This window comes from Pseudomonas sp. ICBG1301 (assembly GCF_016918385.1).
Lineage (GTDB): Bacteria > Pseudomonadota > Gammaproteobacteria > Pseudomonadales > Pseudomonadaceae > Aquipseudomonas > Aquipseudomonas palleroniana.
In genome coordinates, this window is record NZ_JAEKGB010000005.1 from 1 (window position 1) to 114,489 (window position 114,489).

Genomic DNA, 114,489 nt, shown 5'->3' on the forward strand with positions numbered 1-114,489 from the left:
TCCCTTGGGGAGGCTTGGACGGGGAATGACTCGCGTCCAAGCTTCAAATGTGTAAACGATGTCCCCGGTTTCAGATGTAAACGATGTCTACGGTTCTACACCCGCGCTGGGCGGCGCAGCCGCCCCAACAAGGACGCTGCGGTGTTTCAGAAAGACCGTGGTGTCTGAGTTTAGGGCGGCTTCGCCCCCCCCAGCGCGGGGCAAGCCCGCTCACTACAATAATCGAACTTCTCACGTCCCGGCCGCCTCCTACCTGATAAGCCCATTGCCCCCGGCACGTCCATGGACCTTGTCATCGCTCGCCCCGAGGGTCTTTACTGCCCCGCCGGAGACTTCTACATCGACCCCTGGCGCCCGGTAGAGCGCTGCGTGATCACCCACGCCCACGGCGACCACGCCCGCACCGGTAACCAGCATTATCTGGCGGCCGCACCCGGCGAAGGCATCCTGCGTTCGCGGCTGGGCCAGGACATCAACCTGCAAACCCTGGCCTACGGCGAGCCACTGGTGCACCACGGCGTGACCTTGAGTTTCCACCCGGCCGGTCATGTGCTCGGCTCGGCCCAGGTGCGGCTGGAATACCAGGGCGAAGTGTGGGTGGCGTCCGGCGACTACAAGGTCGAGCCCGATGGCACCTGTGCGCCGTTCGAGCCTGTGCGTTGTCACACCTTCATCACCGAATCGACCTTTGGATTGCCGATCTACCGCTGGCAGCCGCAGGCGCAGATTTTTGCCGGGATCAACCACTGGTGGCAGGGGAATATCGCGCAAGGCAAGGCCAGCGTGCTGTTCTGTTACTCCTTCGGCAAGGCCCAGCGCATTCTGCATGGCATCGACGCCAGCATCGGCCCCATCCTCAGCCATGGCGCGGTCGAACCGTTGAACCGGGTGTATCGCGAGGCCGGCATCTATATTCCTGAAACCCTGTATGCCGGCGATTTCAACAAGACCGATCCGCTGTTGCGTCAGGCCCTGATTATCGCTCCGCCCTCCGCAGGTGGCAGCAGTTGGATACGCCGCTTCGGCGACTACAGCGATGCATTCGCCAGCGGCTGGATGCGCCTGCGCGGTACCCGGCGGAGGCGCGGCGTCGACCGGGGCTTTGTATTATCGGACCACGCCGACTGGCCGGGCCTGCTGTGGGCCATCGAGCAAACCGGCGCCGAACGGGTGATGGTCACCCACGGCTCCGTCGACGTATTGGTGCGCCACCTGAGGGAAAAAGGCCTGGATGCCCAGGGTTTCACTACCGAATATGGCGATGATGAAGAAGAGGCCACGGCATGAAAGCCTTTGCCGAGCTGTACGCCAACCTCGACGCCACGACCTCCAGCAACGCCAAGCTCGCGGCGCTGCAAGCCTATTTTGTACAGGCATCGCCGGCAGACGCCGCCTGGGCCGTGTACTTTTTATCCGGCGGCCGGCCACGGCAACTGGTACCCACACGCTTGCTACGGGAAATGGCCACGCAAGCATCGGGGATCGAGCCCTGGCTATTCGAAGAGAGCTACCAGTCGGTGGGCGATCTGGCCGAGACGGTGTCCTTGCTATTACCGGAATCCGCCTACACCTCGGAGGATGGCCTGGCGACGTGGCTTGAAGACAAGCTCCTGCCTCTGCGCGGCTTATCGCCACAGGAACTGACCGAGCGCCTGCCCGCGTTGTGGGCGCAACTGGATCAACCGAGCTTGATGGTCTGCATCAAGTTGATCACCGGCAGCTTTCGTGTCGGCGTCTCCAAATTGCTGGTCACCCGGGCCCTCGCCGCCATGGCCGGCCTGGACAGTAAACGCGTGGCCCAGCGCCTGGTGGGCTACACCGACTTGTCCAACCGCCCGACCGCCGAGGGCTACCTCAAGCTGATCGCCGCCGAATCATCCGACGAACATGCGCAACGCGGCGGGCAGCCTTATCCATTTTTTCTCGCCCACGGGTTGACGCAACCGCTCGAGCAATTCGACGCGCTGCTTGGCTCACCCAGCGACTGGCAGGTGGAATGGAAGTGGGACGGCATCCGCGCGCAGTTGGTCAAGCGCGAGGGTCGGTTATGGGTCTGGTCACGCGGCGAAGAACTGGTCACCGAGCGCTTTCCCGAGCTCCACAGCCTGGCCGGTAGCCTGCCGGATGGCACGGTGATCGACGGCGAAATCGTGGTGTGGAAGGACACTGTGCAACCCTTTGCCCTGCTGCAACAGCGGATCGGCCGCAAAACCCTGAGCAAAAAAGTCCTCGAGGATGCGCCCGTCGCCGTGCTGGCTTACGACCTGCTGGAATACCAGGGCCACGACTGGCGCAACCACATCCAGGCCGAGCGGCGCAGCCAACTTGAGCAGGTCATTGCTCAGTGCAACAGCCCTGTGCTGTTGCCCTCGCCCTTGCTGACGGCCACTGATTGGGCGCAGTTGGCCGAGCAACGCGAAGATTCTCGCCGCCTCGGCGTGGAAGGCATGATGCTCAAGGCGCGTGATGGCCTGTACGGCGTGGGTCGCACCAAGGACATGGGCGTGTGGTGGAAATGGAAAGTCGACCCCTTCAGCGTCGACGCGGTGTTGATCTATGCCCAGCGCGGCCACGGGCGGCGCGCCAGCCTGTACAGCGACTACACCTTTGCGGTGTGGGACGGCCCGCCGGGCACGGAACGCACATTGGTGCCATTCGCCAAGGCTTATTCAGGGCTGACCGACGAAGAAATGCGCAAAGTCGATGCCATCGTGCGCAAAACTACAGTAGAGAAATTCGGTCCCGTCAGCAGCGTGACGCCGAGCATGGTGTTTGAGCTGGGGTTTGAGGGGATCGCTTTGTCCAAACGGCACAAGAGTGGCATCGCGGTGCGTTTTCCACGGATGTTGCGGTGGCGGCAGGATAAGTCGGTGGACGAGGCTGACACCTTGGTCATCCTACAAGACTTGCTGAGCTGACAGGTATTTCCAACCGCATGCGTTCCAAGATGGTGCATTGAAAATTCAATGCCCATTTTCGGGCATATCCTACACTCACAACTCCCTTATCCCACCTTTTAAACCGATCATCCGGAACTATGGTGCAGAAATTGCTACTTGTGATCCGTCTGACACCGTTCAGTAACAGTCCTAAACGCGCCACAAGCGCTTATCTTGGTTTCCAGGGAATACATAATGAAAAAAGCATTGCTGACCCTTTCTGCACTGGCTCTGTGCATGGCTGCTGGTACCGCGCTGGCCAAGGAATACAAGGAATTGCGTTTTGGTGTCGATCCGTCCTACGCACCATTCGAGTCCAAGGCCGCCGACGGCAGCCTGGTGGGCTTCGATATCGACCTGGGCAATGCGATCTGCGCCGAGCTGAAAGTGAAGTGCAAGTGGGTGGAAAGTGACTTCGACGGCATGATTCCAGGCCTCAACGCCAACAAGTTCGATGGCGTGATTTCCTCCATGACCGTGACTGAAGCCCGTGAAAAGGCGATCGATTTCTCCAGCGAACTGTTCTCTGGCCCGACCTCGCTGGTGTTCAAAAAAGGCGCGAACTTCTCCACGCCTGAATCCCTCAAGGGCAAATCCGTAGGCTACGAGCAAGGCACCATCCAGGAAGCCTACGCCAAGGCCGTACTGGATAAAGCCGGTGTGACCACCAAAGCCTACGCCAACCAGGACCAGGTCTACGCCGACCTGACCTCCGGGCGTCTCGACGCTTCGGTGCAAGACATGCTGCAAGCCGAACTGGGCTTCCTGAAGTCGCCGGCGGGCGCTGGCTACGAAGTCAGCAAGCCTATCGACGACCCATTGCTGCCGTCTAAAACTGCGGTCGGTATCAAAAAAGGTAACAAAGAGCTGAAGGCGCTTCTCGATAAAGGTATCAAAGCGTTACACGATGATGGCACCTACGCCACCATCCAGAAGAAACACTTCGGCGATCTGAACCTGTACAGCGGTAAATAACACCCTGGCGCCCACCGTTTTCAGGTGGGCGCTTTTTTATCGCCATAGGTCCTGAATTCATGTTTGAAGATCTTTTACAAACCCTGGGGCTCAGTGCCTTCAGTTTGAAGGGGTTCGGCCCGCTGTTGCTGCAAGGTACGTGGATGACCGTGAAACTGTCGGTCGCCTCCCTGGCCGTCAGTGTCCTGCTGGGCCTGCTCGGCGCCAGCGCCAAATTGTCCAGCGTGCGCCTGTTGCGCATTCCCGCCCAGCTCTACACCACCCTGATTCGCGGCGTGCCCGACCTGGTGCTGATGCTGCTGATTTTCTACAGCCTGCAAATCTGGCTGACCGGCTTTACCGACTTCATGGAATGGGACTACATCGAGATCGACCCATTCAGCGCCGGGGTCATTACCCTGGGCTTCATCTACGGTGCCTATTTTACCGAGACCTTTCGCGGCGCCATCCTCGCCGTGCCCCGTGGGCAGTTGGAAGCGGCGACCGCTTATGGCCTCAAGCGCGGGCAACGGTTTCGCTACGTGACCTTCCCGCAGATGATGCGCTTTGCCCTGCCGGGCATCGGCAATAACTGGATGGTGATGCTCAAGGCCACCGCGCTGGTCTCCATCATTGGCCTGGCGGACCTGGTCAAGGCGGCCCAGGATGCCGGCAAGAGTACCTATCAGCTGTTCTATTTCCTGGTGCTTGCCGCGTTGATCTACCTGCTGATTACCAGCGCTTCCAACTTCGTCCTGCGTCGGCTTGAACGTCGCTACTCCGCTGGGTCCCGGGAGGCCGTGCGATGATCGAACTTCTGCAGCAATACTGGCGGCCCTTCCTGTACAGCGACGGCCAGCACATCACCGGGCTCGCGATGACGATGTGGCTGCTGAGCCTGTCGCTGGTCTTCGGTTTTCTGGTGTCGATCCCGCTGTCCATCGCCCGCGTATCATCCAAGCGCTGGGTGCGCTGGCCGGTGCAGTTCTACACCTACCTGTTCCGCGGCACGCCGCTGTATATCCAGTTGCTGATTTGCTACACCGGCATCTACAGCATCGCGGCCGTGCGCGCGCAGCCGGTACTGGATGCATTTTTTCGCGATGCGATGAACTGCACCATCCTCGCCTTCGCCCTCAACACCTGCGCCTACACCACCGAGATTTTCGCCGGGGCGATCCGCAGCATGGCCCATGGCGAAGTCGAAGCGGCTAAAGCCTACGGCCTTACCGGCTGGAAGCTATATGCCTACGTGATCATGCCCTCGGCCCTGCGTCGCTCGTTGCCGTATTACAGCAATGAAGTGATCCTGATGCTGCACTCGACCACGGTGGCCTTCACTGCAACGGTGCCCGACATTCTCAAGGTGGCCCGGGATGCCAACTCGGCCACCTACATGACCTTTCAATCATTTGGTATCGCTGCACTGATCTACTTGACTGTGACCTTTGCCTTGGTGGGTCTGTTTCGTCTGGCGGAGCGCCGTTGGCTGGCTTTCCTGGGCCCCAGCCATTAAGCCGCTTTTCACGCGTAGGAGCAGTCATGCGACATCAGGTACATGATCTGATCGCACCGGTGCCAGGCACGGCGCGGCAGATTCACAGTTTTCACTTCGGCCCGGAACAGGCTGAAGGCAAGATCTACATCCAGTCATCGCTGCACGCCGATGAGCTGCCGGGCATGCTGGTGGCCTGGCACCTCAAGGCGCGCCTGGCGCAACTGGAAGCGGCCGGCCGCCTGCGCAGTGAGATCGCGCTGGTACCCATTGCCAACCCGGCGGGCCTGGAACAGGTGTTGATGGACACGCCCCTGGGTCGCTACGAACTGGAAAGCGGGCAGAACTTCAACCGCCGGTTTGTCGACCTCAGTGACGAAGTGGGCAACCAGATCGAGGAGCGGCTCGGGGATGACCCACAGCACAACCTCGAGCTGATCCGCAGCGCGCTGCGCGGCGCCCTCGCCGCGCAAACAGCCGACACCCAATTGCACTGCCAACGCCTGGTGCTGCAACGCCTGGCCTGCGATGCCGACATGGTGCTCGACCTGCATTGCGACTTCGAAGCCGTGGCGCACCTGTACACCACCCCGCAAGCCTGGCCGCAGGTGGAACCGCTGGCGCGCTATCTCGGCTCGGAAGCCAACCTGCTCGCCACCGACTCCGGTGGGCAGTCGTTCGATGAGTGTTTCACCCTGGTCTGGTGGCAGTTGCAGCAACGTTTTGGCGAGCGCTTCCCGATTCCCATGGGCAGCTTCTCGGTGACCGTCGAGTTGCGTGGCCAGGGCGACGTCAACCACGGCCTGGCGGCCCTCGACTGCCAGGCGATCATCGACTACTTGATTCACTTCGGTGCGATTGAAGGCGACATCGCGCCACTGCCCGAACTGCCCTACCCGGCCACTCCGCTGGCAGGTGTGGAGCCTGTGGCCACGCCGGTCGGCGGCCTGCTGGTGTTCAGCGCCCTGCCCGGTGAGTACCTGGAAGCCGGGCAACTGATCGCCGAAATCATCGACCCCATTACCGACCGCGTAACACCCGTGCAGTGTAAAAACGCCGGCCTGCTTTACGCCCGTTCGCTGCGGCGGATGGCCACTGCCGGGATGGTGATCAGCCATGTCGCCGGCATTGAGGCCTACCGCAGCGGCTACCTACTTTCGCCTTGAGGATGCACGCTCCATGTACAAATTGACTGTTGAAGGCCTGCATAAAAGCTATGGCGACAATGAAGTGCTCAAAGGTGTTTCGCTCAAGGCCAAGACCGGCGACGTGATCAGCCTGATCGGCGCCAGCGGCTCCGGCAAGAGTACCTTTTTACGCTGCATCAACTTCCTGGAGACGCCCAATGACGGCGCCATGACCCTGGATGGTCAACAGATCCGCATGGTCAGCGACCGCCACGGCATGCGCGTGGCCGATGACGCCGAACTGCAACGCTTGCGCACGCGCCTGGCGATGGTGTTCCAACACTTCAACCTGTGGAGCCACATGAGCGTGCTGGAAAACATCACCATGGCCCCGCGCCGGGTGCTGGGCTGCAGCAAGAAGGACGCCGAAGACCGCGCCCGTCGCTACCTGGACAAGGTGGGCTTGCCGGCACGAGTGGCCGACCAGTACCCGGCGTTCCTGTCCGGCGGCCAGCAGCAACGGGTGGCCATCGCCCGCGCCCTGGCCATGGAGCCTGAGGTGATGTTGTTCGACGAACCGACTTCGGCCCTCGACCCGGAACTGGTCGGTGAGGTGTTGAAGGTGATTCAGGGCCTGGCCGAAGAAGGTCGCACCATGATCATGGTGACCCACGAGATGAGTTTTGCGCGCAAGGTGTCGAGCCAGGTGTTGTTTCTGCACAAGGGCCTGGTCGAAGAGCAAGGTGCGCCGGAAGACGTGTTGGGCAACCCGAAGAGCGAACGCCTGCAGCAGTTCTTGAGTGGCAACTTGAAGTAAACCTTTGGGGCGCCTGGAGGGTCTTTGACTTAGAGCCTCCAGAGCACCTGCCCCATGGCAAAACCCCTCGACTTCGCCAAGACATGGTTTGCCACCCAGGGCTGGAAGCCGTTCACCTTCCAGAAAGACGTATGGGCTGCCGTCAAGGCCGGCCAATCGGGTTTGCTGCACGCCAGCACCGGCGCCGGTAAAACCTATGCGTTGTGGTTTGCCGCGCTCAATCGCTTCGCCGGCACGCGCCCGCCCGCGGCGGGTAAACGCAAAGTGCCGGCACCGCCGCTGACCGTGCTCTGGATCACGCCGATGCGCGCCTTGGCCGCCGATACGGCACGCGCCCTGGAAGCGCCGCTTGCGGCCTTGCAGATTCCCTGGAGTGTCGGCCTGCGTACCGGTGATACCAGCAGCAGCGAGCGCGCACGCCAGACCCGACGCCAGCCCACCGCGCTGGTGACCACCCCGGAAAGCCTGACCCTGATGCTCGCCCGCGCCGACAGCGAAACGAGCCTGGCGCACTTGCGCATGGTGGTGGTGGATGAGTGGCATGAACTGATCGGCAACAAGCGCGGCGTGCAGCTGCAACTGGCGCTGGCGCGGTTGCGCCGTTGGCATCCGGAATTAATGGTGTGGGGCATCTCCGCCACTTTGGGGAACCAGGCCCACGCGCTTGAGGTGTTGGTCCCACACGGCGACGGGATCAATGTGCAGGGGCAAACGGCCAAGCTACTGAAAATCGACACCCTGTTGCCCCCCATCGCCGAGCGCTTTCCCTGGGCCGGGCATATCGGCCTGAAAATGCTCCCGCAAGTGGTCGCCGAAGTCGACGCCAGCAGCAGTTGCCTGGTGTTTACCAATACGCGGGCGCAGTCGGAGATCTGGTATCAGGCGCTGCTGGACGCCCGCCCGGACTGGGCCGGTGTGATTGCCCTGCATCACGGCTCACTGTCCCGGGAGACCCGCGACTGGGTCGAGCGAGCCTTGAAAGACGGCCAGCTCAAGGCAGTGGTCTGCACCTCCAGCCTGGATCTGGGCGTGGACTTCCTGCCGGTGGAGCGTGTGCTGCAAATCGGTTCGGCCAAAGGCGTGGCGCGCCTGATGCAGCGCGCCGGACGTTCCGGCCACGCGCCCGGCCGCCCATCGCGGGTGACGCTGGTGCCCACCCATAGCCTGGAGCTGGTGGAAGCCGCCGCCGCCCAGGACGCAATCGCCCAGCGACGCATCGAAGCGCGCCAATCGCCTGAAAAGCCTTTGGACGTGCTGGTACAACATTTGGTGAGCATGGCCCTGGGCGGCGGCTTTACCCCGCAGGCCTTGTTGGCCGAAGTACAGGGAGCCTGGGCTTACCGCAACCTCACCGATGAGGATTGGGCCTGGGCCTTGGGCTTTGTGCGCCATGGCGGGCTGTCGCTGACGGCGTATCCGGATTACCGCCGCGTGGAGCCGGATGAGCACGGCATCTGGCGCGTTCCCGACGCGCGCCTGGCGCGGCGGCATCGCATGAGCGTGGGCACCATCGTCAGTGACGCGAGCATCCAGTTGAAGTTCTGGAGCAAGGGCGGCGGCGGCAAGCACCTGGGCAGCGTGGAAGAGGGTTTTATTGCTCGGCTCAAACCGGGGGATGGCTTCCTGTTTGCCGGGCGGCTGCTGGAGTTGGTGCGCGTGGAAAACATGACCGCCTATGTCAAACGCAGCACCGCCAAAAAAGCTGCGGTACCGCGCTGGAATGGCGGGCGCATGCCGCTTTCCAATGAACTGGCCCAGGCGGTGATCGAGCGTTTTGATGCGGCGGCGCACGGGCATTTCGACGGGCCGGAAATGCAAGCGGTACAACCCTTGTTGCAAACCCAGCTGCGCTGGTCGGGCCTGCCCACACGCAATCACCTGCTGGCAGAGGCGTTGAAGTCGCGCGAAGGCTGGCACCTGTTTCTCTATCCCTTTGCCGGGCGCCAAGTGCATTTGGGTTTGGCAAGCCTTCTGGCGTGGCGGGTCAGCCAACAGCAACCGGTGACATTCTCGATTGCGGTCAATGATTATGGGCTGGAACTGTTGAGTGCCACGCCTCTGGACTGGCCAGGTTTACTCTGCCCCGCATTGCTCAGCCCGCAAAACCTGCTGGCGGATGTGGCGGCCAGCCTGAACGCCGGGGAACTGGCCCTGCGCCGCTTTCGCGAGATCGCACGCATCGCCGGGCTGGTATTCGCCGGCTATCCCGGTGCGCCAAAAAGCACGCGCCAGGTGCAGGCCTCCAGTGGCTTGTTCTTCGAAGTGTTCAAGCAATATGACCCGCAGAACCTGCTGCTGAGCCAGGCCGGCGAAGAAGTCCTGCGTGATGAGTTGGATATTCATCGGCTGGAAGAGACGTTGCTGCATTTGTCCGCACTGCAACTTGACCTGCACCTTATCGAACGGCCGACGCCCCTGGCCTTTCCCCTGCTGGTTGAACGCATGCGCGAAAGCATGAGTTCGGAAAAACTCTCGGAGCGTATTGCGCGGATGGTCAAGGACCTGGAAAAGGTCGCGGATAACGGGAAGCGCTGATGGTTTGCTCGATAACCCTTGAGAAACAAGAATTGTGGCTGCTGCCTGACAAAGCGATCTACTGGCCTGCGCGCCGCTGCCTGTTGATTGCCGATGCGCATTTCGGCAAGGCGTCGGCTTATCGCAGCCTCGGCCAGCCGGTGCCACAAGGCACCACCCAAGAAAACCTGACGAAGCTGGACCAACTGCTGGCAGCCTTTGCCTGTGAACAGGTGATCTTTCTAGGAGATTTCCTGCATGGGCCGGGCTCACACGCCAGTGGCACCCTGGGCGCACTCAGGGCCTGGCGTGAGCGCCATCGCGGGTTGAGCCTGACGTTGATTCGGGGCAATCACGATAAGCGGGCGGGTGACCCTCCGGCCGACCTGCGCATCGAAGTGATCCCGGAGCCGCTGCTGATGGGTCCGTTTGCCCTGCAGCACGAACCGGACGCCCATGCCAGCCACCATGTATTGGCAGGGCACGTGCACCCGGTGTATCGCTTGCGCGGCAAAGGCCGGCAAAGTCTGCGCCTGGCGTGCTTCCAGATTGGCAGGCGGATCAGCCTGCTGCCGGCGTTTGGCGCTTTTACCGGCGGCTATCCGGTTTCGCCGAGTGACGATGAGCAGATCTTTGTCGTAGCCGATCAGGGAGTATGGCCAGTTCGCTGAGAACTGGCCACCCGGCTCATGCCACCGGCACAGGTGGCGGCTCATCGTGAGGTGGAACGCCAGCGGGCTCATTCGGCTCATCAGGCTGCGGAGAGTCTGGATCAGGTTGGCCAGGGATACCGCCCGCATAAGCAGGGTCGGCCATCAGGGACCAGGCTAGAACGCCAATCTGGTTGGGCTCCAGCCGGGCAAGTTCGGCGCTGATTCGCGGGTCGATCTTCATAAAGCACTCCTCAAGCATGGCCCGGCGTGTTTTACACACGCCGAGGCTGTACACCTAATAGAGTCACTTCCCGCAGACTAATTCCCTTTACGTGTAAGAGCTTTCGATCAAGCGCGTGGGAGAGTAACGCCACGCTGGCCCTGATACTTGCCCCCACGGTCCTTGTAAGACACTTCGCAGGCCTCGTCGGATTGCAGGAACAGCATCTGCGCCACGCCTTCGTTGGCGTAGATCTTCGCTGGCAAGGTGGTGGTGTTGGAGAACTCCAGGGTGACGTGCCCTTCCCACTCAGGCTCAAGCGGCGTCACGTTGACGATGATGCCGCAGCGGGCGTAGGTGCTTTTGCCCAGGCAGATGGTCAACACGTCGCGTGGGATGCGGAAGAACTCCACAGTACGCGCCAGGGCGAAGGAGTTCGGCGGGATGATGCACACGTCGCTCTTGATGTCGACGAAGCTTTTCTCGTCGAAGTTTTTCGGATCGACGGTCGCCGAATTGATGTTGGTGAACACCTTGAATTCGTCAGCGCAACGCACGTCGTAGCCGTAGCTGGAAACCCCGTACGAGATCAGGCGTTCGGCGCCTTCGCCACGCATCTGGCGCTCTACGAAGGGCTCGATCATGCCGTGCTCTTGCGCCATGCGGCGAATCCACTTGTCCGATTTGATGCTCATGGCGGGTGTCCTGAAATAACGAGGTGGAGAAATTCTGTGGGGCATCTTACCGGGGCCAGCCTTAGGGTTCAAAGGGCGTGGGGCTTTTCTTGATGATGCCTGCGCTTACCTGCAAGCCTGTATAAAGCCGCCGCCAGCGGGGCCGGGCCTCGGGTTGGCGCCGTTGGTGACGGTAAATACCACCGCCAGTCACGAAAATAGAGAAACCTACGGAAATATCATTGGCACGTTCCGGAAAAAGGGTTAAGGTGGCGCCACTGTGTTGCTTGTGTCACTGAGAATCTCTACACGATATGTTGAATTTCGATCCAACCATCTCCAAGAATTTTTCCTGCTCTTTGCACTCAGTCTCGGCCAGGGCTTTTCCTGAGTCGCAGTTAACTTTGTCCAAGGAGATACACCATGTCTAATCGCCAAACTGGTACCGTTAAGTGGTTCAACGATGAAAAAGGCTTCGGCTTCATCACTCCACAATCCGGTGACGACCTGTTCGTACACTTCAAAGCTATCCAGTCCGACGGCTTCAAAAGCCTGAAAGAAGGCCAACAGGTTTCTTTCATCGCTACCCGCGGTCAGAAAGGCATGCAAGCTGAAGAAGTTCAAGTTATCTAACTTGTACTGACTTAGTCGAAAAAACCCCGCTTTTAAAAGCGGGGTTTTTTTATGCCTGGGATTTGGTATTACCATCCTTTATGCCAGGCACAAAAATGCGCAAGGGGGCTTGCTCCCGATAGCGGCGCCTCAGTCAATGCATCCAGTGACCGATCTACCGCTATCGGGAGCAAGCCCCCTCTCACATGCAAGCTACGGCGTTATTGAAACAACGACTCACTCGACAAGCCATTCTTCTCAAGGATCTCACGCAAGCGCTTGAGCCCCTCCACCTGGATCTGCCGCACCCGCTCACGGGTCAGGCCAATTTCCAGGCCTACATCCTCCAGGGTGCTGCTCTCGTGGCCACGCAGGCCGAAGCGGCGAATCACCACCTCACGCTGCTTGTCCGTAAGCTCCGACAGCCACTGGTCAATGCTTTGGGAAAGATCATCGTCCTGCAACAGCTCACAAGGATCCGTCGGACGATCATCCGTCAGGGTGTCCAGCAGGGTTTTATCCGAATCCGGACCCAGCGAGACATCGACCGAAGACACGCGCTCGTTCAGGCCGAGCATACGCTTGACCTCCCCTACCGGTTTCTCCAGCAGGTTGGCGATTTCTTCAGGCGAAGGTTCATGATCGAGTTTTTGTGTCAGCTCACGCGCCGCCCGCAGGTAGACGTTGAGCTCCTTGACTACATGGATCGGCAAACGGATCGTGCGGGTCTGATTCATGATCGCCCGTTCGATGGTCTGGCGAATCCACCAGGTGGCGTAGGTGGAGAAGCGGAAACCCCGCTCCGGATCGAACTTCTCCACTGCCCGGATCAAGCCCAGGTTGCCTTCCTCGATCAGATCCAGCAGGGAAAGGCCACGATTGACGTAGCGTCGGGCGATTTTCACCACCAGGCGCAGGTTGCTTTCAATCATGCGCTTACGCCCAGCCGGATCACCCTTTTGCGACAAGCGCGCAAAATGGACTTCTTCTTCGGGAGTCAACAGAGGGGAAAAGCCGATTTCATTGAGGTACAGCTGGGTCGCATCGAGCGCCCGCGTGTAGTCAATGTACTTGTGTTGCTTTAACGCTGTGGAGTTCTTGGATTTGGTGCGAACTGAAGGTGGTGCGTTTCCTTCATGATTCGACATCGATGATTCCTTCTCGGTGAGAATCTCCATTTCAAGGAGAACCTCATCGTCGATGTCAAACTCCGGCGCTTCTTTACTGAGAGCCATTGTTATAGTCCTTTGGTGAGTTCGACCTCAAGCTCAAGCGACGCCTTTATCCTTGGCAACGCTGGAGCCTGTTCCTTCTACGTGAGGGAACAGGCTGTGCAACACATCAACGACGGGGCAGGAATTGCAGCGGATCTACAGGCTTCCCTTGACGGCGAATCTCAAAGTGCAGTTTCACCCGGTCTGTGCCAGTTGATCCCATTTCGGCAATTGTCTGTCCGACTTTGACTTGCTGCCCCTCCCGAACCAACAACCTGCGGTTATGACCGTAGGCACTGACGTAGGTGTCGCTGTGTTTGATGATGACCAGCTCGCCGTAGCCCCGTAAACCACTCCCGGCGTATACCACTGTCCCATCAGACGCAGCTAAAACAGGCTGTCCCAAATCCCCGGCGATATCAATGCCTTTATTCAAACTACCGTTTGAAGAGAATTTTCCAATCAACACACCGTTCGAGGGCCATCCCCAACCCGTTGGCGCAGGGCCCGCAGGTGGCAACGGCGCGGGTGCCGGCTTGCTCGCCGTCGAAGGCGCGGCGGTACCGGCAGGCCGCGTGATGATGGTGGTTTTGCTCGAAGACGATGGCGAAGATCCAGTGTTTGTCACAACTGTCGTAGGCGTGGAACCGGTGCGCCCATCGAAACGAATGGTCTGCCCCGGATGGATCGTATAGGGCACAGGAATACTGTTACGCGCAGCGAGCGCTTTGTAGTCCCAACCGTAACGAAAGGCGATCGAGAACAGCGTGTCGCCCTTTCGCACGACATACTGGCCGGTGGTAACCATGGGCTTTTGCGGGACTGAACTGGCGTTGCGATCGACAACCCGCGCGCCACTTGAGGGTGAGCTTGAACAGCCCGCCAATAAGGAACTCAAGACAAGGCCAAGCACCAGTCGCTGAAAACTTGTTTTACTCATACGCTGCGCAAGACCTGTGAGACTCACCCGCCGCTCCCTTTGTGGTGGCTGAACGTTAACGCCTGTACCAGGCCTGAAATATGACGCAAGTATAACTGGGCATTGGATTGATACCGGCACAGGGATGAAACGAAAAATCCACCCTGTTTAATTCCGGCTTCCGATCATGTTGACACGATAGACCCCGCCGTAAGACACATCGCCGCCAACAGAATTCACTGCCCGCGAATAAATGATCAAGCCAGCGGGCCATTGAGCAAGGGTACAAAACGCACTGCACCCAAGACATGCCGAGAAAAGCCTTCGTCTTCCCGGATAATGAGCATCAATTGTTGCACTTCGCCGGAACCCACGGGGATGACCAGGCGCCCGCCCGGCGCCAGTTGATCCAGCAAGGCTTGCGGCACATCGGTGGCCACCGCCGTGACAATAATGCCGTTATACGGAGCCAGGGCCGGCCAGCCCTCCCAACCATCGCCCCAGCGAAACACCACATTGCGCAGGTTCAACTCCACCAGGCGTTCCTTCGCGCGGTCCTGCAGCACCTTGATGCGCTCCACCGAGAACACCCGCTCCACCAGCTGCGACAGCACCGCCGTCTGGTAGCCGGAACCGGTGCCGATCTCCAGCACCTTGTCCAACGGCCCCGCCGCCAGCAACAGTTCGCTCATGCGCGCAACCATATAGGGCTGGGAGATAGTCTGGTTGTGGCCGATGGGCAACGCGGTATCTTCATAGGCACGGTGCGCCAGGGCTTCATCGACAAACAGGTGCCGAGGCGTACGCCGGATCACCTCCAGCACCTGGGCATTGGACAAGCCCTCTTCGTACAGGCGCTGGATCAAGCGCTCACGGGTACGCTGGGAAGTCATCCCGATGCCACGGCGCAACAGGTCGTCTTGTTCACGCGCCATCAACGCAGCCCCTCAAGCCAGCCATCGAGGCTACTGAAGGCATCACTGAAGGTGCGATCAAGTTGCAACGGGGTAATCGAAACATAACCTTGCATCACCGCATGAAAGTCCGTGCCGGGGCCACCGTCTTCGGCGTCGCCGGCGGCGGCAATCCAATACCCTTCCTTGCCACGCGGATCGACCACCTTCAAGGGCGCCGCCGCACGGGCACGATGGCCCAGGCGAGTGAGCTGGATGCCGCGAATATGATCGAGCGGTAAATTGGGCACGTTGACGTTGAGCACAGTACGCGGCGGCAACTCCAGCGACCCATGAGCCTCCACCAGCTTGCGTGCGAAGTAGGCGGCGGTCGACAGGTTATCCAGTTGCCGCGAGGCAAAGGAAAAAGCGAACGAAGTCCGACCGAGGAAACGCCCCTCAAGGGCCGCCGCCACGGTGCCGGAATACAGCACGTCATCCCCCAGGTTTGCACCGAGGTTGATGCCCGATACCACGAGATCCGGCTCTTGATCCAACAAACTGTTGATCGCCAGGTGCACGCAGTCGGTGGGAGTACCGTTTACGCTGATAAAGCCATTGGCCAGAACCTGCGGGTGCAGCGGACGGTCGAGCGTCAGCGAACTGCTGGCGCCGCTCTTGTCCTGATCCGGGGCGACCACCACGCACTCGGCGTAATCCTGCAGCGCACCATAGAGCGCGGCAAGACCGGGTGCGGTGGCACCGTCATCGTTTGATATCAGAATACGCATGGGTTGTCCGTCGGCCCCACCGGCACCAGATCAACAAGCTCGCGCACCAAGACAGTGGCGAAGCATCCGGCCGGCAGGACGAATTCCAATTGCAGAATGTCAGGTGCGGGATAATGCCACGTCAACCCGCCAATGGGCAGTCGCAGAATGCGACGTTCCTGGCTCATACCGGCATTCACCAGCCAGTCACGCAGATCGGCTTCCTCGGCGGCGACCGCCTGCTCCAAGGCAAAGGTCGCGCCCGTGGCGGGCGAGTCACCCTCGCCCCACTGCGGCCCGGTCGGGTGCAGGTCCAGAATGGCCAGGCGCGGATCGCTGCATTCAGCCTCCCCCGCCGGAAAAAAACTGCGACTGTCGGTAAACGCCAACAGGTCGCCCACTTGGGCACGCTGCCAGGAACCGTCCGCAACGCGCGCAGCCAACACCTTGTTGAACAGGAAGCTGCGCGCCGTGGACAGCAGCCGCGAGCGCACATTGCGCTGCTCCGGCAGGGCCTTGCGCGCCGCCCACTCACGAGCGTCCACTACGTTGCCGCCGTTATGGCCGAAACGCTGGGCACCGAAGTAGTTGGGAATGCCGTGCGACGCAATCAACTGCAAGCGCGCATCGATGGCGGCGGTATCGCCCTCCAGTTGTGTCAGGCGCAATGTGAAGCCGTTGGCCGAATGCGCGCCGCGCTGCAGCTTGCGCTTGTGGCGGGTCATCTTGAGAATCTTGAGGGTGTCGTTTTCAGCACCGCTCATATCCGGGTCGGCCTTACCCGGCAATTGCACGCTGAACCACTGGCGAGTCAACGCCTGACGGTCCTTGAGGCCAGCATAACTGACGGTGCGCAATGGCACGCCAGCCGCCTTGGCAATGCGTCGGGCCGCCTCCTCAGTATTCAGGCCGCGTTTTTCCACCCATAACCACAGGTGCTCGCCGTCACCCGTCAGCGGGATATCCAGCACTTCGTCGACCTGGAAGTCTTCAGCCGTCGCCTTCAGTACAGCGCGGCCCAACGCCTCGCCATAGGCCCGTGGGCCCAGCAATTTCAGGTCGTTCATGCGCGCAGCAACAACGCAACGGAGTGCACCGCAATGCCTTCTTCACGACCGGTAAACCCGAGTTTTTCGGTAGTGGTGGCTTTCACGTTCACTTGATCCAGTTCAATGTTCAGGTCAGCGGCGATCAACGCTCGCATCGATTCGATATGCGGGGCCATTTTCGGCGCCTGGGCCACGATGGTGTTGTCGACATTGCCGACCTTCCAGCCCTTGGCGTGGATCAGGCCGACCACATGGCGCAACAAAACACGGCTGTCCGCGCCCTTGAAAGTAGGGTCGGTGTCCGGGAAATGCTTGCCGATGTCACCCAGCGCCGCAGCCCCCAGCAACGCATCGCTCAAGGCATGCAGCAAGACATCGCCGTCGGAATGAGCCAGCAACCCATGGTGGTGCGCGATCCGCACGCCACCCAGGGTGATGAAATCGCCTTCGGCGAAACGGTGCACATCGTAGCCGTGGCCAATACGCATAAAAAAACGCCCCGATTTAATTCAGGGCGTGATTCTACCTACTTTTGCCTCACATTAACCGAGCAAAGCACGACCATGATGTCGCAAATGGTCTTCGATGAAGCTGGCGATGAAAAAGTAGCTATGGTCGTAGCCGGGCTGCAGGCGCAACTCCAGTGGGTGGTTGGCCAACTTCGCCGCCTGTATCAGGGCCTCAGGCTTGAGCTGCACAGCGAGAAAATCGTCGCGGTCGCCCTGATCCACCAGCAATGGCAGCTTTTGCACCGCTTCGCTGATCAGCACGCTGGCATCCCATTCACGCCATTTCGAGCGCTCCTCGCCCAGATAACGCGAGAAAGCCTTCTGCCCCCAAGGACAATCCATCGGATTGCTGATCGGAGAAAACGCTGACACCGACAGGTAACGTCCCGGGTTGCGCAACGCGCAGACCAACGCGCCATGCCCGCCCATGGAGTGCCCGCTGATGCCACGTTTATCCGATGCAGGGAAATGTGCTTCAACCAACGCCGGCAATTCCTGCACCACGTAGTCATGCATCCGATAGTGCTTGGCCCACGGTTCCTGGGTGGCATTGAGGTAGAAGCCTGCGCCCAGGCCGAAATCCCAGGCATTGTCCGGGTCACCGGGCACACCCGGCCCACGGGGGCTGGTGTCCGGCGCGACGATGATCAACCCCAGCTCGGCGGCCATGCGCTGGGCGCCGGCCTTCTGCATGAAGTTCTCGTCGGTACAGGTAAGCCCGGACAACCAGTACAACACCGGCAGCTTGCCGCCCTGCTCCGCTTGCGGCGGCAGGTAGACCGCGAACGTCATGTCGCAGCCGAGGACATCGGAATGATGCTTGTAGCGTTTATGCCAGCCGCCGAAGCTCTTCTGGCACGACAGGTTCTCCAGACTCATGGCCGACCTCAAAAGTGGATGACGGTACGAATGCTCTTGCCTTCATGCATCAGGTCAAACGCTTTGTTGATGTCTTCCAGACCCATGGTGTGAGTGATGAACGTATCCAGCGGGATCTCGCCGGTCTGAGCCATCTCCACGTAGCTTGGCAGCTCGCTACGGCCGCGCACGCCGCCGAAAGCCGAACCGCGCCAGACGCGTCCGGTGACCAGTTGGAATGGGCGGGTGGCGATTTCCTGGCCGGCACCGGCCACCCCGATGATCACCGACTCACCCCAGCCTTTGTGGCAGCACTCAAGGGCGGCGCGCATCAGTTGCACGTTGCCGATGCACTCGAAGGAAAAGTCCACACCGCCGTCGGTCAAGTCGACGATGACGTCCTGGATCGGGCGATCGTAGTCTTTCGGGTTGATGCAGTCGGTGGCGCCCAGTTGCTTGGCGATTTCGAATTTGGCCGGGTTGATGTCGATCGCAATGATACGACCCGCCTTGGCCTTGACCGCGCCAATCACCGCCGACAGGCCGATGCCACCCAGGCCGAAGATCGCCACGGTGTCACCCGGCTTGACCTTGGCGGTGTTGATCACCGCACCAATACCGGTGGTGACGCCGCAGCCCAGCAGGCAGACTTTTTCCAGCGGCGCTTCTTTTGGGATCTTGGCTACGGAGATTTCGGGCAACACGGTGTACTCGGAGAACGTCGAGGTACCCATGTAATGGAAAATCGGCTGGCCCTTGTAGGAAAAGCGTGTAGTGCCGTCGGGCATCAAGCCTTTGCCCTGGGTGGAGCGGATTGCCTGGCACAGGTTGGTCTTGCCCGACAGGCAGAACTTGCACTTGCCGCACTCCGGCGTGTACAGCGGGATCACATGGTCACCCACGGCCACCGAGGTCACGCCCTCGCCGATGGCTTCAACCACCGCACCGCCCTCATGGCCGAGGATCGACGGAAAGATACCTTCCGGGTCAGCGCCCGACAGGGTGTAGGCGTCGGTATGGCACACGCCGGACGCGACCACGCGCAGCAGCACCTCGCCCGCCTTGGGCATGGCCACATCCACTTCAACGATCTCAAGGGGCTTCTTGGCTTCAAAGGCTACGGCGGCGCGGGACTTGATCATCCGGGTTTCTCCATGGGTTAAAAACTGAGGCGGTGAGTGTAAAACATGGCCCGGTGATGAATAATCCAGACAAAAGCAAAACTTTATTGCTGTACAGGGATAATCAACATGTTGGAAAACCGTTGGGAAGGCATCGATGAATTTGTCGCCGTCGCCGAATGCAATCAGTTCACGGCAGCGGCCGAGCGCCTGGGCGTATCGTCATCCCATATCAGCCGGCAGGTGGCACGCCTGGAAGAACGGCTGCAAACGCGGTTGCTGTATCGCAGTACACGCAAGGTCACCCTGACCGAAGCCGGCCAGACCTTCCTGCAGCACTGCCAGCGCCTACAAGACGGTCGAGAAGAGGCCCTGCGCGCAGTGGGTGACCTCACCAGTGAACCCAAGGGCATGTTGCGCATGACCTGCGCGGTGGCTTACGGCGAACGGTTTATCGTGCCGCTGGTAACGCGATTCATGGCGCTGTACCCGCAATTGCGCGTGGATATTGAACTGACCAACCGCCAACTGGACCTGGTGCACGAAGGCCTCGACCTGGCGATTCGCCTGGGGCGCCTGCAAGACTCGCGCATGGTCGCCAGTCGGCTGGCCCCCCGACGCATGTACCTGTGCGCGTCGCCCTCCTACCTTGCAAGGTATGGTCGGCCACATAGCTTGTCGGAATTGAGTCGGCATAACTGCCTGATCGGCAGCTCGGATATTTGGCAATTGGCTCAGGACGGGCGCGAATTTTCTCAACGGGTGCAGGGTAACTGGCGTTGCAACAGTGGTCAGGCGGTACTGGATGCAACGCTGCAAGGGGTTGGGTTGTGCCAATTGCCGGACTATTACGTGCTTGAGCATTTGCACAGCGGCGCGCTGGTGTCATTGCTGGAGGCGCATCAGCCGCCGAATACGGCGGTGTGGGCTCTGTATCCACAGCAGCGGCACTTATCGCCGAAGGTGCGCAAGTTGGTCGATTTCTTGAAGGCGGGGCTGGCTGAAAGGCCGGAGTACATCAGTTGATCAATCAGTGATTGAACCTATCGCTATCGGAAACACGCCCCCTCCCACATTTGGAATGCATTTCAAATGTGGGAGGGGGCTTGCTCCCGATGGGGCCGCTGCAGGCCAGCGGCCTACCTGCGATTAGCCCAGCGTAAGCGCAACCACTCCAGATCCTCTGGCCGGGTCACCTTGATATTGTCCGAACGCCCTTCAATCAAGCGCGGCGCCTGGCCGGACCATTCCATGGCCGAGGCTTCGTCAGTGATCACGGCGTCGGCCACCAGGCTGTCGGCCAACGCACGGTGCAATGCCCCCAGGCGGAACATCTGCGGGGTATAGGCCTGCCAGATCAGGCTGCGGTCGACGGTTTCCATCACCCGCCCATGCTTGTCGACACGCTTGAGGGTATCGCGAGCCGGCACGGCCAGCAGCCCCCCGACCGGGTCATCCGCCAGTTCGCTCAAGAGTTTGTCGAGATCGTCGCGGCTCAGGTTTGGCCGCGCGGCATCGTGCACCAACACCCAATCGTCGTCGCTGGCGCCCAGGGCGTTGAGTTGCAAGAGTGCATTGAGCACCGACCCCGAGCGCTGCGAGCCACCGTCCGCACGATGGATACGCGCGTCGCCGGCACACGCCAGTTCAGGCCAATAAGGATCATCAGAAGCAAGACTGACCACCAGGCCCTTGAGCGATGGATGGTCGAGAAAACAGCCAAGGCTGTGTTCGAGAATGGTGCGCCCGCCCAGTTGCAGATACTGCTTGGGACGGTCAGCGGCCATACGGGCACCGACGCCCGCGGCAGGAATCACGGCCCAGAAGGCCGGTAGACGGTAACTCATTGGGCCAACTGGTAGAGGGTTTCACCCTCCTTGACCATGCCCAATTCATGACGAGCCCGCTCTTCAACGGTCTCCGTACCTTTTTTCAGCTCAAGCACTTCGGCGTCAAGGACGCGATTACGCTCCAGCAGGCGTTCGTTTTCGGCGTGCTGGTCGGCAATCTGCTGGGTCAGTTCTTCTACCTGCGCAAAGCTGCCATTACCGACCCATAGGCGGTACTGCAGGCCAGCCAGCAACAAGAGCAAGACGAGGAATAACCAATTGGGACTGCGCATCGAAATCCGGGTATCCAGTGAAAAAAGCCAGCCATGTAAAACTTTTGCAGCAACTGATAGCACGAAGCCTGGAAGGACCAGGCTTGTGCTAGATAGCCATCAGGTTAGCGTCGAAAAACACCCTATCGTGGTTTTTCCGACGCAATCCAACGACTTTTTACCATGCTTTACCATCAAGTAGCGATCAGCCGCGAAACTCACCGCGACCGTTGTACTTGGCTTTACCCGCCAGTTGCTCTTCGATACGCAGCAATTGGTTGTACTTGGAAACGCGGTCGGAACGGCACAGGGAACCGGTCTTGATCTGGCCCGCCGAGGTGCCCACAGCCAGGTCGGCAATGGTCGAGTCTTCGGTTTCGCCGGAGCGGTGGGAGATCACGGCGGTATAGCCTGCTGCCTTGGCCATCTGGATGGCTTCCAGGGTTTCGGTCAGGGTGCCGATCTGGTTGAACTTGATCAGGATCGAGTTGGCGATCTTTTTGTCGATGCCTTCTTTCAGGATCTTGGTGTTGGTCACGAACAGGTCGTCGCCCACCAGTTGGATTTTTTCGCCGATCTTGTCGGTGAGGACTTTCCAGCCGGCCCAGTCGGACTCATCCAGGCCGTCTTCGATCGAGATGATCGGATAGCGCTCGGTCAGACCTTTGAGGTAGTCGGCAAAACCTTCGGAAGTGAATACGTGGCCTTCACCCGACAGGTTGTATTTGCCGTCTTCATAGAACTCGCTGGCTGCGCAGTCCAGGGCCAGGGTCACGTCAGTGCCCAGCTTGTAGCCGGCGTTGGCCACGGCTTCGGAGATCACTTTCAGCGCATCTTCGTTGGACGCCAGGTTTGGCGCGAAACCGCCTTCGTCACCCACGGCAGTGCTCAGGCCACGAGCCTTCAGTACAGCCTTCAGGTGATGGAAAATCTCGGTGCCCATGCGCAGGCCATCGGAGAAAGTCTTGGCGCCAACCGGCTGCACCATGAATTCCTGGATGTCGACGTTGTTATCGGCATGCTCGCCACCGTTGATGATGTTCATCATCGGCACCGGCATCGAGTACACACCCGGAGTGCCATTCAGGTTGGCAATGTGAGCGTACAGCGGCAGGTCCTGGTCCTGGGCAGCAGCCTTGGCAGCGGCCAGGGACACGGCGAGGATGGCGTTAGCGCCCAGGTTGCCTTTGTTTTCGGTGCCGTCGAGCTTGATCATCGCGTGATCCAGGGCTTTCTGGTCCACCGGATCCTTGCCCAGCAACAGGTCACGGATCGGGCCGTTGATGTTGGCTACGGCCTTCAGTACACCTTTGCCCAGGTAACGGCTCTTGTCGCCATCACGCAGTTCCAGCGCTTCGCGCGAACCGGTGGAAGCACCGGACGGCGCGCAGGCGCTACCGATGATGCCGTTATCGAGAAGCACGTCGGCTTCGACGGTGGGGTTGCCACGGGAGTCGAGAACTTCACGACCTTTGATGTCGACGATTTTTGCCATTGTTGTAAACACTCCAAAGTTGACGAAAACGACGCAGCTGAAGGAAAACTTTTGACCGACCGCAAGGGTGGAACAACGGGGCAGGCTTGCAGGCGACAAGGCTCAGGCCCGCGGGCCTGAGCATAAAACGAGGGAAAGTCTACCGGAGAAACGGTGCTTACGCGGTTTCTACCGTCGGAAAACTCTTGACCAGTTCGTCCAACTGCTTGAGCTGGGCCAGGAACGGCTCCAGCTTGTCCAGGCGCAGGGCGCAAGGACCATCGCACTTGGCGTTGTCCGGGTCCGGGTGGGCTTCCAGGAACAGGCCGGCCAGGGACTGGCTCATGCCCGCCTTGGCCAGGTCGGTGACCTGGGCACGACGCCCACCGGCGGAGTCCGAGCGACCACCGGGCATTTGCAGCGCGTGGGTCACGTCGAAGAACACCGGGTATTCGAACTGTTTCATGATGCCGAAACCGAGCATGTCCACCACGAGGTTGTTGTAGCCGAAGCTCGAGCCACGCTCGCAGAGGATCAACTGGTCGTTACCCGCTTCCACGCACTTGTTCAGGATGTGCTTCATCTCCTGGGGCGCAAGGAACTGGGCTTTCTTGATATTGATCACCGCGCCGGTCTTGGCCATCGCCACGACCAGGTCGGTCTGGCGCGACAGGAAGGCCGGCAACTGGATGATGTCGCACACCTCGGCGACCACGGCAGCCTGTTCAGGCTCGTGGACGTCGGTGATGATGGGCACGCCGAAGGCTTGCTTGATGTCCTGGAAGATCCGCATGCCTTCTTCAAGGCCCGGGCCGCGATAGGAGGTCACGGACGAACGGTTGGCCTTGTCGAAGCTGGCCTTGAACACGTAGGGGATGCCCAGCTTCTGGGTGACCCGCACGTACTCTTCACAGACCTGCATCGCCATGTCGCGGCTTTCCAGCACGTTCATGCCGCCAAACAACACCATGGGCTTGTCGTTGGCAATCTCGATGTCGCCTACGCGAATGATCTTCTGGGCCATCAGGGTTACGCCTTCTTCTGATGTTGCGTCAGTGCTGCCTTGACGAAACCGCTGAACAACGGGTGACCGTCACGCGGAGTCGAGGTGAACTCAGGGTGGAACTGGCAAGCGACGAACCATGGGTGATCCGGTGCTTCGACCACTTCAACCAGCGCGCCGTCACCGGAGCGACCGGAGATTTTCAGGCCGGCTTCCTTGATCTGCGGCAGCAGGTTGTTGTTCACCTCGTAACGGTGACGGTGACGCTCGACGATCACGTCCTTGCCATAGCAATCGTGTACCAGCGAGCCCGGCTCCAGCAGGCAATCCTGCGCGCCAAGGCGCATGGTGCCGCCCAGGTCGGAGGTTTCGGTACGGGTTTCAACGGCGCCGGTGGCATCTTCCCACTCGGTGATCAGGCCCACGACCGGATGGCCGCTGCTGTGATCGAACTCGGTGGAGTTGGCGTCTTTCCAGCCCAGCACGTTACGGGCGAACTCGATAACGGCCACTTGCATGCCCAGGCAGATCCCCAGGTACGGCACCTTGTTCTCACGGGCGTACTGCACGGCAGTAATCTTGCCTTCCACGCCACGCAGGCCGAAACCGCCAGGAACGAGGATCGCATCGACACCTTCGAGCAGCGCGGTGCCCTGGTTCTCGATGTCTTCGGAATCGATGTAGCGCAGGTTGACCTTGGTACGGTTGCTGATACCGGCGTGGCTCATCGCTTCGATCAGCGACTTGTACGCGTCCAGCAGTTCCATGTACTTGCCGACCATTGCGATGGTGACTTCGTGCTCGGGGTTGAGCTTGGCGTCGACCACGGCATCCCATTCGGACAGGTCCGCGCCGCCACACTGCAAGCCGAAACGCTCGACCACAAAATCATCCAGGCCTTGCGAATGCAGGATGCCCGGGATCTTGTAGATGGTGTCGGCGTCTTCCAAGCCAATCACCGCACGCTCTTCAACGTTGGTGAATTGCGCGATCTTGCGGCGCGAGGAAATGTCGATAGGGTGATCGGAGCGGCACACCAGCACGTCCGGCTGCAGGCCGATGGAACGCAGTTCCTTGACCGAATGCTGGGTAGGCTTGGTTTTGGTTTCGCCGGCGGTGGCGATGTACGGCACCAGGGTCAGGTGCATCAGCATCGCGCGCTTGGCGCCGACTTCGAAACGCAGCTGGCGGATCGCCTCGAGGAACGGTTGGGATTCGATGTCACCCACGGTGCCACCGATCTCGACCATCGCCACGTCGGCATCGCCTGCACCCTTGATGATGCGGCGCTTGATTTCGTCGGTGATGTGCGGGATCACCTGGATGGTTGCACCCAGGTAGTCACCACGGCGCTCCTTGCGCAGCACGTGCTCGTAGACACGGCCGGTGGTGAAGTTGTTGTTCTGGGTCATGGTCGTGCGGATGAACCGCTCGTAGTGGCCCAGGTCCAGGTCGGTCTCGGCGCCGTCGTGGGTGACGAACACTTCACCGTGCTGGAACGGGCTCATGGTGCCCGGGTCGACGTTGATGTACGGGTCCAGCTTGAGCATGGTGACTTTAAGCCCCCGCGCCTCCAGGATGGCCGCCAATGAAGCGGAGGCAATGCCTTTCCCCAATGAAGAAACAACACCGCCCGTGACGAATATGTAGCGCGTCATGAAAAACCCTAGAAGTCTGCGTTAAAGCGGTCCGAGCCGCCGGGGAAAGCGAAGGAAGGCCGAAGCCCCCGATCACCTGCATTAATCACAGTGCACCTTTCAAAAAAACCGCCGCGTGGTGACAGACCAGCAATGAAACACCGGTACGTTGATCGCTACACATTTTTTGGAATCGCCCAGCAAAGACTGCTTGGTAATCGGCAACTGCTGCGATTCAGGAGAATCCACAGAAGTTGTATCAAGAAGGGAGCGTAGTCTACCGGAAAGGCTCTATCAGCTCAAACCTTGATCGCAGTTCTGTGGCAACCAATGCAATTGCCAATCTTCACTCGGTACTGCCCAGCGTCCAGCGACGCTGGGGCCACCCAGCAATTGCTCGCCCCGATACAGGAGCGGCAATCTGCCACGGACGAAGCCCGGCAGCGCGCTTTCGTTAAGCAGGCGCTTCAGATCACGGCGACCTCGCCCCGGCACCTCGAGCACTTCACCGCCCCGGCGATAACGAACCTCCAGAGGACCTTCGGGCGCCTTGCCGACCAACTCCAGCCGGCCATTGCCGGGTAACTCTAGTGGGTTTTGCGGATCGGGCCAGCTCAACGTTGCGTCGGAAAATTCCGCCCAGGCACCCGGCAACCACCAGATGCGCTCGCTGCAACGGTGCAACTCGCCATCGGCCATGCGCCACAGAGGTTGCGCATCCGGCTTGGCGTCGCGCAGGGAATGCCAACCGGCCCAGTGATCACTGTCGGGTAAACGGGTCAGCGGGGTCAGCCAATGACGCAAGGCGTTGCGCTGGCGAGCGTCGGAAAGCTCACGCAATGGTGCAAGGGCCAGTGACGGTAAAGGCAGCCAGGGGAATGGTGAAGGTTGGTCCGCGGCCTGCAAGTCCATCCGCGCCAAGTCGTCCAGCAGCCCCTGGGCCTCGCCGAGCTGCTCGGCGGTACGGGCCAGGCGGCTGGCGGCTTGCGGCCAGCGCTGCGTCAGTGTCGGGAAAACGCGATGGCGCAAGTAATTGCGCGAAAAATGCGGGTCGGCATTGGAAGGGTCTTCGACCCATAGCAATTGATGTTCATGGGCGTAGGCTTCCAGCTCAACGCGTGATACGTCGAGCAAGGGTCTCAGCAGATGGCCTCCAGCCAAAGGGCGATGGCTAGGCATTGCCGCCAAGCCACGCACCCCGGCCCCACGCAGCAGGCGAAACAACAGGGTTTCGGCCTGATCTTCGCGATGCTGGCCCGTCAGCAACACCCCCCCTGCCCCCGTGACTTCGGCAAACGCCTGATAACGTGCGTCGCGGGCGGCGCGCTCAAGGCTCGCTCCGGGCCGGACCTGCACACGCATGACGCACAAGGGCACGCCAAGGCTGTCGCACACCGACTGGCAATGACCGGGCCATGCGTCGGCGGCAGCTTGCAGGCCATGGTGGACATGCACGGCACTGAGCGTCGGGAACGTTTCGGTTTTTGCCAAAGAGACCAGAAGGTGCAGCAGCACGGTGGAATCCAGCCCACCTGAGAAAGCGACGTGCCAGGCCGGGGCATTGCGCCACGGGGCAAGGGCTTGAAGGAGTTTGGCGGCTAGCGCTGGCTTCATCGGAAAATACCGCCATCAAACTGGAATGCGACAACCCAGCATACACAAAGCAAATGTAGGAGGGGGCTTGCTCCCGATAGCAGTGGGTCAGTCACTGGATCCATTGACTGACACTCCGCAATCGGGAGCAAGCCCCCTCCCACATTGAGTATTGCGACGATCTTACAGGCCGTAGCTCATCAGGCGCTCATAACGACGGGTCAGCAGCGCTTCGTTATCCAACTTCTTGAGCATCGCCAGTTGCGAACCCAGTTCGGCGCGGATGGTCGCAGCAGCGGCAGCCGGGTCGCGGTGAGCACCGCCCAATGGCTCGGCGATCACTTTATCCACGATACCCAGGCCTTTGAGGCGATCGGCAGTAATGCCCATGGCTTCGGCAGCGTCCGGCGCCTTTTCTGCGGTTTTCCACAGGATCGAGGCGCAACCTTCCGGCGAGATCACCGCGTAGGTCGAATACTGCAGCATGTTCAATTGATCGCAAACGCCAATGGCCAATGCGCCGCCGGAGCCCCCTTCACCAATCACAGTCGCGATGATCGGGGTTTTCAGGCGAGCCATGACGCGCAGGTTCCAGGCAATCGCTTCGCTCTGGTTGCGCTCTTCAGCGTCGATACCCGGGTAGGCGCCCGGCGTGTCGATGAAGGTCAGGATCGGCATTTTGAAGCGCTCGGCCATTTCCATCAGGCGGCAAGCCTTGCGATAGCCTTCCGGACGCGGCATGCCAAAGTTGCGGCGCACCTTCTCGCGGACTTCACGGCCTTTCTGGTGACCGATCACCATGACCGGCTGGTCATCCAGGCGGGCGATACCACCAACGATGGCGGCGTCATCCGAGAAGTGGCGGTCGCCATGCAGCTCGTCGAATTCGGTGAAGATGTGCTGGATGTAGTCCAGGGTGTATGGGCGACGCGGATGGCGAGCCAGGCGTGCGATCTGCCAGCTGGTCAGCTTGCCGAAGATGTCTTCGGTCAGCGTCTTGCTCTTGTCTTGCAGGCGGGAGATTTCATCGCCGATATTCAGCGAATTGTCATTGCCGACCAGGCGCAGTTCTTCGATCTTGGCTTGCAGGTCAGCGATCGGCTGTTCGAAATCAAGAAAATTCGGGTTCATAAGCGTCCGTCTTGGGTCGACGGCCAAGGAGTGCCTGGCCAGCCGGTTGTCTATTCGCGCCCTACCTTAAGGGAGAGGCGCGTTTAGGTCGAGATTAAATGTTCAGCCGAGGTCAGGTGTGCTGACCATCAGCGGTATTGGAGGAAGACGTTGTCTCGCCCGAACTGGTCACGCAAAGCTTGAATCAAGCCATCCGCCGGATCAATTCGCCACGTCTCGCCAAATTGCAACATCGCCTTGGCGTCGTTGCCGGTGTATTCCATGGTCACAGGGCAAGCGCCACGGTGACGCTTGAGCAAATCACCCAACCAGCGTAGCTGATCGCCCTTGAGCGCTTCGGTCTTGACCTTCAAGCGCAGGCTTTCGGCCAGGTTGGTACGGGCATCTTCCATACTCATGACCCGCTTGATCCGCAGGCGCAGGCCACCGGAGAAGTCATCGTTACTGACCTCCCCTTCCACCACCACCATGGCATCGGTCTGCAGCAACGATTGTGCCGAGTGGAACGCATCGGCAAACAGCGACGCCTCGATTCGCCCCGAGCGGTCGTCGAGGGTGATAAAGCCCATCTTGTCGCCCTTCTTGTTCTTCATCACCCGCAGGGCGATGATCATGCCGGCGACGGTCTGGGTGTCGCGCGCCGGCTTCAGGTCGATGATGCGCTGACGGGCAAAACGACGGATTTCTCCTTCGTATTCGTCGATCGGGTGACCGGTAAGGTACAGACCCAAGGTGTCTTTCTCACCCTTGAGACGCTCCTTGAGGGTCAATTCCTTGGCCTTGCGGTGGTTCGCGTACACATCCGCATCGTCTTCGACGAACAGCCCCCCAAACAGGTCCGCATGGCCACTGTCGTGGGTGCGGGCAGTCTGTTCGGCAGCCTTGATCGCCTCTTCCATGGCGGCCAGCAGTACCGCCCGGTTGCGGTCGATATTGGCCTGGTAAGCCTTCGGCTCATCATGGAAATAGGGGCCGAGACGGTCAAGTGCGCCACTGCGGATCAGGCCATCGAGGGTGCGTTTGTTGATGCGCTTGAGGTCAACCCGGGCACAGAAGTCGAACAGATCCTTGAACGGCCCGTCCTGCCGCGCTTCGGTGATCGCTTCCACCGGGCCTTCGCCGACCCCCTTGATCGCGCCCAGGCCATAGATGATGCGGCCTTCGTCGTTCACCGTGAACTTGAACTCCGAGGCGTTAACGTCCGGCGCGTCGAGGCGCAGCTTCATGGTGCGCACTTCCTCGATCAAGGTCACGACCTTGTCGGTGTTGTGCATGTCCGCCGAGAGTACCGCAGCCATGAAGGGCGCCGGGTAGTGGGCTTTCAGCCAGGCGGTCTGGTACGACACCAGGCCGTAGGCGGCGGAGTGGGATTTGTTGAAGCCATAACCGGCGAATTTTTCCACCAGGTCGAAAATGTTACCGGCCAGGTCGGCGTCAATATTATTGGTGGCACACCCCTCAATGAAACCACCGCGCTGCTTGGCCATTTCCTCGGGTTTTTTCTTACCCATGGCGCGACGCAGCATGTCCGCACCACCCAGGGTGTAGCCCGCCATCACCTGGGCAATCTGCATCACCTGTTCCTGATACAGGATGATGCCGTAGGTCGGTGCCAGTACTGGCTTGAGGCCTTCGTACTGATAATCGGAGTGCGGATATGCCAGCTCGGCACGCCCGTGCTTACGGTTGATGAAGTCATCCACCATGCCCGATTGCAGAGGGCCCGGACGGAACAGGGCCACCAGTGCGATCAAGTCTTCCAGGCAGTCAGGCTTGAGCTTTTTGATCAGCTCCTTCATGCCCCGGGATTCAAGCTGGAATACTGCCGTGGTTTCGGCTTTTTGCAGCAACGAATAGGTCGGCTTGTCATCCAGCGGGATGAACGCGATATCCAGCGGCTCCTCGCCGGCCTTGGCGCGGTCGCGGTTGATCGTCTTGAGCGCCCAATCGATGATCGTCAGGGTCCGCAGGCCCAGGAAGTCGAACTTCACCAGGCCGGCGGCTTCCACGTCGTCCTTGTCGAACTGGGTAACCAGGCCGTCGCCTTCTTCATCGCAGTAGATCGGCGAAAAGTCGGTGAGTTTGGTCGGTGCGATAACCACGCCACCGGCATGTTTACCCACGTTACGCACCACACCTTCGAGCTTGCGGGCCATGTCCCAGATTTCGGCGGCCTCTTCATCAACCTTGATAAAGTCGCGCAGGATTTCTTCCTGCTCGTAGGCTTTTTCCAGCGTCATGCCGACTTCGAACGGGATCATCTTCGACAGGCGATCCGCCAGGCCGTACGACTTGCCCTGTACGCGCGCCACGTCACGGATTACCGCCTTCGCCGCCATGGAACCGAAAGTGATGATCTGGCTGACGGCGTTGCGGCCGTATTTCTCAGCCACGTACTCGATCACGCGGTCACGGCCATCCATGCAGAAGTCGACGTCGAAGTCGGGCATGGAAACCCGTTCCGGGTTCAGGAACCGCTCGAACAGCAGATCATACTCCAGCGGGTCAAGGTCGGTGATCTTCTGTACATAAGCCACCAGCGAGCCGGCGCCTGAGCCTCGACCCGGGCCAACAGGCACGCCGTTGTTCTTGGCCCACTGGATAAAGTCCATCACGATCAGGAAGTAACCGGGGAACCCCATCTGGATAATGATATCCAGCTCGAAATTCAGCCGATCCACGTAGACCTGGCGCTTGGCCTCGTAATCTTCGGTGGTGTCCTTGGGCAGCAGAACGGCCAACCGCTCTTCCAGGCCATCGAACGACACCTTGCGGAAGTACTCATCGATGGTCATGCCATCGGGAATCGGGAAGTTGGGCAGGAAGTGCTTGCCCAGTTTCACTTCAATGTTGCAGCGCTTGGCGATCTCGACGGAGTTTTCCAGGGCCTCGGGCAGGTCGCTGAACAGCTCGGCCATCTCCTCGGCACTTTTGAGATATTGCTCTTCGCTGTAGTTTTTCGAGCGGCGCGGGTCATCCAGCGCCCGGCCTTCACCGATGCACACACGGGTTTCGTGGGCCTCGAAGTCTTCTCGCTTGATGAAACGCACATCGTTGGTCGCCACCAGCGGTGCGCCCAACTTGTCGGCCAGCGCCACTGCGGCGTGCAGGTGTTCTTCATCGTTAGGCCGATTGGTACGCTGGACTTCCAGGTAAAAACGGTCGGGGAAGACCTGCATCCATTCGCGGGCCAGTACTTCGGCTTCCTGGGGGTTGCCACCGAGCAGCGCAATGCCGATTTCGCCTTCCTTGGCGGCGGACAGCATGATCAGCCCTTCGCTGGCCTCGGCCACCCACTCGCGCTCGATGATGATCGAGCCATTGCGCTGGCCGTCGATAAAACCACGGGAAATCAGTTCGGTGAGGTTGCGATAACCCACGCCGTTCATCGCCAGCAGGCTGATGCGGCTCAGGGGGTTATCCGGGTCTTTGTTGGACAGCCACAGGTCGGCGCCGCAAATCGGCTTGATGCCGGCGCCCATGGCGTTCTTGTAGAACTTGACCAGGGAACACATGTTGTTCTGGTCGGTCACCGCCACCGCAGGCATGTTCATGCCCACCAGGGTTTTGACCAGCGGTTTGATCCGTACCAGGCCATCGACCAGGGAGTATTCAGTGTGCAGGCGTAGGTGAACGAATGAAGCCGGCATAGTGATCCTGTCTAGATACGTGGAAACAACAAGGCCCGGATTGTACCGGGCCTTGAGCAAAACATCAGCCTCGCGACTACACCTCGCTGAGGCTCTCCCGCGCCTCGTAAGCCAGGCGCACCGGGGCGAACGAGCGGCGATGGATCGGCGTCGGGCCCAGACGAGCCAAGGCTTCCAGATGAACGGGCGTTGGGTAACCCTTATGCCCGCCGATGCCATAGCCGGGGTAGATCAATTCGAAAGCCGCCATTTCACGGTCTCGGCTGACCTTGGCCAGGATGGAAGCCGCCGCAATAGCAGGCACCTTGCTATCACCCTTCACCACCGCTTCCGACGGCATCGCCAGTTTCGGGCAGCGATTACCATCGATCATCGCCATCTTTGGCGTGATGTGCAGGCCCTCTACCGCACGCTGCATGGCAAGCATGGTGGCGTGCAGGATGTTCAGCTCATCGATTTCCTCGACCTCGGCCCGGGCGATATGCCAGCTCAGGGCTTTCTCACAGATCTCGTCGTAGAGCTTTTCGCGGCGCGCTTCGGTGAGTTTCTTCGAATCGTCAAGACCCAGGATCGGACGGTTCGGGTCAAGAATGACGGCCGCCGTAACGACGGCGCCGCACAGCGGCCCGCGCCCTACTTCATCAACGCCGGCCACCAGTTCATCGGCGTGGGCAACCAGGCTGAAATCCAGGCCCATTTGCGTCTTCATAGGGTGTCCTGTCGATGGCCGATCAAGGTGAGCACGGCATCCGCCGCCTGGTTCGACGCATCACGGCGCAACGTGCGGTGAATATCGTCAAAGCCACGGGTCTGCTCTTCGCCACCCTCTATCAAGGGAAGTACGGTCTGCGCCAGGGCTTCAGGGGTCGCGTCGTCCTGTAGCAACTCCGGCACCAACAGGCGCTGGGCCAGCAGATTGGGCAAGGAGATGTAGGGACTTTTGACCATGCGCTTGAGAATCCAGAACGTCAGTGGTGCAAGACGATAGGCCACTACCATCGGACGCTTGTACAACAACGCCTCGAGAGTAGCAGTGCCTGAAGCGATCAGCACCGCATCACAGGCCGCGAGCGCGAGGTGCGACTGACCATCCAGCAGCGTCAGCGGTAAGTTGCGACCGTCAAGCAAGGCCTCGATCTGCGTACGACGTTGCGGGCTGGCACACGGCAGCACGAAGCGCACACCCGGTTTCAAGACCATCAAGCGCTCGGCGGCATCAAAAAACAGCGCGCCCAACCGCCCGACTTCACCACCGCGGCTGCCCGGCATCAGTGCAACCAGCGGGCCATCGGCCAAGCCCAGCTCGGCACGCGCCGCTGCGCGATCGGCCTGCAGAGGGATGGTGTCGGCCAACGTGTGCCCCACAAAGCGCACCGGTACACCCTTCTCTTCATAGAATCGGGCTTCGAAGGGCAGCAAGGTCAGCATCAGGTCGCAGCCTTCGCGGATCTTCAGCACGCGCTTTTGCCGCCATGCCCACACGGACGGGCTGACGTAATGCACGGTCTTGATCCCGGCCTGGCGCAATTTGAGTTCGATGTTAAGGGTGAAGTCCGGCGCGTCGATTCCGATAAAGACGTCGGGCTTTTCTTCAATCAGTGTCTGGATCAGCAGTTTGCGGCGAGCCAGCAGCTCTCGCAGTCGCCCCAGCACTTCCACCAACCCCATGACGGACAGGCGTTCCATGGGAAAGTAGGACGTGAGGCCCTCGGCCTGCATCAACGGCCCACCCACCCCGATAAACTCGACGGCAGGATGCTGGGCCTTGAGTGCACGCATCAGGCCTGCCCCCAGAATATCGCCGGAAGCTTCCCCGGCCACCAACGCTATACGCAGATTGGCCATGATTAACGGGTGATGCCGCGAGTCGACGCCTGGATCGAGTCCCGGAACACGGCCACTTCCGGAAACTGTGCAGCCGACTCGGCCAGTTCGGTCAATGCCTGCTCAACCGTCAGCCCCTGGCGGTAGACCACCTTGTAGGCACGACGCAGGGCATGGATCTGGTCTTCGCTGAAACCACGACGGCGCATGCCTTCGAAGTTCATGCTGCGGGCTTCGGCCGGGTTGCCGAATACCGTGACGAATGCCGGAACATCCTTGCCGATTGCGGTCCCCATGCCGGAAAAGGCGTGGGCACCGATATGGCAGTACTGATGGACCAGGGTGAAGCCGGACAGAATTGCCCAGTCGTCAACGTGCACATGGCCTGCCAATGCAGTGTTGTTGACCAGGATGCAGTGGTTGCCGATCACGCTGTCATGGCCGATATGCGCATAGGCCATGATCAGGTTGTGATCACCCAAGGTGGTCTCGGCACGATCCTGCACGGTGCCACGATGAATGGTCACACCTTCACGGATGATGTTGTGGTCACCGATTACCAGGCGTGTTTCTTCACCCTTGTACTTCATGTCGGGGGTGTCTTCGCCTACCGAGGAAAACTGGTAGATACGATTATGCTTACCAATGCGCGTCGGGCCTTTGAGGATCACATGCGGCCCGATGACAGTCCCCTCGCCGATTTCAACACCTGCGCCGACGATCGACCAAGGGCCGACCTCAACGTCGGCGGCCAGTACGGCCGACGGATCGATGATTGCGCGAGGGTCAATCAAACTCATAGTTTGCGTTCCGCACAGATGATCTCAGCCGAGCACACCGGCTTGCCATCCACCGAGGCCTGGCATTCGAACTTCCAGATCTGGCGTTTGCAACTGATGAACTTGGCTTCCAGGATCAACTGGTCGCCCGGCGTGACCGGATTGCGGAAACGCAGTTTGTCGGAGCCCACGAAATAGTAGAGCGTGCCGTCGGCAGGCTTGAGGTCGAGCATTTTGAAACCAAGGATACCGGCAGCCTGGGCCATTGCTTCAATGATCAACACACCTGGCATGATGGGATGCGCGGGAAAGTGGCCGTTGAAGAACGGTTCGTTGATGCTGACATTCTTGTAGGCACGAATGCGCTTTTCCTCGACATTGAGGTCCACTACGCGATCCACCAGCAGGAACGGGTAACGGTGAGGCAGGTATTCGCGAATCTCGTTGATGTCCATCATTTCGGGGGGAAGCCTGTAATAAAGATTGGGGGCGGGCGAACTAAAAGCACGCCCCGCTAGCAAATCAAGGAAGCCGCCCAGCGGCTGTGCACACTTGATATGGAAATGGTATCAGCCTTCTGATGAAGCATTACCGCCAGGGGTCACGTCTCCAACACGCTTTTCAAGCTGTTTGAGGCGTCGGGCCATGTCGTCAAGCTGTCTCAAGCGCGCTGCACTTTTACGCCACTCAGCCGCCGGCTGCATGGCAGTACCGGAAGAGTAGGCCCCTGGCTCGGTGATCGAGTGGGTGACCATGGTCATGCCGGTGATGAAAACGTTGTCGCAAATATCGATATGCCCCACCAGCCCTACGCCACCGGCGAGCATGCAATGCTTGCCGATTTTGGTGCTGCCGGAGATACCGACACACGCCGCCATGGCGGTGTGGTCGCCGATCTGCACGTTGTGGGCGATCTGGATCTGGTTGTCGAGCTTCACGCCGTTACCGATTACGGTATCAGCCAGGGCGCCACGGTCCACGGCGGTGTTAACGCCGATTTCCACGTCATCCCCAATCAAGACACCGCCAACTTGGGCAATCTTGTGCCAAACGCCTTTGGAATTGGCAAAGCCGAAACCTTCACCGCCGATCACTGCGCCCGACTGAATAATCACGCGTTCACCGATACGCACATCGTGGTAAAGGGTGACCCGCGGAGCCAACCAGCCATCGGCGCCGATTTCACAGCGCGCCCCGATAAAACAATGGGCACCCACGGTGACGCCAGCGGCAATACGTGCGCCACTTTCGATCACGGCAAACGCACCAATGTTGGCAGCGGGGTCAACGTGGGCATCATCGGCAATCACCGCGCTCGGATGAATACCACCGGCGGCCTTGGGCTTTGGATCGAACAGGTGCGACGCTTTCGCGTACGACAGGTACGGGTCGGCCACCACCAGCGCATCCCCGGCGTAACCCTCGGCATCAGCAGCCTTCAGCAACACGGCTGCGGCTTGGCAACCGACGAGGTACTTACGGTATTGAGGATTTGCGAGGAAGCTCAACTGAGCTGGGCCAGCCTCCTGCAAGGTGGCTAGCCCAGTGATTTCCTTCTCCGGGGAGCCGTGCAAGACGGCCCCCAGGAACTCGGCCAACTCGCCGAGCTTGATAGTCGCGGTCATGGGTTACTTCAGCTGGTTCATGCGCTCGATCACCTGGCGGGTGATGTCGTATTGAGGCTTGACGTCGATTACGGCGCCACGCTCGAACACCAGGTCAAAGGCACCTTTCTTGATGACTTCTTCCACAGCGCTGTCGAGTTTCGGCTTGAGCTGCTTGAGCATTTCACGGTCAGCAACGGCCTTGGCTTCGTTCAGTTCCTTGGACTGGAACTGGTAGTCACGGGCCTTTTGCTTGAATTCAAGCTCCAGACGCTCGCGCTCGGGCTGCTGCATCTTGTCGCCACCGGCTACCAGGCGATCCTGGATGCCCTTGGCGCTGCTTTCTAGGGTCTTGAGCTTGGTCAGCTGCGGACCGAATTTTTTCTCGGCATCCACGGCGTATTTCTTGGCCGCATCGGATTCCAGCAGAGCCATCTGATAGTTCAGGACGGCGATTTTCATTTCGGCGAAGGCCGGGGTGGTTACCAGCACAGTTGCCAGCAGAACCAATTGAGTCAACTTACGCACGATGCACTCCTACAGAATCCGTTGTCGTTATCTTGGGTCAGACGCTTAGAACGTCTGGCCGAGGGAGAATTGGAAAATCTGGGTTTCAGCGTTATCCGGTTTCTTGACCGGCATGGCCAGAGCAAAGCTCAACGGGCCAAGCGCAGTTACCCACGTCACACCTACACCAACGGAGCTCGCCAGGTTGGACAGGCTAACATCATTGCACTGGGTGTTGGACTTCACGCCGCTCGGGTTGGTGATCTGCTCACACTTGGAGTCGAACACGTTACCCACATCCCAGAAGACCGAAGTACGCAGGGAACGCTGATCTTTGACAAACGGCAGCGGGAACAGGATTTCCGCACCACCCTGGATCAATACGTTGCCACCGAATGGCAATGGCTTGTCGTCCGAGTCAACAGTTGTGCCCTGGTTACCAGTCACACCCACACCACGGCTCGGCGTACCACGTGGGCCCAGGGTGCTGTCCTTGAAGCCGCGAACCGAGTTGAAACCACCTGCATAGTAGTTCTCGTAGAACGGTAGACCACTGGTGGAACCATAGCCATCGCCATAACCCAGCTCAGTGTGCAGGCGCATGGTGTAGTTATCGCTCAGCGGCTGGAACAACTGGCCACGGTAGTCGAGCTTGAAGAACGACAGGTCGCTGCCCGGCGTAGTGGCTTCCAGCGTCAAGCTCTGGGAGTGACCACGGGTCGCCAGCACACCTTTGTTCAGGGTCGACTCGGACCAGCCGGCCGACGCCTTGAAGTTCGTGAACTGATCGCCTTCCTTACGAACAAAGTCAAAGATCTCATCCACGGTGTACACACCGGTCTTGATCTTGTCCTGTTGCGCGGTCAGACCAAAGGTCAGACGCGAGGTCTCGCTGATCGGGTAACCAATGTTGGCACCCACACCCATGCTGTCGATTGCATAGCTTGCAACGTCGACGTCGAGGTCTTTGTAGTCAGTGGTGCGATAGAAGGCGTTGTAGCCCAGGCTCACACCGTCAGCAGTCCAGTAGGGATCGGTATAACTGAAGTTATAACGGCTCTGGTATTCGCTTCGGGTCAGGCCGACAGACACACGGTTACCCGTACCGAGGAAGTTGTTCTGTGTGATCGAGCCACCCAGAATCAGGCCCGCGCTCTGTGCGAAGCCGACGCTGGCGGTGATCGAACCCGAGGCTTGCTCTTCAACGGCGTAGTTCACGTCAACCTGGTCATCCACACCTGGGACGGCCGGGGTTTCGACGTTGACTTCCTTGAAGAAGCCCAGGCGTTCAAGACGGGTCTTGGACTGGTCGATCAAGTAGGTCGACGCCCAGCCACCTTCCATCTGGCGCATTTCACGGCGCAGCACTTCGTCCGCAGACTTGGTGTTGCCACGGAAGTTGATGCGGTTCACGTAGGCACGCTTGCCCGGGTCGACCACGAAGGTAATGTCCACGGTGTGGTCATCATCATGCGGGGTCGGTACGCCGTTGACGTTGGCGAAGGTATAGCCTTCGTTACCCAGGCGACGGGTGATCAACTCGGACGTGGTGGTCATCAGCTTGCGCGAGAACACCTGGTCCTTCTGCACCAGCAACAGCGACTTCACCTGGTCTTCAGGTACTTTCAGGTCGCCGCTGAGCTTGACGTCACGAACCTTGTACTTTTCGCCTTCGTTGACGTTGACGGTGATGTAGACGTGCTTCTTGTCCGGGGTGATGGACACCTGGGTCGAAGCGATGTCCATGTTGATATAGCCGCGGTCCAGGTAGTAGGAGCGCAGACGTTCCAGGTCACCGGACAGTTTTTCACGGGCGTACTTGTCATCGTTCTTGAAGAACGACAGCCAGTTGGTGGTCTTGAGTTCGAACAGGTCGATCAGGTCTTCATCAGCAAACTTGGTGTTACCCACCACGTTGATATGCTGAATGGCCGCTACCGTACCTTCGTTGATGTTGACCTTCAGGCCGACACGGTTACGCGGTTGGGGGACGACTTCGGTTTCCACGGTCGCGGAGTAGCGGCCCTGGGCAACGTACTGGCGTTGCAGTTCGTTACGCACACCCTCAAGGGTAGCGCGCTGGAAGATCTCGCCCTCGGCCAGGCCGGATTGCTTGAGGCCCTTCATCAGGTCTTCAGTGGAGATCGCCTTGTTGCCCTCGATCGTGATACTGGAGATCGAAGGCCGCTCAACGACCGTGATAACCAGGACGTTGCCTTCGCGACCCAGCTGGATATCTTGAAAGAACCCGGTTTTGAACAGCGCACGAGTGGATTCCACCAGGCGACGATCATCAGCCTGTTCCCCGACGTTCAACGGCAAGGCACCAAAGACGCTACCTGCGGAAACCCGCTGGAGGCCGTTGACGCGAATATCGGAGATAGTGAAGGACTCGGCGTGAACTTCGGCGATCATCAATACGGTGAGAACCGCAGTTAGCAGCAGACGTTTCATGAAGTCCTTTCTTATTCCAACTGGCAATAAACAAACTGCCGCAAAATGCGGCAGATTCGCAATTCAGCGAAGCGTTACAGACGTCCCAGATCGTTGACCAGAGCTAACAACATCACTCCAACCACCAAACTGATACCGATCTGTATCCCCCAACCCTGCACCCGATCCGACAAGGGGCGACCACGCACCCACTCGACCAGATAAAACAGCAGATGCCCCCCATCCAGTACTGGAATAGGCAGCAAATTCAGAACCCCAAGGCTGATACTCAGATAAGCCAGGAAATTCAGGAAATCCGCGACACCCGACTGGGCAGAAGCGCCCGCCACTTTAGCAATGGTTATCGGCCCACTCAAGTTTTTTACCGAGAGCTCGCCGAACAACATTTTTTTGAGGGATTCGAGGGTCAGCACGCTCATGGTCCAGGTGCGTTTCGCGCCCTCGCCAATCGCGGCCAGCGGCCCGAAGCTGACCTCTCGCACCATCGATGGCGGCCACTCGACACCCTTGACCCCCGCCCCCAGGTAACCCCCGGCGGCCTTGGCCTCCCCACGAACCGACAAGGTTACGGGGACGTCGATTTGAGCACCATCACGTTCAACTTTCAGCACAATTTTGGTATCGGGCCGTACACGTACCAGATCGACCACTTGCTGCCAGTCACCGAGCACCTGGCCATCCAGGGCCAACAGGCGATCACCGGTTTTCAGACCTGCGGCCTGGGCCGGGCCTTTCGGATCCAGCTCCGCCAGCACTGGCGGCAAAGCCGGTCGCCACGGACGAATCCCCAGGGACTTGATCGGATCAGGCTCATCCGCACCCTTGAGCCAATGATCCAAGGCCAGTTCGCGCGCGGTCTCAAGCGTGGAGTCCTGGTCGCGAACCACAACACTGACGGTACCGCTCTCGCCCAGACGCCGCACCAACTGCAAATTGACCGCCCCCCAACCGGTGGTTGGTTCGCCATCAATGGATACAATTTCCTGCCCCGCTACCAGGCCAGCCTTCGCCGCCATGCTGTCTGCGTCGACCGCGCCGATAACCGGACGCACCTGCTGACTGCCCAGCATGGCCAACACCCAGAAAAACACCATCGCCAACAGGAAGTTGGCGATCGGACCGGCGGCGACGATCGCGATACGCTGACGAACGGTCTTGCGATTGAAAGACTGGTCCAACTGGTCGGCCGGCACTTCACCTTCGCGCTCGTCGAGCATCTTGACGTAACCACCCAGTGGTATGGCGGCAATCACGAACTCGGTGCCACGACGGTCATGCCAACGCAACAAGGGCATGCCGAAACCGACTGAAAAGCGCAGTACTTTGACGCCGCAACGACGCGCCACCCAAAAGTGGCCGAATTCGTGGAAGGTCACCAACACACCCAGAGCAACCAGGGTGCCGACAATCATATAAAGCGCACTCATCTAATTTCTCCGCCTTTCAATCCAGTGCCTGCGGGCTCAACCGCACCTACAGGCTAACGCGCGTTGCGTTCCAACCATTGCTCGGCCAGGCCGCGGGCCTTCCTATCAGCTTCAAACACGGCGCTCAGGTCGTTGACAGCCACTACCGGCTCCCGAGCCAGGACATCCTCGATAATACTCGCGATCTGCGGAAAACGGATGCGCCGCTCAAGAAAGGCCGCGACCGCCACCTCATTGGCCGCATTAAGCATCGCCGGCGCGCTGTTACCCGCCTCCACCGCCTCACGCGCCAGGCGCAGACAAGGAAAACGCTGCTCGTCCGGCGCTTCGAAGTCCAGGCGCGCAATTGCAAACAAGTCCAACGGCGCCACACCGGAATCAATGCGTTCAGGCCAAGCCAGGGCGTTGGCGATGGGCGTACGCATGTCTGGGTTGCCCAACTGCGCCAGCACCGAGCCATCCACGTAATCGACCAGGGAATGAATCACACTTTGCGGGTGAACCACCACCTCGACCTGATCCGGCCGGGCATCAAACAGCCAGCAAGCCTCGATCAGCTCCAGCCCTTTGTTCATCATGCTCGCCGAATCCACGGAGATCTTGCGCCCCATGGACCAGTTGGGGTGTGCACAGGCCTGATCCGGAGACACATGCTCCAACTCAGCCAGAGGCGTCTGCCGAAACGGCCCACCGGAGGCGGTCAACAGAATCCGACGCACGCCAACCTGGCTCAAGCCACGGGAGAAATCACCCGGCATGCACTGGAAAATCGCGTTATGTTCGCTGTCGAGAGGCAGCAACACCGCGCCACTCTTGCGCACCGCCTGCATAAAGAGCGCGCCGGACATAACCAGCGCTTCTTTATTGGCCAGCAGAATCTTCTTGCCTGCATCGACCGCCGCCAGCGTCGGACGCAAACCCGCTGCGCCGACAATGGCAGCCACGACGGTGTCCACTTCGGCATCGGCCGCCACCTGGCACAACCCCGCCTCCCCCACCAATACCTGAGTGGCAAGGCCGGCAGCGCGCAGGTCATCCTGCAAACCACGCGCCACCGCCGCCTCGGGCACCACAGCAAAGCGTGGCGAGTGGCGAACGCAAAGGGCCAGCAACTCGCTCAGGCGGGTAAAACCAGTCAAGGCAAATACTTGATAGCGATCGGGATGACGCGCAATCACATCCAGGGTACTCAGCCCTACCGAACCGGTCGCCCCCAGTACGGTGACTTGCTGCAGACGGCTCACGAGGCAGTCATCCACAACAACACGGCAAAGATCGGAATCGCCGCGGTGAGACTGTCGATACGGTCCAATACACCGCCATGCCCCGGAAGCAGGTTGCTGCTGTCCTTGATACCGGCCTGGCGCTTGAACATGCTTTCGGTGAGGTCACCCACCACCGAAATGAACACGACAATGGCCGTACCCAACAGCGCCAGGAAGATTTCCTTCACCGACCAGTCGCGCACAACGCCGACAACCAGCGTGATCGCCAGCGTCAATGCGAGGCCGCCGTACACGCCTTCCCAGCTCTTGCCCGGACTGACCGCCGGCGCCAGCTTGCGCTTGCCGAACGCCCGACCGGAGAAATAGGCGCCGATATCCGCGCCCCAGACCAATACCATCACCGCCATGATCAACCAGTTGCCCATGGATGCATTCTTGATCTCCACCAGGCCTTGCCAGGCGGGCAGCAGGATCAACAAGCCAATCACCAGCTTGCATGCCACGCTGGACCACTGGCCACTGGTTCGTGGGTAGGTGAGCACCAGGTAGGTCGCCAGCGCCCACCACAGCACCGCCGCCCCCAACACCCAAGGCACGATGATGCTCGACAGGGTATGCATCAGGAACAGCGACAGCGCCACGAATGCCGCGTACGCCACACGTGGCGCCTGGGCATTGAAACCCGCCAGGCGCGCCCATTCCCAGGCCCCAAGTGTTACGACCAGGCCGATAAACAGCGCAAAGCCGGAACCGTCGAGCAGGAAAAAACCGCACAAGGCAATCGGCAGCAGGATCAGTGCCGTGATGATTCGTTGTTTAAGCATTTAAACCCGGGCTCCAGCTTCGATCTGCTCGCTCGTTTTACCAAAGCGACGCTGACGGGAAGCGAAATCGGCCAGCGCATTACGCATGGCATCGTGTTTGAAGTCCGGCCAGAACAGGTCGGAGAAGTACAACTCGGTGTAGGCCAACTGCCACAACAGGAAATTGCTGATGCGGTGCTCGCCACCGGTACGGATGCACAAGTCAGGCAACGGCAGGTCGCCGGTTACCAGGCAGGTTTGCAACAGTTCGGGCGTAATGTCTTCCGGCCGCAGATGCCCGGCCTGCACTTCGCGGGCCAGCCGTTGCGCAGCCTGGGCGATATCCCACTGGCCACCGTAGTTGGCTGCAATCTGCAGCACAAAACGGTTGGCGCCAGCAGTCATTGCCTCGGCTTCGCGCATGGCCGCTTGCAGTTCCGGATGGAACCGCGAGCGATCACCAATGATGCGCAGACTGATGTTGTTATCGTTGAGGCGCTTGGCCTCACGCCGCAGCGCCTTGAAGAACAGGTCCATCAAGGCACTGACTTCATCGGCGGGCCGCTGCCAGTTCTCGCTGGAGAAGGCAAACAGCGTCAACACTTCAACCTTGGCTTCGGCACACACCTCAATCACGGCGCGCACCGCATCGACACCCGCTTTATGCCCGGCAACACCCGGCATAAAGCGTTTTTTCGCCCAGCGATTATTCCCATCCATGATGATCGCGACATGGCGCGGTACCACGGAGGGCACAGTCTGCTTGGTCTTTTCCATGAAGGCGTCCTGACCCCTTATACGGCCATCAGGTCCTTTTCTTTTTCCTCGGTAGCCTTGGTGATCTGCGCCTCGGCGTCCTTGGTCAACTTGTCGATATCGGCGACGGCACGACGCTCTTCGTCTTCGCTGATTTCCTTGTCCTTGACCAGCTTCTTCAGGTCACCCAGCGCATCGCGACGGATATTGCGCACGGCAACACGCGCATCTTCGGCTGCGCTGCGGGCCTGCTTGGTGAAGCCCTTGCGGGTTTCTTCAGTCAGGGCCGGCATGGAGATCAACAGCAACTCACCCAGGTTGGTCGGGTTGAGGTTCAAGCCGGCGCTCTGGATGGCCTTGTCGACGGCGGCGAGCATGTTGCGCTCGAACGCCACGACTTGCAGGGTGCGCGAGTCCTTGACCGTCACGTTGGCCACGCCGCTCAGCGGAGTGTCAGCGCCGTAGTAAGGCACCATGACGCTGCCCAGAATGCTCGGGTGCGCCTTGCCGGTACGAATCTGGCCAAATGCGTGGCTCAGAGACTCCAGGGATTTCTGCATACGCGCTTGGGCGTCTTTCTTGATTTCGTTGATCATTGTTGGCCTTCCTCGATCAAAGTCCCTTCTGCGCCGCCGTGTACGATATTCAGCAGGGCGCCGGGCTTGTTCATGTTAAATACGCGCAGCGGCATCTGGTGGTCGCGGCACAGGCAAATAGCGGTCAGGTCCATCACGCCCAGCTTGCGATCCAGCACTTCATCGTAGGTCAGATGATCGAACTTCTCGGCATGCGGGTCTTTGAATGGGTCTGCGGTGTACACACCGTCCACCTTGGTCGCCTTGAGCACGACATCGGCATCGATCTCGATAGCGCGCAGGCACGCAGCCGAATCGGTCGTGAAGAACGGGTTGCCCGTGCCGGCAGCAAAGATCACCACTTCCTTGGAGTTCAGGTGACGCATGGCTTTACGACGATCATAGTGATCGGTCACGCCGACCATGGAAATAGCCGACATCACGATAGCCGAGATATTGGCACGCTCCAGGGCGTCACGCATGGCCAAGGCGTTCATCACAGTGGCCAGCATGCCCATGTGGTCGCCAGTGACCCGATCCATACCGGCGGCACTCAGCGCCGCACCACGGAACAGGTTACCACCACCGATCACCAGGCCAACCTGAACACCGATACCGACCAACTGGCCGACTTCAAGCGCCATGCGATCGAGCACCTTGGGATCGATCCCGAACTCTTCCGAGCCCATCAGGGCCTCGCCGCTAAGTTTGAGTAGAATGCGTTTATAGCGAGCCTGATAACCACTGCCCTGCTGAGCCATTGCGAATCTCTCCTGCGGCGTATTTTTTAAAAAATTCTTGGCGAGCCGTTTACGGCTTGCGTTCACTCTAGCTGGACGCTATCACAGCGCCATCGGAACACGGCTTTGTAAGCCAGTTCCGAAAGGAAACCAAATAAAATTGGCCTTCCCATTTGAAAAGAGGCTGCGCGCGTGAGCGGGCAGCCTCTTTCGGCGACAGTTGAAAACTGTCTTATTGCTTGGCGGCAGCCAGCTGGGCAGCAACTTCTTCAGCGAAGTTGTCGACCGGCTTCTCGATGCCTTCGCCTACTTTGAAGTAAGTGAAGGAAACGATTTCAGCACCGGCTTTCTTAGCCAGTTCGCCAACCTTGATTTCAGGGTTCTTGACGAACGCCTGCTCAACCAGGCTCGCTTCAGCCAGGAACTTGCTGATACGGCCTTTGACCATGTTCTCAACAATGTTTTCCGGCTTGCCGGCGATCTTGTCGGCGTTCAGGGTCAGGAACACGCCCTTCTCACGTTCGATCGCTTCAGCGGAAACTTCCGATGGCAGCAGGAACTCAGGGTTGGTTGCCGCTACGTGCATAGCGATGTCTTTGGCCAGCTCAACGTCGCCGCCCTTCAGAACAACGGCTACGCCGATCTTGTTGCCGTGCAGGTAGCCACCAACCACATCACCTTCTACGCGGGTCAGGCGACGGATGTTGACGTTTTCGCCAACCTTGCCGACCAGTACCAGGCGAGCTGCTTCTTGAGCTTCGATCAGAGGCTCAACGGTAGTCAGCTTGTCGGCAAACGCTTTTTCAACGCTTTCAGCAACGAATGCCTTGAAGTCGTCTTGCAGAGCCAGGAAGTCGGTCTGCGAGTTCACTTCCAGCAGCACTGCGGATTTACCGTCTTCTTTCAGCGCGATTGCGCCTTCAGCAGCCACGTTGCCTGCTTTCTTGGCAGCCTTGATGGCGCCGGAAGCACGCATGTCGTCGATGGCTTTTTCGATGTCGCCGCCAGCCTTGGTCAAGGCCTTTTTGCAATCCATCATGCCTTCGCCAGTACGCTCACGCAGTTCTTTAACCAACGCTGCAGTAATCTCTGCCATTTCAAAATCCTCTTGGATAGGTTTTCAACCATTCCACCCGATCAAACGGGCGTTCAATTCTTCCCGAATCTCCCTTGTAGGCCGCTGCACGTTACAGTTGCTATGTTGCACTGCCACAAGTGGGCGCCGACAAATGGTTTTCGAGGTGGCAAAAAGGGGGCCAAGCCCCCTTTTTGCTTACTGAGTCAACGCCAGGGCGTCAGTTACTCAGCGGCAGCTACCGGAGCTTCTTCAGCGAACTGCTCGGTACCGCCAGCAACGTGGTTGCGACCACGGATTACAGCGTCAGCCATCGAACCCATGTACAGCTGGATAGCGCGGATTGCGTCATCGTTGCCTGGGATGATGTAGTCAACGCCTTCCGGGCTGCTGTTGGTATCGACTACGCCGATAACCGGGATGCCCAGCTTGTTGGCTTCGGTGATCGCGATGCGCTCGTGATCAACGTCGATTACGAACAGTGCGTCAGGCAGACCGCCCATATCCTTGATACCACCCAGGGAACGATCGAGCTTTTCCAGGTCACGGGAGCGCATCAGCGCTTCTTTCTTGGTCAGCTTGGCGAAAGTACCGTCTTCGGCTTGTACTTCAAGGTCACGCAGACGCTTGATGGAAGCACGGATGGTCTTGAAGTTGGTCAGCATGCCGCCCAACCAGCGGTGATCGACGTACGGCGAACCGCAACGTGCTGCTTCTTCAGCAACGATCTTGCCAGCGGAACGCTTGGTGCCGACGAACAGGATCTTGTTTTTGCCCTGGGCCAGACGCTCTACGAAAGTCAGAGCTTCGTTGAACATTGGCAGGGTTTTTTCAAGGTTGATGATGTGGATCTTGTTACGCGCGCCGAAAATGTACTTACCCATTTTCGGGTTCCAGTAACGGGTCTGGTGACCGAAGTGCACACCGGCCTTCAGCATATCGCGCATGTTGACTTGGGACATGATAGTTCCTTAATAAGTCGGGTTTGGCCTCCACGTATCCCAATGACCAACCAGCGGCATCAAGGCCTCCGGCACCCAGGTCATCGTGTCGACACGTGTGTGGATTTAAGCTTCACGGGGCATCCCCGGAAAGCGGCGCATTTTATACCACACGCAGTCAAAAAACGAAACCCGCAATGACATTTGCCGCCTATCGCCTATACCTGAGCCTTTGAATCGCGCCGGCAAGGCCCAACCTTATAGAGAGAAGCGATCATCAGAGGCTCATGATTTGACACCATCGTCTGTTAGAATCGCGTTTCTTGGGGTTTGTGCGTTTTTTGTAACCTTTATTGCCGCACACCGTGAACCGTATTGATTTCAGCGCATCGCGCTAGAGAGAGCCTGTATGACCGTTACCTTGAAAACCGCCGAAGACATCGCAGGCATGCGCGTTGCCGGCAAACTGGCTGCCGACGTGCTGGAAATGATCGCCGAACACGTCAAGCCCGGCGTTACCACTGAGGCGCTGGACCGCATCTGCCACGACTATATTGTCAACGTCCAGAAGGCGATCCCGGCCCCACTGAACTACAAGGGCTTCCCCAAGTCGATCTGCACCTCGATCAACCACGTGGTCTGCCATGGCATTCCAGGCGACAAGCCGTTGAAAGACGGCGACACCCTGAACATCGACGTCACCGTGATCAAAGACGGCTACCACGGCGACACCAGCCGCATGTTCCACGTCGGCAATGTGCCGGTCTGGGCCGAACGCCTGTCCCAGGTCACCCAGGAATGCATGTACAAGGCCATCGAGATCGTCAAGCCCGGTTGCCGCCTGGGCGACATCGGCGAAGTGATCCAGAAGCACGCCGAAAAGAACGGCTTCTCGGTGGTTCGCGAGTTCTGCGGCCACGGCATCGGCAAGGTGTTCCACGAAGAGCCGCAGATACTGCACTACGGCCGCGCCGGCACCGGCATGGAGCTCAAGGCAGGCATGACCTTCACCATCGAGCCGATGATCAACCAGGGCAAGGCCGATACCAAGGTGCTGGGCGACGGCTGGACCGCAATCACCAAGGACCGCAAGCTTTCCGCCCAGTGGGAACACACCTTGCTGGTCACCGAAACCGGCTACGAGATCTTCACCCTGCGCTCGGACGACACGATCCCGCGCCTTTCGGCGTAAGGCCTGGTTTGGTTTTCCCAAACACTGTTGTGACTGACTGATAGATAGAAAGGAAAGCCAATCGATGCCCCAGGTGGACCCCGAACTCTTCGACCGTGGCCAGTTCCAGGCGGAGCTGGCACTGAAGGCAAGCCCCATCGCCGCCTTCAAGAAGGCTATCCGCCAGGCCCGCGAGGTGCTCGATGAGCGCTTTCGCAAAGGCCGGGACATCCGCCGGCTGATCGAGGACCGCGCCTGGTTCGTCGACAATATCCTGCAGAAAGCCTGGGAACAGTTCAGTTGGAGTGAAGACGCCGATATCGCCCTGGTGGCCGTTGGCGGCTACGGGCGCGGCGAATTGCACCCCTACTCCGACATCGATCTGTTGATCCTGATGGACGGCGCCGACCACGAGATCTTTCGCGACTCCATCGAGCGCTTTTTGACCTTGCTGTGGGACATCGGCCTGGAAGTCGGTCAGAGCGTGCGCTCGGTTGACGAATGCGCCGAAGAGGCCCGCGCCGACCTGACGGTAATCACCAACCTGATGGAAAGCCGCACCATCGCCGGCCCCGAACGTCTACGCCAGCGCATGCTGGAAGTCACCAGCACTGCACATATGTGGCCAAGCAAGGACTTCTTCCTGGCCAAGCGCGCCGAGCAGAAAGCCCGGCACCACAAGTACAACGACACCGAATACAACCTGGAGCCCAACGTCAAAGGCTCACCGGGCGGCTTGCGGGATATCCAGACCATTCTGTGGGTCGCCCGCCGCCAGTACGGCACCCTGAACCTGCGGGCACTGGCGGGTGAAGGCTTCCTCGTCGAGAGTGAGAACGCGCTGTTGGCGTCCTCCCAGGAATTCCTGTGGAAAGTACGTTACGCCCTGCACATGCTCGCCGGACGCGCCGAAGACCGTCTGCTGTTCGACCATCAACGCTCCATCGCCGCCCTGCTGGGCTTTGAAGGCGAAGACGCGAAGACCAGCATTGAAAGCTTCATGCAGCAGTACTACCGCGTCGTCATGAGCATTGCCCAGCTCAGCGACCTGATCATCCAGCACTTCGAAGAAGTGATCCTGGCTCCCGATGACGAAGCGCCGCCGCAACCGATCAATGCACGCTTCCAGCTGCACGATGGCTATATCGAGGCACGCAACGATTACGTGTTCCGTCGTACCCCGTTCGCGATGCTGGAGATTTTCGTACTGATGGCCCAGCAGCCGGAAATCAAAGGCGTGCGCGCCGACACTATTCGCCTGCTGCGAGAAAACCGTCACCTGATCGACGACGAGTTTCGCAACGACATCCGCAACACCAGCCTGTTTATCGAACTGTTCAAGTGCAAGATCGGCATCCACCGCAACCTGCGCCGGATGAACCGTTACGGCATTCTCGGGCGCTATCTGCCGGAGTTCGGTTTTATCGTCGGGCAGATGCAACATGACCTGTTCCACATATATACGGTAGACGCCCACACCCTGAACCTGATCAAGCACTTGCGTAAGCTGCAGTACACTCAGGTGTCGGAGAAATTCCCGCTGGCCAGCAAGCTCATGGCCAAGCTACCCAAGCCCGAGTTGATCTACCTGGCGGGCCTGTACCACGACATCGGCAAGGGCCGGCATGGCGATCACTCGGAAATCGGTGCAGTGGATGCCGAGGCTTTTTGCCAGCGCCACCAATTGCCGCTGTGGGACAGCCGCCTGATCGTCTGGCTGGTGCAGAACCACCTGGTCATGTCGACCACGGCCCAACGCAAGGACTTGTCCGACCCGCAGGTGATCCACGACTTCGCCGGCATCGTGGGTGATGAAACTCGCCTCGACTACCTCTATGTGCTGACCGTCTCCGACATCAATGCCACCAACCCCACACTGTGGAACTCGTGGCGCGCCAGCCTGCTGCGCCAGTTGTACACCGAGACCAAGCGCGCCCTGCGCCGTGGCCTGGAAAACCCGGTGGACCGCGAAGAACAGATCCGCCGCACCCAAAGCGCGGCCCTGGACATCCTGGTGCGCGGTGGCAACGACCCCGACGACGTCGAGCAGCTCTGGTCGCAACTGGGCGATGATTATTTCCTGCGCCACACCGCCGGTGATGTGGCCTGGCACACCGACGCCATCCTGCAGCAGCCGGCCGATGGCGGCCCGCTGGTGCTGATCAAGGAAACCACCCAGCGCGAATTCGAAGGCGGCACACAGATCTTCATCTATGCGCCGGACCAACACGACTTCTTCGCCGTGACGGTGGCCGCCATGGACCAGCTCAACCTGAACATCCATGACGCCCGGGTCATCACCTCCAGCAGCCAGTTCACCCTCGACACCTACATCGTGCTCGATACCGATGGCGACTCGATTGGCGACAACCCGGTGCGAGTGAAAAAGATCCGCGAAGGCCTGACCGAAGCCCTGCGCAACCCTGCCGACTACCCGACGATCATCCAGCGCCGGGTGCCGCGCCAGCTCAAGCACTTTGCCTTTGCGCCCCAGGTCACCATCTCCAACGACGCCCAGCGCCCGGTCACCGTACTGGAGCTCAGCGCGCCGGACCGTCCCGGTCTGCTGGCACGTATCGGCGGGATTTTCCTGGAGTTCGACCTGTCGCTGCAGAACGCCAAGATTGCGACCCTGGGCGAACGCGTGGAAGACGTGTTCTTCATCACCGATGCCGACAACCACCCGCTGTCCGACCCCGAGCTGTGCCTGCGCTTGCAGGAGGCCATCGTGCAGCAACTGAGCGTGACCCAGGAACCCGGTGTCGAACTGACACGCCTGACCTTTTGAATTTTTAACTTTGTGAACACTATCCCACAGGTCGGTGTTTACGGTGATTGAGGCTTACATGAACAACGCCCTGAACCAGTTGCAGCCCTACCCGTTCGAGAAACTGCGCGCCTTGCTGGGCAGCGTTACGCCGAACCCGGACAAGCGCCCGATTGCGTTGTCCATCGGTGAACCCAAGCACAAGTCCCCGGAATTCGTGGCCAAGGCCCTCTCTGACAACCTCGACCAGATGGCGGTCTACCCGACCACCCTGGGCATCCCGGCCCTGCGCGAGGCCATCGGCGCGTGGTGCGAGCGGCGCTTCAACGTGCCCAAGGGCTGGCTGGACCCGGCGCGCAATATCCTGCCGGTAAACGGTACCCGTGAAGCGCTGTTCGCCTTCACCCAAACCGTGGTCAACCGCGGTGACGACGCCCTGGTGGTCAGCCCGAACCCGTTCTACCAGATCTACGAAGGCGCTGCGTTCCTGGCCGGCGCCAAACCGCACTACCTGCCGTGCCTGGACGCCAACGGTTTCAATCCGGACTTCGATGCCGTGACGCCGGACATCTGGAAGCGCTGCCAGATCCTGTTCCTGTGCTCGCCCGGCAACCCGACTGGCGCGTTGATCCCCGTCGAAACCCTGAAAAAACTCATCGCCCTGGCCGACGAATACGACTTCGTCATCGCCGCAGACGAGTGCTACAGCGAACTGTACTTCGATGAACAAACCCCGCCGCCGGGCCTGCTGAGCGCCTGCGTCGAGCTGGGCCGCCAGGACTTCAAACGCTGCGTGGTGTTCCACAGCCTGTCCAAGCGCTCCAACCTGCCGGGCCTGCGTTCCGGTTTCGTGGCCGGCGACGCCGACATTCTCAAGGCCTTCCTGCTGTACCGTACCTACCACGGCTGCGCAATGCCGGTACAAACCCAGCTGGCGAGCATTGCCGCCTGGCAGGATGAAGCCCATGTGCAGGCCAACCGCGACCTGTATCGTGAGAAATTCGATGCCGTGCTGGCGATTCTCAAGCCGGTGCTGGACGTGCAAAGTCCGGATGGCGGTTTCTACCTGTGGCCGAACGTGAACGGCGACGATGCCGCATTCTGCCGTGACTTGTTCATGGAAGAACATGTGACCGTAGTACCGGGCTCCTACCTGTCACGCGAAGTGCAAGGCTTCAACCCCGGCGCCGGCCGTGTGCGCATGGCGCTGGTTGCGCCGTTGGCGGAGTGTGTGGAAGCCGCCGAGCGGATTCGCGCGTTCATCCAGCGTCGACGCTAAGCGCTTTCTGGGTCATTTCACATGGCCCAGGTTCGCCTCACTCATATCCAGATCCGCCAACACCTCCCTCAACACGTCATCACCTATCTGGTGATGACGGCTCAAGCTGTACAACTCCAACCGCTGCGCCCGCAAGGCCTTGAGCCGCAACTTGCGTTCCAGCAAGTCCATCTGCTGCGCCAACGCCTGGGCTTCGGCTGAGTCGTTGAAAACCTCCAACTGGTGGCGATATTCCGACATCAGCCGCGCCTTGAGCTCCGTAGCCAGTGCCGCCTGGGCAGCGTCGGGAGCCGCGGCTTCTGTCGGCTCCTCGGCTTCCAGGGCATGAATCGCCGCCACGGCGGTCTTCTTCCAAGCCTCACGCACTTCGCGATGGCGCTTTTCATCGGGACTCTGCTCGATGCCGCGCAGCAGCAACGGCAAGGCAATGCAGGCAGCGACCAATGAGAGCAGGATCACGCCGGCGGCGATAAAGATCAGCAGGTCACGCTCAGGGAAGTCTTGCCCCGGCGCCAGCAGTAAAGGCACCGACATCACACCGGCCAAGGTCACCGCACCGCGTACCCCACCGACGGTCAGCAACCAGCAGGAGCGGGCTGTAGGTACCAGGGTCAGTTCGCTTTTCCCACGCAGCCTGCGCAACAAGCCCGACAACCGCCAGATGCTCTGCACCCAGATGAATCGCAGGATCACCAGCACCAGAAAGATCGCGGCCACATCCAGGCAGCGATACAGCAACGTCGGCCATAGCGTCGGTTCATGGCTCACCACCGCCTTGATGATGTCCGGCAATTGCAGCCCCAGCAGCAGGAAGATCAAACCGTTGAAGGCAAATTCCAGCAGCGACCAGACACTGCGATTGAGCAAGCGGGTGCTGGTCTGGCGCGGCAACAGGTCGAGCCAGCTTTGCATCATGCCCGCCGCCACCGCCGACAAAATGCCCGACGCGCCTAGCCGCTCGGCCAGCACATAAGCTGCAAATGGCAGCAGCAACATGAACACCACGTGGGTGGCCGGGTCATCCCAGCCTCGCGCGATCATCCAGGCGCGCAGGCGCCCCACCAGCCAGCTCAACGCCACACCAATCGCCAGGCCACCCAAGGCCACCAGGACGAATGTCAGGCTGGCATCCGCCAGGGAAAACACCCCCGTCAATGCCGCCGCCAGGGCGAATTTGAACGTCACCAGACCCGAAGCATCATTCATCAAGGCTTCGCCCTGCAGCATGTGCATCAGCGGCTTGGGTAAACGGTTCTGGGCAATGGCCGACACCGCCACGGCATCCGTCGGCGACAATACGGCCGCCAGGGCAAAGGCCACCGGCAGCGGGATCGAAGGCAATAGCCAATGAATAAAGTATCCGGCACCCACCACGGTGAATAGCACCAGCCCCACCGCCAACGTGAGGATCGGGCCACGCAGCCGCCACAACTCACGCTTGGGCATGCGCCAGCCATCGGAGAACAACAACGGTGGCAGGAACAGAAACAGGAACAGCTCCGGGTCCAGTGCCACGTGCAACCCCAGCGTAGGCCAGGCCAGCAGGGCTCCGGCGGCAATCTGCACCAAGGGTAACGGCAGGGGAATGACACGCCCGACAAGACGCGAAACGCTGACCAGCATCAGCAGGATAAGAACGGTGTAGGCGGTTTGCATAACGCGGGGTTCCCGGACAATCGACTTGCAACGACACACATCAGGCAACAACTGGCCGTTGAAGTGCCATATTACCCCGCTATGGTACGCACCTATGCCGTCACCGGCATTTGCCCATAAGTCGCACGTCAGCACGACGAGGGGCACCAGAGACCGCTGGTCGTGGCATAATCCGTGACCTTCCGTTTTCACACGCTCAAAGGGGGCAATTCCTTGACCGTTTCAAGCAAAACGTTGCACCTTTTCGGCATCAAAGCCTGCGACACCATGAAAAAAGCGCGCACCTGGCTCGACGAGCACGGGGTGAGCTATGAGTTCCACGACTACAAAACGGCCGGTATCGACCGCGAACACTTGACCCAATGGTGCAACGAGCACGGTTGGCAGGTGGTTTTGAACCGTGCGGGCACCACCTTTCGCAAACTCGAAGACGAATGCAAAGCCGATCTCGATCAGTCGAAAGCCATTGAATTGATGCTCGCGCAACCCTCGATGATCAAGCGCCCGGTGCTGGATCTCGGAGACAGAACCCTGATTGGCTTCAAGCCAGATAGTTATTCGGCGGCCCTGAAGTAGGCCAGCCCTTCCATTTTTGTAGAGGTAACAGCATGTCCAATTCCCTGTTCAGCCTGGGCTTCGGCGTCGGCACTCAAAACCGTCAAGGCGCCTGGCTGGAAGTGTTTTACGCACAGCCACTGCTCAACCCATCGGCCGAAATCGTCGCCGCCATCAAACCGATCCTGGGTTACACCGGCGGCAACCAGGCGATCAGCTTCACCATCAGCCAAGCGCTGCAACTGGCCGATGCGCTGAAGAATGTCGATGCGACCCAAGCTGCGCTGCTCAACCGCCTGGCGGAAAGCCACACTCCGCTGGTTGCCACCCTGCTGGCCGAAGACGCTGCGCTGACCTCCACGCCTGAGGCATACCTAAAGCTGCACCTGCTGTCCCACCGTCTGGTCAAGCCGCATGGCCTGAGCCTGGCCGGCGTGTTCCCACAGCTGCCGAACGTGGCCTGGACCAGCCAGGGCGCCATCGACATCAACGAGCTGGCCGAACGCCAACTGGAAGCGCGCCTGCGTGGCGAGTTGCTGGAAGTGTTCTCGGTGGACAAGTTCCCGAAAATGACCGACTACGTGGTGCCGAGCGGCGTACGTATCGCTGACGCGGCACGCCTGCGCCTGGGCGCCTACGTGGGCGAAGGCACCACCGTGATGCATGAAGGTTTCGTCAACTTCAACGCCGGCACCGAAGGCCCGGGCATGATCGAAGGTCGCGTCTCGGCAGGCGTGTTCGTCGGCAAAGGCTCGGACCTGGGCGGCGGTTGCTCGACCATGGGCACCCTGTCGGGTGGCGGCAACATCGTGATCAAGGTCGGCGAAGGCTGCCTGATCGGTGCCAATGCCGGTATCGGCATCCCGTTGGGCGACCGCAACACCGTGGAGTCGGGCCTCTACGTGACCGCCGGGACCAAGGTTGCCCTGCTGGACGAGCACAACCAACTGGTCAAGGTGGTCAAGGCTCGCGAGCTGGCCGGCCAGCCGGACCTGTTGTTCCGTCGCAACTCCGAGACCGGTGCCGTGGAGTGCAAAACCCACAAATCGGCCATCGAACTGAACGAAGCGCTGCACGCTCACAACTAAGCAGCCACTCGATGCCACTAGCGGGCCGCGCCTTCGGGTTGCGGCTCGCTTATACGAGTCTTGAACACCATGCTTGTGCCCTCTCCCTGGCGCGCCGATTTCCCGGCCATCGCCACCCTGCAACGGCAAGACCAGACCTATCTGGACAACGCCGCCACCACACAAAAACCCCAGGCCTTGCTGGATGCCATCAGCCATTACTACGCCAACGGCGCAGCCAATGTGCATCGTGCCCAGCATTTGCCCGGCGCCCATGCGACGCAGGCTTTCGAAGACAGCCGCAGCAAAGTCGCACAGTGGTTGAACGCAGGTGACAGCGGGCAAATCGTGTTTACCCATGGCGCGACTGCTGCGCTGAACCTCCTGGCCTACGGCCTGGAGCACTTATTCAATGCGGGCGATGAGATAGTCATCAGCGCCCTGGAACATCACGCCAACCTGCTGCCTTGGCAGCAACTGGCCAAGCGCCGCGCACTCACGCTGGTGGTCCTGCCGCTGGACGATGATGGCGTGATCGACCTGCAAGCCGCCGCCGAACTGATCGGCCCACGCACGCGGCTGCTGGCGGTAAGCCAGCTGTCCAACGTGCTCGGCGCCTGGCAGCCACTGCAAGCCCTGCTGGCACTGGCCAACCCACACGGCGCACTGACCGTGGTGGATGGCGCCCAAGGGATCGTCCATGGCCGTCATGACGTGCAGGCACTGGGCTGCGACTTCTACGTTTTTTCCAGTCACAAGCTGTACGGCCCGGACGGTGTCGGGGTGTTGTTCGGGCGCAATGAAGCCCTGCATCACCTGCGCCACTGGCAGTTTGGCGGCGAGATGGTGCAACAGGCGGACTACCACAGCGCCAGCTTTCGCAGCGCACCGCTGGGGTTTGAAGCCGGCACGCCACCGATTGCCGGTGTGATCGGCCTGGGCGCCAGCCTGGATTACCTGAGCTCGCTGGATCAACCGGCAGTGCTCGCCCATGAAGCCGCGTTGCATGACTATCTGTTGCGCGGGCTGAAAGCGCGAAACGGCGTGCGCGTGCTCGGAGCACCGCAGGTCGCGCTGGTCAGCTTTGTCGTGGACGGCGTGCACAACGCCGACCTGGCGCACCTGCTGACCGAGCAGGGCATCGCCGTGCGCGCCGGGCACCACTGCGCGATGCCGCTGCTCAAGGCGATGCACTTGTCCGGGGCGATCCGTGTATCCCTGGCGCTTTACAACGACTCGGATGACCTGGAACGCTTTTTTGAAGCGTTGGACCAGGCGCTGGATATGTTGCGATGAGCATGCCGGTGGCAGCGCTGGCTGCGCTGGAAGCCTTTCAGTCGGTCGGCAGCTGGGAACAGCGCGCGCGGATGCTGATGCAATGGGGCGAACGGCTGCCCGCATTGGCAGATGAGGACAAGGTCGAGGCCAACCTGGTGCAGGGCTGTGAGAGCCTGGTGTGGTTGGTGGGACGCTTGGAGCATGGGCATTGGCAATTTGCCGCGAGCAGCGATGCGCGCATGATCCGTGGCTTGGTGGCCTTGCTGCTGGTGCGGGTCAATGGCTTGTCGGCGGCAGAGTTGCAAACGGTGGACCTGGCCGACTGGTTCAACCAGTTGGGGCTTTCCCGTCAACTTTCACCATCGCGCAGCAACGGCTTGAATGCGGTGTTGCAACGTATGCGCGAACTTTGTGGCAGGGGGCTTGCTGCTGATTGCTGAGTGTCAGTCACTCGATATATTGGCTGATCCACCGCTATCGGGAGCAAGCCCCCTCCCACACTGAACACTTTTTTAGCAGTGAACGCTAAGTGGGCTTGACCCGCTCGGAAGGCCGGCGCACCCCGGCCACAATCTTGTCCACTGCTTTGGTCGCCGCCACCATGCCGAACGTGGCCGTGACCATCATCACCGCGCCGAACCCACCGGCGCAGTCCAGCTTGACCCCATCCCCGACGAAGCTCTTCTGCAAACAGATGCTGCCATCCGGCTTGGGATAGCGCAGCTGCTCGGTGGAAAACACGCACGGCACGCTGTAATGGCGGGTCACGGTGCGCGAGAACCCGTAGTCGCGGCGCAAGGTGGAGCGTACTTTGGAGGCCAGCGGATCGTTGAACGTGCGGTTCAAATCGCATACCTGGATCAACGTCGGGTCGATCTGCCCGCCGGCGCCACCGGTGGTGATGATCTGGATCTTGCGGCGCTTGCACCAGGCAATGAGCGCAGCCTTGGCGTTGACGGCGTCGATGCAGTCGATCACGCAGTCGATATCCGGGGTGATGTACTCGGCCATGGTGTCGCGGGTCACGAAGTCGGCCACCGCATGAACCGTGCAGTGCGGGTTGATACCGCGCAGGCGCTCAGCCATTACCTCGACCTTGGGCTTGCCCACGGTGCTGTCCAGGGCATGCAACTGGCGGTTGCTGTTACTCACGCAGACATCGTCCAGGTCGAACAGCGATATTTCGCCCACCCCGCAGCGGGCCATGGCTTCCGCCGCCCAGGAGCCAACGCCGCCCACGCCGACAATGGCCACATGGGCCGCCTTCAAGCGTTCCAGGCCCTCAATGCCATACAAGCGGGCGACGCCTGCAAACCGCGGATCTTCTGTACTCATGACCATTACCCCAAAAACCGGCGCGCATTATGGACTACGCAGCGACAAGTTCGAAGCGACAAGCTACAAGTAAAGAACTTAGGAGGGCTTTCGCTGACTAACGTCCGGCTTTTCTCTGTCCGCTGTACGCTCAGGGAAGTGCCAGTGTAGGATGCGCGCCGTTCGGCGTTGGCCGACACCTCTTTTCGTTCCACAGCCTTTGGAACCCGAAACCGCCATGTCATCGCGTAAATTTGGACTCAACCTGGTGGTAGTGCTGGCAATTGCCGCGCTGTTCACCGGCTTCTGGGCGCTGATCAATCGCCCGGTCACTACCCCCAACTGGCCTGAACAGATCTCCGGGTTCTCTTACTCGCCGTTCCAGCAAGGCCAGTTCCCACAGAAAGACCAGTACCCGACCGACGATCAGATGCGCCAGGATCTGGCGATCATGAGCAAGCTGACGGACAACATCCGTACTTACTCGGTCGACGGCACCTTGGGCGACATCCCCAAACTGGCCGAAGAATTCGGCCTGCGCGTGACGTTGGGGATCTGGATCAGCCCGGACCTTGAGCGTAACGAACGCGAAATCCAGCGCGCCATCGAGATTGCCAACAGCTCGCGCAGTGTCGTGCGCGTAGTGGTCGGTAACGAGGCGTTGTTCCGCGAGGAAATCACCCCGCAAGCACTGATCGTGCTGCTGGACCGGGTGCGCGCCGCCGTGAAAGTGCCGGTGACCACCTCCGAGCAATGGCACATCTGGGAGAAGAACCCGCAACTGGCCAAGCACGTCGACCTGATCGCCGCGCACATCTTGCCGTTCTGGGAATTTATTCCGATGGACAAGGCTGGCCAGTACGTACTCGACCGTGCCCGGGACCTGAAGAAACTGTTCCCGAAAAAGCCGCTGCTGCTGTCGGAGGTTGGCTGGCCGAGTAACGGACGCATGCGCGGTGGCAACGAAACGTCCCCGGCGGACCAGGCCATCTACCTGCGCACCCTGGTGAACAAGCTGAACCGCCAAGGCTACAACTACTTCGTGATCGAGGCCTTCGATCAGCCGTGGAAAGTCAGCGACGAAGGTTCGGCGGGCGCCTATTGGGGCGTTTATAACGCGGCACGCCAGCAGAAATTCAATTTCGAAGGCCCGGTCGTGGCGATCCCGCAATGGCGCGTTCTGGCCATCGGCTCGGTGGTGCTTGCGCTGTTGTCCCTTACCCTGCTGATGATCGACGGCTCGGCCCTGCGCCAGCGTGGCCGTACCTTCCTGACCTTTATCGCGTTCCTGTGCGGTTCGGTGCTGGTATGGATCGGCTACGACTACAGCCAGCAATACAGCACCTGGTTCAGCGTGACCGTCGGTATCTTGCTGGCACTCGGTGCCCTCGGCGTGTTTATCGTGTTGCTGACCGAGGCCCACGAACTGGCCGAAGCGGTATGGACCCACAAGCGTCGGCGTGAATTCCTGCCGGTGGAAGGGGATTCGCACTACCGCCCGAAAGTATCGATCCACGTGCCGTGCTACAACGAGCCGCCGGAGATGGTCAAACAGACCCTCGACGCCCTGGCCGCCCTCGATTACCCGGACTACGAAGTCCTGATCATCGACAACAACACCAAGGACCCGGCGGTATGGGAGCCGGTGCGCGACTACTGCGAAACCCTGGGCCCGCGCTTCAAATTCTTCCATGTCTCGCCCCTGGCCGGTTTCAAGGGCGGCGCATTGAATTACCTGATCCCGCATACCGCCAAGGATGCCGAAGTGATCGCGGTGATCGACTCGGACTACTGCGTGTCGCCCAACTGGCTCAAGCACATGGTGCCGCACTTCGCCGACCCGAAAATCGCCGTGGTGCAGTCGCCGCAGGATTACCGCGACCAGAACGAAAGCACCTTCAAGAAGCTTTGCTATGCCGAATACAAGGGTTTCTTCCATATCGGCATGGTTACCCGCAACGACCGCGACGCGATCATCCAGCACGGCACCATGACCATGACCCGTCGCTCGGTGCTCGAAGAGCTGGGCTGGGCCGACTGGTGCATCTGTGAAGACGCCGAACTGGGCCTGCGGGTGTTCGAAAAAGGTCTGTCGGCCGCGTACTACCACGACAGCTACGGCAAAGGCTTGATGCCGGATACCTTTATCGACTTCAAGAAACAGCGTTTCCGCTGGGCCTATGGCGCGATCCAGATCATCAAGCGTCACACCGCCAGCCTGTTGCGCGGCAAGGATACCGAGCTGACCCGTGGCCAGCGGTACCACTTCCTCGCGGGCTGGTTGCCGTGGGTGGCGGATGGCATGAACATCTTCTTCACCGTCGGCGCGCTGTTGTGGTCGGCCGCGATGATCATCGTGCCGACGCGGGTCGACCCGCCGTTGCTGATTTTCGCGATCCCGCCATTGGCGTTGTTCGTGTTCAAGGTCGGCAAGATCATCTTCCTCTACCGCCGTGCGGTAGGCGTGAACCTCAAGGACGCGTTCTGCGCAGCCCTGGCCGGCCTGGCGTTGTCCCATACCATCGCCAAGGCGGTGCTGTATGGTTTCTTCACCAGCAGTATTCCGTTCTTCCGTACACCGAAAAACGCGGATAACCACGGCTTCTGGGTCGCGATCTCGGAAGCCCGTGAAGAGATGTTCATCATGCTGCTGTTGTGGGGCGCGGCGCTGGGGATCTACCTGGTGCAAGGCCTGCCGAGCAATGACATGCGCTTCTGGGTGGTGATGCTGCTGGTGCAATCGCTGCCGTATGTGGCGGCCTTGATCATGGCGTTCCTGTCTTCGTTGCCAAAACCTGCGCCGAAACCGGAACCCGTGCCGGCCGCGTAAAAACTTGCGCAATGCACTAAACGGCGGCCTCTGGCCGCCGTTTTGCTATAAGATAACGGCCGTTTTATGCGCCAGCCTTGCGCCAATGCTGTATGTGGGAGGGGGCTTGCTCCCGATAGCGGTGTACCGGTCAACATAGACAGTGACTGACACCCCTCAATCGGGAGCAAGTCGAATCGTCGCACCGCCCCCCCACACTGAATCGGTGCCGTATTTCACATTCGTTCTGCGCCACGACACGCTTCCGGAGTTTTCCCATGACGGCCCATGCCGACCTTTCGCCGACCCTTCAACTCGCAATCGACCTGATCCGTCGCCCCTCGGTCACACCGATCGATGCCGACTGCCAGAAGCTGATGATGCAGCGCCTGGGTGACGCCGGTTTCAAGCTTGAGCCGATGCGCATTGAAGACGTGGACAACTTCTGGGCCACCCATGGCAAGCACGACGGCCCGGTGCTGTGTTTCGCCGGCCACACCGATGTGGTGCCAACCGGCCCGGTGCAGGCCTGGCAAAATGACCCGTTCGATGCCCTGATCGACGAAGACGGCATGCTCTGCGGCCGTGGCGCGGCAGACATGAAAGGCAGCTTGGCGGCCATGCTCGTGGCCTCAGAGCGCTTCGTCACCGACTACCCGGACCACAAGGGCTCGGTGGCCTTCCTGATCACCAGCGATGAAGAAGGCCCGGCGCACCACGGCACCAAAGCCGTGATCGAACGTCTGGCGGCCCGCAAGGAACGCCTGGACTGGTGCATCGTCGGCGAACCGTCGAGCACCACGCTGGTGGGCGATGTGGTCAAGAACGGCCGTCGTGGTTCCCTCGGCGCCACCCTGACCGTGCGCGGCGTACAAGGTCACGTGGCTTACCCGCACCTGGCGAAGAACCCGATTCACCTGGCGGCTGCGGCCCTGGCCGAATTGGCTGCCGAGCACTGGGATGACGGCAATGCGTTTTTCCCGCCGACCAGCTTCCAGATTTCCAACCTCAATTCCGGCACCGGTGCCACCAACGTAATCCCAGGTGAGCTGAAGGCGGTGTTCAACTTCCGTTTCTCCACCGAGTCCACCGTCGAAGGCTTGCAACAACGCGTGGCGGCCATCCTCGACAAGCACGCGCTGGACTGGCATGTGGACTGGGCCTTGTCGGGCCTGCCGTTCCTGACCGAACCGGGTGCCCTGCTGGATGCGGTCTCCGCCAGCATCAAGGCGATCACCGGGCGCGACACCCAGGCGTCCACCAGCGGTGGTACATCGGACGGGCGCTTCATTGCAACGCTCGGCACTCAAGTCGTCGAACTCGGCCCGGTCAACGCGACCATTCACCAGGTCAACGAGCGCATCCTGGCCAGTGACCTCGACGTGCTGACCGAAATCTATTACCAGACCCTGATCAAGTTGCTCGCCTGATGCTCGCCTGCCCCATTTGCAGCGCACCGCTCAACGCGGTGGACAACGGCGTGGCATGCCCGGCCGGGCACCGCTTCGACCGTGCGCGCCAGGGTTACCTGAACCTGCTGCCGGTACAGCACAAGAACAGCCGCGACCCGGGCGACAACCTGGCCATGGTCGAGGCGCGCCGCAACTTCCTCAACGCCGGGCACTATGCGCCGGTCGCCAGGCGCCTGGCCGAGTTGGCCGCCGAACGGGCGCCGCAACGCTGGGTCGACATCGGTTGCGGCGAGGGTTACTACACCGCGCAGATCGCCGAGGCCCTGCCGCATGCCGACGGCTACGCGCTGGATATCTCCAAGGAAGCGGTCAAACGTGCCTGCAAGCGTAACCCGGCGCTGACCTGGTTGATCGCCAGCATGGCTCGCGTACCGCTGGCTGACGCCAGTTGCCAGTTCCTCGCCAGCGTGTTCAGCCCGTTGGACTGGCAGGAAGCCAAACGCCTGCTCAGCCCTGGCGGCGGCCTGATGAAGGTCGGCCCGACCAGCGGCCACTTGATGGAGCTGCGCGAGCGCCTGTATGACGAAGTGCGCGAGTACACCGACGACAAGCATCTGGCCCTGGTGCCGGACGGCATGCACCTGGCGCACAGCGAAACCCTGACGTTCACCCTGAGCCTGGCCAGGCCCGAAGACCGTGCCAACCTGCTGGCCATGACGCCACACGGCTGGCGCGCCAGCGCCGAGCGCCGTGCACAGGTGATCGAGGCCGCCGAGCCGCTGCGGGTGACCGTGTCAATGCGCTACGATTATTTCGTGCTTCAATAACCGACTTTTAAGTATCCGCGAATGGATTTTTAAAATCCCGCAACGAGGAACATCCATGCGCCAACCTGATATCGAGATTTACCTGAAGGACGCCGACGTCGACCACAAGGCCATTGCCGCCTGGCTGGGCGCCGCCCTGGGCCCGTGCACCGACTGGGTCCAGAAAGGTCAGACCTACAAGTGCAAAGCCGGCACCGTACCCGTGACCTGGCTGCCCAAAGCCGTGGGCAAATGGAACAGCCTGTACCTGGAAAGCGACCAGACGCCCTGGGACGACGACATCGCCTGCGCCCGCGCAGCCTTTGCCGCGCTGAACGTGGAAGTGCGTTGTGCACCGGGCACCTGGGTTGAGGAAGAAGGTGAGGAAAGCGCGGACACCTGGATTCGCATCAGCGCGGACGGTGAAGAGCAGATCACCTGGAAAACGGCCTGATCCGCCAGTGTGAACCGAATCAAAAAGTGGGAGGGGGCTTGCTCCCGATTGCAGTGGGTCAGTTGCACATTAAGCTGACTGGCCCATCGCTATCGGGAGCAAGCCCCCTCCCACAGTTGTTCAGTGGTGGGCTTAGAGGCCGACCACATCCTCCGCCTGCAAGCCTTTCTCGCCGCTCACGACGGCGTATTCCACCTGCTGGCCTTCAGCCAGGGAGCGGTGGCCTTCACCCCGAATGGCGCGGTAGTGCACAAACACATCCTTGCCATCTTCGCGTTGGATAAAACCATAGCCCTTGGCATCGTTGAACCACTTCACATTGCCGGTTTCGCGCGTTGTCATCTGTTTCTCCCACATGCTTTTTATTGTTGAGTGAGCCGCATTGAACTGCCGAGTATATGGCAGGCTCAAAAAGCTTCAACTCAAGTTTATTTAGCCGCTTTTTGCCGATTTTCGGCGAATACGGCACACTACCCGCCCGAGCATCTGCTCGGTTTTTCCCACTTGAAGCAGCACGCCTATGACCCGCTCCCCGTTCCGCCGTCTGGTGTTTGGCACCTTGCGCCGACTGTTGTACCTCTGGGTTCGCTCGGAGACGATCAACCAGTCGTCCCTAACCCTTAACCTCGACCGCAGCCGGCCAGTGTTCTATGTCCTGCAATCGCCTTCTCTCACCGAATTGGCCGTGGTCGATGCCGAATGCACCAAGGCCGGCCTGCCGCGCCCGGTGCTGCCGGTCTCGGTAGGCCCACTGATCGAACCCGCCGCGTTCTTCTACCTCACGCCGGACCCCGACTGGCTCGGCCGCCAGGACAAGCGCGGCGCACCGCCGACCCTGACCCGTCTGGTCAATACCCTGAGCGAACGCGCCGAGGAAGATGCACAAATCATTCCGGTCAGCGTGTTCTGGGGCCAATCGCCCGAGAGCGAGTCCAGCCCGTGGAAGCTGCTGTTTGCCGACAGTTGGGCCGTCACCGGGCGTCTGCGCCGGCTGCTGAGCATCCTGATCCTCGGTCGCAAGACCCGTGTGCAATTCTCCGCGCCAATCAACCTGCGTGAATTGATCGAGCACAATAAAGGTCACGAACGCACCGTGCGCATGGCTCAACGCATCCTGCGTGTGCACTTTCGTAACCTGAAGACCGCCGTGATCGGCCCCGATCTGTCCCACCGCCGTAACCTGGTGAAGGGTTTGGTCAATATGCCGCTGGTGCGCCAAGCCATTGCGGAAGAAGCCGAGCGGGAAAAAATCGCCCCGGAAAAAGCCAAGGCACTGGCCCTGCGCTATGGCAACGAAATCGCCTCGGACTACACCTACACCGCGATCCGCTTCCTGGAAGTGGTGCTCAGTTGGTTCTGGAACAAAATCTACGATGGCATCAAGGTCAACAACATCGAAGGCGTGCAAAAGGTTGCCCAGGGTTATGAGGTCATCTACGTGCCTTGCCACCGCAGCCATATCGACTATCTGCTGCTGTCGTACCTGCTGTTCAAGAACGGCCTGACGCCGCCGCACATCGCCGCCGGCATCAACCTGAACATGCCGGTGATCGGCAGCCTGCTGCGCCGTGGCGGTGCGTTTTTCATGCGCCGCACCTTCAAGGGCAACCCGCTGTACACCGCCGTGTTCAACGAATACCTGCATACCTTGTTTACCAAAGGCTTCCCGGTGGAATACTTCGTCGAAGGTGGACGTTCGCGTACGGGGCGCATGCTGCAACCGAAAACCGGGATGCTAGCGATCACCCTGCGCAGTTTCTTGCGTTCATCACGCACGCCGATCGTCTTCGTACCGGTGTACATCGGCTACGAACGCGTGCTCGAAGGCCGTACTTACCTGGGCGAACTGCGTGGGGCGAGCAAGAAAAAAGAGTCGATCTTCGATATTTTCAAAGTCGTCGGCGCGCTCAAGCAGCGTTTCGGCCAGGTCGCGGTCAACTTCGGCGAGCCGATCAAATTGGCCGAGTTCCTCGACGGCGAGCAACCGGACTGGCGCGCCCAGGAACTGGGCCCGAACTACAAACCGGCATGGCTCAATGAAACCACGCACAGCCTCGGTGAACAGGTAGCGCGCCATTTGAACGAAGCTGCGGCGGTGAATCCGGTGAACCTGGTGGCCCTGGCACTGCTGTCCACCACGCGCCTGGCCCTGGATGAGCAGGCCATGGCGCGCCAACTGGACCTGTACCTGGCGTTGCTGCGCAGCGTGCCCTACTCGCCCCACACTACCCTGCCCGAGGGCAACGGCCTGGCATTGATCAAGCACGTCAAGGACATGGCCCTGTTGTCGGAGCAGAGCGACGCCTTGGGCAAGATCCTGTATCTGGACGAACAGAACGCCGTCCTGATGACCTACTACCGCAATAACGTGCTGCACATCTTCGCCCTGCCGGCATTGCTGGCCAGCTTCTTCCAGAGCAGCTCGCGGATGAGCCGCGAACAGATCCTGCGCTACACCCGCGCGCTCTATCCGTACCTGCAATCGGAGCTGTTTATCCGCTGGTCACTGGAAGAGCTGGACGCCGTCGTCGATCAATGGCTGCAAGCGTTTGTGGAACAGGGCCTGCTGCGCTTCGAGAACGCCGTCTACCTGCGCCCGGCCCCGAGTTCACGGCACTTTGTGCTGCTGACACTGCTGTCCAAAAGCATTGCCCAGACCCTGCAGCGCTTCTACATGGCCATCTCGCTGCTGCTCAACAGCGGCCAGAACAGCATCAGCGCCGAAGAACTGGAAGACCTGTGCACGATCATGGCCCAGCGCCTGTCGATCCTGCATGGCCTGAACGCTCCGGAGTTCTTCGACAAAAGCCTTTTCCGACATTTCATCCAGACATTGCTGGAGCAAGATGTGCTTCGCCGTGATGAGGCCGGCAAGTTGAGTTACCACGACCTGCTCGGTGAGTTGGCCGAAGGCGCGGCGAAACGCGTGCTGCCGGCAGACATTCGCCTGTCGATCCGGCAAGTGGCCCTGCATCGGGTTGACGGCGCGGCCGAGACATCCGTCGACACGCCAGAAACCCGCTAGATTGAATCAGGCGCCGAGTGGTTTTCGGCGCCGTTGAAAAAGGAGCTGCACCATGAAAAAAATCATCCTCCTGGGCCTCACCGCCCTGCTCGGAGCCTGCCAGTCCATGACCCCAGCCCCCAAGGCCAGCCTCGACGGCGAAGTGTTCTACCTGCAACGCATTGCCTTGCCGCCAACGGCCACCTTGAGCGTGAGTCTGCAGGACGTGTCCCTGATGGACGCCCCGGCCGTGACGCTCGCCGAACAGAAAGGCCCGGTCAAAGGCCAGGTCCCGCTGCCCTTTCACCTGAGCTACGACCCTGCGCAAGTCAAGCCGGGCCACAGTTACTCGGTCAGCGCTCGCATCGAACTGGAGGGCAAGCTACTGTTTGTCACCACCGAGCGGCACGCCGTACAGCTCGACGGCCAGGCTCAACCACCGCTGCGCCTGCGTGTTGATGCCGTCGCCCACTGATTCACGAACTCAAGGAAGCGCCCATGCTCCGTAACTCCCTTCGCCTTACCGCCCTGTGTGCCGGCCTGCTGCTCGGTGCCAACGCCATGGCCCTGGACCTTGGCAGCCTGTCCCAGGGCGACGCCAACGGCGGCCTCAAGGACGCACTGACCCAGGGTGCACAGATCGCCGTGAAACAACTGGGCGTACCCGGTGGTTTCAGCAACAACCCTGAAGTCAGGATCGGCCTGCCCGGCAAGCTCGGCAAAGTCGCCGATAAGCTGAAGATGTTCGGCATGGGTGATCAGGTCACGCAACTGGAAACCAGCATGAACAAGGCGGCAGAAACCGCCGTGACCCAGGCGCAGCCGATCCTGGTCAATGCGGTGAAGAACATGAGCGTCACCGACGCCAAAGGCATCCTCACCGGCGGCCAGGATTCGGCGACTCAGTACCTGAACAAAAGCAGCCGTGACCAGATCCGTGCCAAGTTCCTGCCGATCGTCAAGGCCGCCACCGACAAGGTGGGCGTGGCCCAACAGTACAACGCCCTGGCCGGCAAGGCCGCGGCCTTCGGCGCGCTCGATGCCAAGAATGCCAACGTTGAAAACTACGTGACCGAGCAGGCGCTGGACGGGCTGTTCAAGATGATTGCGCAGCAGGAAGAAACCATCCGCAAGAACCCGGCGGCAGCGGCCACCAGTTTGGCGAAGAAGGTGTTCGGCGCGCTGTAACGTCCCCCTGGCTGCGCCCAGGCCGTTCCAACCGGCTGGGCGCAACTACCTTCAGCTACGCAAGCAGGTCAGGCATCCTTCCTGACTCGAAACCAAGCCGCGTAAAGGGCCGGCAGAAACAACAGTGTCAACGCCGTCGCCACTATCAACCCGCCCATGATCGCTACGGCCATTGGCCCGAAGAACACGCTGCGCGACAGCGGGATCATCGCCAGGACTGCCGCCAGCGCAGTCAGCACAATCGGGCGGAAGCGTCGCACGGTAGCTTCGATGATTGCCTGCCACGGCTCGAGACCCGCCTTGATGTCCTGTTCGATCTGGTCCACCAGGATCACCGAGTTACGCATGATCATCCCTGACAGGGCGATGGTGCCCAGCATGGCCACGAAGCCAAAGGGCTGGCGGAACACCAGCAGGAACAGCGTCACGCCGATCAAGCCCAGTGGCGCCGTCAGAAATACCATGGCGGTGCGTGAGAAACTGCGCAGCTGCAACATCAGCAAGGTCAGTACCACCACGATGAACAACGGCACGCCGGCCTTCACCGAGTTCTGGCCACGGGCGGAGTCTTCGACGGTGCCGCCCACTTCGAGCAGGTAACCATCCGGCAGTTCGGCACGCACACCCTCAAGGGTCGGCAGGATTTGCTGGACCAGGGTCGCCGGTTGTTCCTTGCCATAGATGTCGGCACGAATGGTCACGGTCGGCAGGCGGTTGCGGTGCCAGATGACGCCCTCTTCAAAGCCATATTCAAGGGTGGCGATCTGCGACAATGCTACGCTTTTGCCGTTGTCGGTCGGCACCGCCAGGCTGGGCAGCAACGACAGTTCGGTGCGTTCATGCACGGTGCCGCGCAGGAGGATTTCGATCAACTCGTTGTCCTCACGGTACTGGCTGACGGTGGAACCAGTCAGCGAACTCTGCAGGAACTTCGACAAGTTGGCGGTGCTGACACCGAGCGCACGGGCGCGGTCCTGATCGATGTTGAGGTAGACGATCTTGCTTGGCTCTTCCCAGTCCAGGTGCACATTGACCACGTGGGTGTTTTCGCGAACCTTGGCGGCGACTTTGCGCGCCAGGGCACGCACTTCTTCGATGTGCTCGCCCGTCACGCGAAACTGGACCGGGTACCCCACGGGCGGGCCGTTCTCCAGGCGTGTGACCCGCGAACGCAGCTCGGGGAATTGTTCGTTGAGGGTTTCGATCAGCCAGGTGCGCAGGGTTTCACGTTCTTCGATGGTGTTGGCCAACACCACAAATTGCGCAAAGCTGGCCGCCGGCAATTGCTGGTCCAGCGGCAGGTAGAAACGCGGCGAACCGGTGCCGATATAGGCCACATAGTTGTCGATGCCGGCGTGGTCCTTGAGCAAGGCTTCCAGGCGCTTGACCTGGTCGGCCGTGTTGCTCAGGGACGCGCCTTCGGCCAGTTTCAAGTCGACCATCAACTCCAGGCGACCCGAAGCCGGAAAGAACTGCTGCGGCACGAAGCGGAACAACGCAACCGAGCCGATAAACAGCAGCAAGGTCAGGACGATCACGGTTTTGCGCCGACGCACACACCACTCAACCAAACCTCTTACGCGTTGGTAGAAGGGTGTGCCGTAGGGATCAGGGCCATCGGCGCCGTGTTTGGCTGCGTGAATCTTTGCCAGGTCCGGCAGGAGCTTTTCCCCCAGGTACGGCACAAACACCACGGCGGCGACCCATGACGCCAACAGTGCGATGGTCACCACCTGGAAGATCGAGCGGGTGTATTCGCCAGTACTCGATTGCGCAGTGGCAATCGGCAGGAAGCCCGCCGCCGTGATCAACGTCCCCGTGAGCATCGGAAACGCCGTGCTGGTCCAGGCAAAGCTCGCCGCCTTGAGCCGGTCGTAGCCCTGCTCCATTTTGATCGCCATCATTTCCACGGCGATGATCGCGTCGTCCACCAGCAAGCCCAGCGCCAGTACCAGAGCGCCAAGGGAGATCTTGTGCAGGCCGATGCCGAGGTAATACATGGTGGCAAAGGTCATCGCCAACACCAGCGGAATCGCCAGGGCCACCACCATGCCGGTGCGCAGGCCAAGGGAGAAAAAGCTCACCAGCAATACAATGGCCAATGCCTCGGCCAACACCTGGACGAATTCGCCGACGCTGGTTTTCACCGCCGCCGGCTGGTCCGACACCTTGCGCAGTTCCATACCTGCGGGAAGGTTCTTCTGCAGGCGCGCGAACTCCCCTTCGAGGGCCTTGCCCAGTACCAGAATGTCGCCGCCGTCACGCATGGCCACGGCCAGGCCGATCGCGTCGGCGCCCATGTAGCGCATACGCGGCGCCGGTGGATCGTTGAAGCCGCGGTGGATGTCGGCCACGTCACCAATACGGAAGGTACGGTCACCGACGCGAATCGGAAAGTTGCGAATCTCCTCCACGGTCTTGAAGTTGCCTGACACCCGCAGCTGTACGCGCTCGGTCGGGGTTTCAAAGAAGCCCGCCGTGGAGACCGCATTCTGCTCCTGCAAGGCTTGCTGCACGGCCGCCAAGGGCAGGCCGAGGGTGGCGAGCTTGAGGTTGGACAGCTCGATCCAGATTTTCTCGTCCTGCAGGCCCAGCAGCTCGACCTTGCCCACATCCGGCACGCGTTGCAGTTGAATCTGGATACGGTCGGCGTAGTCCTTGAGCACGGCATAGTCGAAGCCGTCGCCGGTCAGCGCATAGATATTGCCGAAGGTGGTACCGAATTCATCGTTGAAAAACGGCCCCTGGATATCCGGCGGCAACGTCTGGCGAATGTCGCTGATCTTCTTGCGCACCTGGTACCACAACTCCGGAATCTGCGCGGAGTGCATCGAGTCGCGGGCCATAAAGGTGACCTGGGACTCGCCGGGGCGCGAGAACGAGACAATGCGCTCATAGTCGCCGGTCTCCATCAGTTTTTTCTCGATGCGCTCGGTGACCTGCCGCGAAACCTCCTGGGCCGTGGCCCCGGGCCAGTTGGTCTTGATCACCATGGCCTTGAAGGTAAACGGCGGGTCTTCGCTTTGCCCCAGCTTGGTGTAGGACAGGGTGCCGACCACCGCCAGCAGGATCATCAGGAACAGTACGATCTGGCGATTACGCAACGCCCATTCGGAAAGATTGAAACCCATCGGGGACTACTCCTTGGTCGCCAGATTCACAACGCGGTTGGAGCGGTCCACCGGGCGCACTTGCTGGCCCTCATGGAGCACATGCACGCCCGCCGCAATCACCCAATCGGTGGGCGCCAGGCCTTCCAGCACCGGTACGGTTTTTTCGCCGAAGGCACCGATGCGCACCGGAGTACGCTTAAGGGTGTTGTCGGGTTGCACGCGCCAGACGTAGGAGGCGCCATTCTCTGCACTGAGGGCCGACAACGGCACCGACAGCGCGACCGCGCCCTCGGTCTGGATGAAAACGCGAGCGCTCTGGCCCAGTTCGGCCGGGACTTTTCCGCCGGTGAAGGCAACACGGGCGGCGAAGGTCCGCGACTTGGGGTCTGCAGCGGGGGACAGTTCACGGATGTGCCCGGTGAAGCGTTGGTCCGGCTGGCTCCACAATTCGACCGACACCGGCTGACCGATCTTGAACCGGCCAAAGCCTTGTTCAGGCAGGCTGATCAACACTTCGCGCTCGCCATCGGTGGCCAGGGTGAACACGGTCTGGCCGGCTGACACCACTTGCCCGACTTCCACTGCACGCTTGGCGACCACACCGTCCTGCGGCGTGCGCAACACGGCGTAACCGGCCTGGTTACTGGACACGTCGAACTCGGCCTTGATCTGCTTGAGGCGCGCCTCACCGGATCGGTAGAGGTTTTCGGCATTGTCGTACTGGGAGCGGCTGACCATCTGACGATCCATCAGGGTCTTGTAGCGATCACGCTCGGCACGCACCAGGCTCAGGTTGGCCTCGGCGGCGGCCACCTGGGCGCGGGTGGCTTCCAGTTGCAGGCGCACGTCCTGGGGGTCGAGTTCGGCCAGGGGTTGATTGGCCTTGACCCGCTCACCCTCCTCCACCAGGCGTTTGCTGACTTTACCGCCGATGCGAAAGGCCAGGTCCGGCTCGTAACGGGCACGCACTTCACCCGGATAACTTTCCATCGCCTGTGCGGATGGCTGTGGTTGCACCACCATGGCCGGGCGGATGGTGGTTTGGGCCGCTTCCTCATGGCCGCAGGCGGCCAACAGGAAGGCCAGGCTGGCAGGCAACGCAAGGGGCAGGAAAGTGCTGCGCATGCTGAAGGACCTTTCGCAAATGAAGCTAGGAATAATTATACTGGCCAGTATGTTATTAATACCAAACTCGCCAGTCCAGTATTAAAGGTGAAAATGTCCGACAATCCTGTGAACACCAATAGCCCCGGGCGTCCCAAGGACATGGCAAAACGCCAGGCAATCCTCGAAGCAGCGAAAACCCTGTTTCTGAGCAATGGCTACACCAGTACCAGCATGGATGCCGTGGCTCTTGAGGCCGGCGTGTCAAAATTGACCGTGTACAGCCATTTCACCGACAAAGAAACCCTGTTCACCGCTGCCGTGGTGGCCACGTGCGAAGAACAGTTACCGGTGATGTATTTCGAACTCCCCGAAGGTGTGCCCGTGGAGACCGTGCTGCTGAATATCGCACGGGGCTTTCATCGGCTGATCAACAGCGCAGAATCGGTGAACCTGCACCGCCTGATGATGACCACCGGCAATCAGGACGTGAAACTCTCACAGATCTTCTTCGAAGCCGGCCCCATGCGCATGCTCCAGGGGATGGAGCGCCTGCTCGGCAAGATCGACCAGAGCGGCGCCCTGAGTATCGATAAGCCGTTTACGGCAGCCGAGCATTTCTTCTGCCTGCTCAAGGGCACGGCGAACTTCTGTTTGCTATACGGCTGCGGCGGACAACTGAGCGAGGAAGCCGCCGAAGCCCATGTGCAAGAAGTGGTGGGGTTGTTTATGCGGGCTTATCGGGCCTGAGCCCGGGTGTTATCCGGGTGGCCTCATCGGGGGCAGGCCCCCTCCCACATTTGATTTGTGAATACACTCAAGTGTGGGAGGGGGCTTGCTCCCGATGAGGCCCTCAAGGCCAATGAAGAGTCAGGGCTTGAGCGCTTTCTTCGGGTAAATATCATACCGGCTGGACTTGCCATCCAACGCATGGCTCGGCTTCGGCCCCTCGATGCAAGGCGCCTTGCGTGGGCGCTTGACCACCACACGGTGGCTGGCCAGGGCCAGTGCGGCCGCGAGCAACGCCGGCGCGTCCGGATCATCGCCCACCAAGGGGCGGAACAGGCGCATTTCTTTCTTTACCAGGGCAGTTTTCTCACGGTGGGGGAACATCGGGTCCAGGTAGATGACCTGGGGTGGCTCGCCTTGCCAATTGAGCATCACGTCAATGGAGTTGCCCTTGAGCAACTGCATGCGCGCCACGATCGGCGCCACCTCGAAATCATCCGCGCCGCGTGCCAGGCCATCTTCGAGCAAAGCGCCGATCAGCGGTTGACGCTCGATCAGGCTCATCTCGCAGCCCAGGCTCGCCAGTACGAACGCATCCTTGCCCAGCCCGGCCGTGGCATCCAGCACACGCGGGCGCACGCCCTGGGCGATGCCCACGGCCTTGGCGATCATCTGCCCGCTGCCACCGCCATATAAGCGCCGGTGCGCCGCGCCGCCTTCGACAAAATCCACACGCACCGGCCCCGGTGCGTCAGGCCCAAGCTGTTGCAGTTGCAGTCCCTGTTCCCCGACCTGCAGGGAAAAGTCCGCCGCCTCCAGCTGCAACGGCAGCCCAAGCTGCTCAGCCCATTGCTCGGCACGCGCCTGGAAACCTTCGGCCAAGGCCTCGACCCGAATGCGGCTGGCCGCTGGTTGTTCGCTCATCAATCGCTACGCTCAAAAATATTAAGGATCGGCCAACACTGGCCGATAAAACCAACAGTCAGGTATTTTGCCAGAGCTGAGCGTCGACCGAGAAAAATGTCAGACATTCTTCCCCTAACCATCGGTGTACTGCCGACCCACAACCATTACGGCCTGCGCAATACCCAAGCGCTGGCCGGGGTGAGTCATGTGTGGCAGGACTTCTTCGCCCGAGCGTTGGCCGAACAGCTTGGCGATTCACCGAACGCGCTGGCCATCAAGGCGCCTGCAACCCTGGACCCTGCGGTAGAACCCAGCGAAGGCGCCGATCTGTTGGCGCAGATCCTCACCCAGCGTGAATGCGACGTGATAGACACCGAAATCGCCCCACCTGAGCCGCTGTTCCTGCCGATCGCCGAATTCGAAACCGAGTTGCTGCCGCCCCCCGCCACGCCCTTTGCGCCAGAAGAAATTGTCGCCCAGCAGCGCCAACAGAATTTCGACAGCGGCTGGGTTCGCCCGCTCGTGCTGAACGCCGGCCAACCACTGCCTGAACCTGGCCCCACACCGCAACCGCGCCCACTGCACCTGCCGATTGCCGAGTTCGAACTGGACCTGCTGCCACCGCCAGCCACGCCGTATCCACCGCAAGAGCTGGAGGCGCAACAGAAGGCGCTGGACTTCGATTACCACTGGGCGCGCCCACTGATCCTCAACAACCTGCGCCTGGCGGCCTGATTCAACGCTTGAAAAACCCATTGGCCTGGCTGAACGGCATCTTGCGTTCGGTGAACTCGAACGTGCCCGACCCATACATTTCCTGCGCCGCCCGGTAGAACTCGCCATAGGCCGCCAGGGCCAAAGCCGAGCCGACGCTGATACGCCGCACTCCCATCTCGCTCAACTGCGCCACGCTCAATTTCAAGCCACCGGACATCAACACATTCACCGGCTTGGGCGCGACCGCCTTGACCACTGCCAACACCTCTTCGGCAGTGCGCAAAGCCGGGGCATACAACACATCGGCGCCGGCTTCGGCGTAGGCTTGCAGGCGGCGAATGGTGTCAGGCAGATCCAGGCGCCCGTGCAGGAGGTTTTCTGCGCGAGCCGTCAGCGTGAAGGCATAGGGCAAGCTGCGCGCAGCCGCGGCAGCCGCCTCAACACGCTCAACCGATAAATCGAATGGGTAGATCGGGTCGGCCGCGATGCCGGTGGCGTCTTCGATAGAGCCACCGACGATGCCCGTGGCCGCCGCCCGCAAAATGGTTTGGGCGCAGCCTTCGGGGGTGTCGCTGAAACCGTTTTCGAGGTCGGCCGCCACCGGCAGGGAAGTCGCCCGGACAATCATTGAAGCATTGCCCAAGGTGTCTTCCAACGATAGCGCGCCCTCGGCATCCGGCCGTCCCAGGCTGAACGCAAACCCGGCACTGGTCGTGGCCAAGGCTTCAAAACCCAGGCTGGCAAGCATGATGGCGGAACCGGCGTCCCACGGATTGGGCATGACGAAGGCGCGATCACGTTCATGCAGGGCCTTGAAGGTATCGGCGCGCAGGGCTTGTGCGTCCATGGCTCACTCCTGTCGGAAAAAGGAGCCTTAGAGTAACCCCAGTTGCTCCGCTGCGGGTTCTCGATGCAAGGTCGGCAAAGGCGGCAGGCCTGGCAGGCGCACCATCAATTTGGCGTGAAAACGCAGTGCCAGTTGCGCGGCCAGGCGATTATCCGACGTGTGCAGAAACACGTAGGGCGTGCGCCCTTCCTCGATCCAGCCGGCGATCTTTTCCAGCCAAGGGATGAGGAACGGGTCATTGGCTTCCAGTTCCGGATGGCCGATAAACCGCACTTGAGGAAACTGGGTGAGCGCCGCCGGGCGCGGTGGCACCTTGGGCTTTTTCGATTGGGCATGCAGCACCGCGGCCGAGGTGGAGGTGCAACTGAACAGGGCGCGGGGATCCAGGCAGATACGCTCGACACCACGGTCGCGCAACAAACGGTTGAGCATCCGCTCGGCATCACCCTTGGCGAAGAATTCCGGATGACGCACTTCCACCGCCAGCGGGCGCTCCAGGCCATCAATGAAGCCCGCCAGTTCACCCAGGCGCTGTGGCGAAAAGGTCGCCGGCAGCTGCAGCCACAACGGTGAAATGCGCTCGCCCAACGGGCTCATCAAGCCGACAAAGCTTTCCGCCGCCGGCAATTGCTCACGCAAGTCACCACCGTGGCTGATATCGCCGGGAAACTTGGCGGTGAAGCGAAAATCCGCAGGCATGATTTCAGCCCAGCGTTGCACCGTGGCGGCTGAGGGGCGGGCATAAAATGTGGTGTTGCCTTCAACGGCGTTGAAAACCTGGGAGTACAGCGCGAGGTAATCGCCGGAACGCGCATCGGCCGGGTACAGGTACTCGCGCCAGGCATTTTCGCTCCAGGAAGGGCAACCGATGTAGTAAGGCAGGCGCATCAGATGTGGATATCGAGACCCAGCACTTCCATATCCCATTCGACAAAGCCGGCGGTGGTCAGGTAGCTGGCCAGGGCGGTGGCGACGCTTTTGCTCATGGAGCGCGGGAAGACCATGTCTTGCTGGCGGGCAGGCAGACCGCCGATACGCGAGCCTGTGGAACCCTGGGCGTTAGAGAGCGAGTCGGACTGTAACTCAATGAAGTCCGGCGAATCTTCAACGGACTCGTCTACCGTCACGCTCGCCTTACGTGGCTTGCGCTTGATGGGGTAGGACTGTGAGGAAAATCCGTCTATACGCATACATGCAGACTCGGAATCGATGATGGCAATTTAGCGGCACTTTCCATGGCGCGCAAATGCTCTGGTGCTAACTAGAACACATAATTTGTAAAAGGTTTAGAAACCCGCGCAAATTCTGACGATTGGCGAAATTTGTCGGCCAAATCCCGCCTTTTTGACGTCAAATAATCCCGCGTTCGGCCTTGGTCTGCGCCACTTTATCGCGAAGATAAACCGGTGCCGCCTGATCGGCCGGGATGGCTTCGCCGCGCTCGAAAGCGAAACGCGCCAGGGTCAGCAAGTCTTGCGCATGGGGCAACATATCGGCGGCCTGGCCGACGGTCTTCACGCCAAGACGCTCACCGTAACCCCAGCCGGTGCCGGCACCGAACCAATCGCCTTGGGCGTCATCGGGCAATACGGACGCCTCTGGCGCCTGAACCACTTCACTCCCCACCAGACGCATTTCCCCGGCGGTTTCGCGATAGCATCCCCAATACACTTCATCCATGCGCGCATCAATGGCCGCCGCGACCTGGGTCGCACCGTGCTCACGCAGCGCGCGCTGGGCCAGCACCGCGAGATTGGAGACCGGCAACACCGGGCGCTCCAACGCAAACGCCAGGCCCTGTACCACGCCGATGGCAATACGCACGCCGGTGAATGCACCAGGGCCACGGCCGAAGGCGATGGCATCCACGGCAGCAAGCGTGGTGCCCGCCTCCTCAAGCAGCTGCTTGATCATCGGCAACAGCTTCTGCGCATGCAGGCGCGGGATCACCTCGTAGTGGCTCGTTACCTTGCCATCGTGCAGCAAGGCGACGGAGCAAGCTTCAGTCGCGGTGTCCAGGGCCAGCAGGGTGCTCATCGGTGTGGGTGTCCAAGTCGAAAAAAGTGCGCCAGTATAAACAACAACGGCCCGCAAGCGGGCCGTTGTAGATGAAGCTGATCAATGAATCAGCTCAGAGCCTGCAGCACCTTGGCGGTGATGGCTTCTACCGAACCGACGCCAGGGATGTGGCTGTACTTCGGCTTGCCCTGTGCAGCGGAAAGCTTCTGGTAGAAGTCCACCAGCGGTTTGGTCTGGGAATGGTAGACCGAGAGACGATGGCGCACGGTTTCTTCCGTATCGTCCTTGCGCTGCACCAGGTCTTCGCCGGTGACATCGTCCTTGCCTTCAACCTTGGGCGGGTTGTAAACGGTGTGGTACACGCGACCCGAGGCTTCGTGAACGCGACGACCGGCGATACGTTGCACGATCTCTTCGTCCTCGACGGCGATTTCAACCACCGCATCCAGCTCTACGCCGGCCTTCACCAAGGCTTCAGCCTGGGGAATGGTGCGCGGGAAGCCGTCGAACAGAAAACCGTTCTTGCAATCTTCCTGGCTGATGCGTTCCTTGACCAGGTTGATGATCAGGTCATCGGAGACCAGGCCGCCGCTGTCCATCACGCTCTTGGCGATCAGGCCCAGCTCGGTGCCGGCCTTGACGGCAGCACGCAGCATGTCGCCGGTGGAGATTTGTGGAATGCCGAACTTCTCAGTGATGAACTTCGCCTGAGTACCTTTACCGGCCCCGGGAGCTCCCAGCAGAATGACGCGCATCGATGTGCTCCTCAATTTTTTATAGAGATGGTGCCCGGATTCGCCGCGTGGGGGCAAATCTCGTAGAAATATGAAGCTTGAATATGTGGGTCCAGGCCGAATCAAACGGCCAAAGGCTGATCAAGATACACAGCGGGCCGTCACCATACAAGCCGCCAAAAGTCGCAGGAACCCGCGCCGGACATGCGTCATAGGTAGGGTATGCCTGAGTGCAACCCGCCGGCACAAACGCCGACCGCCCCTTTCCGGGCGGCCGTCGTGGTTTATCTGCAAGCCGTTGAGAACACTTGGAAAACTTCAGCCGGTGTTGCGCAATCCGGCGGCAATACCGGCCACGGACACCAGCAGCGCCTGTTCCAGAGGGCTGTCTTGCTCGGCTTCCTGTTGACGGGAGCGTGCCAGCAACTCGGCCTGCAGCAGGTGCAGAGGGTCGAGGTAGGTGTTACGCAGACGGATGAACTCCAGGGTGTCCGGGCTATGGGCCAGCAGTTGCGACTGACCGGTCAGGCCAAGTACCACGCTGCATGCCTGCGACAATAGGTCGCGTAAGTGCGCACCCAGCGGCAACAGGTCAGGCTGCACCAAACGCTCGTCATACAGGCGGGCAATGTCGGCGTCGGCCTTGGCCAGCACCATTTCCAGCATGTCGATGCGCGTGCGGAAGAACGGCCACTGTTCGCGCATCTGCCCCAGCAACTCACCTTCGCCGCGTTCCAGCGCCTTGCTCAAGGCGGCCTCCCAGCCCAGCCAGGCCGGCAACATCAGGCGGGTCTGGGTCCAGCCGAAGATCCACGGAATGGCGCGCAGGCTTTCAATGCCCCCCGCACGCCGTTTGGCCGGGCGACTGCCCAGTGGCAGACGCCCCAGCTCCTGCTCCGGCGTGGATTGGCGGAAGTACTCGACGAACTGCGGATTTTCCCGCACTACGGCGCGGTAGGCGCTGACACCGTCGGCGGCCAGTTCGTCCATCAAATCACGCCAGGCAGGCTCGGGTGGCGGCGGAGGCAGCAGGGTGGCTTCCAGTACGGCCGCCAGGTAAAGGTTGAGGTTTTGCTCGGCAATGTCGGGCAGGCCGAACTTGAAGCGGATCATTTCGCCTTGTTCAGTGGTGCGAAAGCGCCCCGCCACCGAACCCGGCGGCTGCGACAGAATCGCCTCGTGAGCCGGGCCGCCGCCACGGCCGACGGTGCCGCCGCGGCCATGGAACAACAGCAGTTCCACCTGTTGCTCGCGGCAGATATCCACCAGGCGTTCCTGCGCCCGGTACTGCGCCCAGGCAGCGGCTGTGGTGCCCGCGTCCTTGGCCGAGTCCGAGTAGCCGATCATCACTTCCTGCGGCCCTTGCAGGCGCGCCCTGTAGCCCGGCAACTGCAACAGCGTTGCCATCACCGGCCCGGCGTTATCCAGGTCGGCCAGGGTCTCAAACAGCGGCACCACACGCATCGGGCGTTGAACGCCCGACTCCTTGAGCAGCAATTGCACCGCCAGCACATCCGACGCGGCGCCCGCCATGGAGATGACATAGGAGCCCAGCGACGCCGCCGGGGCGGCAGCGATTTCCTTGCAGGTATTCAACACCTCAGCGGTCTCCGCAGAGGGTTTGAAGTAGCCCGGCAACAAGGGCCGGCGATTGGCCAACTCCTTCATCAGGAAGGCGATACGGGCCTCTTCGTCCCAGTCCTCATAGCGGCCGAGGCCAAGGTAATCGGTGATTTCGGTCATGGCCGACGAATGTCGACTGGAATCCTGACGCACATCGAGACGCACCAGGAACAAGCCGAATGTCACCGCACGGCGCAGGCAATCGAGCAGCGGCCCATCGGCGATAACGCCCATGCCGCACTCATGCAGCGACTGGTAGCACAGCTCCAACGGCTCCAGCAGCTCGCGGTTGTTTTGCAGCACTTCGGCGGTGGCCGGCGTGGCGGCCGTCAACGCGGTGTGCGCCCATTGGCGCGTGGCGCGCAGCCGTTCACGCAGTTGCTTGAGCAAGGCGCGATAGGGTTCGACGCTGTCACCGACCCTGGCTTGCAATGCCGGGCTGGCTTGTTGCATCGACAGCTCCGAGGCCAGGTGATCGACATCACGCAGATACAGGTCGGCCGCCATCCAGCGTGCCAGCAGCAGCACTTCACGGGTGACCGGTGCGGTGACGTTGGGGTTACCGTCGCGATCCCCGCCCATCCACGAGGCAAAACGAATCGGCGCCGCCTCCAGGGGCAGATGCAATCCGGTGGCGGCGAATAACGCCTTGTCGGCCTTGCGCAGATAATTGGGAATGGCGTGCCACAACGAATGCTCGATCACCGCAAAGCCCCATTTGGCTTCATCCACCGGGGTGGGCCGTACGCGGCGGATTTCTTCGGTGTGCCAGGCTTCAGCGATCAGCCGTTGCAGGCGCTCGCGGATCTGCTCGCGCTCGGCGGTGGTGAGATCACGGTGATCCTGCAGGGCCAGTTGCGCGGCAATCGCATCGTACTTCTGGATCAGGGTACGACGGGCGACTTCGGTGGGGTGAGCCGTGAGCACCAGTTCGATCTCCAGTCGCGCCAATTGGCGGGCCAGGGATTCGTTGCTGTGACCTTCGCGTTGCAGGCGGGCCAGCAATTGCGGGAGTACCCGGGACTCGAAGGGTGCCGGCTGCGACTCATCGCGTCGATGAATCAGCTGGTACTGCTCGGCGATGTTGGCCAGGTTAAGGAACTGGTTGAAGGCTCGCGCCACGGGCAGCAGTTCATTTTCCTGCAACTGGTTCAGGCTGGCGCTCAATTCATCGCCAGCCCCTCGCCGGTCAGCCTTGGCGCCTTTGCGGATCTGCTCGATCTTGTCGAGAAAATCATCACCGTACTGCTCTCGAATGGTGTTGCCCAACAGCTCACCCAGCAGGTGAACATCCTCGCGCAAGCGTGCATCGATATCACTCATCAGCCAATCTCCAGCCAGAAATCCGGGACGCGCAGGGGTTCAAGAGTGCCGCCGACGTCGGTTTCTGACAAGGCTTTAAACCTTATCAATTGCAGCTAGTCTCAACTATGAGTCGCCGTGTTATCCACATCGGCGACTGGTCACTCATCAGCGCCCGCAACCCGCGGGCATATTGAGGTAGCCATGAAAATTCGAGAACTGGCCCAGCATTGGGAAGAAACCGCCAAGGGTCGCATGACCAAAACCGAATACGCGATCCATCTGGATGTGGAGGCCGCCGCGAGGCTGGCCGCCATTGCCGAGATGTACCCCAAGCGCCACACCGAAGAACTGCTCGGCGAACTGATCGGCGCCGCCCTTGAAGAGCTCGAAGCCAGCTTTCCGTACATCAAGGGTCAACAGGTGATTGCCACCGATGAAGAGGGCGATCCGTTGTATGAGGACGTCGGCCCTACCCCACGTTTTCTCAGCCTGTCGCGGCGCTATCTGCATGATTTTTCAGCGAGTGCCGATAAACAGAAGCACTGACGAACCACTCTAAAAACCGGTAAACCCCTTGTATTCCGGGCCTTTCAGAGGCTCGGAGTACCGCTGCGCGCGACGAAAGTTCCCTCTTCAAAACGCTGACCAGTCAGTCAAATATTTTTTTAGGCAAATCGCCATCTTCTCTGAACTTTTGAAAAAAGCCTCAGGTCACAGCCAGTAAGCCATCAACTTGGAACGGCCGTTTGAAAGGGCATTTCGAGCTTTACCGCCGGGCCCCAACCGCTGACCAACGAAGTGGATTTTGATGTTTTTCAGGAGTTATCCAATGGAGTTGAAGACGATGAAAACCAGCACTGCCAAATCCTCGTTTAACCACCTGCGCGGGCTCAAATTGGCCGCGCTGGCGATCGGCACCAGCTTCGTACTGGCGGGTTGCGCAGGCAACCCTCCGACTGAGCAATATGCGGTGACTCAATCGGCTGTTAACAGCGCAGTCAGCGCTGGCGGTACCGAGTTCGCGGCTGTGGAAATGAAATCGGCCCAGGACAAGCTCAAAGAAGCCGAAATCGCCATGCACGACAAGAACTACGACAAAGCCCGTCAGTTGGCTGAACAAGCCGAATGGGACGCTCGCGTTGCAGAGCGCAAAGCCCAGGCCGCCAAAGCTCAACAAGCCGTGAAGGACTCCGAGAAAGCTGTTCAGGAGCTGCGTCAGGAAGGCATGCGCCCAGCTGTTATCAAGCAGCAATAAGCCGCCGCCCCTGATTGCAATGCACCCGAAATCGAATTGAAAGGACGACACGATTATGCGTAAACAACTGATGATCCCTGCCCTGTTGGCAATGAGCGTTGCTCTGGCGGCGTGCTCCACCCCACCGAACCAGAACCTGGAAAACGCCAAGACCAATTTCGCGGCTTTGCAGACCAACCCGCAAGCCACCAAGTTGGCGGCCCTGGAAACCAAGGACGCCAGCGATTGGTTGGACAAGGCTGAAAAAGCCTACCGTGACAAGGAAGATGAGAAGAAAGTCGACCAGTTGGCCTACCTGACCAACCAGCGCGTTGAAGTGGCCAAAGACACCATTGTGCTGCGTGAATCCGAAGCCAAGCTGAAAAACGCCGGTGACGAACGTGCCCGCGCCCTGCTGCAAGCCCGTGATGCGCAGATCAAGCAACTGCAAGACAGCCTGAACGCCAAGCAGACCGATCGTGGCACCCTGGTGACTTTCGGTGACGTGCTGTTCGCCACCAACAAGTCCGACCTGAAATCCAGCGGCCTGGTCAACATCACCAAACTGGCGCAGTTCCTGCGCGATAATCCGGACCGTAAAGTGATCGTCGAAGGCTACACCGACAGCACCGGTTCCGATTCGTACAACCAGAGCCTGTCCGAGCGTCGTGCCGCTTCGGTACAACGTGCACTGGCTCAACAAGGCGTGGATATCTCGCGCATCGTGACCCAGGGTTATGGCAAGGAATACCCGGTTGCCGACAACGGCAGCGCATCGGGCCGTGCCATGAACCGTCGCGTTGAAGTGACCATCTCCAACGACAACCAGCCAGTCAAGCCGCGCTCCAGCCTGGCTAACTGATTGATTGAAGCTGGATAAAAAAACCCACCGGAGACGGTGGGTTTTTTCGTTCAGTACTGGATCTGGGGTTTATTTTCGTCGGCGCCGAAAGGATCAAACTCCAGCTTGCGCTTCAGTTCATCTCGCTTCGCTTGGGGCGACTCAGCCTCGCACTCGCTGCACTCATCCAGAATCTGCTGCGCCCGGGCCATGTCCAACATCCTACTGATCGCACCGATATTCACCGTGACTTCCCCCCTGGCTGACTATTCGTAAGTTACCCGTCAGCACCGCTGACTGGGCATTGAGTGGCGTCTTACGGAATACGGTTCCAGATATTTCAGAAACGGTTAATTGGAGCGATTTACTGCTGAAGTTGCGGTGTTTCCTGGCCGAGGCAGCGCACAGCCTGTTTCTTGTTGTTGACCAGCACGCCGCTGAGGCCCTTCTGATCGGTGTCGAACATCACCAGCACACCGTCAACGCACTGCGCCACTTGCGCGGCCGGGGTCAGGGAGATTTTGTAATCCTCTCCCGGCACGGTCTTGAGCATCGTGAAATCGCTCAGAAGCAATGCGTCCTCCGGCTTGGCGAAATGCAGGTAGCCATAAAACCACAGGCAACCGACGGTACCGATGATGGTGCCGATACCGGTGAGGATCAGTGGAATCATGTTGCGTTCTTCACTCATTGCGGGCTCTCTGATGAATCAACTTTAGGAGTCGGATAATTCGGGATCTCGCCCAGGCGGCGCAGGCCGTTGAAGTGCTGCGGGTCGTCCAGATAACGCAGCATCACGGCCTGCCAGGTCGTGTCGGCAAAGGTCTGCACATGATCGCCACGGGTCAGTTGCAATACACGCGGCGGCGGCGCGGCCTGATACAAGCGGATACCGTTGGCCAGCGGCACAATCGGGTCATCCAGGCTATGGAACAGCAGCTTGGGGACACCGGTCAGCGCCGGCATGGCGTTGATCGCACTGTCGGCGTCGGGCACCAGCCAGGACAGCGGCACCTGGAATGGCCATGTTAACCAGGAAGTGCTCAAGGCGAATTGCCCTACGTCACGATAACTGGCGGGCACGCCATCCAGCACCAAGGCCTTCAGTTGGGGTTGACGCTCCGGGTGCGCGGCCAGGTAATGCACAGCCAGCGCACCGCCCAGGCTTTGCCCCAGGACAACCAGGGGTTGGCCCCGGGTTTCAGGCGCTTGGTCGAGCCATTGCCAGGCCGCATCGATATCCTGGTAAATCGCCGGCAATGACGGTTTACCCTCCGATAACCCGTAGCCACGGTAGTCGAGCATCAACACCTGATAGCCCTGCTCCGGCAACCACCAACTGCCACCGAGGTGCCAGGCCAGGTTGCCGCCATTGCCGTGCAGGTGAAGCACCGTGCCCTTGAGCGGCACGCCGGGCTTGGCCGGCAACCACCAGGCGTGAAGTTTTACCCCGTCAGCGGTCGTGAGGGTGACGTCACGGTAGTGCAGGTGCGCTTTTTCCGGCGTGAACGGCAGGCCGGGTTCGGGATAGAACAGCAGTGAACTGCAGCCGCTCAATGTCAGTAACAGGCACAGAATACCGAGGACTCTCATCCGTTAAAGCCTCCACAGGCCAATAACCTAAAGAATATTGGAGTAATCGGCCTCGATCCGGTCCAGGCTCAAGTGGTTGAGGAAGTTGGAAAAGCACATCCAGGCCGCCAACGCGTTCATGTCGCGAAACTGCTCGGGCAGGTATTTGGGCGGTACCACCAGGCCTTCGTCGACCAGTTGGCGCAAGGTGCGCATGTCTTCCAGGGTGGTCTTGCCGCAGAACAACAGCGGCACTTGTTCCAGCTTGCCTTTGCGCACGGCGAGCTGGATGTAGTTGTAGACCATGATAAAGCCCTTGAGGTAGGACAGATCCTTGGTAAACGGTAAGCCGGTCGGCACCGAACCTCGGAACACCCGGCTGGCATTGCCGTAGCTTTCAGCCATTTCAAAGCCCTGCTCGCGAAAGAACTCGAACACCTGCAGGAAGTCAGCGCCCTCTTCCACCATATGGATGGCGCGGGTGCGGTTGGTCAATTTACGCAAGCGGCTTGGGTAAGAGGCGAAGGTGATGATTTCCATCAGAATCGCCAAGCCTTCCTGGGTCACGGTGGACGACGGTGGGCCCTTGGACAGGAACGTGCAGATCGGCTGGTTCAGGCCGTTCAGGGTGGTGCCGACGTGGACCAGACCTTCATGCACCTCCAGGGCGCGCACATCGCGCTCGTTGAACATCGCGTCGGCGCGGATCTTGATGTAGTCGGCCCCCGCCGCAGCGTCAGCGACAATCCCATCGGACTCGAACACACGGATGGTTTCCTCGGCCTCGCCAAACACTTTATTCAAGCGGGTTTGCAGCAAGGCGACGGCATCCTTGGCCGTCAGGGTCTTGGCTTCGTCCTTGAGGTCGCCACGGCCGTCGATATTGTTCAGGTAGTCGGAGAGCATCAGGCCGAGGTCCGCCAGGGTCGGGTCGCCGGCATGGAACGCATCGGAGGCGGCGCCGTACAGCTCCTGGGAAATCAGGCCGAAATCCTCGGTGCCACGCGCTTCAAGCATGCGCACGACCATGCGGTACTCGCGGCACATGCGGCGCATGATCTGCCCGACCGGGCTGAACTGGCCGAGACGGCGGGTAATGTCCCGCTCGATGTTCTGGAACTCCAGCTTCACGGCGCTGGAATCGAACGACAACGGTCGGTTGAGGTAGTAATCACGATCCACGGCAGGCATGGCCTTGCCCTTGGCCTTGAGGAACCCCTGGCGAATATTTTCGTCCCACTTCACGGCGTCAAGGACGCGAATCGGTGTTTGCGCCAGCACAATGCGATCAGACAAGGTGCGTATCGTCTGCTGGTAATCGTCCACCTGGTGCTTCCTCTATAAACGTTATCGGCTCGCGCGCTGCAGGTGCAAGGTGAGTGTTACCTGGAGCGTAGTGTCAGACCGAGGCCAACACCAAATGCATGTATCGCTTGAGAATCGCGAGCATCTCTTCACCGGTCAGCGGCTCCAGACCGTCAAGCAGGCCCTGATACTCCATCCGACCGATAATCGCCGTCAACACTTTGGCATCCTGTTGCGGCTCGCGAGAGCCCAATACCTGGAAAAACTGCCCGGTACCCTGCAACAGAATCTGCTGGTGGGAACGCACCAGCTCGGCCAGGCGCGGGTTGAGCAGCGCTTCCTGACGAAACGCCTGCTCGGCCATCAGGTACTCGCGACGGTTGGTCAACTGGCGCAAGACGTAATCGGCGGTCAGCCGCGCAATATCATCGGCCAATTGCGAACGGGATTCGGGGCTGCCGTCACCATAAGCGACCATTTCGCGCAGCAGGCCCTCATTGCGCACCCACAGCTTGCCCATGTAGGCCGCGCTGCGTTCGACGTATTGGGCAAACGTGTCGGTGAGCAGATCATCGATATCCTTGAAGTAATAGGTGGTGGCCGACAACGGCACACCCGCCTCCGCCGCCACGGCGCGATGGCGCACGGCGCGCACGCCGTCACGCACCACGATGCGCATCGCCGCATCGAGAATGTCTTGCCGACGTTGCTCGCTGCCCCGGCGACTGGCCTTGCGGCCCTGGTACTGGACACTTTCAGCCACGGCAGCCGCAATGCCGGCGGCGCCTTCTTGAGCCATTACGCGGTTCACCACACACATCCTTGCATTGATCAAAATCTGGCGCTGTTCGCTTGACGCTTATAGACGCCGCATAAAAAAGCCGCCTTATATAAGGCGGCTTCGGATTACGCTACGGTCACGCTTGTGGCCGCATGTGCGGGAACAAGATCACATCGCGGATCGACGGTGAGTTGGTCAACAACATCACCAGGCGGTCGATGCCGATACCTTCGCCCGCCGTCGGCGGCATGCCGTACTCCAGGGCGCGGACGAAGTCGGCGTCGTAGTGCATGGCTTCGTCGTCGCCGGCGTCCTTGTCGGCCACTTGGGCCATGAAGCGCTCGGCCTGGTCTTGCGCGTCGTTAAGCTCGGAGTAAGCGTTGGCGATTTCGCGGCCGCCGATGAACAGCTCGAAACGGTCGGTGACGTTCGGGTTGTCGTCATTGCGACGGGCCAGCGGCGACACTTCGAACGGGTACTGGGTAATGAAGTGCGGCTGTTCGAGCTTGTGCTCCACCAGCTCTTCGAAAATCATCACCTGCAGTTTGCCCAGGCCTTCGAAACCCAGCACCTTGGCGCCGGCTTTCTTGGCAATGGCACGGGCCTTGTCGATGTCGTTCAGGTCGTCAGCGGTCAACTCAGGGTTGTACTTGAGGATCGAATCGAACACCGACAGGCGCACGAACGGCTCGCCGAAGTGGAACACCTTGTCGCCGTACGGTACGTCGGTGCTGCCCAGGACCAACTGCGCCAGCTCGCGGAACAGCTCTTCGGTCAGGTCCATGTTGTCTTCGTAGTCGGCGTAAGCCTGGTAGAACTCCAACATGGTGAATTCTGGGTTGTGACGAGTCGAAACGCCTTCGTTACGGAAGTTGCGGTTGATCTCGAAAACTTTCTCGAAGCCGCCCACCACCAGGCGCTTGAGGTACAGCTCGGGGGCAATACGCAGGAACATTTCCATGTCCAGCGCATTGTGGTGGGTTTCGAACGGCTTGGCTGCAGCGCCGCCAGGAATGGTCTGCAACATCGGCGTTTCGACTTCGAGGAAGTCGCGCTTCATCAGGAAGCTGCGGATGTGCGCGATGACTTGCGAACGCACGCGGAAGGTCTGGCGCACGTCTTCGTTGACGATCAGGTCAACGTAGCGCTGGCGGTAGCGCTGTTCGGTGTCGGTCAGGCCGTGGTGCTTGTCCGGCAGCGGGCGCAGGGATTTGGTCAGCAGGCGCACGCTGGTCATTTCGACGTACAGGTCACCCTTGCCGGAACGGGCCAGGGTGCCTTCGGCGGCGATGATGTCGCCCATGTCCCAGGTTTTCACCGCGGCCAGGGTTTCGGCAGGCAAGGTCTTGCGGTTGACGTAGACCTGGATACGCCCGGTCATGTCCTGGATCACCAGGAACGAACCACGGTCGAGCATGATGCGACCGGCAACCTTGACCGGGATTGCAGCCTCTGCCAGCTCTTCCTTGGTCTTGTCCGCGTACTGTTTCTGCAAGGCATCGCAGTAGTTGTCGCGGCGGAAGTCGTTGGGGAAGGCATTGCCCTTGGCGCGCTCGGCAGCAAGCTTTTCCTTGCGCAGGGCGATCAGGGAGTTTTCTTCCTGTTGCAGGGCTTGCGGGTCGAGTTGTTGGTCGCTCATGTCTTTAAATCTTCCATCAGGTTCGTTGTCCCCGGCCTGCGGCCGGGGATCGCCGGCAAGGGATTACAGGCCGGATTTCAGGCTGGCTTCCAGGTATTCGTCGATATCACCGTCGAGCACCTTGTCACAATCGCTGCGTTCGATGTTGGTGCGCAGATCCTTGATCCGCGACGCGTCGAGCACATAGGAGCGGATCTGGTGACCCCAGCCGATATCCGACTTGGTGTCTTCCAGCGCCTGGGAAGCGGCGTTGCGCTTCTGCATTTCCTGCTCGTACAACTTGGCCCGCAGCATTTTCATGGCGGTGTCCTTGTTCGCGTGCTGGGAACGTTCGTTCTGGCAGCTGACCACCGTGTTGGTCGGCACGTGGGTGATACGCACGGCCGAGTCGGTGGTGTTTACGTGCTGGCCACCGGCGCCGGAGGAGCGATAGGTGTCGATCCGCAGGTCGGCCGGGTTGATCTCGATTTCCACCTTGTCATCGATCTCCGGCGAGACGAACACCGCAGAGAACGAAGTATGGCGACGGTTGCCGGAGTCGAACGGGCTCTTGCGCACCAGGCGGTGCACGCCGATCTCGGTACGCAGCCAACCAAAGGCGTATTCGCCCTTGATATGCACGGTCGCGCCCTTGATACCGGCGACTTCACCGGCCGACAGTTCCATGATGGTGGCGTCGAAACCGCGTTTGTCGGCCCAGCGCAGGTACATGCGCAACAGGATGTTGGCCCAATCCTGGGCTTCGGTGCCGCCGGAACCGGCCTGGATATCCAGGTAGGCGTTGTTCGGGTCCATTTCGTGGCTGAACATGCGACGGAATTCAAGCTTGGCGAGGTTTTCCTCGAGACGGGCCAACTCGGCGACGACATCGCCCACTGCGCCTTCGTCGTTTTCTTCGACGGCCATGTCCAGCAGGTCACGGCAATCGGCCAGACCGGTATTCAATTCGTCGAGGGTGTCGACGATCTGCGCCAGCGCAGCGCGCTCGCGGCCCAGTTCCTGGGCGTATTCAGGTTTGTTCCAGACACTCGGATCTTCAAGCTCGCGATTGACTTCGGTCAGACGCTCATGCTTTTGATCGTAGTCAAAGATACCCCCGAATAGTTTCGGAGCGCTCGGACAGGTCCTTGATGGTGTTAAGGATCGGGTTGATTTCCATGGCGGGCAGCACTCGTTGGCGAACTTTTGAAAGCCGGCGAGTATAACGGCAATCGGGCTGAAACGGCAGCCCGCTTGGCGAAAAGGCGGGGGTTGCTCCCTGCCACCCGGTTATTCGATACCGACCTGATTGCGCCCGTTGTGCTTGGCCATATACAACCCCTTGTCCGCCGCCATGATCAACTGCCGATAATCCGTGCCCTGCTTGGGCGTCAGGGTCGACAGGCCGATGCTGATGGTCAGGCACGATCCCTCGGTCGGCGCGATGTGCGGGATTTTCAGGGCCGCCACCGCCATGCGCAGCTTTTCCGCGACCAGTCGGGCGCCGCCCGGCGAGGTGCTCGGCAGCACCAGGGCAAATTCTTCACCGCCATAACGCGCCGGCAAATCCGAAGGACGGCTGCTGGCCTCGCGAATGGTGGCAGCGACCTTGCGCAGGGCTTCGTCGCCTTCGACATGGCCGAAGTTGTCGTTGTAGCTCTTGAAAAAGTCCACGTCGATCATCAACAGCGAGAGCTGGGTCTGGTCACGCATGGCACGGCGCCACTCCAGCTCCAGGTATTCGTCGAAGTGGCGACGGTTGGACAGCCCGGTGAGGCCATCGGAGTTCATCAGGCGTTGCAGCACCAGGTTGGTGTCCAGCAACTGTTGCTGGCTGACCCGCAGCGCACGGTAGGCCGCATCCCGTTGCAGCAGCGTCATGTAGGAGCGCGAGTGATAGCGAATGCGCGCCACCAGCTCGATGTTGTCCGGCAGCTTCACCAGGTAGTCGTTGGCGCCCGCGGCAAAGGCAGCGCTCTTGATCAGCGGGTCTTCCTTGGTGGACAGCACGATGATCGGGATATTCGCGGTGGCCGGGTGGTTGCGGTATTCGCGAACCAGGGTCAGGCCGTCCAGCCCCGGCATCACCAGGTCTTGCAGGATCACCGTGGGCTTGATGCGAATCGCCTGGGCAATCGCCTGATGCGGATCGGCGCAGAAGTGGAAGTCGATGTTCTCTTCATGGGCCAGGCCGCGTCGCACGGCTTCGCCGATCATCGCCTGGTCGTCAACCAGCAACACCATGGCGGCATTTTCATCGGTCTTGAAGTCGTCGAGCTGTAAATCATTCATGTGCAGTCACCTGAATTACCACCTGCAAACCAGCAGCACGGGAGGTTTTGATCATTTTGCAAAGACCTCCAGCAATCGGGGCGCAATTCTATCCAGTGGGCGAATTTCAACAGCGGCATCAATCGCCGCCGCCGCTTTGGGCATGCCATACACCGCCGAACTCTGTTGGTCTTGGGCGATGGTCAAATATCCTTGTTCACGCAGTAATTTGAGCCCTTGGGCGCCATCGCGCCCCATGCCGGTCAGCAATACGCCGACGGCATCGCCATTCCAGTGGCTGGCGACGCTCTCGAAAAACACGTCGATGGAAGGTCGATAAATCTCGTTCACCGGCTCGGCGGTATAGGCCAGCGTGCCGTTTTTCAGCAGGCGGATGTGGTGATTGGTGCCGGCCAGCAAGACTACGCCGCTTTGTGGCGGTTCGCCTTCACGGGCCAGGCGCACCGGCAGGCCGGACGCACTGCTCAACCACTCGGCCATGCCGGCGGCGAACACCTGATCCACATGCTGCACCAGCACAATGGCGGCGGGAAAGTCGCCTGGCAAGCCCTTGAGCAGGGTTTCCAGGGCAGCCGGCCCTCCCGCCGACGAGCCAATCGCTACCAGGCTCTGACGCTTGCCGGTAGCACGTTGCGGCGTCGCGTCGGCGCGCACGCGGCTGCCGCGCTGACCAATCAGCCAGCCGATGTTAAGGATCTTGCGCAGCAGCGGCGCCGCTGCATCCTTGGGGTTGCCCACGCCCAGCGCCGGTGTGTCCACTACGTCCAGGGCACCATGGCCCATGGCTTCGAACACGCGGCTGACGTTGGCCTGGCGATCCACGGTGACGATCAGGATCGGACACGGAGTATCGGCCATGATCTGACGGGTGGCTTCCACGCCATCCATCACCGGCATGATCAAGTCCATCAGGATCAGGTCCGGGGTCAGTTCGGCGCAACGTTGCACGGCTTCCAGGCCGTTGCTGGCCACCCACACCACTTCGTGGGCAGGCTCGAAACTGAGTGCGCGGCGCAGCGCCTCCACCGCCAGGGACATGTCATTGACGATCGCAATCCTCATGCCCGGGCTCCTCCGATCAGTTCGACCACGGCGTCGAGCAAGGCGTCATCGTGAAAACTGGCTTTGGCTAAATAATAGTCGGCGCCGGCATCCAGTCCACGGCGGCGGTCTTCTTCGCGATCCTTGTACGACACCACCATCACCGGCAACGATTGCAGGCGACTGTCACGACGCAGAAGTGTGACCAATTCGATACCGTCCATGCGAGGCATATCAATGTCAGTGATAAGCAGGTCGAAGTCTTCGGAGCGCAAGGCATTCCAGCCGTCCATGCCGTCGACTGCAACGGCCACTTCATATCCGCGGTTTAACAGCAATTTGCGTTGCAGCTCACGTACGGTCAGCGAGTCATCCACGACCAGCACCCGTTTGCGCGCAGCTTCGGTGGCCTGCTGGCTGCGCCTCGCGATGCGCTCCAGGCGGCCGGTGTTGAGCAGCTTGTCCACCGAGCGCAGCATGTCTTCGACATCCACGATCAACACCACCGAACCATCATCCAGCAAGGCGCCGGCGGAGATGTCCTGGACCTTGCCCAAGCGATCATCCAGCGGCAACACCACCAGGGTGCGCTCGCCGATGAAACGCTCCACCGCAATGCCATACACCGCATCGCGTTCGCGGATGACCACGACCTTCAATGTCGCGTCATTGCTTTGCGCCGCCGGGCGCTGCAACAACTGGCTGGCGGCAACCAGACCGACATGCCGGCCCTCGTGCCAGAAATGCTGGCGGCCTTCCAACTGGACAATATCGTCCGGCGACAGGTCGCACATGCGCTCGATATGCGCCAGCGGAAAAGCATAGGCTTCACCGCCGACTTCCACCACGAGGCTGCGCACCACCGACAGGGTCAACGGCACTTCCAGATGGAAGCGACTGCCCTGCCCCGCCGCCTGCTCCAGCACCACCGCGCCGCGCAATTGCCGGACCATATGCTGCACCGCATCCAGGCCCACGCCGCGTCCGGACACTTCGGTAACTTTGTCGCGCAGGCTGAAACCGGGCAGGAACAGGAACGTCAGCAGTTCCTCCTCGCTCAAACGCAAGGCGGTTTCCGGCGGTGACAGGTGCCGGTCGACGATGGTCCCACGCAGGCGCTCAAGGTCGACGCCATTGCCGTCATCGCTCAGTTCCAGCACCAGCAACCCCGCCTGATGGGAAGCACGCAGACGGATCAGGCCCTCGGCCGGCTTGCCCGCCAGGATACGCTGCTCGGGCATTTCGATGCCGTGGTCGACGGCATTGCGCAGCAAATGAGTGAGCGGCGCCTCGAGCTTTTCCAACACGTCGCGATCGACCTGGGTCTTTTCGCCTTCGATTTCCAGGCGCACCTGCTTGCCCAGGCTGCGCCCGAGGTCGCGGACCATGCGCACCTGCCCGGCCAGTACATCGGCAAAGGGCCGCATGCGACAGGCCAGCGCGGTGTCGTAAAGCACCTGGGCACGCTGCCCGGCCTGCCAGCCGAACTCATCCAGCTCGACGATTTTTTCCGCCAGCAGGGCCTGGGCTTCGCTCAGCAAACGCCGGGTATCGGCCAGCGCTTCCTCGGCTTCGAGGTTCAAATCCAGCGCCCTGAGCTGGCCGTCCAGCGTATCCAGTGCGCGTGCGCCGTTACTTTGAATCCGCTTGAGGCGCTGCATGCTTGCCAGGTAAGGCTTGAGCCGCTGGGTTTCCACCAGGGACTTGCTGGACAGGTCCAACAGACTGTTCAAGCGCTCGGCGGTCACGCGCAGCACGCGCTCGCCACCCTCGGTCATCGGTTTGCTCTGGCGCGGCAACGCCGGCTCGGGCTCGGGTGCAGGCGCTTCAATGATCGGCGCCGGGGCAGGCTCGGGCGGTGGTGGCGGTGGCGCGACGTTGGCAGTCGGCTGCGACGGATCGAGCAGCCGTTCCATCAATGCCACATAGGCATCAATATCGGCCGCCCCCACATCATTGCCGGGGGTGGCAATGCGCATCAGCAAATCAGTGCCCTGCAGCAGAGCGTCGATATGCTCAGGTTGCAGGTACAGGCGGCTTTCCTGGGCACTGACCAGGCAGTCCTCCATGACGTGGGCCACGCTGACCCCGGCGTCCACACCGACGATGCGGGCCGCGCCCTTGAGCGAATGGGCGGCGCGCATGCAGGCCTCAAGCTGGTCGGCCTGGGTCGGGTTACGCTCCAGGGCCAGCAGGCCCGCGCTCAATACCTGGGTCTGCGCATCGGCTTCCAGGCTGAACAGTTCCAGCAACGAGGCATCGCGCATCTGGTCGGGGGTCATGTGAGGCTCCGGGTCACGGCGGACAGCAATTGCGCCTCGTCCAGCCAACGCAGGCTGCGGCCCTTCCACTGCAACACACCCTGGGTGAAGCGCGCGCTGGCCTGGGTGCCGGAGGCGGACGCGGCCTTCAAGGCGCGTTCATCGATGGCATGGATGCCGTCGACTTCGTCCACCGGCACCACCACCGGACCGTCCTGCGCGGCGATGATCAACATGCGCGGCATGATGCGCCCGCCCGTCGCGCCATGATCGGTGACGTCCAGGCCAAGCAGCTCGACCAGCGACAGGCACGCCACCAGCGCGCCGCGTACGTTGGCCACGCCGAGCAATGCCCGTGAGCGCTGATGCGGCAGGGAATGGATCGGTTGCAGCGGTGCCACTTCCACCAGGCAGCGGGTGGCGATGCCCAGCCATTCTTCGCCGAGGCGGAACATCAGCAGGGAACGGGTGGCCACGTTCTCGTCGACGGCGTCGGCGGCGATCGCGTGGCGATCGTCCTGCTGCAACGCATAGCGGTCGAGCAAGCGCGTGGCGGCGGCGGAATACACCGAGCAGTTGCGGCAGTGAATATGTTCGGCCAGCAACGGGCAGGATTTGTCGCCATGGATGCCGATACGGTTCCAGCAATCGTCGATGCGTTGGGTGTCGGTCAGGGTCAGGTCAAGACCCGCAGTGTCGAGCGCGTCGGAGGTACTCATCGTTTGGACTCACTGTCAGCTCGCTCGCTACGCGCGGCCCGCGCCTGCAAACGGCGCGCCCCCGCACTGTCGCCCTGGGACTCGAGCAACGCGGCCAGATGCATCAGGGCCTGCGGGTGCTGCGGTTCCAGGTATAGGGCTTTGCGGTAATACCCCTGGGCTTCCAAGGCGCTGCCGGCCACATCGCTGAGCAAGCCCAGCCAGTAAAACACTTGGGCGACGGGCGGGTGGTTGCTCAAATACTGTTCACAGGCAGCTCGGGCCTCAGCACTTTTGCCCTCATTGGCCAGGGTGGCGATCCGGCTGAGCAAATCACCCGCGTCCGTCTGCGGTGCCTTGAGCGGCAGCACCTGGGCGCTGACCGTGCTGAACGGGCGCGGTTTGGGCGGGATCGGTGCTGTGCTGCGCGCCGGCACGGGGGCCGGCATCGGCACGAAAACCGGCGCAGGCTTCACCGGTTCCACATGTCGGCTGAAGGCAAAGGACTGTGGCACGCCAATCGAGCGCATTCCATGGCGCCCCAGCAAACTGCCTTCGGCCGGGCCGATAAACAGCACACCATCGACATGGGTCAAGCCCTTGAGCACATCGAAGACTTGTTTCTGGGTCGGCTGGTCGAAGTAGATCAGCAGGTTGCGGCAGAACACGAAGTCATAGCTGGGCTCATTCGCCAGCAACGCTGGGTCCAGCAAGTTTCCGACTTGCAGGCGCACCTGCTCACGCACTCGATCGGCAATGTGGTAACCGTCGGCCTGCTCGGTGAAATGGCGCTGGCGAAACTCAAGGTCGCCACCGCGAAAGGAATTCTTCCCGTACACCCCGCGCCGCGCCCGCTCTACCGACAGCGGGCTGACGTCCATGCCCTGCACCTTGAACTGATGTGGGGCCAGGCCGGCATCGAGCAACGCCATGGCAATCGAATAGGGCTCTTCGCCGGTCGAACATGGCAGGCTGAGAATGCGCAAAGCGCGCAGTTGGTTGATCTCGGCCAGACGCGCCTTGGCCAGGCGCGCCAAGGTGGCAAAGGACTCCGGGTACCGGAAAAACCAGGTCTCGGGAACAATCACCGCCTCGATCAGCGCTTGCTGCTCGTCCTGCGAGCTTTGCAATCGCTGCCAATAGTGCTCCAGCGTCACCGCCTGCACGGCCTGGCTGCGCTGGCGCACGGCGCGCTCGATAATGGCCTCGCCCACCGATGCGACGTCCAGGCCAATGCGTTCTTTCAGGAAGGTAAAGAAACGGGGGTCGCTGTTCATAGGCTCAGCTCGGCAGAAAATAGCAAAGCGCGGGCTTCATCGGTCAATAACTCGGACACGCCGATCCACTGCATCAAGCCTTGGGCATCTTCACGCACCAGCCCCAGGTAAGGCGCTTGCCGATTGTCGAGGCCATAGGGTTGAAACTCGGTAGGGTAGCAACGCAAGGTGTCGGTAGCCTGCTCCAGGATCAGCCCGAGCCTGCGCGCCTCGATCCAGGGTTGCGGCTGGTAGTTGACCAGCACCAGACGAGTACTGGTACGCACTTGGGCGGCTGTGCCGAAGGTCAGCGCACTGAGGTCGATCACCGGTACCAACACCCCGCGATGGGCAAATATGCCTGCCACCCACGCCGGCGCATGAGCGATGGGTTTGAGGGGCAGGCGCGGCAGCACCTCGGCCACTTCCGTGGCCTTGAGCGCATAACGTTCGCCGCCGATGTGAAACACCAGGAACAACGTCTTTTTCGCTGCCGGGACGGCACCGCGTTTAGCCGCGAAGTCGCTCATCAGACTTTGAAACGCGATACGCCGCTGCGCAGACCGACCGCAACCTGGCTCAGTTCATCAATGGCAAAACTGGCCTGGCGCAGGGACTCCACGGTCTGGCTGCTGGCATCGCCCAGTTGCACCAACGCGTGGTTGATCTGCTCGGCGCCGGTGGCCTGGGCCTGCATGCCTTCGTTGACCATCAACACCCGAGGCGCCAGGGCCTGTACCTGGTGGATGATCTGCGACAGCTGCTCGCCGACTTGCTGCACTTCGAACATGCCACGGCGCACTTCTTCAGAAAACTTGTCCATGCCCATCACGCCAGCTGACACTGCCGACTGGATCTCGCGCACCATCTGCTCGATGTCATACGTGGCCACGGCGGTCTGGTCAGCCAAGCGACGCACTTCGGTGGCAACCACCGCAAAGCCGCGGCCGTATTCGCCGGCCTTCTCGGCTTCGATGGCCGCGTTGAGCGACAACAGGTTGGTCTGGTCGGCGACCTTGACGATGGTCACCACCACCTGGTTGATATTGCCGGCCTTCTCATTGAGGATCGCCAGCTTGGCGTTGACCAGGTCGGCGGCGCCCATCACCGAATGCATGGTTTCTTCCATGCGCGCCAGCCCTTGCTGACCGGAACCGGCGGCGACCGAAGCCTGGTCGGCGGCGGTGGACACCTCGGTCATGGTGCGGACCAAGTCCTTGGACGTTGCAGCAATTTCGCGGGAAGTAGCCCCGATTTCGGTGGTGGTTGCAGCCGTTTCGGTGGCGGTCGCCTGTTGCTGCTTGGAAGTCGCGGCGATCTCGGTCACCGAGGTGGTCACCTGCACCGACGAGCGTTGGGCCTGGGACACCAGCGCAGTCAGTTCGGTCATCATGTCGTTGAAGCCGGTTTCGACTGCGCCGAATTCGTCCTTGCGCTCCAGGTTCAAGCGCTTGCTCAGGTCACCGTCACGCATGGTGCCCAGGATCGACACAATGCGCTGCATCGGCGCCGTGATTGCGCGCATCAGTAGCAAACCGCAGAGGGCGGCCGCGAGGATGGCCAGGGCCAGGGATACGAACATACTGATTTTCGCGGCGGCTACGGCATCATCGATGGCCGTGGTGGCGCGGTCGGCGACACTTTTGTTCTCGGTAATGATGTCATTGAGCTTCATGCGGCCTGCGGTCCAGGCCGGTGTCATTTCGGTGTCGAACAATTTGCGCGCAGCGGCGACATCGTTGTTCTGCAAGCGATCCACCACCCCGGCCAGGGCCTTGTTGTAAATCTGGTGCTGGGCTTCGAATTTATCGAACTCGGCCTGATCGTCACCACCCTTGATGGTGGCCTGGTAGTTGGCCATCTGTTGCAGGATGCGCGCTTCGAAGGATTTGAATTCAGCCTTGTCGGTGTCGGCTAGCCCCTTGTTTTGACCCGAACCGATCAGTTCCAGGATATGCAGGTAACTGTCGACCCAGGCGCTACGAATCATCGAACTGAGGTAAACCCCCGGCACCGCGTCGTCACGCACCGCGACTTCACTGGTTTCGATCTTCAGCAACCGTGAATAGGAGACCACAACCATTAACAGCATGATGGCGATAATGACCGCAAAGCTAGCCAAAATCCTTTGGCGCAAGGTCCAGTTCTTCACAGTAATTCCTCGAAGGCCCATTCAAATGCTGGGGAGTATAGCTGAGCGGATGCCTGCATTTATCAACAGCTTTTGCCGGACCAGGCAGAGGACGCGAATAGTTGTGAGAGGGGGCTGGTTCCCGATAGCAGTGTGCCAGGCCACTTATACATAATTGACCCACCGCTATCGGGGGCAAGCCCTAATGCCAGTCAGTTAAATGGCGGGCTGTAGAACACATCATCTGTAGTGAGCGGGCTTGCCGCGCTGGGGGGCGTAGCCGCCCCAAACCCAGGCACCTCGGTCCTCCTGAAATACCGCGGCGTCTTTGTTGGGGCGGCTGCGCCCCCCAGCGCGGGGCAAGCCCGCTCACTACAGAGTTTGGTCGCGGCAGGTTCTCTTAACTGGCTAGCATTAGGGCACGCCCGCTCCCACATGGGTTATGCGTTCAACCGCACTTGCTTTTCCAGTTCTGCTTTCAGGCCGGGTTCGAGTTTGAGCTGGCGGGCCAGTTCGTCGAGGTAGGCTTTTTCCATGAAGTTTTCTTCGTCGACCAGCATCACGCTGGCGATGTACATCTCGGCGGCCATTTCCGGCGTGGCGGCAGCGCGGGCGACGTCGGTCGGATCGAGCGGTTTGTTGAGCTCGGCGTGCAGCCAGCGTTGTAGCTCGAGGTCGTTGTCCAGCTTGGTGAACTCCCCTTCGATCAGCGCCCGCTCACGCTCATCGACATGCCCGTCGGCCTTGGCGGCCGCCACGAGTGCCTTGAGGATGCCCTGGCTGTGCTGCTCGACCTGGGCCGGCGGCAGGCGGTCGATGGTTTGCGGTTCGCCTTGCGCTGCGCCGGCCTGTTGCGCCTGCCAGTTGCCGTAGGCCTTGTAGGCAATCACACCGAGTGCCGCCAACCCGCCGTAGGTCAGGGCCTTGCCGCCGAACTTGCGGGCTTTTTTGTTGCCCAGCAACAGGCCCATGGCTCCCGCCGCCAGGGCGCCGCCGCCCGCACCGCCGAGCAGGCTGCCCAGGCCACCAGCGCCAAGCAAGCCGCCCAGGGCACTTTTATCGTCCTGCTTACGTTGGTCACCAGCTTTGTTCTGCAACATATCCTGGCCAGACTTGAGCAACTGATCGAGTAATCCACGGGTATTCATTCACAGCCTCCAGACACTTGGGTTCATAGGACCAATAGGCCCCCAGCGTAAAACTAAGTGCTAAAAAACCCCGATCTAGAGTGCTTCCAGATGTAACTCCGGTGTAAGGCCAGAGATAACGACAGCGGGGCGGCGGAAATGCTTTGTTTCACATGCAAAGCCATCATGCCGCCATCAATCAATTTTCCTGGCTCATCGAACCGCTTAAGCTATCCAGCGTCTGTTTATTGTCCGTAGCGTTTGGCCGAAGGCATGTCCGAACCGTTATTTTTAATCCAGCACGCGCCAAGGCCGGCGCGGGATTTGCTCACGACAGGTTGTCTCTATGCACCGCAGGAATTTGCTCAAAGCATCCATGGCCATTGCGGCTTACACCGGTTTGTCGGCCAGCGGCCTGTTGGCCGCACAGGCTTGGGCCGGCAACCGCGCCGCCGATGGCAAGGCCGTGGCCTTCGATTTTGAGTCGCTGAAGGCCCAGGCCAAACAACTCGCCGGGACCGCATACAAGGACACCAAGCAGGTGCTGCCGCCGACCCTGGCGAACATGACACCGCAGAATTTCAACGCCATCGGCTACGACGGTAACCATTCGCTGTGGAAGGAATTGAACGGCCAACTGGACGTGCAGTTCTTCCACGTCGGCATGGGTTTCAAGACGCCCGTGCGCATGCACAGCGTCGACCCCAAGACCCGTGAGGCGCGCGAGGTGCATTTCCGCCCTTCGCTGTTCAACTATGCCAAAACCACCGTGGACACCCAGCAGTTGACCGGCGACCTGGGTTTCTCCGGGTTCAAGCTGTTCAAGGCGCCGGAACTGGATCGGCATGACGTGCTGTCGTTTCTCGGCGCCAGCTACTTCAGAGCCGTGGACTCCACTGGCCAATACGGCCTTTCCGCACGCGGCCTGGCGATAGATACCTACGCGAAAAAACGCGAGGAATTCCCTGACTTCACGCAGTTCTGGTTTGAAACGCCGGACAAGGACGCCACGCGCTTTGTGGTCTACGCCCTGCTCGACTCGCCGAGCGCCACCGGGGCTTACCGCTTCGATATCGACTGCCAGGCCAACCAAGTGGTGATGGCCATCGATGCGCATATCAATGCGCGCACCGCCATCGAACAGCTGGGCATCGCACCGATGACCAGCATGTTCAGTTGTGGTACTCACGAGCGTCGTATGTGCGACACCATTCACCCGCAAATCCACGACTCGGACCGCCTGGCGATGTGGCGCGGCAACGGTGAGTGGATCTGCCGCCCGCTGAACAACCCGGCCAAACTGCAGTTCAACGCCTTTGCCGATACCGATCCGAAAGGTTTCGGCCTGGTCCAGACCGACCATGAGTTTGCCAGTTACCAGGACACCGTCGACTGGTACAGCAAGCGTCCAAGCCTGTGGGTCGAACCGACGACCGCTTGGGGTGAAGGCTCCATTGACCTGTTGGAAATCCCCACCACCGGCGAAACCCTGGACAACATCGTGGCCTTCTGGACCCCGAAAAAGCCCGTGGCCGCCGGCGATTCGCTCAACTATGGCTACAAGCTTTACTGGAGTGCATTGCCGCCGGTCAGCACACCGTTGGCGCAGGTCGACGCCACACGCTCAGGCATGGGTGGCTTTACCGAAGGTTGGGCACCGGGCGAGCACTACCCTGAAGTGTGGGCGCGCCGGTTTGCCGTGGACTTCAAGGGCGGCGGCCTGGATCGCCTGCCGGCCGGCACCGGGATTGAGCCGGTCGTGACCTGCTCCCATGGCCAGGTGAAGGATTTCAGCGTGCTGGCGCTCGACAACATCAAGGGCTATCGCATTCTGTTCGATTGGTACCCCACCAGCGACAGCGTCGAGCCCGTGGAATTGCGGCTGTTTATCCGCACGCAGGACCGTACCCTGAGTGAAACCTGGCTGTATCAATACTTCCCGCCGGCACCGGAACAGCGCAAGTACACCTGACGCACCGGTTGCCATAATGTGGGAGGGGCATCGCGCCTCCCACATATCAAACGGGTGGTTCAGAACCGCGAAACACTCTTCATCGCCCCGATCAGATACCGCATCGCCACTTGATCGCTCTCGGTCAGGGCGCGGTACTGCGCCAGTAATTCGGCCTCATCCGAACTCAACCTTCGGCTACGCAAGAACACCCTGCGGGTCAGAAAAGACACCACCACACCCGCTACACCATAGGACTTGGCCATGGACTGCTTCTCCTGAAATCGATCAAATATTCCTCATGCCCATTACCCGCCTGCCGTGAAACGCAATGTCTTCAAGGACTCACAGCCTGATTCCCTGGGCCAGAAACCGGGCTTACCCTAAGCGTAGAAACTATCTCGCCATGCGTGGGATTTTTTTAGAGTATTCACTTAAAATTTTTCTTCGGTAACAAACACCTACAGGGCATTCTCACGAAGAGGACGATACAGCGGGCGTTCATAAGCCTGCGCGGACCTTTTAATACGCCTTCGACCTACATTGAGAAGTCCCTTTTCAGCGATCCAGGATCGACATGCCAGTTAAACGCAGGCAAGAAAAAACCCACCGTGCCAGGGTGGGTTTTGGCTGCGTGTGCAGGTGATCAGTCCCTGAGATCCGACTCGTGGATCGGCTGGTCGCGATGGGTCGCCCGTTGGTACTGCGCCGGCCAGATGGCTTTGCGCCCGCCCAGATCATCGTCGGCATGCAACGGCCAATAAGGGTCACGCAGCAGTTCACGAGCGAGGAAAATGATGTCCGCCTGGCAGGTACGCAGGATGTGTTCGGCCTGGGCCGGCTCCGTGATCATGCCGACAGTGCCGGTGGCAATACCGGACTCTTTGCGCACTCGCTCGGCAAAACGGGTCTGGTAGCCCGGGCCGGTGGGAATCTCGGCATTGGCGGCGGTGCCGCCGGAAGACACGTCGATCAAGTCCACGCCGAGGTCTTTGAGGCGGCGCGCCAGCTCCACGGTTTCATCGGGGTTCCAGCCATCTTCCACCCAGTCGGTGGCCGACACCCGCACAAACAACGGCAACTCCTGGGGCCACACCGCGCGGACGGCCTCGGTCACCTCCAGCACCAACCGGATGCGGTTTTCAAAGGAACCGCCATAGCGGTCCTGACGCTGATTGCTCAGGGGCGACAGGAATTGGTGCAGCAGGTAGCCGTGGGCGGCGTGGATTTCCACCACTTCGAACCCGGCGGTCAAGGCGCGCTTGGCGGCAGAGACAAAATCGGCAATCACCTGCTGGATCTGCCCCTCGTCCAGCGGCTTGGGTTGGGTATGGTTGGGATCAAAGGCGATCGGCGACGGCCCCACCGGCACCCAGCCGCCTTCTTGCGGCGTGACACTGCCGTGTTTGCCGATCCACGGCCGATGGGTGCTTGCCTTGCGCCCGGCATGGGCCAGCTGAATACCGGCCACTGCCCCCTGGGCCGCAATAAACCGCGTAATGCGCTGCAGGGGTTCGATCTGTTCGTCGTTCCACAGGCCCAGGTCCTGGGCAGTGATGCGGCCATCGGCAGTGACGGCGGTGGCTTCGGTAAATATCAGGCCGGCGCCCCCCACGGCACGGCTGCCGAGGTGCACCAGGTGCCAGTCATTGGCCAGGCCGTTTTCGCTGGAATACTGGCACATCGGCGACACCGCAATACGATTGAGCAGGGTCAATTGGCGCAGTGTGTAAGGTTCGAGCAGCTGACTCATGGCGCACCTCTTCTGGACTTTTTGGGCACTTTTTGCAGGAGCGCGCTTGCTCGCGAAAGCCTCACGGGCGCCGCGCTCATCCAGGATAAACGCGTTAACGTTGACGTTTTTCGTGGGCAAGCGCGCTCCTGCATAACAGTGCTTAGAGCCTAGTCGACAACGATGGATTGCACAGGGTTCAGAAACAAAGCGGGAGCCGATTGCCGGCTCCCGTGCTGCAAAAACTTACATCTCGACCTGGGTGCCCAGCTCGATCACCCGGTTTACCGGCAGCTTGAAGAAACGCAGGTTGCCGTTGGCGTTCTTCAACATGAAGGCAAACAAGCTTTCGCGCCACCGCGCCATGCCCTTGATACGCGAGGCGATCACCGTTTCGCGGCTGAGGAAGTAGGTGGTGCGCATCGGGCTGAAATCCAGGTCATCCAGATGGCACAGTTTCAAGGCTTCGGGCACGTCCGGCTCATCGGTAAAGCCGAAATGCAGGATCACCCGGAAGAACCCTTCCCCGTAGGCGTCCACTTCGAAGCGCCGTGAAGCGGGCACGCGCGGGATATCTTCGTAGACCACCGTCAGCATCACCACCTGCTCATGCAGCACCTGGTTATGCAACAGGTTGTGCAACAACGCATGGGGCACGGCGTCAGGCCGCGCGGTGAGGAACACAGCCGTGCCCTGCACGCGATGCGGCGGCTGCACGCGGATGCTGCTGATAAAAATCGGCAGCGGTAGCCCGCCTTCCTCAAGGCGGTCCATCAGCAGTTCCTTGCCGCGCTTCCAGGTGGTCATCAGGATAAACAGCACAATCCCCGCCAACACCGGGAAGGCGCCGCCCTGGACGATCTTGGGTACGTTGGCGGCGAAGAACAGGCCGTCCACCAGCAGGAAACCGATCAGGACCGGAATCGCCAGCACCGGTGGCCATTTCCACAGCAACAGCATCACCGCCGATACCAGGATGCTGGTGATCAGCATCGTGCCCGTCACCGCCACCCCGTAAGCCGAAGCCAAGGCGTTGGAGGATTCAAAACCCAGCACCAGCAGGATCACGCCGACCATCAGCGACCAGTTCACCGCGCCGATGTAGATCTGGCCTTGCTCGGCGCTGGAGGTGTGCTGGATGTGCATGCGCGGGATGTAACCCAGCTGGATCGCCTGGCGGGTCAGGGAAAACGCCCCGGAAATCACGGCCTGGGACGCAATCACCGTGGCCAGCGTCGACAGCGCGACCAGCGGGATCAATGCCCAGTCCGGTGCCAGCAGGTAGAACGGGTTACGCGCCGCCTCGGGGTTTTCCAGCAGCAAAGCACCTTGGCCGAAGTAGTTGAGCACCAGCGCCGGCAGTACCAGGGCAAACCAGGCACGGGCAATCGGCTTGCGCCCGAAGTGGCCCATGTCGGCATACAGGGCTTCGGCACCGGTCAGGGCCAGTACCACTGCGCCGAGAATCGCCACGCCCATGCCGGGATGGGACACGAAGAAACGCACGCCCCACGCCGGGTTCAGTGCATTGAGCACTTCCGGGTGTTGCAAAATGCCGTGGATGCCAAGCCCGGCCAACACCAGGAACCACACCACCATCACCGGCCCGAAGAGCTTGCCGATGCGGTCGGTGCCGTGCTTCTGGATCAGGAACAGCCCGACCAGTACCACCAGCGACAGCGGCACCACCCAGCGTTCGAGACCGTCAAAGGCCAGCTCCAGACCCTCGACCGCCGACAATACCGAGATCGCCGGGGTGATCATGCTGTCGCCGTAGAACAGCGCAGCGCCGATCAAGCCGAGGATCACCAGCACCGAACGCAGTTTGGGGTATGGCGACGCCGCCCGCCGCGCCAGCGCCGTCAGGGCCATGATGCCGCCCTCGCCCTGGTTATCGGCACGCAGAATGAACAGTACATATTTGATCGACACCACCCAGATCAGTGACCAGAAGATCAGCGCCAGAATGCCGAAGACCCCGTCATGGTTGACCTGAACCCCGTAACCACCTGTGAACACTTCTTTAAGGGTATAGAGCGGGCTGGTACCGATATCGCCGTAAACCACCCCGACCGCCGCCACCAGCATGCCAATCGGCTTTGCGTTGGAATGCTCGGCACCTGCTGCCTGACTACTTGCCTGACCCATCAACCACTCCTGCCCTTTGACCTGAGGTCTTATATAACCAGCGCATCTGAGCTGACCCTAGCATGCGCTGATTTACTTCTCGTAACAGACGTTTTATTGACCTCGGGGTTTTACCCGTGCGCAACGGCGCGAAGCATAGCGCAGCACTCGTCGTATTTCCCTGCTCAAGTGATTCGAGTGTCTTTTTTTGCGGTCTTTACATAGACGTCACTGCAGCTTGGAGCCTTTTTGCCTGCATTGATCACCTTAACGGCCAGCCGTATATTTTCGGCCCGGCTCAGTAGTGCTGCCTCAGTGGTCTAAGCGAAAACTTTTTGACCAACGTACCTGATCAATAAATCGTGATCCCGCATGGCACGCGCCGTCGATACAAAAAATTCAATCATCGACCTGTCTCTTTTAAGGTACATTCCTCATGTACGAAGTGAAACACGTACTGTCAGCCAATGGCGTGGATATCTATCAAGCTTGGCTAGACACCGTGCAAGACACGCGTTCAAAAGCGAGAATCACCACCAGAGTGGACCGGGCGTCCCTTGGCCACTTTGGCATTACCGAGCCCGTGGGTGATGGAGTTTTTGAGATGAAGCTCGATTTCGGACCAGGGTTTCGTGTGTATTACGCAATTCAGGATCGGAAGATTGTTTTCCTGTTGGGCGGTGGTTCCAAGACCAGACAGCAAAACGATATCGATCAGGCCAAGGCTCTCTGGAAATCTTACAAGGTGCAGCAAAAATGACCATTCGTACTCGCTCTCATGAAGACAGCGTTCTCGAAATGCTCCGAAACGACGAAGCCTTTGCTCTCGAGTATCTATCTGTAGCACTTGAGGAAATCGATGAGGCCGGGGGTGAGGACGCCTTCCTTGTCGCAATTCGTCGAGTGGCGGAGGCTCGTGGTGGGATGCTCAGCTTGTCGCAGAATACGGGGCTCAATAGAGCCAATCTCTATAGATCCATCGCTATCGGTGGCGACCCAAAGCTCTCCACGCTCTTGAAGGTGCTTCAAGCTTTAGGTGTGGGCATGTCTAAAGTTGTTTCACACCGCGCAGAGCATGACGCCCGGGCTTAAGAGCATGGTAAGGGCTGTACGGTTTCCCCAATACAGCACTCGTCGTATTTCCCTGTATAAAGCTGGTCAAGTGCGTTGCCCGTCGCTAGAATTGCGCACTTTTTGATCAGAGGCGCGCCAAGCGCCCGTCTACCGCCTTGTCGTGCCCGACTGGCGGCGTCATTCAATACCGAGGTTAGACATGTCCACCACTCCCGCGACGGCCAATCCCAAGGTCGGCTTTGTTTCCCTGGGTTGCCCGAAGGCGCTCGTAGACTCCGAGCGCATCCTGACGCAACTGCGCATGGAAGGCTATGACGTGGTGTCCACTTATCAGGACGCCGACGTAGTGGTGGTCAACACCTGCGGTTTCATCGACTCGGCCAAGGCCGAATCCCTGGAAGTGATCGGCGAAGCCATCAAGGAAAACGGCAAGGTCATCGTGACCGGCTGCATGGGCGTGGAAGAAGGCAACATCCGCAACGTGCACCCAAGCGTGCTGGCCGTGACCGGCCCGCAGCAGTACGAGCAGGTGGTCAATGCCGTGCACGAAGTGGTGCCGCCCAAGCAGGACCACAACCCGCTGATCGACCTGGTGCCGCCGCAAGGTATCAAGCTGACCCCGCGCCACTACGCGTACCTGAAGATTTCCGAGGGCTGCAACCATAGCTGCAGCTTCTGCATCATCCCCTCGATGCGCGGCAAGCTGGTCAGCCGCCCGGTGGGTGACGTCCTCGACGAAGCCCAGCGCCTGGTCAAATCCGGCGTGAAAGAGCTGTTGGTCATCTCCCAGGACACCAGCGCCTACGGTGTCGACGTGAAGTACCGCACCGGTTTCTGGAACGGCGCGCCGGTGAAAACCCGCATGACCGAACTGTGCGAAGCCCTCAGCAGCCTGGGCGTGTGGGTGCGCCTGCACTACGTTTACCCGTACCCGCACGTCGACGAACTGATCCCGTTGATGGCCGCCGGCAAGATCCTGCCGTACCTGGACATCCCGTTCCAGCACGCCAGCCCGAAAGTGCTCAAGGCCATGAAACGTCCGGCCTTCGAAGACAAGACCCTGGCGCGCATCAAGAACTGGCGCGAGATCTGCCCGGAATTGATCATCCGCTCCACCTTCATCGTCGGCTTCCCTGGCGAAACCGAAGAGGACTTCCAGTACCTGCTGGACTGGTTGACTGAGGCGCAGCTGGACCGCGTCGGATGCTTCCAGTACTCGCCGGTCGAAGGTGCCCCGGCCAACCTGCTGGACCTGGCCGTGGTGCCGGATGACGTCAAGCAGGACCGTTGGGAGCGTTTCATGGCGCACCAACAGGCCATCAGCTCGGCGCGCCTGCAACTGCGCATCGGCAAGGAAATCGAAGTGCTGATCGACGAAGTCGACGAGCAAGGCGCGGTGGGCCGCTGCTTCTTCGATGCGCCGGAGATCGACGGTAACGTGTTCATCGACGATGCCAGCGGCTTGAAGCCAGGCGACAAGGTCTGGTGCACCGTGACCGATGCCGACGAATACGATTTGTGGGCTGAAAAGCGCGACTGATCAGCGCCTTTGAAATATTTTAAAAAAGCCCTGCCTCTGGACAAGATGCGGGGCTTTTTTAGGTCTATCGTTTGCCCATCGTCGCCGATCATCGGCAAGGGGCAGCGGGCATGCGTCAGCATTCAGTTATCCATACACCCAAAAGCAGCGACTACACGCACCTGGCGCAGCTCTGGGAAGACTCGGTGCGGGCGACCCACAATTTCCTGCCGGACAGTTACGTCGTATTGCTTAAGGAACTGGTGCTGACGCGTTACCTGGACTCGGTGATGCTGATCTGCACCAAAGACCGGAACCAACGCATCACCGGGTTTGCCGGGGTAGCGGGCGGCAAGGTCGAGATGTTGTTTATCGCCCCCCAGCACCGTGGCCAGGGCCTGGGCCGCCAACTGTTGCGATACGCGATCGAGCACCTGAATGCCGATGAATTGGACGTCAACGAACAGAACCCGCAGGCCCTGGGCTTCTACTTCAAACAAGGGTTCGAGGTGATCGGACGCGCAGAGCAGGATGGCTTGGGCCAGCCGTATCCTCTGCTGCACATGCGTTTGCGCCAGGTGCAGCAACGAGCCCAACCCGGTTAAATGAAATGGAGCCGGGATTAACCGCGCCCACACAGGTACAATAGCTGCCCCCTTTTGTTACGGCCCTTGTCATGACTGATCCCATACGCCTCTCCAAACGTCTGATCGAACTGGTTGGCTGCTCCCGTCGGGAGGCTGAGCTGTTTATCGAAGGCGGCTGGGTCTCGGTGGACGGTGAAGTGATCGACGAACCGCAGTTCAAGGTCACCACCCAAAAAGTCGAACTCGACCCCGAGGCCAAGGCCACCGCGCCAGAGCCGGTGACCCTCCTGCTGCACGCGCCTGCCGGCGTGGATGCCGAGACCGCCATGGCCTCGATCAGCGCCGAAACCTTGTCGGATGAACACCGTTTCGGCAAGCGCCCGCTCAAGGGCCACTTCCTGCGCCTGACCGCCAGCGCCGACCTGCAAGCCAACGCCAGCGGCCTGCTGGTGTTTACCCAGGACTGGAAAATTCTGCGCAAGTTGACCGCTGACGCCGCCAAGATCGAGCAGGAATATGTGGTGGAGGTCGAAGGCGAGATGGTTGCCCATGGCCTGAACCGCCTGAACCACGGCCTGACTTACAAAGGCAAGGAACTGCCGGCGGTCAAAGCCAGCTGGCAGAACGAAAACCGCCTGCGTTTTGCGATGAAAAACCCGCAACCGGGCGTGATTGCCTTGTTCTGCGAAGCGGTCGGCTTGAAAGTCATCGCCATCCGGCGCATCCGCATTGGCGGCGTGTCCATCGGCAAAGTGCCGGTGGGCCAATGGCGCTACCTGTCCGCCAAAGAGAAATTCTAAGCCACTGCCCCTTTTTATCGACATCGCCCCATGACGGCGGTGTCCTCAGTTGAATACCAGGATTGCCTACCATGATTCACAACGACGTACTGCGCAGCGTGCGCTACATGCTCGACATCAGCGACAACAAGATGGTCGAAATCATCAAGCTCGGCGGCATGGACGTGACCAAGGACGATTTGCTGACCTACCTCAAGAAGGATGAGGAAGAAGGCTTTGTGTTCTGCCCGGACGAAGTCATGGCTCACTTCCTCGACGGCCTGGTGATCTTCAAGCGCGGCAAGGACGAAAGTCGTCCGCCGCAACCGATCGAAACCCCGGTGACCAACAACATCATCCTCAAGAAACTGCGTGTGGCCTTCGAACTGAAGGAAGACGACATGCACGCGATCCTCAAGGCCGCCGAGTTCCCAGTGTCCAAACCGGAACTGAGCGCACTGTTCCGCAAGTTCGGCCACACCAACTATCGCCCGTGCGGCGACCAGTTGCTGCGTAACTTCCTCAAGGGCCTCACCATGCGCGTTCGCCCCTGAACCATGGGTTACAACGTCTCCCCCGTCGGCTTTGTGCGCTCCTGCTTCAAGGAGAAATTCGCCATCCCGCGCCAGCCACAACTGGCGCCTGCCGCGCGTGGCGTGCTGGAACTGGTGGCGCCGTTTGACGGCGGTGAGGCGGTGCAGGGTCTGGAACAGGTCAGCCATGTGTGGCTGCTGTTCCTGTTTCATCAGGCCCTGGAAGACAAGCCCCGCCTGAAAGTGCGCCCACCGCGCCTGGGGGGCAACACGTCCATGGGCGTGTTTGCGACCCGCGCGACTCACCGACCGAACGGCATCGGCCAATCAGTGGTGAAGCTGGACAAGGTGGAACCCGGTCGGCTGTGGATTTCCGGAATTGACCTGCTCGATGGCACGCCAGTGTTGGATATCAAGCCCTATGTGCCCTACGCCGACATTATCGGCAGCGCCACCAACAGCATCGCCAGCAGTGCGCCACCGCTAATCCCGGTGCAATGGCTGAAGACCGCCCTGCATCAGGCACAAGGCCATGCGCACAGGCTGAATGAGCCGTTGGTGGAATTGATCGAGCAATGCCTGGCACAGGACCCGCGGCCGGCCTATCAGACGCCTGGGCCTGAGCGTGAATATGGCGCGCAGTTCTGGGATGTGGATGTGCGTTGGCACTATCCCGAGGCCGGAGTGATTTGCGTGCTGGAAGTGCTTGCCGCTGGATAAACCGCAAACCCGATATGGGAGGGGGCTTGCCCCCCTGCCACATTTTGACCGCGCTTACTTCTCGACGAACGCACGCTCAATCAGATAATCGCCCGGCTCACGCATGCGTGGCGAAACCTTCAGGCCGAAGCTGTTCAGCACTTCGCTGGTTTCGTCCAACATGCTTGGGCTACCGCACAACATGGCGCGGTCATCTTCAGGGTTGATCGGTGGCAGGCCGATATCGCGGAACAGCTTGCCGCTGCGCATCAGGTCGGTCAGGCGCCCTTCGTTTTCGAACGGCTCGCGGGTCACGGTCGGGTAGTAGATCAACTTGTCACGCAGCGCCTCACCGAAGAACTCGTTCTGCGGCAGGTGCTCGGTGATGAATTCGCGGTAGGCGACTTCGTTGACGTAACGCACGCCGTGGCACAGGATCACCTTTTCGAAACGCTCGTAGGTTTCCGGGTCCTGGATCACGCTCATGAACGGAGCCAGACCAGTACCGGTGCTGAGCAGGTACAGGTGTTTGCCCGGCTTCAAATCGTCGAGCACCAGGGTGCCTGTCGGTTTTTTGCTGATGATGATCTCGTCGCCTTCCTTCAAGTGCTGCAATTGGGAAGTCAGCGGGCCATCGGGCACCTTGATGCTGAAGAATTCCAGATGCTCTTCCCAGTTCGGGCTGGCAATAGAGTAAGCACGCATGAGCGGGCGGCCGTTGGGCTGTTGCAGGCCGATCATCACGAACTGACCGTTCTCGAAGCGCAGGCCCGGATCGCGGGTGCACTTGAAGCTGAACAGAGTGTCGTTCCAGTGATGAACACTGAGGACACGCTCGTGGTTCATGTTGCTCATGTACGGGGGACTCCTGGAAATGGGTCTGCGCCAGAAATATAGGTGCGCAATTGCAGCGTATTCTAATGGCGGCGACAATATCTGTTAACTGGATTATTAAGATAAGGGTTATCGGTTATATCGATATGCGATTTACTCTCCGTCAACTGCAAGTTTTCGTCGCCGTCGCCCAGCAGGAAAGCGTCTCGCGCGCTGCTGGCCTTCTGGCCTTATCTCAATCCGCCGCCAGCACCTCGATCACCGAGCTGGAGCGTCAATCCAGTTGCCAACTGTTCGACCGCGCCGGCAAGCGCCTGAGTCTCAACGCCCTCGGGCATCAACTATTGCCCCAGGCCGTCGCGCTTCTAGACCAGGCCAAAGAGATCGAAGACCTGCTCAACGGCAAGTCCGGCTTCGGCTCGCTGGCGGTCGGCGCAACGCTGACCATCGGCAACTACCTGGCCACGCTGCTGATCGGCAGTTTCATGCAACAGCACCCGGAGAGCCAGGTGAAGCTGCATGTGCAGAACACTGCACATATCGTGCACCAGGTGGCGCACTACGAAATTGACCTGGGTCTAATCGAAGGCGACTGCAGCCACCCGGACATCGAGGTGCAAACCTGGGTAGAAGATGAGCTGGTGGTGTTCTGCGCACCGCAACATCCCCTGGCCAAGCGCGGCGTGGCGAGCATGGAAGAGTTGACCCATGAGGCGTGGATCTTGCGGGAACAAGGTTCGGGCACGCGCCTGACGTTTGACCAAGCCATGCGCCATCACCGCAGCGCGCTGAATATCCGCCTGGAACTGGAACATACCGAGGCGATCAAGCGCGCGGTGGAGTCCGGGCTGGGCATCGGCTGCATCTCCCGGCTTGCGCTGAGGGATGCATTCCGCCGTGGCAGCCTGGTGCCGGTTGAAACCCCGGACCTGGACCTGGCCCGGCAGTTCTACTTCATCTGGCATAAACAGAAGTACCAGACCTCCGCCATGCGCGAGTTCCTGGAACTATGCCGCGCTTTCACCGCAGGGGTTCAGCGCAGCGACGAAATCGTACTGCCGAACATTGCCTGATCCTCAGATCAGGATCACGGCCCATACCAGGGTGATCATGGTCAGCGCCACCAGTTGCGCGGCGCTGCCCATGTCCTTGGCGTTTTTCGACAAGGGATGACGGTCCAGGGAAATGCGGTCAATGGCGGCCTCTACCGCCGAGTTGAGCAATTCGACGATCAACGCCAGCAGGCACACGGCGATCAGCAAGGCGCGCTCAACCCGGCTGACCTGCAGGAAAAAGCTCAACGGAATCAGGATGACGTTCAGCAACACCAGTTGGCGAAACGCCGCCTCGCCGGTGAAAGCTGCACGCAGGCCATCCAGGGAATAGCCACCTGCGTTGAAGATACGTTTGATACCGGTTTGACCCTTGAAAGGCGACATAGAGATAGGCAACTGAACCAAAGAAGTGGGGAAACTAGATCACGCAAAGTCAAAAAAGCGTGAATGCGTTGCAGCTTAATGCTGTGAAATTGACTCAAGTTGTTGCAAGAGTAACGCGGCCTGGGTGCGCGTACGCACGCCCAACTTGCGAAAGATCGCGGTGACATGAGCCTTGATGGTCGCTTCCGACACACTCAACTCGTAGGCAATCTGCTTGTTCAACAAGCCTTCGCACACCATGGTCAGCACCCGGAACTGCTGGGGGGTCAGGCTGGCCAAACCGTCACGGGCGGCTTTGGCTTCGTCGGATACGTTGACCTCTTCGAATGCCTGCGGCGGCCAGGACACATCGCCATCAAGCACCTTGCGCACGGCGTTCTGGATATCCTCCATGGCACTGGACTTGGGAATGAAACCGCTGGCACCAAACTCCTTGGAACGCACCACCACGTCGGCCTCTTCCTGGGCGGACACCATGACCACCGGGATCTGCGGGTATTGCCCGCGCAGCAATACCAAACCCGAAAAACCATAGGCACCGGGCATGTTCAGGTCGAGCAGCACCAGGTCCCAGTCGGATTTTTCGGTGAGGCGGACCTCCAGTTCGGCGATGCTGGCCACCTCGACCAACCGGACATCGGGGCCAAGGCCCAGGGTTACGGCCTGATGCAGTGCACTGCGAAACAGCGGATGGTCATCGGCTATCAGGATTTCGTATGTGGCCATTGATTAAATGATCCTGTTTTTTGGGGTGCCCGAGGAGGCATTTTAGCGGGGGATTCGGCTACGGTGCCATCATGCAAACGTCGTCTGGTGATACCGTCGCAATGTAGGGCGTCAGGCGCCTATGGACGCTATCCCCCAGGTCCAGGGGCATCTGGAACTTGGCAGCCAGGTAATGAGTGCTGAATACATCGAGGTAAGCATCCAGCACTTCGCTCGCCGCCTGATCGGCAGCCAACTCCAGGCACAGCGCCGCGACTTCTGCGGTACAGAAATGATCATCGCGCTTGGAGCGACGCAGCTTGTACCGCGACAGCTGTTCCGGTGCAAGGCTCAGCACCGGCAAGTGCTCCAGGTACGGACTTTTGCGAAACATCTTACGCGCCTCGCTCCAAGTGCCATCCAGCAAGATAAAGAGTGGACGCTTGCTCTCCTCCACCCTGACTTCGCTGACAACCCGTTCAGGCGCGACGAACTCGCCGGGAAACACGATATACGGTTGCCATTGCGGATCAGCCAGCAACGTGAGCAGTTGGGGATCGACTTCGGTGCGTGACCAGGCGAACGCAGTGGTGTCAGCGATCACATCGGCAATCAACCAGCCAGTGTTACTCGGTTTCATTGGCTCCACATCGTGCATCAGCAGGCACATCGCCGACCGGGCCTGCACCTGGGGTCGCCAGGCGCACAGGCAATACTGGGGAATAACCCGGCAGCCTGGGCATCGCTCAGCACGCGAACCCCGATTGAGGAATGGCCTGACAGCACGTGCCAGACGCTCGGAACGCAGGCGGGAGACGGCGTGGCTCATGGAATACGCCGCAAGGAGGGATAAATCGACACAGGAGAACTCGATGAAGGCTTAAGTGGCAGCAGTTTACCAGCGATACGCCTGGCTGTAGTGGCAAGGGGTCACCTATAATTGCGCGCCACTGAACGCACAGCGCAGTGGCTGGTCTATGCACCAGTAACCGAATCAGGAGAGTTTCATGCTGCGTTCCATGCTGCGTCTTGTCGCCCCATCCGTCGCCCTTGCGTTGGTCATACCCGCAGGCGCCCATGCGGCCTCGCTGCTGGAGGCCCAATTGAACAGGAAGCTGCAAAGCGTCGCGGCCGAGAGCAACAAGGACCTGCCCCGGGAAATCGATGAAAAAACCCTGGAAGTGGCCTACACCGTTGAAGGCATGCAGCTGATCGACCACCTGAGCGTGCAGCCTGATCGAGCGCAGCAAATGCGTGACAATCCGAAAGCCGTCTATTTCCAGTTGGGGCAAAGCGTATGCCTGAACCAGGGCTACCGCGAACTGATGGCCAAGGGTGCGGTGATGCGTTATGAAATCACCGAGAACAAGACCAATCGCCCAGTGGCGTCGGTCAAATTCGTAGAATCCGATTGCCCGGCACCGGCTGCGGCCAAGAAGAAAAAGTAACCTTTGCTCGTTCCCCGCGCGCTGCTGTCCAGCGGTGCGCTCTTGCCCCAGCTTGCGTTCCCGCCCCCGCTAAACTTCATGCTGAATGACCAATAAGCGGTTGCCAGCCATGGGTTTTTCGGCACATGATCAAGCCATCCCCTTATCGTCGCTCACAGCCGTTTCACCTGCTGTTCTGTAACATTTTCAGGGCAAAAGAGGCCTGCCTTACTGCGGCACGCCATGACACATGCAGTGTCGTGGCCACCGACGATGCGTTCGTCGACTACCCAGGCCCTGCAAGAAAAGGAGACGTTGAATGCCTTACGAATCGAATGATCGCCTGCTTCGCCATTTTGAAGAACACGGGGCTGACCTCACACAGCAGGTCGACGCGCAGCTCCAGCTGATAGCCGCCAACAGCCCGAATA

At 60.3% G+C, this 114,489-nt stretch carries 108 protein-coding genes (1 of these 108 only partly in view); 41 read left to right on the top strand and 67 right to left on the bottom strand.

The genetic code is table 11. The features are described 5' to 3' along the window. Window positions 1-282 precede the first annotated feature (282 nt). The 9 genes from JBE38_RS12920 to pdeM all read left to right on the top strand — a co-directional run bounded on the left by JBE38_RS12920 (window position 283) and on the right by pdeM (window position 10,517). Complete coding sequence (locus JBE38_RS12920) at window positions 283-1,287, top strand: ligase-associated DNA damage response exonuclease (RefSeq protein WP_060754071.1); 1,005 nt, start codon at window positions 283-285, stop codon at window positions 1,285-1,287. Next, window positions 1,284-2,918 (top strand): ATP-dependent DNA ligase, encoded by a 1,635-nt coding sequence (locus JBE38_RS12925; RefSeq protein ID WP_205344412.1) that lies wholly within the window; start codon window positions 1,284-1,286, stop codon window positions 2,916-2,918. The genes JBE38_RS12920 and JBE38_RS12925 overlap by 4 nt, the downstream gene beginning before the upstream one ends. A gap of 216 nt (window positions 2,919-3,134) precedes the next feature. Then, window positions 3,135-3,914, top strand: a complete 780-nt coding sequence (locus tag JBE38_RS12930; protein ID WP_060754069.1) for a transporter substrate-binding domain-containing protein — start codon at window positions 3,135-3,137, stop codon at window positions 3,912-3,914. 59 nt (window positions 3,915-3,973) lie between these two features. Then, window positions 3,974-4,702 carry an ABC transporter permease gene (locus tag JBE38_RS12935; protein WP_060754068.1) on the top strand — a complete coding sequence of 243 codons (729 nt, stop codon included), beginning with the start codon at window positions 3,974-3,976 and terminating at the stop codon, window positions 4,700-4,702. Beyond that, window positions 4,699-5,409: an ABC transporter permease gene (locus JBE38_RS12940; RefSeq protein ID WP_060754067.1), complete on the top strand. Its 711-nt coding sequence runs from the start codon at window positions 4,699-4,701 to the stop codon at window positions 5,407-5,409. Before JBE38_RS12935 ends, JBE38_RS12940 begins: the two co-directional genes overlap by 4 nt. Window positions 5,410-5,435: 26 nt before the next feature. Continuing rightward, window positions 5,436-6,554 carry a succinylglutamate desuccinylase/aspartoacylase family protein gene (locus tag JBE38_RS12945; protein ID WP_205344413.1) on the top strand — a complete coding sequence of 373 codons (1,119 nt, stop codon included), beginning with the start codon at window positions 5,436-5,438 and terminating at the stop codon, window positions 6,552-6,554. Between the two features lie 13 nt (window positions 6,555-6,567). Continuing rightward, entirely contained in the window at window positions 6,568-7,332 is a 765-nt protein-coding gene (locus JBE38_RS12950) for an ABC transporter ATP-binding protein (protein WP_060754065.1), read from the top strand. Between the two features lie 54 nt (window positions 7,333-7,386). Then, window positions 7,387-9,867, top strand: a complete 2,481-nt coding sequence (locus tag JBE38_RS12955) for a ligase-associated DNA damage response DEXH box helicase (RefSeq protein WP_205344414.1) — start codon at window positions 7,387-7,389, stop codon at window positions 9,865-9,867. Next, entirely contained in the window at window positions 9,867-10,517 is a 651-nt protein-coding gene (gene pdeM / locus JBE38_RS12960; RefSeq protein WP_205344415.1) for a ligase-associated DNA damage response endonuclease PdeM, read from the top strand. Before JBE38_RS12955 ends, pdeM begins: the two co-directional genes overlap by 1 nt. 16 nt (window positions 10,518-10,533) lie before the next feature. Here pdeM and JBE38_RS12965 read toward each other — a convergent pair whose 3' ends face one another. Both JBE38_RS12965 and dcd read right to left on the bottom strand, forming a co-directional pair. Further along, a complete protein-coding gene (locus JBE38_RS12965) occupies window positions 10,534-10,740 on the bottom strand; it encodes a hypothetical protein (protein ID WP_060754062.1) in 207 nt (68 codons plus the stop codon). Between the two features lie 107 nt (window positions 10,741-10,847). Beyond that, on the bottom strand, window positions 10,848-11,414 hold the full coding sequence (dcd, locus tag JBE38_RS12970; protein WP_016973172.1) for a dCTP deaminase: 567 nt from the start codon (window positions 11,412-11,414) through the stop codon (window positions 10,848-10,850). A gap of 402 nt (window positions 11,415-11,816) precedes the next feature. Here dcd and JBE38_RS12975 point away from each other — a divergent pair, with 402 nt between their 5' ends. Then, window positions 11,817-12,026 carry a cold-shock protein gene (locus tag JBE38_RS12975; RefSeq protein WP_002554837.1) on the top strand — a complete coding sequence of 70 codons (210 nt, stop codon included), beginning with the start codon at window positions 11,817-11,819 and terminating at the stop codon, window positions 12,024-12,026. A gap of 200 nt (window positions 12,027-12,226) precedes the next feature. On the opposite strand, the gene rpoS is transcribed toward JBE38_RS12975, so the two are convergent. The 8 genes from rpoS to JBE38_RS13015 form a co-directional block, all read right to left on the bottom strand. Further along, a complete protein-coding gene (rpoS, locus tag JBE38_RS12980; RefSeq protein WP_090366377.1) occupies window positions 12,227-13,240 on the bottom strand; it encodes an RNA polymerase sigma factor RpoS in 1,014 nt (337 codons plus the stop codon). 106 nt (window positions 13,241-13,346) lie between these two features. Beyond that, entirely contained in the window at window positions 13,347-14,186 is an 840-nt protein-coding gene (locus JBE38_RS12985; RefSeq protein WP_060754060.1) for a peptidoglycan DD-metalloendopeptidase family protein, read from the bottom strand. 209 nt (window positions 14,187-14,395) lie between these two features. Next, the gene (locus JBE38_RS12990; RefSeq protein WP_169850588.1) at window positions 14,396-15,031 is read right to left on the bottom strand and encodes a protein-L-isoaspartate(D-aspartate) O-methyltransferase; all 636 of its coding nucleotides are present in this window, start codon (window positions 15,029-15,031) and stop codon (window positions 14,396-14,398) included. 41 nt (window positions 15,032-15,072) lie between these two features. After that, entirely contained in the window at window positions 15,073-15,822 is a 750-nt protein-coding gene (surE, locus tag JBE38_RS12995; protein ID WP_060754059.1) for a 5'/3'-nucleotidase SurE, read from the bottom strand. Next, complete coding sequence (truD, locus tag JBE38_RS13000; protein ID WP_205344416.1) at window positions 15,810-16,868, bottom strand: tRNA pseudouridine(13) synthase TruD; 1,059 nt, start codon at window positions 16,866-16,868, stop codon at window positions 15,810-15,812. The genes surE and truD overlap by 13 nt, the downstream gene beginning before the upstream one ends. Continuing rightward, the gene (gene ispF, locus JBE38_RS13005; protein ID WP_060754057.1) at window positions 16,865-17,338 is read right to left on the bottom strand and encodes a 2-C-methyl-D-erythritol 2,4-cyclodiphosphate synthase; all 474 of its coding nucleotides are present in this window, start codon (window positions 17,336-17,338) and stop codon (window positions 16,865-16,867) included. Before ispF ends, truD begins: the two co-directional genes overlap by 4 nt. Window positions 17,339-17,392: 54 nt before the next feature. Beyond that, a complete protein-coding gene (gene fghA, locus JBE38_RS13010) occupies window positions 17,393-18,238 on the bottom strand; it encodes an S-formylglutathione hydrolase (protein WP_205344417.1) in 846 nt (281 codons plus the stop codon). Between the two features lie 8 nt (window positions 18,239-18,246). Beyond that, entirely contained in the window at window positions 18,247-19,359 is a 1,113-nt protein-coding gene (locus JBE38_RS13015; protein ID WP_010212435.1) for an S-(hydroxymethyl)glutathione dehydrogenase/class III alcohol dehydrogenase, read from the bottom strand. A gap of 108 nt (window positions 19,360-19,467) precedes the next feature. On the opposite strand from JBE38_RS13015, the gene JBE38_RS13020 reads away from it, so the two are divergent. Continuing rightward, window positions 19,468-20,364: a LysR substrate-binding domain-containing protein gene (locus JBE38_RS13020; protein ID WP_205344418.1), complete on the top strand. Its 897-nt coding sequence runs from the start codon at window positions 19,468-19,470 to the stop codon at window positions 20,362-20,364. A gap of 113 nt (window positions 20,365-20,477) precedes the next feature. Here the strand turns inward: JBE38_RS13020 and ispD are convergent, their stop codons facing one another. The 23 genes from ispD to rpsB all read right to left on the bottom strand — a co-directional run bounded on the left by ispD (window position 20,478) and on the right by rpsB (window position 46,659). Beyond that, window positions 20,478-21,185, bottom strand: a complete 708-nt coding sequence (ispD, locus tag JBE38_RS13025) for a 2-C-methyl-D-erythritol 4-phosphate cytidylyltransferase (RefSeq protein WP_205344419.1) — start codon at window positions 21,183-21,185, stop codon at window positions 20,478-20,480. After that, entirely contained in the window at window positions 21,182-21,460 is a 279-nt protein-coding gene (gene ftsB, locus JBE38_RS13030; RefSeq protein ID WP_057723188.1) for a cell division protein FtsB, read from the bottom strand. The genes ispD and ftsB overlap by 4 nt, the downstream gene beginning before the upstream one ends. 184 nt (window positions 21,461-21,644) lie before the next feature. Beyond that, window positions 21,645-22,934: a phosphopyruvate hydratase gene (gene eno / locus JBE38_RS13035; RefSeq protein WP_060754053.1), complete on the bottom strand. Its 1,290-nt coding sequence runs from the start codon at window positions 22,932-22,934 to the stop codon at window positions 21,645-21,647. 157 nt (window positions 22,935-23,091) lie between these two features. Further along, entirely contained in the window at window positions 23,092-23,937 is an 846-nt protein-coding gene (kdsA, locus tag JBE38_RS13040; RefSeq protein WP_060754052.1) for a 3-deoxy-8-phosphooctulonate synthase, read from the bottom strand. A gap of 5 nt (window positions 23,938-23,942) precedes the next feature. Continuing rightward, window positions 23,943-25,574: a CTP synthase gene (locus JBE38_RS13045; RefSeq protein ID WP_060754051.1), complete on the bottom strand. Its 1,632-nt coding sequence runs from the start codon at window positions 25,572-25,574 to the stop codon at window positions 23,943-23,945. A gap of 273 nt (window positions 25,575-25,847) precedes the next feature. Beyond that, window positions 25,848-27,167: a tRNA lysidine(34) synthetase TilS gene (tilS, locus tag JBE38_RS13050; RefSeq protein WP_205344420.1), complete on the bottom strand. Its 1,320-nt coding sequence runs from the start codon at window positions 27,165-27,167 to the stop codon at window positions 25,848-25,850. A 162-nt stretch (window positions 27,168-27,329) separates the two neighbouring features. After that, window positions 27,330-28,277 (bottom strand): acetyl-CoA carboxylase carboxyltransferase subunit alpha, encoded by a 948-nt coding sequence (locus JBE38_RS13055; protein ID WP_060754049.1) that lies wholly within the window; start codon window positions 28,275-28,277, stop codon window positions 27,330-27,332. Between the two features lie 128 nt (window positions 28,278-28,405). Beyond that, the gene (gene dnaE / locus JBE38_RS13060) at window positions 28,406-31,927 is read right to left on the bottom strand and encodes a DNA polymerase III subunit alpha (RefSeq protein WP_161549852.1); all 3,522 of its coding nucleotides are present in this window, start codon (window positions 31,925-31,927) and stop codon (window positions 28,406-28,408) included. 76 nt (window positions 31,928-32,003) lie between these two features. Next, the gene (gene rnhB, locus JBE38_RS13065; protein ID WP_060754047.1) at window positions 32,004-32,636 is read right to left on the bottom strand and encodes a ribonuclease HII; all 633 of its coding nucleotides are present in this window, start codon (window positions 32,634-32,636) and stop codon (window positions 32,004-32,006) included. Continuing rightward, window positions 32,633-33,772 carry a lipid-A-disaccharide synthase gene (gene lpxB, locus JBE38_RS13070; RefSeq protein ID WP_161549853.1) on the bottom strand — a complete coding sequence of 380 codons (1,140 nt, stop codon included), beginning with the start codon at window positions 33,770-33,772 and terminating at the stop codon, window positions 32,633-32,635. The genes rnhB and lpxB overlap by 4 nt, the downstream gene beginning before the upstream one ends. A 2-nt stretch (window positions 33,773-33,774) precedes the next feature. Then, window positions 33,775-34,551, bottom strand: coding sequence for an acyl-ACP--UDP-N-acetylglucosamine O-acyltransferase (gene lpxA / locus JBE38_RS13075; protein ID WP_060754045.1), 777 nt, complete (start codon window positions 34,549-34,551; stop codon window positions 33,775-33,777). Then, complete coding sequence (fabZ, locus tag JBE38_RS13080; RefSeq protein ID WP_003172281.1) at window positions 34,548-34,988, bottom strand: 3-hydroxyacyl-ACP dehydratase FabZ; 441 nt, start codon at window positions 34,986-34,988, stop codon at window positions 34,548-34,550. The genes lpxA and fabZ overlap by 4 nt, the downstream gene beginning before the upstream one ends. A gap of 111 nt (window positions 34,989-35,099) precedes the next feature. Further along, on the bottom strand, window positions 35,100-36,155 hold the full coding sequence (gene lpxD / locus JBE38_RS13085; RefSeq protein ID WP_205344421.1) for a UDP-3-O-(3-hydroxymyristoyl)glucosamine N-acyltransferase: 1,056 nt from the start codon (window positions 36,153-36,155) through the stop codon (window positions 35,100-35,102). A 3-nt stretch (window positions 36,156-36,158) separates the two neighbouring features. Next, window positions 36,159-36,662, bottom strand: a complete 504-nt coding sequence (locus JBE38_RS13090; protein WP_060754043.1) for an OmpH family outer membrane protein — start codon at window positions 36,660-36,662, stop codon at window positions 36,159-36,161. A 45-nt stretch (window positions 36,663-36,707) separates the two neighbouring features. Continuing rightward, complete coding sequence (gene bamA, locus JBE38_RS13095; RefSeq protein WP_090366392.1) at window positions 36,708-39,095, bottom strand: outer membrane protein assembly factor BamA; 2,388 nt, start codon at window positions 39,093-39,095, stop codon at window positions 36,708-36,710. A 74-nt stretch (window positions 39,096-39,169) separates the two neighbouring features. Further along, window positions 39,170-40,522, bottom strand: a complete 1,353-nt coding sequence (gene rseP / locus JBE38_RS13100) for a sigma E protease regulator RseP (protein WP_205344422.1) — start codon at window positions 40,520-40,522, stop codon at window positions 39,170-39,172. Window positions 40,523-40,575: 53 nt separating this feature from the next. After that, complete coding sequence (ispC, locus tag JBE38_RS13105; RefSeq protein WP_205344423.1) at window positions 40,576-41,766, bottom strand: 1-deoxy-D-xylulose-5-phosphate reductoisomerase; 1,191 nt, start codon at window positions 41,764-41,766, stop codon at window positions 40,576-40,578. After that, the gene (locus JBE38_RS13110) at window positions 41,763-42,572 is read right to left on the bottom strand and encodes a phosphatidate cytidylyltransferase (protein ID WP_090366395.1); all 810 of its coding nucleotides are present in this window, start codon (window positions 42,570-42,572) and stop codon (window positions 41,763-41,765) included. The genes ispC and JBE38_RS13110 overlap by 4 nt, the downstream gene beginning before the upstream one ends. After that, the gene (uppS, locus tag JBE38_RS13115; protein ID WP_060754038.1) at window positions 42,573-43,328 is read right to left on the bottom strand and encodes a polyprenyl diphosphate synthase; all 756 of its coding nucleotides are present in this window, start codon (window positions 43,326-43,328) and stop codon (window positions 42,573-42,575) included. Window positions 43,329-43,345: 17 nt separating this feature from the next. Further along, complete coding sequence (frr, locus tag JBE38_RS13120) at window positions 43,346-43,903, bottom strand: ribosome recycling factor (protein ID WP_016974404.1); 558 nt, start codon at window positions 43,901-43,903, stop codon at window positions 43,346-43,348. Beyond that, window positions 43,900-44,643: a UMP kinase gene (pyrH, locus tag JBE38_RS13125; RefSeq protein ID WP_060754037.1), complete on the bottom strand. Its 744-nt coding sequence runs from the start codon at window positions 44,641-44,643 to the stop codon at window positions 43,900-43,902. The genes frr and pyrH overlap by 4 nt, the downstream gene beginning before the upstream one ends. A gap of 211 nt (window positions 44,644-44,854) precedes the next feature. Further along, window positions 44,855-45,718 carry a translation elongation factor Ts gene (gene tsf / locus JBE38_RS13130; protein WP_060754036.1) on the bottom strand — a complete coding sequence of 288 codons (864 nt, stop codon included), beginning with the start codon at window positions 45,716-45,718 and terminating at the stop codon, window positions 44,855-44,857. A gap of 203 nt (window positions 45,719-45,921) precedes the next feature. After that, complete coding sequence (gene rpsB, locus JBE38_RS13135; RefSeq protein WP_003172263.1) at window positions 45,922-46,659, bottom strand: 30S ribosomal protein S2; 738 nt, start codon at window positions 46,657-46,659, stop codon at window positions 45,922-45,924. Window positions 46,660-47,047: 388 nt separating this feature from the next. On the opposite strand from rpsB, the gene map reads away from it, so the two are divergent. The 3 genes from map (at window position 47,048) to dapC (ending at window position 51,855) form a co-directional block, all read left to right on the top strand. Further along, the gene (map, locus tag JBE38_RS13140) at window positions 47,048-47,830 is read left to right on the top strand and encodes a type I methionyl aminopeptidase (protein ID WP_060754035.1); all 783 of its coding nucleotides are present in this window, start codon (window positions 47,048-47,050) and stop codon (window positions 47,828-47,830) included. A gap of 64 nt (window positions 47,831-47,894) precedes the next feature. Further along, window positions 47,895-50,597 carry a [protein-PII] uridylyltransferase gene (locus tag JBE38_RS13145; protein ID WP_060754034.1) on the top strand — a complete coding sequence of 901 codons (2,703 nt, stop codon included), beginning with the start codon at window positions 47,895-47,897 and terminating at the stop codon, window positions 50,595-50,597. A 58-nt stretch (window positions 50,598-50,655) separates the two neighbouring features. Next, complete coding sequence (dapC, locus tag JBE38_RS13150; protein ID WP_205344424.1) at window positions 50,656-51,855, top strand: succinyldiaminopimelate transaminase; 1,200 nt, start codon at window positions 50,656-50,658, stop codon at window positions 51,853-51,855. Window positions 51,856-51,867: 12 nt separating this feature from the next. On the opposite strand, the gene JBE38_RS13155 is transcribed toward dapC, so the two are convergent. Further along, complete coding sequence (locus tag JBE38_RS13155; protein WP_205344425.1) at window positions 51,868-53,511, bottom strand: Na+/H+ antiporter; 1,644 nt, start codon at window positions 53,509-53,511, stop codon at window positions 51,868-51,870. A 267-nt stretch (window positions 53,512-53,778) separates the two neighbouring features. Here JBE38_RS13155 and JBE38_RS13160 point away from each other — a divergent pair, with 267 nt between their 5' ends. From JBE38_RS13160 to JBE38_RS13175, 4 genes are all read left to right on the top strand, one after another. Next, window positions 53,779-54,087: an arsenate reductase gene (locus tag JBE38_RS13160; protein ID WP_232965865.1), complete on the top strand. Its 309-nt coding sequence runs from the start codon at window positions 53,779-53,781 to the stop codon at window positions 54,085-54,087. A 32-nt stretch (window positions 54,088-54,119) separates the two neighbouring features. Next, window positions 54,120-55,154: a 2,3,4,5-tetrahydropyridine-2,6-dicarboxylate N-succinyltransferase gene (dapD, locus tag JBE38_RS13165; protein WP_060754031.1), complete on the top strand. Its 1,035-nt coding sequence runs from the start codon at window positions 54,120-54,122 to the stop codon at window positions 55,152-55,154. Window positions 55,155-55,223: 69 nt separating this feature from the next. Continuing rightward, window positions 55,224-56,429 carry an aminotransferase class V-fold PLP-dependent enzyme gene (locus JBE38_RS13170; protein WP_090366399.1) on the top strand — a complete coding sequence of 402 codons (1,206 nt, stop codon included), beginning with the start codon at window positions 55,224-55,226 and terminating at the stop codon, window positions 56,427-56,429. After that, window positions 56,426-56,851, top strand: coding sequence for a SufE family protein (locus JBE38_RS13175; protein ID WP_205344426.1), 426 nt, complete (start codon window positions 56,426-56,428; stop codon window positions 56,849-56,851). The genes JBE38_RS13170 and JBE38_RS13175 overlap by 4 nt, the downstream gene beginning before the upstream one ends. Before the next feature lie 85 nt (window positions 56,852-56,936). Here the strand turns inward: JBE38_RS13175 and tcdA are convergent, their stop codons facing one another. Continuing rightward, a complete protein-coding gene (tcdA, locus tag JBE38_RS13180; RefSeq protein WP_205344427.1) occupies window positions 56,937-57,752 on the bottom strand; it encodes a tRNA cyclic N6-threonylcarbamoyladenosine(37) synthase TcdA in 816 nt (271 codons plus the stop codon). Between the two features lie 211 nt (window positions 57,753-57,963). Here tcdA and JBE38_RS13185 point away from each other — a divergent pair, with 211 nt between their 5' ends. The 4 genes from JBE38_RS13185 to JBE38_RS13200 all read left to right on the top strand — a co-directional run bounded on the left by JBE38_RS13185 (window position 57,964) and on the right by JBE38_RS13200 (window position 63,206). Continuing rightward, window positions 57,964-60,555, top strand: coding sequence for a glycosyltransferase (locus tag JBE38_RS13185; protein ID WP_090366403.1), 2,592 nt, complete (start codon window positions 57,964-57,966; stop codon window positions 60,553-60,555). Between the two features lie 257 nt (window positions 60,556-60,812). Then, window positions 60,813-61,964 carry a succinyl-diaminopimelate desuccinylase gene (gene dapE / locus JBE38_RS13190; RefSeq protein WP_060754027.1) on the top strand — a complete coding sequence of 384 codons (1,152 nt, stop codon included), beginning with the start codon at window positions 60,813-60,815 and terminating at the stop codon, window positions 61,962-61,964. Further along, window positions 61,964-62,773, top strand: a complete 810-nt coding sequence (locus JBE38_RS13195; RefSeq protein WP_205344428.1) for a putative RNA methyltransferase — start codon at window positions 61,964-61,966, stop codon at window positions 62,771-62,773. The genes dapE and JBE38_RS13195 overlap by 1 nt, the downstream gene beginning before the upstream one ends. A 55-nt stretch (window positions 62,774-62,828) precedes the next feature. Beyond that, window positions 62,829-63,206 (top strand): hypothetical protein, encoded by a 378-nt coding sequence (locus JBE38_RS13200; protein ID WP_060754025.1) that lies wholly within the window; start codon window positions 62,829-62,831, stop codon window positions 63,204-63,206. A 132-nt stretch (window positions 63,207-63,338) separates the two neighbouring features. On the opposite strand, the gene JBE38_RS13205 is transcribed toward JBE38_RS13200, so the two are convergent. Beyond that, window positions 63,339-63,548 carry a cold-shock protein gene (locus JBE38_RS13205; RefSeq protein WP_017844724.1) on the bottom strand — a complete coding sequence of 70 codons (210 nt, stop codon included), beginning with the start codon at window positions 63,546-63,548 and terminating at the stop codon, window positions 63,339-63,341. 178 nt (window positions 63,549-63,726) lie between these two features. On the opposite strand from JBE38_RS13205, the gene plsB reads away from it, so the two are divergent. From plsB to JBE38_RS13220, 3 genes are read left to right on the top strand one after another with little or no spacing between them, the layout of a single operon-like run. Then, entirely contained in the window at window positions 63,727-66,231 is a 2,505-nt protein-coding gene (gene plsB, locus JBE38_RS13210; RefSeq protein WP_205344429.1) for a glycerol-3-phosphate 1-O-acyltransferase PlsB, read from the top strand. A 52-nt stretch (window positions 66,232-66,283) separates the two neighbouring features. Beyond that, entirely contained in the window at window positions 66,284-66,685 is a 402-nt protein-coding gene (locus JBE38_RS13215) for a YbaY family lipoprotein (RefSeq protein WP_104995698.1), read from the top strand. A gap of 23 nt (window positions 66,686-66,708) precedes the next feature. Continuing rightward, the gene (locus JBE38_RS13220) at window positions 66,709-67,398 is read left to right on the top strand and encodes a DUF4197 domain-containing protein (RefSeq protein ID WP_090366411.1); all 690 of its coding nucleotides are present in this window, start codon (window positions 66,709-66,711) and stop codon (window positions 67,396-67,398) included. Window positions 67,399-67,466: 68 nt separating this feature from the next. Here JBE38_RS13220 and JBE38_RS13225 read toward each other — a convergent pair whose 3' ends face one another. Continuing rightward, on the bottom strand, window positions 67,467-70,529 hold the full coding sequence (locus JBE38_RS13225) for an efflux RND transporter permease subunit (protein WP_205344430.1): 3,063 nt from the start codon (window positions 70,527-70,529) through the stop codon (window positions 67,467-67,469). 6 nt (window positions 70,530-70,535) lie between these two features. Next, window positions 70,536-71,636: an efflux RND transporter periplasmic adaptor subunit gene (locus JBE38_RS13230; protein ID WP_205344431.1), complete on the bottom strand. Its 1,101-nt coding sequence runs from the start codon at window positions 71,634-71,636 to the stop codon at window positions 70,536-70,538. A 93-nt stretch (window positions 71,637-71,729) separates the two neighbouring features. On the opposite strand from JBE38_RS13230, the gene JBE38_RS13235 reads away from it, so the two are divergent. Next, entirely contained in the window at window positions 71,730-72,365 is a 636-nt protein-coding gene (locus JBE38_RS13235; RefSeq protein ID WP_090366414.1) for a TetR/AcrR family transcriptional regulator, read from the top strand. Between the two features lie 120 nt (window positions 72,366-72,485). Here JBE38_RS13235 and JBE38_RS13240 read toward each other — a convergent pair whose 3' ends face one another. Then, window positions 72,486-73,268, bottom strand: coding sequence for a class I SAM-dependent methyltransferase (locus tag JBE38_RS13240; protein WP_060754018.1), 783 nt, complete (start codon window positions 73,266-73,268; stop codon window positions 72,486-72,488). A gap of 96 nt (window positions 73,269-73,364) precedes the next feature. Here JBE38_RS13240 and JBE38_RS13245 point away from each other — a divergent pair, with 96 nt between their 5' ends. Next, window positions 73,365-73,985, top strand: coding sequence for an energy transducer TonB (locus tag JBE38_RS13245; RefSeq protein ID WP_205344432.1), 621 nt, complete (start codon window positions 73,365-73,367; stop codon window positions 73,983-73,985). 1 nt (window position 73,986) lies between these two features. Here the strand turns inward: JBE38_RS13245 and JBE38_RS13250 are convergent, their stop codons facing one another. From JBE38_RS13250 to ppc, 6 genes are all read right to left on the bottom strand, one after another. Next, entirely contained in the window at window positions 73,987-74,814 is an 828-nt protein-coding gene (locus tag JBE38_RS13250; protein ID WP_205344433.1) for an isocitrate lyase/PEP mutase family protein, read from the bottom strand. Between the two features lie 27 nt (window positions 74,815-74,841). After that, window positions 74,842-75,702: a DUF72 domain-containing protein gene (locus JBE38_RS13255; RefSeq protein WP_090366420.1), complete on the bottom strand. Its 861-nt coding sequence runs from the start codon at window positions 75,700-75,702 to the stop codon at window positions 74,842-74,844. After that, on the bottom strand, window positions 75,702-76,004 hold the full coding sequence (locus tag JBE38_RS13260) for a hypothetical protein (protein ID WP_205344434.1): 303 nt from the start codon (window positions 76,002-76,004) through the stop codon (window positions 75,702-75,704). The genes JBE38_RS13255 and JBE38_RS13260 overlap by 1 nt, the downstream gene beginning before the upstream one ends. Before the next feature lie 160 nt (window positions 76,005-76,164). Further along, on the bottom strand, window positions 76,165-76,851 hold the full coding sequence (tsaB, locus tag JBE38_RS13265) for a tRNA (adenosine(37)-N6)-threonylcarbamoyltransferase complex dimerization subunit type 1 TsaB (RefSeq protein ID WP_060754013.1): 687 nt from the start codon (window positions 76,849-76,851) through the stop codon (window positions 76,165-76,167). An 89-nt stretch (window positions 76,852-76,940) separates the two neighbouring features. Continuing rightward, window positions 76,941-77,588, bottom strand: a complete 648-nt coding sequence (adk, locus tag JBE38_RS13270; RefSeq protein WP_010212617.1) for an adenylate kinase — start codon at window positions 77,586-77,588, stop codon at window positions 76,941-76,943. Window positions 77,589-77,885: 297 nt separating this feature from the next. Continuing rightward, window positions 77,886-80,513, bottom strand: a complete 2,628-nt coding sequence (gene ppc, locus JBE38_RS13275) for a phosphoenolpyruvate carboxylase (RefSeq protein WP_205344435.1) — start codon at window positions 80,511-80,513, stop codon at window positions 77,886-77,888. Window positions 80,514-80,696: 183 nt separating this feature from the next. Here ppc and JBE38_RS13280 point away from each other — a divergent pair, with 183 nt between their 5' ends. From JBE38_RS13280 to JBE38_RS13290, 3 genes are all read left to right on the top strand, one after another. After that, window positions 80,697-81,041 (top strand): hypothetical protein, encoded by a 345-nt coding sequence (locus tag JBE38_RS13280; protein ID WP_060754011.1) that lies wholly within the window; start codon window positions 80,697-80,699, stop codon window positions 81,039-81,041. 283 nt (window positions 81,042-81,324) lie between these two features. Continuing rightward, window positions 81,325-81,750 (top strand): DUF4398 domain-containing protein, encoded by a 426-nt coding sequence (locus JBE38_RS13285; RefSeq protein ID WP_060754010.1) that lies wholly within the window; start codon window positions 81,325-81,327, stop codon window positions 81,748-81,750. Between the two features lie 55 nt (window positions 81,751-81,805). Continuing rightward, entirely contained in the window at window positions 81,806-82,591 is a 786-nt protein-coding gene (locus tag JBE38_RS13290; protein WP_060754009.1) for an OmpA family protein, read from the top strand. A gap of 50 nt (window positions 82,592-82,641) precedes the next feature. On the opposite strand, the gene JBE38_RS13295 is transcribed toward JBE38_RS13290, so the two are convergent. From JBE38_RS13295 to JBE38_RS13365, 15 genes are all read right to left on the bottom strand, one after another. Then, on the bottom strand, window positions 82,642-82,782 hold the full coding sequence (locus JBE38_RS13295) for a hypothetical protein (RefSeq protein WP_158510685.1): 141 nt from the start codon (window positions 82,780-82,782) through the stop codon (window positions 82,642-82,644). A gap of 152 nt (window positions 82,783-82,934) precedes the next feature. Continuing rightward, window positions 82,935-83,261 carry a hypothetical protein gene (locus JBE38_RS13300; protein WP_060754008.1) on the bottom strand — a complete coding sequence of 109 codons (327 nt, stop codon included), beginning with the start codon at window positions 83,259-83,261 and terminating at the stop codon, window positions 82,935-82,937. Beyond that, window positions 83,258-84,163 (bottom strand): alpha/beta hydrolase, encoded by a 906-nt coding sequence (locus JBE38_RS13305; RefSeq protein WP_205344436.1) that lies wholly within the window; start codon window positions 84,161-84,163, stop codon window positions 83,258-83,260. Before JBE38_RS13305 ends, JBE38_RS13300 begins: the two co-directional genes overlap by 4 nt. A gap of 27 nt (window positions 84,164-84,190) precedes the next feature. Next, a complete protein-coding gene (locus JBE38_RS13310) occupies window positions 84,191-85,468 on the bottom strand; it encodes a flavohemoglobin expression-modulating QEGLA motif protein (protein WP_060754006.1) in 1,278 nt (425 codons plus the stop codon). 73 nt (window positions 85,469-85,541) lie between these two features. After that, on the bottom strand, window positions 85,542-86,258 hold the full coding sequence (locus JBE38_RS13315; RefSeq protein WP_174554022.1) for a TetR/AcrR family transcriptional regulator: 717 nt from the start codon (window positions 86,256-86,258) through the stop codon (window positions 85,542-85,544). 106 nt (window positions 86,259-86,364) lie between these two features. Further along, on the bottom strand, window positions 86,365-87,867 hold the full coding sequence (gene lysS, locus JBE38_RS13320) for a lysine--tRNA ligase (RefSeq protein ID WP_104995688.1): 1,503 nt from the start codon (window positions 87,865-87,867) through the stop codon (window positions 86,365-86,367). 63 nt (window positions 87,868-87,930) lie between these two features. Then, window positions 87,931-89,026, bottom strand: a protein-coding gene (gene prfB, locus JBE38_RS13325) for a peptide chain release factor 2 (protein ID WP_098465888.1) whose coding sequence is annotated in 2 segments (ribosomal slippage) — window positions 87,931-88,953 and window positions 88,955-89,026 — 1,095 coding nt in all. Because the reading frame shifts where the segments join, the coding sequence is not laid out codon by codon here. A gap of 110 nt (window positions 89,027-89,136) precedes the next feature. Continuing rightward, entirely contained in the window at window positions 89,137-90,138 is a 1,002-nt protein-coding gene (locus JBE38_RS13330; RefSeq protein WP_060754003.1) for a response regulator, read from the bottom strand. Window positions 90,139-90,189: 51 nt separating this feature from the next. Further along, entirely contained in the window at window positions 90,190-91,200 is a 1,011-nt protein-coding gene (gene cheB, locus JBE38_RS13335; protein ID WP_060754002.1) for a chemotaxis response regulator protein-glutamate methylesterase, read from the bottom strand. Next, window positions 91,197-93,461, bottom strand: a complete 2,265-nt coding sequence (locus JBE38_RS13340; protein WP_090366428.1) for a hybrid sensor histidine kinase/response regulator — start codon at window positions 93,459-93,461, stop codon at window positions 91,197-91,199. The genes cheB and JBE38_RS13340 overlap by 4 nt, the downstream gene beginning before the upstream one ends. Continuing rightward, entirely contained in the window at window positions 93,458-94,159 is a 702-nt protein-coding gene (locus JBE38_RS13345; protein WP_090366430.1) for a chemotaxis protein CheW, read from the bottom strand. The genes JBE38_RS13340 and JBE38_RS13345 overlap by 4 nt, the downstream gene beginning before the upstream one ends. Next, the gene (locus tag JBE38_RS13350) at window positions 94,156-95,415 is read right to left on the bottom strand and encodes a CheR family methyltransferase (RefSeq protein ID WP_205344437.1); all 1,260 of its coding nucleotides are present in this window, start codon (window positions 95,413-95,415) and stop codon (window positions 94,156-94,158) included. Before JBE38_RS13350 ends, JBE38_RS13345 begins: the two co-directional genes overlap by 4 nt. Beyond that, window positions 95,412-95,924 carry a chemotaxis protein CheW gene (locus JBE38_RS13355; RefSeq protein ID WP_090366433.1) on the bottom strand — a complete coding sequence of 171 codons (513 nt, stop codon included), beginning with the start codon at window positions 95,922-95,924 and terminating at the stop codon, window positions 95,412-95,414. The genes JBE38_RS13350 and JBE38_RS13355 overlap by 4 nt, the downstream gene beginning before the upstream one ends. After that, window positions 95,924-97,546, bottom strand: coding sequence for a methyl-accepting chemotaxis protein (locus JBE38_RS13360; RefSeq protein WP_090366435.1), 1,623 nt, complete (start codon window positions 97,544-97,546; stop codon window positions 95,924-95,926). Before JBE38_RS13360 ends, JBE38_RS13355 begins: the two co-directional genes overlap by 1 nt. 419 nt (window positions 97,547-97,965) lie before the next feature. Further along, window positions 97,966-98,673, bottom strand: coding sequence for a tellurite resistance TerB family protein (locus tag JBE38_RS13365; protein ID WP_090366436.1), 708 nt, complete (start codon window positions 98,671-98,673; stop codon window positions 97,966-97,968). A 325-nt stretch (window positions 98,674-98,998) separates the two neighbouring features. On the opposite strand from JBE38_RS13365, the gene JBE38_RS13370 reads away from it, so the two are divergent. After that, window positions 98,999-100,624, top strand: coding sequence for a glucan biosynthesis protein D (locus tag JBE38_RS13370; RefSeq protein ID WP_090366438.1), 1,626 nt, complete (start codon window positions 98,999-99,001; stop codon window positions 100,622-100,624). A gap of 59 nt (window positions 100,625-100,683) precedes the next feature. On the opposite strand, the gene JBE38_RS13375 is transcribed toward JBE38_RS13370, so the two are convergent. From JBE38_RS13375 to JBE38_RS13385, 3 genes are all read right to left on the bottom strand, one after another. Beyond that, window positions 100,684-100,869 carry a hypothetical protein gene (locus tag JBE38_RS13375; RefSeq protein WP_060753994.1) on the bottom strand — a complete coding sequence of 62 codons (186 nt, stop codon included), beginning with the start codon at window positions 100,867-100,869 and terminating at the stop codon, window positions 100,684-100,686. 380 nt (window positions 100,870-101,249) lie between these two features. Beyond that, window positions 101,250-102,356, bottom strand: a complete 1,107-nt coding sequence (locus JBE38_RS13380) for an NADH:flavin oxidoreductase/NADH oxidase (protein ID WP_205344438.1) — start codon at window positions 102,354-102,356, stop codon at window positions 101,250-101,252. Between the two features lie 225 nt (window positions 102,357-102,581). Further along, window positions 102,582-104,483 (bottom strand): potassium transporter Kup, encoded by a 1,902-nt coding sequence (locus tag JBE38_RS13385; RefSeq protein WP_090366440.1) that lies wholly within the window; start codon window positions 104,481-104,483, stop codon window positions 102,582-102,584. Between the two features lie 415 nt (window positions 104,484-104,898). On the opposite strand from JBE38_RS13385, the gene JBE38_RS13390 reads away from it, so the two are divergent. The 7 genes from JBE38_RS13390 (at window position 104,899) to tsaA (ending at window position 109,674) form a co-directional block, all read left to right on the top strand. Further along, the gene (locus tag JBE38_RS13390; RefSeq protein WP_090366441.1) at window positions 104,899-105,222 is read left to right on the top strand and encodes a type II toxin-antitoxin system RelE/ParE family toxin; all 324 of its coding nucleotides are present in this window, start codon (window positions 104,899-104,901) and stop codon (window positions 105,220-105,222) included. Continuing rightward, window positions 105,219-105,554 carry an addiction module antidote protein gene (locus JBE38_RS13395; protein WP_090366443.1) on the top strand — a complete coding sequence of 112 codons (336 nt, stop codon included), beginning with the start codon at window positions 105,219-105,221 and terminating at the stop codon, window positions 105,552-105,554. Before JBE38_RS13390 ends, JBE38_RS13395 begins: the two co-directional genes overlap by 4 nt. Before the next feature lie 181 nt (window positions 105,555-105,735). Further along, the gene (rimO, locus tag JBE38_RS13400) at window positions 105,736-107,076 is read left to right on the top strand and encodes a 30S ribosomal protein S12 methylthiotransferase RimO (RefSeq protein WP_060753991.1); all 1,341 of its coding nucleotides are present in this window, start codon (window positions 105,736-105,738) and stop codon (window positions 107,074-107,076) included. A gap of 110 nt (window positions 107,077-107,186) precedes the next feature. After that, complete coding sequence (locus tag JBE38_RS13405) at window positions 107,187-107,660, top strand: GNAT family N-acetyltransferase (RefSeq protein ID WP_205344439.1); 474 nt, start codon at window positions 107,187-107,189, stop codon at window positions 107,658-107,660. Window positions 107,661-107,731: 71 nt separating this feature from the next. Beyond that, window positions 107,732-108,442, top strand: a complete 711-nt coding sequence (locus tag JBE38_RS13410) for an rRNA pseudouridine synthase (RefSeq protein WP_205344440.1) — start codon at window positions 107,732-107,734, stop codon at window positions 108,440-108,442. A gap of 71 nt (window positions 108,443-108,513) precedes the next feature. Next, entirely contained in the window at window positions 108,514-108,975 is a 462-nt protein-coding gene (locus JBE38_RS13415) for a DUF1456 family protein (RefSeq protein WP_060753988.1), read from the top strand. A 3-nt stretch (window positions 108,976-108,978) separates the two neighbouring features. Beyond that, the gene (gene tsaA / locus JBE38_RS13420; protein ID WP_205344441.1) at window positions 108,979-109,674 is read left to right on the top strand and encodes a tRNA (N6-threonylcarbamoyladenosine(37)-N6)-methyltransferase TrmO; all 696 of its coding nucleotides are present in this window, start codon (window positions 108,979-108,981) and stop codon (window positions 109,672-109,674) included. A 54-nt stretch (window positions 109,675-109,728) separates the two neighbouring features. Here the strand turns inward: tsaA and fpr are convergent, their stop codons facing one another. Continuing rightward, window positions 109,729-110,508, bottom strand: coding sequence for a ferredoxin-NADP reductase (fpr, locus tag JBE38_RS13425; RefSeq protein ID WP_017529767.1), 780 nt, complete (start codon window positions 110,506-110,508; stop codon window positions 109,729-109,731). Between the two features lie 125 nt (window positions 110,509-110,633). Between fpr and JBE38_RS13430 the strand changes: the two genes are divergently transcribed. Beyond that, a complete protein-coding gene (locus tag JBE38_RS13430; protein WP_060753986.1) occupies window positions 110,634-111,560 on the top strand; it encodes a LysR family transcriptional regulator in 927 nt (308 codons plus the stop codon). A 3-nt stretch (window positions 111,561-111,563) separates the two neighbouring features. Here JBE38_RS13430 and JBE38_RS13435 read toward each other — a convergent pair whose 3' ends face one another. The 3 genes from JBE38_RS13435 to JBE38_RS13445 all read right to left on the bottom strand — a co-directional run bounded on the left by JBE38_RS13435 (window position 111,564) and on the right by JBE38_RS13445 (window position 113,460). Next, window positions 111,564-111,932 carry a diacylglycerol kinase gene (locus tag JBE38_RS13435; RefSeq protein ID WP_201026472.1) on the bottom strand — a complete coding sequence of 123 codons (369 nt, stop codon included), beginning with the start codon at window positions 111,930-111,932 and terminating at the stop codon, window positions 111,564-111,566. Window positions 111,933-112,001: 69 nt separating this feature from the next. Then, window positions 112,002-112,652 (bottom strand): response regulator transcription factor ErdR, encoded by a 651-nt coding sequence (gene erdR / locus JBE38_RS13440; RefSeq protein ID WP_060753984.1) that lies wholly within the window; start codon window positions 112,650-112,652, stop codon window positions 112,002-112,004. A 58-nt stretch (window positions 112,653-112,710) separates the two neighbouring features. Continuing rightward, window positions 112,711-113,460 carry a tRNA-uridine aminocarboxypropyltransferase gene (locus JBE38_RS13445; protein ID WP_090366452.1) on the bottom strand — a complete coding sequence of 250 codons (750 nt, stop codon included), beginning with the start codon at window positions 113,458-113,460 and terminating at the stop codon, window positions 112,711-112,713. 178 nt (window positions 113,461-113,638) lie between these two features. On the opposite strand from JBE38_RS13445, the gene JBE38_RS13450 reads away from it, so the two are divergent. Beyond that, on the top strand, window positions 113,639-114,079 hold the full coding sequence (locus JBE38_RS13450; protein WP_205344442.1) for a PA3611 family quorum-sensing-regulated virulence factor: 441 nt from the start codon (window positions 113,639-113,641) through the stop codon (window positions 114,077-114,079). A 298-nt stretch (window positions 114,080-114,377) separates the two neighbouring features. Beyond that, window positions 114,378-114,489: the 5' end (the start) of an LOG family protein gene (locus JBE38_RS13455; protein WP_205344443.1), read on the top strand. The gene runs 1,001 nt beyond the window's last position; only the first 112 of its 1,113 coding nucleotides appear in the window; its start codon is at window positions 114,378-114,380; the stop codon falls past the right edge of the window.

Bases quoted from the DNA above. Each gene is read 5' to 3' on its own strand.
- JBE38_RS12920 (WP_060754071.1), top strand. From the start codon at position 283: ATGGACCTTGTCATCGCTCGCCCCGAGGGTCTTTACTGCCCCGCCGGA.
- JBE38_RS12925 (WP_205344412.1), top strand. From the start codon at position 1,284: ATGAAAGCCTTTGCCGAGCTGTACGCCAACCTCGACGCCACGACCTCC.
- JBE38_RS12930 (WP_060754069.1), top strand. From the start codon at position 3,135: ATGAAAAAAGCATTGCTGACCCTTTCTGCACTGGCTCTGTGCATGGCT.
- JBE38_RS12935 (WP_060754068.1), top strand. From the start codon at position 3,974: ATGTTTGAAGATCTTTTACAAACCCTGGGGCTCAGTGCCTTCAGTTTG.
- JBE38_RS12940 (WP_060754067.1), top strand. From the start codon at position 4,699: ATGATCGAACTTCTGCAGCAATACTGGCGGCCCTTCCTGTACAGCGAC.
- JBE38_RS12945 (WP_205344413.1), top strand. From the start codon at position 5,436: ATGCGACATCAGGTACATGATCTGATCGCACCGGTGCCAGGCACGGCG.
- JBE38_RS12950 (WP_060754065.1), top strand. From the start codon at position 6,568: ATGTACAAATTGACTGTTGAAGGCCTGCATAAAAGCTATGGCGACAAT.
- JBE38_RS12955 (WP_205344414.1), top strand. From the start codon at position 7,387: ATGGCAAAACCCCTCGACTTCGCCAAGACATGGTTTGCCACCCAGGGC.
- pdeM (WP_205344415.1), top strand. From the start codon at position 9,867: ATGGTTTGCTCGATAACCCTTGAGAAACAAGAATTGTGGCTGCTGCCT.
- JBE38_RS12965 (WP_060754062.1), bottom strand. From the start codon at position 10,740: ATGAAGATCGACCCGCGAATCAGCGCCGAACTTGCCCGGCTGGAGCCC.
- dcd (WP_016973172.1), bottom strand. From the start codon at position 11,414: ATGAGCATCAAATCGGACAAGTGGATTCGCCGCATGGCGCAAGAGCAC.
- JBE38_RS12975 (WP_002554837.1), top strand. From the start codon at position 11,817: ATGTCTAATCGCCAAACTGGTACCGTTAAGTGGTTCAACGATGAAAAA.
- rpoS (WP_090366377.1), bottom strand. From the start codon at position 13,240: ATGGCTCTCAGTAAAGAAGCGCCGGAGTTTGACATCGACGATGAGGTT.
- JBE38_RS12990 (WP_169850588.1), bottom strand. From the start codon at position 15,031: ATGACTTCCCAGCGTACCCGTGAGCGCTTGATCCAGCGCCTGTACGAA.
- surE (WP_060754059.1), bottom strand. From the start codon at position 15,822: ATGCGTATTCTGATATCAAACGATGACGGTGCCACCGCACCCGGTCTT.
- truD (WP_205344416.1), bottom strand. From the start codon at position 16,868: ATGAACGACCTGAAATTGCTGGGCCCACGGGCCTATGGCGAGGCGTTG.
- ispF (WP_060754057.1), bottom strand. From the start codon at position 17,338: ATGCGTATTGGCCACGGCTACGATGTGCACCGTTTCGCCGAAGGCGAT.
- fghA (WP_205344417.1), bottom strand. From the start codon at position 18,238: ATGAGTCTGGAGAACCTGTCGTGCCAGAAGAGCTTCGGCGGCTGGCAT.
- JBE38_RS13015 (WP_010212435.1), bottom strand. From the start codon at position 19,359: ATGATCAAGTCCCGCGCCGCCGTAGCCTTTGAAGCCAAGAAGCCCCTT.
- JBE38_RS13020 (WP_205344418.1), top strand. From the start codon at position 19,468: ATGTTGGAAAACCGTTGGGAAGGCATCGATGAATTTGTCGCCGTCGCC.
- ispD (WP_205344419.1), bottom strand. From the start codon at position 21,185: ATGAGTTACCGTCTACCGGCCTTCTGGGCCGTGATTCCTGCCGCGGGC.
- ftsB (WP_057723188.1), bottom strand. From the start codon at position 21,460: ATGCGCAGTCCCAATTGGTTATTCCTCGTCTTGCTCTTGTTGCTGGCT.
- eno (WP_060754053.1), bottom strand. From the start codon at position 22,934: ATGGCAAAAATCGTCGACATCAAAGGTCGTGAAGTTCTCGACTCCCGT.
- kdsA (WP_060754052.1), bottom strand. From the start codon at position 23,937: ATGGCCCAGAAGATCATTCGCGTAGGCGACATCGAGATTGCCAACGAC.
- JBE38_RS13045 (WP_060754051.1), bottom strand. From the start codon at position 25,574: ATGACGCGCTACATATTCGTCACGGGCGGTGTTGTTTCTTCATTGGGG.
- tilS (WP_205344420.1), bottom strand. From the start codon at position 27,167: ATGAAGCCAGCGCTAGCCGCCAAACTCCTTCAAGCCCTTGCCCCGTGG.
- JBE38_RS13055 (WP_060754049.1), bottom strand. From the start codon at position 28,277: ATGAACCCGAATTTTCTTGATTTCGAACAGCCGATCGCTGACCTGCAA.
- dnaE (WP_161549852.1), bottom strand. From the start codon at position 31,927: ATGCCGGCTTCATTCGTTCACCTACGCCTGCACACTGAATACTCCCTG.
- rnhB (WP_060754047.1), bottom strand. From the start codon at position 32,636: ATGAAGACGCAAATGGGCCTGGATTTCAGCCTGGTTGCCCACGCCGAT.
- lpxB (WP_161549853.1), bottom strand. From the start codon at position 33,772: ATGGCCAATCTGCGTATAGCGTTGGTGGCCGGGGAAGCTTCCGGCGAT.
- lpxA (WP_060754045.1), bottom strand. From the start codon at position 34,551: ATGAGTTTGATTGACCCTCGCGCAATCATCGATCCGTCGGCCGTACTG.
- fabZ (WP_003172281.1), bottom strand. From the start codon at position 34,988: ATGATGGACATCAACGAGATTCGCGAATACCTGCCTCACCGTTACCCG.
- lpxD (WP_205344421.1), bottom strand. From the start codon at position 36,155: ATGACCGCGACTATCAAGCTCGGCGAGTTGGCCGAGTTCCTGGGGGCC.
- bamA (WP_090366392.1), bottom strand. From the start codon at position 39,095: ATGAAACGTCTGCTGCTAACTGCGGTTCTCACCGTATTGATGATCGCC.
- rseP (WP_205344422.1), bottom strand. From the start codon at position 40,522: ATGAGTGCGCTTTATATGATTGTCGGCACCCTGGTTGCTCTGGGTGTG.
- JBE38_RS13110 (WP_090366395.1), bottom strand. From the start codon at position 42,572: ATGCTTAAACAACGAATCATCACGGCACTGATCCTGCTGCCGATTGCC.
- uppS (WP_060754038.1), bottom strand. From the start codon at position 43,328: ATGGAAAAGACCAAGCAGACTGTGCCCTCCGTGGTACCGCGCCATGTC.
- frr (WP_016974404.1), bottom strand. From the start codon at position 43,903: ATGATCAACGAAATCAAGAAAGACGCCCAAGCGCGTATGCAGAAATCC.
- pyrH (WP_060754037.1), bottom strand. From the start codon at position 44,643: ATGGCTCAGCAGGGCAGTGGTTATCAGGCTCGCTATAAACGCATTCTA.
- tsf (WP_060754036.1), bottom strand. From the start codon at position 45,718: ATGGCAGAGATTACTGCAGCGTTGGTTAAAGAACTGCGTGAGCGTACT.
- rpsB (WP_003172263.1), bottom strand. From the start codon at position 46,659: ATGTCCCAAGTCAACATGCGCGATATGCTGAAGGCCGGTGTGCACTTC.
- map (WP_060754035.1), top strand. From the start codon at position 47,048: ATGACCGTTACCTTGAAAACCGCCGAAGACATCGCAGGCATGCGCGTT.
- JBE38_RS13145 (WP_060754034.1), top strand. From the start codon at position 47,895: ATGCCCCAGGTGGACCCCGAACTCTTCGACCGTGGCCAGTTCCAGGCG.
- dapC (WP_205344424.1), top strand. From the start codon at position 50,656: ATGAACAACGCCCTGAACCAGTTGCAGCCCTACCCGTTCGAGAAACTG.
- JBE38_RS13155 (WP_205344425.1), bottom strand. From the start codon at position 53,511: ATGCAAACCGCCTACACCGTTCTTATCCTGCTGATGCTGGTCAGCGTT.
- JBE38_RS13160 (WP_232965865.1), top strand. From the start codon at position 53,779: ATGAAAAAAGCGCGCACCTGGCTCGACGAGCACGGGGTGAGCTATGAG.
- dapD (WP_060754031.1), top strand. From the start codon at position 54,120: ATGTCCAATTCCCTGTTCAGCCTGGGCTTCGGCGTCGGCACTCAAAAC.
- JBE38_RS13170 (WP_090366399.1), top strand. From the start codon at position 55,224: ATGCTTGTGCCCTCTCCCTGGCGCGCCGATTTCCCGGCCATCGCCACC.
- JBE38_RS13175 (WP_205344426.1), top strand. From the start codon at position 56,426: ATGAGCATGCCGGTGGCAGCGCTGGCTGCGCTGGAAGCCTTTCAGTCG.
- tcdA (WP_205344427.1), bottom strand. From the start codon at position 57,752: ATGGTCATGAGTACAGAAGATCCGCGGTTTGCAGGCGTCGCCCGCTTG.
- JBE38_RS13185 (WP_090366403.1), top strand. From the start codon at position 57,964: ATGTCATCGCGTAAATTTGGACTCAACCTGGTGGTAGTGCTGGCAATT.
- dapE (WP_060754027.1), top strand. From the start codon at position 60,813: ATGACGGCCCATGCCGACCTTTCGCCGACCCTTCAACTCGCAATCGAC.
- JBE38_RS13195 (WP_205344428.1), top strand. From the start codon at position 61,964: ATGCTCGCCTGCCCCATTTGCAGCGCACCGCTCAACGCGGTGGACAAC.
- JBE38_RS13200 (WP_060754025.1), top strand. From the start codon at position 62,829: ATGCGCCAACCTGATATCGAGATTTACCTGAAGGACGCCGACGTCGAC.
- JBE38_RS13205 (WP_017844724.1), bottom strand. From the start codon at position 63,548: ATGACAACGCGCGAAACCGGCAATGTGAAGTGGTTCAACGATGCCAAG.
- plsB (WP_205344429.1), top strand. From the start codon at position 63,727: ATGACCCGCTCCCCGTTCCGCCGTCTGGTGTTTGGCACCTTGCGCCGA.
- JBE38_RS13215 (WP_104995698.1), top strand. From the start codon at position 66,284: ATGAAAAAAATCATCCTCCTGGGCCTCACCGCCCTGCTCGGAGCCTGC.
- JBE38_RS13220 (WP_090366411.1), top strand. From the start codon at position 66,709: ATGCTCCGTAACTCCCTTCGCCTTACCGCCCTGTGTGCCGGCCTGCTG.
- JBE38_RS13225 (WP_205344430.1), bottom strand. From the start codon at position 70,529: ATGGGTTTCAATCTTTCCGAATGGGCGTTGCGTAATCGCCAGATCGTA.
- JBE38_RS13230 (WP_205344431.1), bottom strand. From the start codon at position 71,636: ATGCGCAGCACTTTCCTGCCCCTTGCGTTGCCTGCCAGCCTGGCCTTC.
- JBE38_RS13235 (WP_090366414.1), top strand. From the start codon at position 71,730: ATGTCCGACAATCCTGTGAACACCAATAGCCCCGGGCGTCCCAAGGAC.
- JBE38_RS13240 (WP_060754018.1), bottom strand. From the start codon at position 73,268: ATGAGCGAACAACCAGCGGCCAGCCGCATTCGGGTCGAGGCCTTGGCC.
- JBE38_RS13245 (WP_205344432.1), top strand. From the start codon at position 73,365: ATGTCAGACATTCTTCCCCTAACCATCGGTGTACTGCCGACCCACAAC.
- JBE38_RS13250 (WP_205344433.1), bottom strand. From the start codon at position 74,814: ATGGACGCACAAGCCCTGCGCGCCGATACCTTCAAGGCCCTGCATGAA.
- JBE38_RS13255 (WP_090366420.1), bottom strand. From the start codon at position 75,702: ATGCGCCTGCCTTACTACATCGGTTGCCCTTCCTGGAGCGAAAATGCC.
- JBE38_RS13260 (WP_205344434.1), bottom strand. From the start codon at position 76,004: ATGCGTATAGACGGATTTTCCTCACAGTCCTACCCCATCAAGCGCAAG.
- tsaB (WP_060754013.1), bottom strand. From the start codon at position 76,851: ATGAGCACCCTGCTGGCCCTGGACACCGCGACTGAAGCTTGCTCCGTC.
- adk (WP_010212617.1), bottom strand. From the start codon at position 77,588: ATGCGCGTCATTCTGCTGGGAGCTCCCGGGGCCGGTAAAGGTACTCAG.
- ppc (WP_205344435.1), bottom strand. From the start codon at position 80,513: ATGAGTGATATCGATGCACGCTTGCGCGAGGATGTTCACCTGCTGGGT.
- JBE38_RS13280 (WP_060754011.1), top strand. From the start codon at position 80,697: ATGAAAATTCGAGAACTGGCCCAGCATTGGGAAGAAACCGCCAAGGGT.
- JBE38_RS13285 (WP_060754010.1), top strand. From the start codon at position 81,325: ATGGAGTTGAAGACGATGAAAACCAGCACTGCCAAATCCTCGTTTAAC.
- JBE38_RS13290 (WP_060754009.1), top strand. From the start codon at position 81,806: ATGCGTAAACAACTGATGATCCCTGCCCTGTTGGCAATGAGCGTTGCT.
- JBE38_RS13295 (WP_158510685.1), bottom strand. From the start codon at position 82,782: ATGGCCCGGGCGCAGCAGATTCTGGATGAGTGCAGCGAGTGCGAGGCT.
- JBE38_RS13300 (WP_060754008.1), bottom strand. From the start codon at position 83,261: ATGAGTGAAGAACGCAACATGATTCCACTGATCCTCACCGGTATCGGC.
- JBE38_RS13305 (WP_205344436.1), bottom strand. From the start codon at position 84,163: ATGAGAGTCCTCGGTATTCTGTGCCTGTTACTGACATTGAGCGGCTGC.
- lysS (WP_104995688.1), bottom strand. From the start codon at position 87,867: ATGAGCGACCAACAACTCGACCCGCAAGCCCTGCAACAGGAAGAAAAC.
- JBE38_RS13330 (WP_060754003.1), bottom strand. From the start codon at position 90,138: ATGAATGATTTACAGCTCGACGACTTCAAGACCGATGAAAATGCCGCC.
- cheB (WP_060754002.1), bottom strand. From the start codon at position 91,200: ATGAGGATTGCGATCGTCAATGACATGTCCCTGGCGGTGGAGGCGCTG.
- JBE38_RS13340 (WP_090366428.1), bottom strand. From the start codon at position 93,461: ATGACCCCCGACCAGATGCGCGATGCCTCGTTGCTGGAACTGTTCAGC.
- JBE38_RS13345 (WP_090366430.1), bottom strand. From the start codon at position 94,159: ATGAGTACCTCCGACGCGCTCGACACTGCGGGTCTTGACCTGACCCTG.
- JBE38_RS13350 (WP_205344437.1), bottom strand. From the start codon at position 95,415: ATGAACAGCGACCCCCGTTTCTTTACCTTCCTGAAAGAACGCATTGGC.
- JBE38_RS13355 (WP_090366433.1), bottom strand. From the start codon at position 95,924: ATGAGCGACTTCGCGGCTAAACGCGGTGCCGTCCCGGCAGCGAAAAAG.
- JBE38_RS13365 (WP_090366436.1), bottom strand. From the start codon at position 98,673: ATGAATACCCGTGGATTACTCGATCAGTTGCTCAAGTCTGGCCAGGAT.
- JBE38_RS13370 (WP_090366438.1), top strand. From the start codon at position 98,999: ATGCACCGCAGGAATTTGCTCAAAGCATCCATGGCCATTGCGGCTTAC.
- JBE38_RS13375 (WP_060753994.1), bottom strand. From the start codon at position 100,869: ATGGCCAAGTCCTATGGTGTAGCGGGTGTGGTGGTGTCTTTTCTGACC.
- JBE38_RS13380 (WP_205344438.1), bottom strand. From the start codon at position 102,356: ATGAGTCAGCTGCTCGAACCTTACACACTGCGCCAATTGACCCTGCTC.
- JBE38_RS13385 (WP_090366440.1), bottom strand. From the start codon at position 104,483: ATGGGTCAGGCAAGTAGTCAGGCAGCAGGTGCCGAGCATTCCAACGCA.
- JBE38_RS13390 (WP_090366441.1), top strand. From the start codon at position 104,899: ATGTACGAAGTGAAACACGTACTGTCAGCCAATGGCGTGGATATCTAT.
- JBE38_RS13395 (WP_090366443.1), top strand. From the start codon at position 105,219: ATGACCATTCGTACTCGCTCTCATGAAGACAGCGTTCTCGAAATGCTC.
- rimO (WP_060753991.1), top strand. From the start codon at position 105,736: ATGTCCACCACTCCCGCGACGGCCAATCCCAAGGTCGGCTTTGTTTCC.
- JBE38_RS13405 (WP_205344439.1), top strand. From the start codon at position 107,187: ATGCGTCAGCATTCAGTTATCCATACACCCAAAAGCAGCGACTACACG.
- JBE38_RS13410 (WP_205344440.1), top strand. From the start codon at position 107,732: ATGACTGATCCCATACGCCTCTCCAAACGTCTGATCGAACTGGTTGGC.
- JBE38_RS13415 (WP_060753988.1), top strand. From the start codon at position 108,514: ATGATTCACAACGACGTACTGCGCAGCGTGCGCTACATGCTCGACATC.
- tsaA (WP_205344441.1), top strand. From the start codon at position 108,979: ATGGGTTACAACGTCTCCCCCGTCGGCTTTGTGCGCTCCTGCTTCAAG.
- fpr (WP_017529767.1), bottom strand. From the start codon at position 110,508: ATGAGCAACATGAACCACGAGCGTGTCCTCAGTGTTCATCACTGGAAC.
- JBE38_RS13430 (WP_060753986.1), top strand. From the start codon at position 110,634: ATGCGATTTACTCTCCGTCAACTGCAAGTTTTCGTCGCCGTCGCCCAG.
- erdR (WP_060753984.1), bottom strand. From the start codon at position 112,652: ATGGCCACATACGAAATCCTGATAGCCGATGACCATCCGCTGTTTCGC.
- JBE38_RS13445 (WP_090366452.1), bottom strand. From the start codon at position 113,460: ATGAGCCACGCCGTCTCCCGCCTGCGTTCCGAGCGTCTGGCACGTGCT.
- JBE38_RS13450 (WP_205344442.1), top strand. From the start codon at position 113,639: ATGCTGCGTTCCATGCTGCGTCTTGTCGCCCCATCCGTCGCCCTTGCG.